Source organism: Curtobacterium sp. ME-Dv--P-122a (genome assembly GCF_030209645.1).
GTDB classification, from domain to species: domain Bacteria; phylum Actinomycetota; class Actinomycetes; order Actinomycetales; family Microbacteriaceae; genus Curtobacterium; species Curtobacterium flaccumfaciens.
Genome location: NZ_JARVRO010000002.1, coordinates 1 through 112869, shown reverse-complemented (window position 1 = coordinate 112869; position 112869 = coordinate 1). Strand labels below are relative to the sequence as shown.

Genomic DNA, 112869 nt, shown 5'->3' with positions numbered 1-112869 from the left:
CTTCCACGACGATCGAGCTCCCACCCGAAGCTTCAACGACGGGTTGAGAGTTGTTCCGAGGTCCACGGTAGCGACTCCGACCGCTCCCGCGCGGGACATCCGACCCGGCGCGTCCGGCGTGTCGAGGATACGCCTCGGCCACTGACACACAAGCCCTGTCGGAGCACCGGACGGCGTCATGCGTCGAGACGACCGATGGCCTGGCGGATGAGGTTCGACCGGATGATCTCGAGGTGCCCGGCGATCTCACGCGCGAGCTCGGTGGCCTTGGCCCGCGAGGTGGCGTCGCCCCGGCGGGAGACCGGCATGAGAGCGGACTCGATGAGACCGACCTCGCGCTCGGCGGTGCTGCGCAGCGTGCGGAGGTGTCGCGGCTCGATACCCGTGCGCTGCAGTTCGACCAGGGCCTTCAGAACGGAGACGCCGTCGTCACCGTAGGTGTCGGTGGCCGGGAGCAGCGAAGCCGAGACCGCGTCGGCGAGGAGCATCGGGGAGGCTCCGGCTGCCCGGACCGTCTCGTCGCGGGTGTACCGGCGTTCGCGACCGAGGATCGACGGCTTCGGCGCATCGCCTCCGCCGGGCAGGACGGGTTCGCGTCCGGCATCGAGGTCGGCGAGGTACTCCTTGATGACCTTGAGCGGCAGGTAGTGGTCACGCTGCAGTCCGAGGATCACCCGGAGCCGCTCGAGGTCGGCAGCGGAGAACTTGCGGTACCCACTGGCCGTGCGGATCGGGGTGACGAGCTCGCGCTCTTCGAGGAACCGCAGCTTGGAGCTCGACAGGTCCGGGAACTCGGGCTTGAGGCGAGCGAGGACCTGCCCGATGGTGAGCAGGTCCGGTGCCGCGGACCCCGCCCGGGCCGCAGCGGACCGTGCGGCCACTACGCGTTCGCCAGGCGCGCCAGGTCGACCCGAGATGCGTAGAACGTCAGGCGGAACTTGCCGACCTGGACCTCGGCCCCGTCGGTGAGCAGCGCTTCGTCGATGCGGACACCGTCGAAGTACGTGCCGTTCAGGGAACCGTTGTCCTTGACGCTGAAGCTCGTGCCGTGGCGCAGGAACTGCGCGTGCTTGCGCGACACGGTGACGTCGTCGAGGAAGATGTCGGCGTCGGGGTGTCGACCGGCCGTCGTGACGTCGGAGTCGAGGAGGAACCGCGCACCCACGTTGGGGCCGCGACGGACCACGAGCAACGCTGACCCGGAGGGCAGTGCGTTGACGGCTTCACGTTCTTCGGTCGAGACACCGGACTCGGCGGTGAGCGCCGCGCCCATGTCCATGCTGAAGGTCAGCGTGGTGTCGACCAGCCGCTGCTCCGGGGTCTTCTGACCGCCCGGCTGCGGGACCACTGGATCTGGCATCGGTGGACCTCCTCCTCTTGGCCCACCAGCGTATCGGAAACGAAGCCCCGAGCGGCAGCCCCGATCTGGGACTGTGGAGGGACTTCCGCGATCCGCGAACGCACGAGCCGCGTCAGCGACCCGCGGGACCCGACGTCATCGACTCGTGCGACCCGGCGTCACCGTCCGCGTGCGAGCAACCAGAGCAGGTACGGCGCCCCCACGACGCCCGTCACGACGCCCACCGGCAGCGCGGTGCCGGGGAAGGCGAACTGTGCCAGCAGGTCGCTGCCGAGCGTGATCGCGGCACCGACGGCAGCGGCCGGCGCGAGCGCCACCCGTCCGCCGCCGACGAGGCGTCGGGCGATCGGCGCAGACATCAGCGCCACGAACGAGACGGGCCCCGCGGTGGCGACGGCTGCGGCGGTCAGGCACACGGCGGTGAGGAGCAGGAGCACCTTCGCCCGGTCCGGCCGGAGTCCGAGTGCGGCGGCGACCTCGTCCCCGAGGCTCAGCACCTGCAGACGGGCGGACTGCAGCAGCGCGAGCACGACGAGCACGACGAACGCGACGCCGAGCACCCCGACCAGGTCGCGGTCGACGGCGTTCAGGCTGCCGGAGAGCCAGAGCAGTGCGGTGCCGGCCTGGGTGACGGTGCCGCTCGTGAGCATCCAGCCCGTGATGCTCAGGCAGATGGCCGCGACACCGATCCCGACGAGGATCACCCGGTTGCCGGTGATCCCCCGTCGCCAGGCGAGCCCGGCGATGACGATCGAGACCACCACGGCGCCGACGAGCACGACCGAGAAGAGCGTGCCACCGCTCGCACCGAACAGCACGATGGCGGTGAGTCCGGCGGCACTGGCCCCCGAGGTGATCCCGATGACGTCGGGGCTCGCGATCGGGTTCCGCACGACGCTCTGCACGATCGCGCCCGCGACGCCGAGACTGGCGCCGACGAGGACCGCACCGAGCACCCGCGGCCCGCGGAGCTGCCCGATGACGAAGTCCGAGATCCGGTCCCCCGGGCCGAACAGGGAGGCGAGCACCTGGCCCGGGGTGAGCGGGATCGAACCGGCGCCGAGCCCGACCAGGACGAGCACCACGACGACCACGAGCACGGCGACGAGCACCGAGACCTCACGACGCAGGCCGGCCGAGCGGCGCAGACTGCCGGACCGCGGGCGGCCGGAGCCGAACAACTGCCTCACAGTCCCCGCACCGCCCTCGACCGCACGAGCGCGATGAACACCGGCGCCCCGATCAACGCCGTGACGATGCCGACCTGCAACTCCCCCGGGTACGCCACGACGCGGCCGATGACGTCGGCGACGAGCAGCAGTGCGGGGGCGACGATCGCCGACAGCAGGATGGTCCAGCGGTGGTCGGGGCCGCTCAGCCGACGGACGGCGTGCGGCACGGCGAGCCCGACGAAGGCGATGGGCCCGGCGGCGGCCACCGCGGACCCGGCCAGCAGCACCGCGACCAGACCGCCGACGGCGCGGACGAGCACGACCCGCTGCCCGAGCGACGCTGCGAGTTCGTCCCCGAGTGCGAGTGTGTTCAGCGACCGACCGAGGCCGAACGCGATCACCAGCCCGACGAGCACCGGCGCCGTGATGATCCCCGCCGTGCCGAGGTCCTTGCCGGCGAGGGCACCGACCTGCCAGAAGCGCAGCTGGTCGAGCAGGCTCTGGTCGGTCACGAGCACCGCAGTGGTGACCGACGACAGCGCGGCGGCGACCACGGCTCCGGCGAGGGCGAGCCCGACGGGCGAGAGGCCGCGTCGGGCGACGGTCGCGATCCCGTACACGAGCACGGCGGCGAGAGCGGCCCCGATGAAGGCGAACGGCAGGTAGGCAGCCGTGCCGCTCACGCCGAAGACCGCGATCCCGGCCACCACGGCCAGCGTCGCTCCGGAGTTGATGCCGAGGACGCTCGGGTCGGCGAGCGGGTTCCGCGTCACGCCCTGCATGACCGCCCCGGCCACCCCGAGCGCGGCTCCGGCGAGCAGTCCGACGACGGTGCGGGGCACGCGGTTGCCGAGCACGATGAGCCCGACCTCGTCGCTCCGACCGGGGTGCATCACCGTGTCGAGGACGGTCCCGAGCGGGATCGGCCGCGAGCCGTACGCGATCGACAGAGCACACGCCACGGCGAGGACGACGACCGCCAGCACGGTCGCACCGACGAGTCGGGGGACGGAGCTGGGAGCCGGGGGCGTGGACGTCGACGGAGGCATGGAAGTAAGGCCACCCTAACGCCGGAGCCCCACTCGGCGTCCCCCGAGCAAGCCCGGAGCGTGCGCAGGGTTCGTTCATAGGCTCGTCATGGGGACGCGCCCTGTACTGGTCTCCATCGACGCCCGACCGGGTCGTCGAGGGACGACCGGAGAGCACCGATGAACGAGACCCCGAACCCCGCAGCCGCCGACCACGACGAGGACGGCACCCCCGCCGCGCAGCAGCAGGCTCCCGGGATGCACTGGGAGGCGCCGCACGCCGACCCGGCCTCCCTGCGCCCGGCGTACGCGTTCGACGGCTCCGGTCCCTACCTCTACGGTCCGGACGGCTCCGGCCCCTACGCCTACACGCCGGACGGCCGCGGCCCGTACCTGATCGGCAGCCCCGCCCTCGCCGGCGCGAACCACGCGTGGGCGTACTCGGCGGCGACCGCGAACCACCCCGGTACGACGAAGCGCCCGCGTCGCCTGGGACTGATGATCGGCTCCGGCATCGCCGCGCTCGCCATCGTCGGTGCGGCCGGTGGCACCGCCCTCGGCCTGTCCTCGCAGGGGACGACCACGACGTCGAGCCAGTCGCAGGGCACCACCACCCTGCCCGGCACCGGATCCGGCACCGACGGGACCGGCGGCACCGGCGGCACCGGCAGCAGCGACGGAACGAACGGCTTCACGGTGCCCGGCGACGGCAGCGGCAGCGGCACCAGCGGCGACGGCAGCACCGGCACCGGCACGATCCAGTCCCCCGCCACCGCGGCGACGGCCGCCGACAAGAAGGGCGTCGTGACCATCAACACCGTCCTGAACTACGACGAGTCGTCACAGGCGGCCGGCACCGGCATGGTCCTGACCTCCGACGGCACGATCCTGACGAACAACCACGTGATCCAGGGCGCGACGAGCATCACCGTCACCGACGAGACCACCGGCAAGGAGTACAAGGCCGACGTGGTCGGGGCCGACGCCACCAACGACGTCGCCGTCCTGAAGCTCCAGAACGCCTCCGGACTGTCCACGGTCACGCTCGACGACGACGGCGAGCCGAGCACCGGTGACACCGTCAAGGACGTCGGCAACGCCGAGGGCACCGGCAACCTCGTCGCCGCCGAGGGCACCGTCACCGCGACCGACCAGGACATCCAGGTGCAGAGCGAGTCCGGCACCGGCACCGAGTCCCTGACCGGCCTGATCGAGATCTCGGCGGACATCGTCTCCGGCGACTCCGGCGGACCGGTGCTCGACAGCGAGGGCGAGGTCGTCGGCATGGCCACGGCAGCGTCCTCCGGCACGGCCGACGTCACCGGCTACGCCATCCCGATCACCACCGCCAAGACGATCGCCGAGAAGATCCTCGCCGGGGAGTCCTCGAGCACGATCACCATCGGGCTGCCCGCGTTCCTCGGGGTCGAGGTCAGCAACACCACCGGCACCACGGGCGGCGTCGCCGTCGCCGGCACGGTCGAGGGCTCCGGTGCCGCGAGCGCCGGCCTGACCGCCGGGGACACGATCACGAGCATCGACGGCACCGCGGTCACGAGCTCGGATCAGCTGACCAAGGTCGTCCAGTCGCACTCGGTCGGCGACAAGGTGAGCGTCCGGTACACCGACAGCACCGGCGCCGCGAAGACGGTCACGATCACCCTGACCGCCGGCCCCGCCGCGTAGCGGGAGAGCCCGGGCGCGCTCAACCCAGCAGCGCCCGCACCACCGACCGGTAGACGTTGGCCGGGGAGTCCGTCCGGAAGGCGGTCTCCCCGGCCTTCGTCGTGCCCACGCGCGCGAACCCGTGCCCCTCGGCACACACGATCGTGATCGGCTTCGGCTTGCCCGGTCGACGCAGGTACGAGACGGTCCACGGCGCGGCCCAGAACCGCGCGAGACGCGGGTCCGCCTCGACGAGGGCCTCCGGCAGGTCCGGTGCGTCCGGACCGCCGGCCAGCTTGCGGCCGAGCAGGTGCCCTGGGAGCGACCCCGTGCGGAACGGGAAGGTCCACGTCGGACCGATGCCGAGCCTCCCGGCCAGCAGCGCGACGGCCCGATCGGGCGTGAAGGACGCGACCACGGCGCCCGCCGCGTCGGTCCCGTCGACGACGGTCTGCGACCAGGCCTGGAGGCGCGACTCGCCCCCGTCGGGCAGGTGCTGTTCCAGCGTGACCGGTTGGGCATCGCCCTGCCAGGGTTCGAGGAGGGTCTGCGTCGACTCCGGCAGGGTGCCGAGTCGGCCGACGAGGCCCGCCTCGATGAGTTCGCGGCCCGCCGCGGTGCGGAGGAGCGTGGGGTTCCACCGGCGTCCGGCGAGGCTCTGCAGGGTGCCGATCGCGTCCGTGCTGAGGCGGGGGCCGTCGAGCGACGGTGCCGGGGCGGGGGCCGGCAGGGGTTCGAGGTCACGCTCGGGGCGGACCGGGACCGTCTCGGTGGCGCGGACGCTCTCGAGGACCGCGAGCACGAGGTCGTCGGTCTCGAGCAGCCGGGCGAGCGGGCGTTCGATCGTCAGGTCGACGCGGTGCCGACCGGTGACGAAGAGCAGGTGGGTGCCGGCGACGTCGCCGTGCTCGTCGGGCCGGACGTACTCGACCAGCCGGGCCGGGGCGCCGGCGGTGGTCCATGGGTCGCAGCCGACGAGCAGCAGGCCCTCGACGGAGCCGGGCAGCCGTTCGAGCAGCCCGGTGTTCTCGTCGCCGATCGCGCGGTCACTGGGGCGGGATCGGACGGTGAGGACGACGTCGTCACCGGTGACGCGCAGGTCCGCCTGGGCTGAGTCCTCGCGGCGCCAGGAGTCCGGGCGGCGGAGGGTGAGGCGGGCGGTGCGGTCCTCGGTGCCGAGCGGGACGGGGACTGCCATGGGATGAGCGTATGTCGGGAGCGGGGCGCGGGGGCCTGCGGCTCGCCGGGGTGGCTCGCACCGTGCGAAGTGCTGTGCGAGGTGCTGTGCGAGTGGTGCGAGGTTCCGTGCTCCGTGCTCCCCACGAGCGGTCGCACGGAGGACGGAACCTCGCACCAGACGAGCCGAGCGCGTCAGCGCCGAGCAGGCCGTGCGGGCGGGGGCGGCGGGACGGGCTTCGCGGCGACGACGTCGGCGAGCCGGACCTCGACCGGGCCGCGGCGGGTGGCGATCGTCACGGCGTCGGGCGTCCGGGCGACCAGGTCACCGAGGGCGTCCTGCGCGCCGTCCCCGTGGTGCGCCCGGACCACCAGGCGGTCCCCGATCGCGGCGTCGTGCAGCACCCCGAGGGCACGGGCCCGGGCGATCGCCGCCTGTTCGTCCGCATGCACCGCCCCAGGGTACGGGCCGCCTAGAGTGTCGGCATGGAGAAGGCCCGGGTCGACAGCTGGATCTGGGCCGTCCGGATCACCAAGACCCGGTCGGCCGCCACCGCCGCGTGCAAGGCCGGTCACGTCCGGGTGAACGGGGAGCGCGCGAAGCCGGCGCAGCCGATCGGCCCCGGCGACGAGGTGCGGGTGCGCCAGAACGGCTTCGACCGCATCGTCATGGTCACCGGCATCATCCTGAAGCGGACGAGCGCACCCGAGGCTGCGAAGCACTTCGAGGACAAGACCCCGCCGCGGCTGTCGAAGGAAGAGGCCGGCTTCGTCCCGATGCGCGATCGCGGCGCCGGACGGCCGAGCAAGCGGGAGCGCCGCGACCTCGAGAAGCTCCGCGGCTACTGACGTTTCGCGGACCCGGACCCGGGCACGTGGACATCGACCACGATCTCGAACGTGTCGGACTCGACCTCGATCCGTTCTCCGGTCCACGGGGCCTCGAGGTGCCCGTCGTCGTCCGGATCGGACCCGCCCAGCGCGCGACCGGACGGGATGCGGTGGACGGGGATGCGGGTGCCGTCCTCCGCGACGACGAACAGATCGGCCACCCGACCACGGAACTCCGTGATGCCGAACGGGTCGTCGTGGTGCCGGGACTCGGCGAACCGCGGCGTCCTGCCGTACGCGGTGAACGCCGCCGTGGCCTGCCGTTCGTAGGCGGGCCCGCAGCAGTCGTGCTCCCACCCGCCGACCACGACGACGACCTCTTCGCGCATGCCGTGATCGTACGACGCGTCGGACGGTGACGGTCGGAGCCCGGAGCCCGGAGCCCGGAGCCCCGAGCCCCGAGCCCGGGGCCAGCGCCACGCGTCAGGCCGCAGGCGTCAGGGTCAGACGAAGCGGACGGTCTGCTGCAGGCGGTCGCGGATCTCGAACACGTCGACGGAACCCGCCGGCGACCAGACGCCGTTCAGCACCTGGGCGAGCGCACTGCGGCGCACGACGAGCGCGGTGGGCTTCTTCGGGGAGCCGACGAGCTGCACGTCCTCGGTGACGGCGGCGTCCGGCACGACGAGCAGCCGCCCGGAGAACCGCACCCTGGTCTGCTTCTGCACGGCACGAGCGGCGCGGACGAGTTCCTTGACGGGTCGCTCCCCCGGCGCGAGCGTCTCGCCGACGATCTCGCCGTGCTCGACGCGGACCGGAGCGCCCCAGTCGATGGACTCGACGGCCCAGAGTCCGCTCGGGGTCAGGACGGCGTGGTCGAGCTTGCCCTCGGCCCCGGCGTCGAGGTCGTGCCACACCGTGACGCCGATCCCCATGTCGGAGACGATCAGGGCGGTCGCTTCTTCGGCCAGGGCCTCGGCGAGCAGCCGCCGGATCTGCCGCGGCGCGGAGCGGATGAGCGTGGGGTCGTAGGGGTCCTCGATGGGGTCGCCGAGCCCGACCCACTCGCGTTCGGCCTGCAGGAAGACCTCGCGCGACCGACCGCCGGGGTGCCCGTGGGACCGGGCCCGGGGGCGGGTGTCGCGACGCGCTGCCGGGGGTGCGTAGGCGTCGCGACCGGTGTCACCCCTGCCAGCGGTCGCCCCGGACGGACCGGACGCGCCGTACGCGCGGGACCCGATGTCGTACGCGCGCCGGGCTGCCGGCGTGCCGATGCGCTCCCACGCGAGCTGGACCTGGCGGAAGCGCTGGGCGTCGCCGCCGAGGTCGGGGTGCGTCTCGCGGGCGGCCCGCCGGTAGGCACGGCGGAGCGCTTCGTCGTCAGCCGTCGCGGGGACGCCGAGGACTTCGTAGGGGGTGGCGTCGGCCGGGCTGTCCGTCATGGCCCTGCGACATTACCGGAGGCAGTGTCGGAGTCCGCCGCATGGTTGCTGGGTACGGTCTGGAGGGTCGGGGCGGCCGGGCAGCCTCGGCACACGGTCCGCAGGTGGTCGCGTCAGACCACCGTGGTCGCGACGGGCGCACCGAGGAACGCCGCGTACCGCGCGGCCGCTGCCTCGAGCGCGCGGACCGATGCCGCATCGAGGGCACCGAAGGGTGTGACGGTGACGAGGTGCCCGGCCCGGCGCTCGGTGCGCTTCCAGGTGCCGACGACGCGACCGCGGCCGACGGCCATCGGCAGGAACATGCCGTTGGCCCCGGGGACGACCCGGTCGGCGTGGGCGGGGTCGAGCTGCGCGGACCGGTCGGCGTACCCGAGCAGGTACTCGTCGAAGCCGGGGAGCAGGTGCCCGGTGGGGACGCGCGCGGCTGCCGGCCGGTCGGCGAGGTCGAGGAGCCCGTCGCCGAGGTCCTCCACCGCGTCCCCCGCCGCGGCCCGCGCTCGGCGGAGGTCACCGAGCGGCAGCTTCGTCCAGCTCGCGGCGTCGGCCTCGGTCGCGGGGCCACGGCCACGCAGGTACCCGAGCAGGACCCGGCGGAGGGCTTCGTCGCGGTCCGGCAGCTCAGCGGTGGCGGGTGCCCACTCGTCGAGCAGTACGAGCCCCTGCCCGACGCGGGCGGTGGGGCCCCAGGCGACGAGGCCCTCCTGCGCGAGCTGCAGGACCAGGTGGTAGCCGCGGCCTCCGGCCGGGTCGATGCCCGCAGCGCGGTACGCCGCGAACAGGTCGTCCCGGACCAGCGCGCGACCACCGACCAGGGCCGCGATCGTCGCGTCCCGAGCCCGGCCGAGCAGGGCGTCGTCGATGCCGAGCTCGGCGGCGCGTCGGGCGATCGTGCGGAGCGTCCGTTCGGCGGTGAGCGAGAGCAGCAGGCGCAGGTCGTCGGGGCGCAGAGCGTGCAGGGTGGCGCGCATCGGCCACGAGCGGACGAGTTCCCCGCGGTCGAAGGCCTCGCGGACGTCGTCCCGCGTCGATCCGGGAGCGCGGACCCCGATGGCCCAGAGCACCTGGCCGAGGTCCTGCCCCTGCACCGCCAGCATCCGCTCGACGACCTCGGTGGGTCGCAGTCCGGGTGCCGCGATGCCCTGCGCCGCGAACCGCGCCGTGCGGAGCCGCGCGGCGCTGGTGGTCACGCGACGGCGGCGGTGACGGCGTCGGCGTGCTGCTCCAGGTAGGCGACGTCGGCGCGGTACAGGTCGGCGTGGCCGTGCTGCAGGTCGCTGACGAACTTCGGGTTGCCGGCGGCGGCCTCGTGCTCGATCGTCGTGACCAGGGCGACGAGGGACGCGATCATGGTCTCGGCCAGGACGCTGCGGGAGCGGTCGTCGAGGGCGTAGGCGCGGCAGAACTCGGCGGCGCGTGCGAGCCGCTCGTCGAGGTCGGGGGCGGTCGATCCCTCGACCGCGCCGGTGGTGAACGGTGCGAACCGGTAGACGGCACTCGCGACGTCCCAGACACGGGGCCCGGGGTGGGCGGTGTCGAAGTCGATCAGGCCGACGGCGGCGATGCCGTCGTAGACGCAGTTGTACGGGGCGAAGTCGCCGTGCACGATCGTCTCGACCGGGGCACGGTCGGCCTGGGACCAGAGGTCGTCGGTGGCGCTGCGCGGGAAGCTGGCGGCGGCGTCGTGGAACTGGCGGAGCAGGCGGGCGCTGGTGACGAGGGCGGCCTCGCTGGCGATGTCCTCGGTCCAGGGGTACTCGCCCGCGACGCCGGGGACGAACGAGACCGTCTCGAGGGTGTCACCGAGGGCGATCGGTTCCGGGGCTGCGACGAACCCCTGCTCGTGCAGGTGGGCGAGCAGCCGGTGCACCGTGGGGGTCCACGGCCCGGCTGGGCGGTGGACTCGGTCGTCGGCCCTGGTGATGCGCTCCAAGGGGAACCTCCTGCGTGTTGCGTCTCCGTTGACGGAGGGCCAGCGTACCGGCAGGGACCGACTGCCGCTCGGTGACCATCCGGAACGCGGCGGTCCAGGCGGCTACAGCTGGTCGCGCAACCAGGACGGCCCGTGGACGACCGCGCCGAGGGCCTCGACGCGGTCGCGGAGCTCGCGGTCGGCCGTCACGACGACGACCGGCCCGTCGCCGGCCTGCACCGCGGCCTGCGCGGACGCGACGATGGCGTCGTCGCCGGAGGCCGGAGCACGGACGACGTCGACGGCGCCGGTGGCGGCGCCGCGGTCTGCGCCCGCACCGCCCACGTCTGCGGCGGCCCGGGCCTCCCCCTCGAGCACCACGGTCCACCGCGGCCACCACCGCGCGAACGGCAGGTCGAGCAACGATGCTGAGATTCCGCCCGCGGCGAGCGCCGACACCTGTGCCAGCAGGCGCGATGCGGCGCCGGCTCGGTCCTTCCACCAGCCGTCGGGCACGCTGCCGACGACGTTGGCCGCGTCGACGACGACGTGCGGTGTGGTCGCGATCGTGGCGCGGAGTGCCGGCCACGACCTGCCGAACCCGGGGTGCAGGGGCAGCTCGTCGACCTGGTCGATCGGGATCCACGACAGCGCGAGGCTCTCGCGGTCGGCGATGACGGGTTCGAAGGGTCGGGAGGCGCGCCCCACGACGGTCGTGTAGGTCCAGAACCCCAGGTCGAGCAGTGCCGTGTGGCGCAGGGCGATCGCGTCGTCGGGGACGCCGGCTTCTTCGGCGGATTCGCGGAGGGCGGCGGTCACCGCTGCTTCGCCCTGGTGCCGTGCGCCGCCGGGGATCCCCCAGGTGCCGCCGTGGTGGCTCCACTCGACGCGGTGCTGCAGGAGCACGCGGCCGGCGCCGTCGTCGACGAGCAGGCCGGCGGCGCCGAAGCGTCCCCACGCCTTGGTGCCGTCGGGGCCGACCGCCCAGGCGTCACCGGGGTCGCGGGGGCCGGGTGGGGGCCCGGGGGGCGTTGCGTCTGGCACGGTCCAACCCTGGCACACGGTGCCCGGAGCGGGCCTCGAAGTGGTCACCGGGCGTCGTGTACGGTGTCGCTCGAGACACGGGGTGCCGCATCCAGCGGCTGAGATCACACCCGTCGAACCTGCTCGAGCTCGTACTCGCGAAGGGATCGTCCATGGAAACCGCTGCGCCCTCCCCTGCCTGGGCCCACCGAACCGCCGAACTGCTCGAGGCCGTGCGTGCCCGGGCCCCGCTGGTGCAGTGCATCACGAACACCGTCGTGCAGAACGTCACGGCGAACGTGCTGCTCGCACTCGGGGCCTCGCCCGCGATGGTCGACGTGGCGACCGAGGCGGGGCCGTTCGCCCGCGTCGCCGATGCCCTGTTGGTGAACACCGGTACCCCGCACGCCGAACCGCGGGTCGCCGCGCTCGAGGCCGTGCACGCCGCCCGTGACGCGGGGACCCCGTGGGTCCTCGACCCGGTGGCGGTCGGCTCGCTGCCGGTGCGCACCGCCCTGGCGCGGGACCTGCTCGCGTTGCACCCGACGGTGCTGCGGGGCAACGCCTCCGAGGTGCTCGCCCTGCTCGGCGACTCGGCCGGTGGCCGCGGGGTCGACAGCACGGTGGGCACGGAGGACGCCCGGGTCGCGTCCGTCGCCGCTTCGGACGGGAGGCTCGTGGCCGCGGTGGCCGTGTCGGGTGCGGTCGACCTGCTGGTCGCGCCGGGCATCGGTGTGGTCCGGGTGGCGAACGGGACCGACCTGCTCACGCGGATCACCGGTGGTGGGTGTGCGCTCGGCGCGGTCGTCGCCGCGTTCACGTCGGTCGCGCCGGAGGACGCGGGCGCCGCTGCCGTCGCCGCCACCGCCGTGCACACGATCGCCGCGGAGCTCGCGGCGCGGGATGCCGGTGGGCCGGGGACCTTCCAGCCGCTGTTCCTCGACCGGCTGGCGTCGCTGACCCCGGAGGACGTCGTCCGCGAGGGCCGGATCACGGTCGAGACCGCTCCTGTCGATGCCCGGGCGGTGTCGGCATGAGCGGGCTGCAGTCCGCCGGGTTCGGCGTCTACCTGGTGACCGACGGTGCCCTGGCTGACCGGCACGGCATCGGGGTGCTCGGGGTCGTCCGTGCCGCGGTGCACGCCGGGGTCCGGATCGTGCAGGTGCGGGACAAGGACGCCTCGGCGCGTGACCTGCTGGCACTCACCGCGGCGGTCGCCGACGCCGTCGGGGACCGTGCGACGGTGGTGGTCGACGACCGGCTCGACGTCGCTCTCGCCGCACGGCACGCGGGACACCGGGTGGCGGGCGTGCACCTCGGCCAGTCCGACGTCCCCGTGACCGCTGCCCGTGCCCTGCTCGGCGCGGACGCCCACGTGGGCCTCACCGCGAACACGCTCGCGCACCTGGCTGCCGTCGAACGGCTCCCCCGCGGCACCGTGGACCTGCTCGGCGTCGGGGTCGTGCACCCCACGACGACGAAGGCGGACCACCCGCCGGCGCTGGGCCACGACGGGTTCGCCCGACTGGCCGCCGCGACCGACGTGCCGTGCGTGGCGATCGGCGGGGTGACCCTCGACGACGTCGTGCCGCTCAGGGCTGCCGGTGCCGCGGGGGTCGCGATCGTCTCGGGCATCTGCGCCGCGGGCGACCCCGGATCCGCCGCGGCGGCGTACGTGTCCGCGTGGGGCCCTGGACCCGACCACGGGGCGGAGGCGGGGCCGTCAGGTGCTGGCGATCCGTCCCTCCAGGCCGACGTCACGCACCACGGGGCGGACGCATGAGCGTCCCACGGGTGCTGAGCATCGCCGGGACAGACCCGACGGGCGGGGCCGGGATGCAGGCGGACCTCAAGGCGATCGCCGCGCACGACGGGTACGGGATGGGGGTCGTGACGGCGCTCGTCGCGCAGAACACGCACGGGGTGCGGTCGGTGCACGTGCCGGAGGTCGGGTTCCTGCGGGAGCAGCTCGACGCGGTGTCGGACGACGTCGTGGTCGACGCGGTGAAGATCGGGATGCTCGGCACCGCCGACGTCGTGCGGGTCGTGACGGACTGGCTGCGGGCGCACCGGCCGCCGGTGGTCGTCGTCGACCCGGTGATGGTGGCGACGAGCGGGGACCGGCTGCTCGACGAGGACGCGGCCGCGGCCATGGGGGCGCTGTTCGCGCTCGCCGACCTGGTGACGCCGAACCGGGCCGAGCTCGTGGTGCTGGCGGAGCTGGCCGGGGTGTCGTCGTCGGCTTCGTCGCTAGCGGCCGCGCGTGCCGTGGCGGCGCGGTGGGACGTCCTGGTGCTGGCGAAGGGCGGGCACGACGAGGGACCGACCTCGGACGACGTGCTCGTGGCACCGGACGGCACCGTGCGGGTGTTCACGGGTCCCCGGGTCGCGACGACGAACACGCACGGCACCGGGTGCTCCCTGTCGAGTGCGATCGCGACGCTCGCCGCGCGGCACGGCGACTGGGAGCTCGCGGTCGGGGTGGCGAAGGAGTGGCTGACGGCGGCGCTGCGCGGGGCCGACGCTCTGGCGGTCGGGAGCGGCAACGGTCCGGTCGACCACGGGGCGCAGACGCGGGCAGCCCTGCCGGCGCTGTCGTACACGGACGTGTGGTGGGCTGATGCGGCGTCGGTGCTGCAGGAGACGATCGACTGCGCGTTCCTGGTGGGGCTCCGGGACGGGACGCTCGAGCCGGAGGTGTTCGCGGGCTACCTGGCGCAGGACGTCCACTACCTGCGGGCGTACGAGCGGCACCTGGCGGCGCTCGGGGTCGGTGCTGCCGGTGCCGGTGCCGGTTCTGGTGCTGGTGCTGGTGCTGGCGCTGGCGCTGGTGCTGCTTCTGCTGCTGCTGGTGCTGCTGCTGCGTTCTGGGCGGCGGCTGCGCAGGGGTGCGCCGACGAGGCCCGCGACCTGCACCACCGTCGGCTGGCCGGCTCGCACGCCGACGATCTCGTGCACCCCACGTGCGCCGGGTACCTCGCACACCTGCAGGAGGCTGCCGACTCCGGCTCCCGTGCGGTGCTCGCCGCCGCGGTGCTGCCGTGCTTCCGGGTCTACGCCTGGGTCGGGTCACAGCTCGGGGTCGCTCCGGACGGGCACGCCTTCGCGGACTGGATCACGGCGTACGGGGACCCGGGGTTCGCGGCGTCGAGCGCCGAGGCGACCCGGCTCGTCGAGGAGGCAGCCCGTGCGGCGACGCCCGACGAGCGGGGGCGGATGGCGCGGGCGTTCCGGCGTTCGGCGGAGTGGGAGCTGGCGTTCTTCCGGATGCCGCTGGCAGGGGCTGCTGGTGCCGGGGCCACCGCGGCTGCGAGCGGCGCGGTCACGGCGGGCGGTGCGGTCGGGGCCACCGTGGCTGGGGGCGGTGCGGTCAGTGGCGCCGAAGCGACACTGCTGCGCTGACGGCCGTCGAACACCCCGCGAAAGCGACAGATGTCCGGAGAAGTTCCGCGGGGATCTGTCGCTTTCGGGAACGGGGCGCGCCGACGGCTGCGGCGGGCGACCGGGGCTAGCGGGCGACCGGCGGCAGCCGCACCAGTTCGACGGACAGGTCGGCGCCGTTGACCGCGCCGCGCATCCACGTGTGGTCGGGCTGGCGACGGCGGTCGGTCGGCGAACCGGGGTTGAGCAGGCGCATCCCCGACGGCGCCACGGTGTCCCACGGGATGTGCGAGTGCCCGAAGACGAGCACGTCGGTGTCCGGGTACTCGGCGTCCATCCGCCGCTCCCGACCGGTCGACGCCCCGGTCTCGTGCACCAGGGCGAAGCGCAGGTCCTCGACACCGAACCGGGCGACGAGCGGCAGCCGGTCGTCGAACTCCGGACCGTCGTTGTTGCCCCGCACGCCCTCGAACCGGCGGGACCGCGCCTGCACGGCGTCGAGGGTGGCCAGGTCGACCCAGTCCCCCGCGTGCACCACGAGGTCGGCCGCGTCGACGTCGGCCCACAGCCCGGGCGGCAGGTCCTTCGCGCGCTTCGGCAGGTGCGTGTCGGACAGCAGGACGAACGACGTCGTCACGACTCGGTGGGTGCCGGCATCGGGAGCCCGGCCTCGTCCGAGGCACCGAGGCGCTCCAGCAGCCCGGCGAGCAGTGCGATGTCGTCGTCCGACCAATCGGCGAGCCGCTCGTCGAGCGCGTCCCGGTGCAGCTGCACCGACCGCTCGAGCGCGGCGCGGCCGGCGTCGGTCGCCTCGAGCGGCTTCGCGTTGCCGCTGCCGCCGTCGGTCGTCCGCACCAGTCCGGTCGCGAGGAGCCCGGACAGCTGCCGCGAGATCGTCGACCGGTTCAGCCGCAGGTAGCGGGCGATGTCGATGGCCATGCAGCCCGGGTGCTGGACGACGAAGTCGACGAGGGACTGGTCGACGACGCTCAACACCTGGTCCGAGCCCCGGGCACGGATGCTCGCCCGACGGGTGATGCGGGCGAGCTCGGTGTACGCCCGGCTGATGTCGCTGTTGCGGACCCTCGAACTCGGGTGGTCCATGGTGGCTCCAGCCTGTCTGTGCCGGCGCCGGCCGGCGGTCTTCTCGTCCGGTCACACTACCCGCGGGTCCGCGGAGAGTGGGGTCAGTGACCGGAGGCCGCGGCCTGCAGCGCGGGGATGTCGAGCTTGACCATCTGCATCATGGCCTCGAACACGCGGGCGTTGGCCTCCGGATCACCCGATCCGCTCATCAGCTCCCCCAGCATCGACGGGGTCACCTGCCACGCCAGACCCCAGCGGTCGGTCAACCAGCCGCACGCCATCGGGCTCCCGCCGTCGGCGAGCAGTGCGTCCCACAGCCGGTCGAGCTCGTCCTGCGTGTCCACGTCGATCTGGAACGAGACCGCGTCGGTGTGCGGGTGCCCGGGGCCACCGTTCATCGCGCGGTACGGGGCACCGAGCAACGTGAACTCCACGACCAGGGCACGGCCGTCGGGCATCCGGCTGACGCTGTCGACGCGGCTGTCGGGGAACAGTCCGACGTAGTACTCGGCCGCTTGCTCGGCCTGGTCGTCGAACCAGAGGAACGGGGTGATGGTGGGCACGGGAGCCCCTTCGTTCGGTGCTCAGTCCGCGGCGCTGCGGCTGAGCAGGTCGGCTTTCTCGGGGTGTTCGTCGAACCACTTGCCGACGAACCAGCACATCGGGACGATGCGTTTCGTGGTCGACGACTCGACGTCGGCGACGGCGTACTCGACGAGTTGCGCCGCGTAGCCGTGGCCGCGGTGCTTCGGGACCGTGTAGGTGTGCGGGAACGCCACCGCGTCACCGTTCACCCGGTAGTCGAGCACGCTCACGAGCTCGCCGCCGACGTACATCGCGTAGCGGTCCTGGTCGGTCTCGTCGCGGAACTCGGGGTCCATGCCGCCATCATGCTCCCGGCGGGGCGTCCGCGCCCCCGGGGAATGCACGACGGCGGGCAGCGTTGCAGGGACACCATGACAACCATCGGAATCATCGGCGCCGGCAACATCGGATCCCAGCTCGCTCGACTCGCGGTACGGAACGGCCACCAGGTCGTCATCGCGAACTCCCGCGGCCCGGAGACCCTGACCGACCTGGTCACGGAACTCGGCGACGACGCACGCGCAGCGACCCGCGACGAGGCAGCCGCAGCGGGCGAGATCGTCGTCGTGACGGTGCCGCTCGCCGCGATCGAGACGATCCCCGTCGAGCCCCTCGTCGGCAAGGTCGTCATCGACACGAACAACTACTACTGGGAGCGCGACGGCCACATCGCCGCCCTCGACGACCAGTCCACGACCACCGCCGAGATGCTGCAGGACCACCTGCCCGGCGCCCGTGTCGTGAAGGCGTTCAACCACATCGGCGCCGACGACCTGACCGGCCACGCGACGCCCGCCGGCACCCCTGATCGTCGTGCCCTCGTCATCGCCGGCGACGACGACTCCGCCAAGCAGACCGTCGCCGAGCTCATCGACGCGTTCGGCTTCGACGTCGTCGACGCCGGGCCGCTCGCCGAGGGCTGGCGCATCCAGCGGGACACCCCCGGCTACGGCCCGCGGATGACCGCCGCCGAGCTGCGCGACGCCCTGGCCGCCGCGACGCGCTAGTCCGCAGCACCGCCGACGCACCGCCGACGTTTCGCGCTGAGCGACACCCCACGGGCGCCGCAGCCCGTGACCTGTCGCTCAGCGCGAAACAACTCGGCGCGAAACGAGCGCGCCCGCTCAGGCCCGGTCGAAGATCGTCGTCATGTCGGCGATGTCGTCCTCGGTCGGCGCCCAGGTGGTGCCGGCCTCGACGTTCTGCGTGATCTGCTCCGGCTTCGTCGCCCCCGCGATGACGCTCGACAGCCCCGGCTGCGCCAGGAGCCACGCGAACGTCGCCTGCAGCATCGTCACACCCCGGTGGTCGCAGAACCGCTGGTAGTCGTCGAGCACGTCCCACGGGGCGTCCTCGAGCACCTGCGGCTTCGAGGTCGTCAGCCGACCGTCGGCCGGGCCGCCCGCCTTCGTGTACTTGCCGGTGAGCAGCCCGTTGTACAGCGGGAAGAACGGCAGGAACCCGAGCGCGTACGCCCGCACGGCCGGCAGGACCTCGGCCTCGGCGTCCCGGGCGAGCGGGCTGTACTCGTTCTGCGCGGAGACGAACGCGGTGGTGCCGGCGATCGACGCCGTGAGTTCGGCCTCAGCGATCTGCCACCCCGCGAAGTTCGAGTGCCCGACGTACCGGATCTTGCCCTCGCGGACCAGGTCGTCGAGGACCGACAGGGTCTCCTCGATCGGGGTCACCTCGTCGGGCCGGTGCATCTGGTACAGGTCGATCCAGTCCGTGCCGAGGCGGCGGAGCGACGACTCGACCGCGAGCCGCACGTACCGGCGGGACCCGCGGACGCCCCAGTCCGGCCCGTTCGCGCCCCGCATGTCCATGCCGAACTTCGTGGCGAGGACGATCTCGTCGCGGCGGCCACGGATCGAGCGTCCGAGCATCTCCTCGGACATGCCCGGCACGCCGCCGTAGATGTCCGCGGTGTCGAAGAGCGTCACCCCGGCGTCCAGGGCCGCGGCGACGACGGCGTCGGTGCCCTCCTGCGACTCGGACGCGGTTCCCCGCCGCCCGAAGTTGTTGCAGCCGAGGCCGACGGTGGAGACGACGAGCCCCGAGGGACCCAGGGGACGGTGTTCGATTCCGGTCATCACCCGAACGTACCGGCGACCCCGAACTGGGGCTGCGATCCACACAGCGGTTGCCGCTACAACTGAGCATGGATCAGTCGACGGAAGGAGCGCCGCAGTGGCAGCGCATCGCATGCCCGAATCGGACCGGCCCCGTCGGCCCGTCCCGGCCTGGGTGACCGCGCCGCCCGTCGACGAGGTCGCGCCCGAGCGGGTCGCCGCCGCCGGTCACGTGAACGCCTCCGGCCGGGAGGCCCGCCCCACCCCCGCCTCGTCACGCGCCGCCCACGCGGCGCCGGTCCCACCGACCACGGTCGCCCCGGCAGGGAACGCCGCGGCTGAGCAGGCACCCGCCGCGCATGTGCCGGTCGCGCACGCACCGACGTCCGAGCCCGCGTCGATCGCCGCCCTGGTCGAGGCCGACGCCCCGGTGCCCGACTTCCCCCCGCAGCAGGAACTGCTCCCTCCGGCCCCGACGTCGCCGAACGTGCACACCGTGCCGTTCGAGACCCCCGCGGTGCCGCCGTCGTCGGTCGTCCCCGCCTCCGGGCTCGTGGTGCCGGTCTCCCCGGTCGCCGCCGCACCCGCCTCTGCGGACGCGACACCGCTCGTCGCACCGTTCACCACCCCCTCGCCGGAGGCCTCCCCGGCAACGCCGACCGCCGCACCCGCCGTGCCCGTCGCCGGACAGCCCCGGTTCTCGGTACCCGGCCTCGAACACGTGGTCGTCGAGGGCACCGAACCCGAGCCCGTCGGCCCGATCGGCTACCGGACGCCCCGACGCTTCGCCCACCAGCAGGCCGCCGCACGGTCGGCCGCACCCGCACCCGCTCCCGCAGCTGCACGGTCGTTCGACGCCGTGCTGCACGCCGCGCCGGCCGCCGCCGCTCCCAGCGGCCCCGCCGTCGCGACCCCGAACGCCGACGCGACCGCGGCCCTGGGCGCGCCCGCCCCGGTGCCGCAGGTGGCCGGCGGAGGCGAGGCGGGCCTCCCGACCGAACTGCTCGACCAGCCCGTGACCGCAGCCGCCGTGCCGGAGCCACGCCGTGCGCTCGGCGCGACCGCCGGCGCGGTGCTCGGTGCCGTCGCCGGGATGGCGACGATCGGCCTGGCGGCCTGGTGGTTCTCCGCTCCCGCGACCGTGCACGGCGTCGGCGTGGTGCTCGCACTGCTCGCGCTGGTGCTCTCGATCGTGACACTGCGCGACCGCACGGCCACGTGGCAGCGGCCGGTCGCGCTGCTCGGCGCGGTGCTCGGTGGCGTCGGCACGGTCGTGCTGCTGTGGGCGGTCGCGGCGGCACTGCTGCCGCTCGCGGACGTGACGCTGCCGGACGTCACCGGCACCGGCACGACCCCGACGCTCGCCCCGTAGCGCCGCGAGCGCTCAGACGGCGCGGACGACCCCGCGGGACAGGATCGCGTTCGTCAGTGCGTCGATCGGTTCCCGCTGCACCGTCGGGTTCGCGATGAGGACGTAGTCCACCGCCGGCAGGTCCGGCAGCCCGAGCCGCTGCGACACCTTCACCAGGTCGGCCGGGATCAGCGAGTGCGGGAACACCGCGACACCGATGCCCGCGCGCACCGCGGCGAGCACCCCGTTGACGTCGCGGGTGTTGCAGGTGATCCGCCAGGTGCGGCCGGCGGCCTCGAGGGCGTCGATCGCCATCTGCCGGCTGATGCTCGGCGCCTGGTACGCGATGAGCGGGACGGGTTCGCCGGGTTCCAGGGCGATGCCGTCCTGCGCCATCCACACCATCTGGTCGGTCGCGACCCGGGTGCCCTCGGCGGACTCCCCCGCCGTCTGCTTGATGAACACCAGGTCGAGCTGGCCCGCGTGCACCCGGCGGAGCAGCGGTGCCGACTGGTTCACCGTGAGCTCGAGGTTCACCTGCGGGTGCAGTCGTCGGAAGTCCCGCAGGATCCGCGGCAGCTGGGTGATGGCGAGGTCGTCCGCCGCCCCGAACCGCAGCCGCCCGCGGGTGGCCGCGCCGGAGAAGTAGGCGTCGGCGGTGGCGTGCGCGGCGAGGATCGTCCGTGCGAACCCGGCCATCGCGTCCCCGTTGTCGGTCAGGGCGACGCCGCGGGTGTCCCGGGCGACCAGGGTGCGCGCCACCGCGGTCTCCAGGCGCCGGACGTGCTGCGACACCGTCGGCTGGCTGATGCCGAGCCGGGTCCCGGCCTGCGTGAAGCTGCCGGTCTCCGCCACGGCCAGGAACGTCTGCAACAGGACCGGATCGAGCACGTCGCGCCTTCCGTCGGTGCGACCTCATTCGACATCGCAATGGAGTGATAGCCACCATAGGGGTATCGAATGGGCCGGCGCCACGTAGTTTCGTTGGGGTACCAGATCCACACCGACGTCCGGAGAACCCCGCACCGTGAGCGCGTCACCGACGACCCTCCCCCCGCCCACCGAACCGCTCCCGATCCAGGCCACGCGACCGCCGTGGCGCCACACGCTCATCGCCCTGTCCGTGCCGAACTTCCGGCTGTTCACGGCGACGAACCTGGTGGCGATGACCGCCGGCTGGATGCAGCGGATCGCGCAGGACTGGCTCGTGCTGCAGCTGACCGGTTCGGTCGCGCAGGTCGGCATCACGGTCGCCTGTCAGTTCGCGCCGATGCTGCTGTTCGGGCTGCTCGGCGGCGTCCTGGTCGACCGGTTCTCGAAGCGCGCGCTCATGATGATCACCCAGGGAGCCTTCGCGGTGCTGTCCGCGCTGCTCGCCGTCCTGACACTCGCCGGCGTCGTCGAGGCGTGGCACATCTGGGTGATCGCGTTCCTGGTCGGCATGGTCACCGTCATCGACAACCCGGCACGGCAGGTGTTCGTCACCGAGATCGTCGGGCACAAGCACCTGCGGAACGCCATCAGCGTGAACTCGTCGGTGTTCCAGCTCGGCGGCATGATCGGTCCGGCACTGTCCGGGGCCCTGCTCGTCGCGGTCGGCGCGGGGTGGTCGTTCGGCGTGAACGCGATCGCCTGCGTCGCCGTCGTCGTGACGCTCGGGTTCCTGAAGGTCTCCGAACTGCACCGCACGCCACCGGCGCCCCGCGGCAAGGGCCAGCTCGTGGAGGGCCTCCGCTACGCCGTGCACAAGCCGACGATCATCGTGCCGGTGATCCTCGTGGCGTTCTTCTCGGTGTTCGCACTGACCATGCCCGTGCTGCTGTCCGCCTTCGCGTCACAGGTCTACGACGTCGGTGCGGGCGGCTACGGGGTGTTCAACTCCGCCGTGGCGATCGGCGCCCTGGTCGGTGCACTGCTCTCCACCCGGAGGGCCGTCGTCCGGCTCCGCACCATCGTCGGCGGGGTGTTCTGGACGGGCCTGCTGCTCGTCGTCTCGGGGTCGATCCCGGCGATCGCACCGTTCACCGTCGCGCTGGTTGCTGTCGGGATGTCGCAGCTGCTGTTCCAGACCGCGTCGAACTCGCTCGTGCAGCTGTCGTCGAACGTGGCGATCCGCGGACGGGTGATGTCGCTCTACGTCCTGGTGCTGCTCGGCGGGCAGGCGATCGGCGGGCCGCTGATGGGCCAGATCGTCGACCGCTTCGGTGCGCACGTGGGGATGATGGTCGCCGGAGGCGTGCCGGCTGCGGCCGCCGCCGTGATCGCGCTCGTGCTCGCCCGCCGGGGCGGCCTGCACCTGGCGGTGCGGATGCGCCACCACCTGCCGGTGCCGGCGATCGTCGCGCACTGACGCGGGGGCCCTGCGGTGATCACCCGCCGGCCTGGAGGCCCGTGGCGGCCCCGCCCCGCGCCTCCCGTCCGCCCGTTGGTCGCGCCGGGCGGTACGGGCGTGGCGGGGTTGCGCACAACCGAAATCGCCCGGAGCCGCGCGTTGGCGTGGTTCCGGGCGATCCTGGTTGTGCGGAGCGGGGTCGAACCGCCTCAGTAGGCGACGCCGAAACGCGTCTGGTGGTGCGCCGGGGTGACGATCTCGTCGACGAAAGCGATCGCGTAGTCGGCGCCGGAGATGTCCGAGTTGCCCTCGGCGTCGGCGAGCAGGACCTCGTCCGAGGCGCGGTAGGTGCCGCGACGCTCGCCCGGGTTGTAGCTGCCGAAGGCCGCGGCGGGGCTCACGTAGAACCAGTCGACCTCGGTGTCCGACGCACGGAGGGCGTCGAGGATCTGCGCGTGGCTCTTCGCCTCGCCCTTGAAGGCGTCCGGGAAGCCGTCGGTGTCGAAGAGGCGGGGGCCGTCCTCGGACACGCGCATCGAGCCGGCACCGCCGACGATGCCGAGCCGCGCACCGGCTGCAGCTGCGGCGTCGACGAAGTGCTGGAACTTGTCCTTCAGCTCGCTGCCGTCGGCCTGCACGGCGTGGAGCGAGACGATGACGACGTCGGCACCCTTGGTGACCTCGGACACGAAGCCGGCGTCGAACGCGTCACCCTGCGCCAGGGTGAGGCCCTCGGCCGGCTCGAGCTTGCTCGTGTCGCGGGCGACCGCGGTGACGGTGATGCCGCGGGAGAGTGCCTCGTGGGTGATGGCGGAGCCGGCGTAGCCGGTGCCTCCGAAGACGACGATGTTGGTCATGGTGTTCCCTTCGTGGACGTGCTGGGCGTCAGTGACGTTGACAGTCACCGTACAAGAGTTACTCTCTTTGAGTAAGTAGGCACCTGGCGGTGCGTTGCGGAGGAGACCATGTCAGCACTCGAGTACAGCCCCTACGCGGCGGACTGCCCCAGCCGGCAGCTGCTCGACCGCATCGGCGACCGGTGGAGCGTGCTGACGATCGGCGCCCTCGCCGACGGTCCCGCACGGTACTCGGCGGTGGCGGCCCGGGTGCAGGGGGTCTCCCAGAAGATGCTCACCCAGACGCTGCGGGCGCTCGAACGCGACGGCATGGTGACGCGGACGGTGTTCCCCGAGATCCCGCCGCACGTGGAGTACGAACTGACCGAGCTCGGGCGGTCGTTGCGCACGGTGCTCGTGCCGCTGGAGGACTGGGCCACCTCGCACATGCCCGACGTCGCCGAGGCGCGCGAGGGGTACGACGCGCGCTGAGCGACCCCGCACTCGGAATCCCCGACGGCGACGAGTGGTTGCCTGGGGACATGCGATCGATCGTCTACACGAAGCCCGGTGCCAGCAACGTCCTCGAACTCGTCGAGCGGGAGATCCCGGAGCCCGGTGCCGGTGAGGTCCGCGTCCGCGTCGTCGTCTCCGGCGTCAACCCGACCGACTGGAAGGCCCGCGCCGGCGGCACGTACGGCGACGGACTGCCCTTCCCCGAGATCACGCCGAACCAGGACGGCGCAGGTGTCGTCGACGCCGTCGGCCCCGGAGTCGACGGGCTGACCGTCGGTGACCGCGTCTGGCTGTTCATGGCGGCGGCGTCACGGCCGACCGGCACGGCGCAGGAGTACACGGTCGTGCCCGAGTCGCGCGTGGTCCCGCTGCCCGACGGTGTCTCGTTCGACGTCGGCGCCTCGCTCGGCGTCCCCGCGATGACGGCGCACCGAGCACTCACCACCCACGAGGACGGCCCCGCACGGCTGGGACCCGGAGCCCTCGACGGCTTCACCGTGCTCGTCGCCGGCGGCGCCGGTGCCGTGGGGCACGCCGCCATCCAGCTCGCCCGCTGGGCCGGAGCGACCGTCATCACGACGATCAGCTCGGACGCGAAGGCAGCCCTCGCCACGGCGGCCGGCGCCCACCACGTCGTGAACTACCGCGAGGAGGACGCCGCCGAGCGCATCCGGTCGATCGCGCCGGACGGTGTCGACATCGTCGTCGAGGTGTCGATCCCACAGAACGCCGCGCTGGTCGCCGACGTGCTGGCGAACCACGGAGTCGTGTCGATCTACGCGAACAACGGCGGCGACGAGGCGAGCCTGCCGATCCGCCCGAACATGAGCGTGAACGCCCGCTACCAGTTCCTGCTGCTCTACACGATCGGCGACGAGGCGCTGTCCGCGGCGGCCGAGGACGTCACCGAGGCGCTGCACGACGGTGTGCTGCCGGTCGGCGAGGACGCCGGACTCCCGCTCACCCGGTTCGCGCTCGGGCAGACCGCCCAGGCGCACGACGCGGTCGAGCAGGACACGGTCGGCAAGGTGCTCATCGACGTGACCGAGGCGCCGTAGCTGCGGCGCCGGAGCCGGCCCCGGCTCGGGCTCGGGCTCCGGCTCCTCGGACGACGAACGGCTCCCACGCACGCGTGGGAGCCGTTCGTCGTGGACGTTGCGGAAGGGGTCAGCGACCCAGTCGCGCGGCGATCGCTGCGGTGACCCGGAGCCGGGCTGCAACGCGCTCGCGTTCGATGTTGGCGGCGATGACGTCGAGGTCTTCGTAGTCGGCGTCGGTGGTCGTGTCGTTCCAGTTCGGCGAGGAGATCCGGGCACGCCCGAACGACGGCGGAGCAGGGTTCACGGTCGTCATGGGGGCATCGTACGTCGAGCGTCCGACAGAGCGTGTGAGCATCACGGGCCTTTCCTTGGATTGCGGTCGCGCTCGGGGAACGAGTAGGTCAACGAGAACGCGACGGCCATGAACGACGCCATCATCGCGATGTTCTTGGCGTCGAGTTCGGTGAAGGCGTCGGGGACCGGAGAGTCGACGGTGAGCATGCCGAACGAGTACTGGTCGGACCGGATCACCACCGAGACGTACGAGGTGTACCGCGGCTCGAAGCCCGGCAGGTCCTGGTCGACGTCGACGTCGGTCGAGCGGTCACCGACGATCCGGGGTGATCCGCCGACCAGCACCCACTCGAGGTTGCGGTCGCCGTAGGGCGTGCCGGCGCGGAAGACCCCGGCGGTGTCGCCGGCCCCACCGTGACCGATCGGCTCGAGCGCACGCAGATCGGTGGACAGCTGGTACACGTTGGCGCGGGCGTCGGGCACCTTGGGCAGCAGGTAGAACGCCAGGGCCACGGCGACGCGGTCGGCGACCACCGAGAGTTCACCGTGGCGCTCGGATCGGGGCAGCTCGGTGAACCGGACGAGCCGGGTGGCGATCTGGCCGAACGCGTACCGGACCGCCGTCGACTGCTCGAGCTCCGCCGCGGTGGCGTTGTCCTCGGCCACCGACCGGGCGGCGTCGCTGCGCCGGGTCCGGACCACCTGCACGGTCACGGCGCCGACGAGCACGACGAGCCCGAACGCGACGAGCGACAGTCGGACCGCCGGCGTGACGAACAGGTTCGGCAGCTGGAACGCCGCGGTGGGCGCAGCAGCCACCACGATCGGCCACACGACCGTGCCGACCCGTCCTGAACGCTGTTGCCCCATGACCTCGACGCTAGGTCACGCCACCGACGCGGACGGAGTTGTCCACAGGCGGGTTCTCCACAGGACGAACCGGCCTCCACCGGCCCGTCGCACGCAGCTGGTAAGCAGGACCCATGACCGACGTCAGCACGCCCGTTCCCGGATCCAGAGCCCTCGTCCTCGGTGGCGGAGGTGTCGCCGGCATCGCGTGGGAAGTCGGCGTCCTCGTCGCCCTGCAGGAAGCCGGCGTCGACCTCGACGCGGCCGACCTCGTGGTCGGCACCAGCGCCGGCAGCGTCGTCGGCGCGTTCGTCCGGAACGGTGCCGTCCAGCAGGCCTACGACCAGCAGCACACCCCGGCGCCGACCACGTACCAAGAGCCGGCCCCCATCGACGTCGAGGCCGTGCAGCAGCACATCGGCGCAGCGCTACAGGGTGCGACCGGCGAGCAGGACGCCCGGGCTCGACTCGGTCAGGCCGCCCAGCAGGTCGTCGGTGGTCAGAGCGACGACGAGCGCACGGCGACCTTCGGCGAGACGCTCCCGTCCACCGAGTGGCCGGAGAAGCCGCTCGCCGTCACCGCGGTCGACGCCACCGACGGCACCTTCCGCCTGCTGACGGCGGCCGACAACGTGCCGCTCCCCCGTGCGGTCGCCGCGAGCTGCTCGGTGCCCTTCGTCTGGACGCCGGTCGCCATCGACGGCCGCCCGTACGTCGACGGTGGTGTCCGCTCGGGCACCAACGCCGATGCCGCCGCCGGGTACGAGCGCGTGCTCGTCATCGCCTGCGGCCCCGAGGGCCCGTCCCCGTGCGGGCCCTGGCTCGACGTCGCCGTCGAGGCCCTGCGCGCCGGTGGTTCGTCGGTCGAGGTCGTCGTGGCGGACAGTGCCTCCCAGCAGGCCTTCGGCACGAACTCGCTCTCGCTCGCCACCCAGGCACCGTCGGCCGAGGCCGGCCACGCCCAGGGCACCGCGGTCGCCGAGCAGGTCGCCGCCTTCTGGGCCGAGGACCTGGCGAGCGTGCACGCATGAGCACCCCGTTCTCCGACCTCGACCAGTACGTCGCGCTCCCCCGCGTCGACGGCATCGACATCAGCCCCGACGGCACCCGCGTCGCCCTGACGGTCAGTGCCCTCGACCCCGACGGCACCGGGTACCGCCGGTCGATCTGGCAGGTACCAGCAGCCCCGGCCGAGGACGCGGACGACGCCGGGACACCCGCCGCACGCCCGGTCCGCCTCACGCGCTCCGCCAAGGGCGAGGGCGGCATCGCCTTCACCCGCACCGGCAACCTGCTCTTCGTCTCCGCCCGGCCCGACGCCGACGCCACCGACCTCGAGGCCGCCCAGCTCTGGGTGCTGCCCGCGACCGGTGGCGAGGCCCGTCCGCTCACCCGCCTGGCCGGGGGCGTCGGTGGGGTCCTGGCCACCGCGGCCTCGTCGGACGTCGTCGCACTCACCGCCGACCTGCTGCCGGGAGCCGGCTCCGACCCCGCGACCGTGCTCGAGGCCGACGCGGAGCTCCGGAAGACCCGAAAGGACAAGCAGGTCCGCGCGATGCTGCACGAGACCTACCCGGTGCGGTACTGGGACCACGACCTCGGGCCGGCCCAGACGCACGTCCTGACGCTCGACACGGCCGGCAGCGACACAGACAGCGACGCCGTCGGCGCCAACGCCGAACCCGTCCAGCCCGTCGACCGCACCCCGGCCCCCGGCCGCTCGCTCGACCACGTCAGCGGGGCGCTCACGCCCGACGGCTCGGTCCTGCTGGCATCCGTCGGCGTCCGGGAGGCCCGTGGAGACCGCTCGACGCTCGTCACCATCGACCTGTCCAGCGGCCACCGCACGGTGCTGTTCGACGACGTCGACGTCGACCACGAGATGCCGGCGCTCAGCCACGACGGCAGGACGATCGCCTGGGTCCGCACCGTCCGCTCCACCCCGGCCGGCGTGAACCAGCAGGAGGTCTGGGTCGCCGGCATCGACGGCTCCGACGCCCGCCGCGTCGCGACCGACTGGGACCGCTGGCCGAGCGAGCTCGTGTTCGAGCACGGCGACCGCGCGCTCCTGGCGGTCGCCGACCAGGACGGCCGCGCGCCGATCTTCCGCATCCCCCTCGACGGCGGAGCCGTCGAGCAGCTGACGCACGACGACTGGGCGTACTCGAACCTGCGCGTGGCGGCGGCGACGGGCGTGGTCGTGGCGCTCCGGGCCTCCTGGGCGGCCCCGCTGCACCCGGTGCGGATCGCGACGGACGGCACGGTGACCCCGTTGGCGACGCCGGCGCCCCTGCCAGACGTGCCCGCCCACCTGGAAGAGGTCGAGACGACCGCAGCCGACGGCGCCCGGGTGCGCGGCTGGCTGGTCGTGCCCGAGGGCGACGGGCCGCACCCGCTCGCCCTGTGGATCCACGGCGGACCGCTCAACTCGTGGAACCAGTGGTCCTGGCGCTGGAACCCGATGCTGCTCGCAGCCCGGGGCTACGCCGTGCTCCTGCCGGACCCCGCGCTGTCCACCGGTTACGGACTCGACTTCGTGAACCGCGGCTGGAACGCCTGGGGGCAGGCGCCGTACACCGATCTGATGGCGATCACCGACGTGGTCGAGGCGCGGGCGGACATCGACGCGACCCGGACCGCCGCCATGGGCGGGTCGTTCGGCGGGTACATGGCGAACTGGGTCGCCGGGCACACCGACCGGTTCCGCGCGATCGTCACCCACGCGAGCCTGTGGGCGCTCGATCAGTTCAACGGCACGACGGACTCGTCGCAGTACTGGTCGTCGATCTTCGACGCCGAGGGGATCGCGGCGAACGACCCGCACCGGTTCGTGGCCGACATCACGTCACCGATGCTCGTGATCCACGGCGACAAGGACTACCGGGTGCCGATCGGCGAGGGGCTGCGGCTCTGGTCCGAGCTCGCGGAGCACCACGCGGCACCGGACGGCTCGATGCCGCACCGGTTCCTGTACTTCCCGGACGAGAACCACTGGGTGCTCGCTCCGCAGCACGCGGTGGTCTGGTACGAGACGGTGTTCGCGTTCCTCGGGCAGCACGTGCTCGACCAGGAGTGGGAGCGGCCGGCGCTGCTCGGGTAGCGCGGCGAGCCGGGCTGGCCGCTAGACGAACGCGGCCTGCCCGGTGATCGCCCGCCCGACGATCAGGGTGTTGACCTCGCGTGTGCCCTCGTACGAGTAGATCGCCTCGGCATCGGCGAAGAACCGGGCCACGCCCTTGTCGAGCACGATGCCGTTGCCCCCCTGCACCTCGCGGCACCAGGCGACGGTCTCCCGCATCTTCGCGGTGGCGAACGCCTTGGCCAACGCCGAGTGCTCGTCGCCACCGACTCCGGCGTCCTGCATGGCCGAGGCCTGCGTGCACAGTGCGATCGAGGCGGTGATGTTGGACAGCGACTTGACGAGCAGGTCCTGCACGAGCTGGTGGGCGGCGATCGGCTTGCCGAACTGGATCCGCTCGCGGGCGTAGGCGAGCGCGGCCTCGTACGCCCCGACCGCGATGCCGACGGCCTGCCAGGCGACCTCGGTGCGGGTCAGTCGGAGCACCTCGGCGGTCGAGCGGAACGACGTCGCGTTCTGCAACCGACGCGACTCGGGCACCCGGACGTCGTGCATGACGATGTCGGCGTTCTGCACGCCGCGCAGCGCGATCTTGTCCTCGATCTTCGTCGCGGTGAAGCCCGCGGTGTCGGTGGTGACGAGGAAGCCCTTGACCTGACCGTCGGCGACGTCCTTCGCCCAGATCACGACGACGTCGGCGAAGGTGGCGTTGCCGATCCAGCGCTTCTCGCCGTCGAGCACCCACTCGTCGCCCTCGCGCCGGGCGGTGGTGCGCAGACCCTTCGCCGAGTCGCTGCCCGAGTACGGCTCGGTGAGCCCGAACGCCCCGACGATCTCACCCGTGGCCATCCGCGGGAGCCACTCGCGCTGCTGTTCGTCGCTGCCGGCGACCGCGATCGAGTTCATCGCCAGGCCGGACTGCACGCCGATGAAGGTGGCGACGCTCGCGTCCACGCGTCCGAGTTCCAGGGCCGCCCAGCCGCGGTACACGGCCGAGTTCTCGAACTGCCGCACGAGCGGGACGCCCGGCCCGTACATGCCGAGCTCGGCGAGCGGCGCGATGACCTGCATCGGGAACTCGGCACGCGCCCAGTACTCGTCGGCGATGGGCGCGACCTCGCGCTCGAGGTACTGCCGGAGCTGCCCGAGCGACGCGCGCTCCTGCGCGGTGAGCTGTTGCTGGAAGCCGTAGAAGTCCGATTCGAGCAGGGGCGTCGCGGGCATCGTCGTTGACATGGGAACCACGATGCATCATTCTCGAAAACGTTGCAAGAGAGGATCGCGTGTACACATCGGACTCTGCGCTGCGCGCCTTCCGGGAGGCCCGTCACACCTTCATCGCCGGCTCACGGATCGACATGGGGGCGTTGGCTGCCGCACTCGGCGTCGACCGCACGTCGCTGTTCCGGTGGGTCGGCAACCGTGACCGGTTGCTGTCCGAGATCCTGTGGTCCCTCGCAGTCCCGACCCTCGACGGAGCCACCCACGCCGCCGACGAGATCGGGGCGACCGGAGCAGCCCGGCTCGTCGTCGTGCTCGACCGGTTCACAGCCGACCTGATCGACGCCCCGTACTTCCGGGCGTTCCTGACCCGCGAACCCGCTCGGGCGATGCGTCTGCTCACCACCTCGGACAGCGACGTGCAGAGCCGGTTCGTCGCCCGGGTGACCGCACTCATCGAGCAGCAGGAGTCGTCCGGTACGTTCGATCCGGCACCGTTGTCGGCTGAGGAGCTCGCACGGCTGCTCGTCCGGATCTCCGAGTCCTTCACCTACGCCGAGTTCATCTCCGGTGAGACCCCTGATCCCGACCGGGCACGTGCGGCGTTCGAGTACGTCCTGCGGCCCGACGCGGTGCACGCCACACCCGCACCACCGATCGGAGACCGATGACCATCGACGAGTACCCGTTCCGCCGCTCCTACCCCACCCGGTGGAACGACAACGACATGTTCGGGCACGTCAACAACACGATCTACTACTCGGCGATGGACAACGCGTCGACGTACTGGTTCCGCGAGGTCGCCGGGCTCGACCCGTTCTCGTCGGAGTGGATCGCCGTGCTGGTGTCGTCGAGCTGCCGGTTCGTCGAGTCCGCCGTCTGGCCGGACGTCATCGAGGTCGGGATGCGCTCGAAGCACCTCGGCACCACGAGCCTGTCGTGGGAGTTCGGCCTGTTCCGCCAGTCCGACGGCGCCCTGCTCGCCACGGGTGAGTTCGTGCACGTCATCATCGACCGCGAGGGCGCCCGCCGGCCGATCCCGCTGCCCGCCGAGCTCCGCGAGCTCGTGACCGGCTCGATGGTCGCGCAGCAGGCCGCCGTCGCCGACTGACGACCTCAGCCCTTGAGGGCTGCCAGCTCGAGGTTGATGTCGTCGGGGTCCTGCACGGACAGGATCACCATGCCGGCGTCGCCGAGGTCGGTGACCTCGCCGTGCTCGACACCCGCGGCATCGAGTCGGGCGGCCGCCTCGTGCAGCTCGTCGACCGAACCCACGACGAAGCTCACGTGGTCGAGGCCGACGGTGTCCGGATCGAACGTCTGCCCTGCGGGAGCGACCGGACGGAGCCCGAACACCTGGTCACCGAGCCGGAACACCGATCCGCCGTAGAAGCGCTCGCGGTCCTCGCGGACACCCGGCTCGTCGACCTGGTCGCTGAAGTCGATCGCCGGATCCGTGCCGAGCAGCAGCTGGTAGAAGGCCTTGCTCCGGTGGATGTCGGTCACGGTGACACGGACGTGGGCCAGGGCGGTCGGGCGTGCGAACGGCTCGGTCATGGTGGAACTCCTCAGGGTTGCGCGCCGTGGTTGCGACGCGCACCCGAGGCAACGCTCGGTCCCTCCGAAGCACCCGAGGCCGTGCGGCGACCGGATAGCCCCACACGCGACGTTCCGCACGCCACAGAGCCGAAGTGCCCCCGAACCACGCGATCGCGTGGTTCGGGGGCACTTCGGCTGTGCAAGCGGCGCTGGACCCGAACGCCAGCGCCGCAGTCCGGGGTCAGATCAGGTCGTCGGTCAGGTGGTTCGGCGTGCCGAACCGGTGCGCCGTGATCGACACCGCCTGCTCGCGGACGAACGGCAGGATCTCGAGCCGCCCGGCCTCGGTCACCGGGCCGCCGTACACCGCGACGTCCGGACGACCACCGACGGCCGAGTACAGCGCCGAGGTGTCCCCACCGATGAGCCGCACCCGGGTCGAGGGCCCCGAGGCGACCGAGCTCGCGAAGGCCTCGTCGGACACCGTCTGCGACAGCGAGCGGACGATCGGCAGCGAACGGATCGCCGCGGCGACGGACGACGGCAGCGTCGCGGCCGTGGAGACCTCGATCGTCGTGCCGGCACGGAGCGCAGCGGCGACGACGCGGACGAGCTCGACCACCGAAGCGTCAGCGTCTGCGTCCGATTCGGCGACCGCGGCCAGCCGCACCTGCACCGACGGGAACGGCAGGTACCGGGCGATGTTCCGCTCGGCGGAGAGCGCCGAGACGTCGGTCGCGGTGCCGAACAGCGTCGACCAGGCCTGCTCGTCGGACGCCAGCGCACGGTCGAGCACCGGCGAAGTGACCTCGGCAGCCCGGGCGAACGCCGAGACCGGACCCGACACGGCGACACCGGACGCAGCGGTCGCCGGTGCCGGCGTCCATGATCCGAGCCCGAGCAGGTAGTTCAACCCACCGGCCTTCGTGCCGGCTCCGACGGCCGACTTCTTCCACCCGCCGAACGGCTGACGCCGGACGATGGCACCCGTGATGCCGCGGTTGACGTAGAGGTTGCCCGCCTGGATCCGCGACAGCCACGTGCCGATCTCGGCCGGGTCGAGCGAGTGCAGGCCCGAGGTCAGGCCGTAGTCGACCTCGTTCACGATGTCGATCGCCTCGTCGAGCGAGTCCGCGGTCATCATGCCGAGGATCGGGCCGAAGTACTCGGTGCGGTGGAACTCCGAGCCGCGGCGGACGCCCTGTCGGACACCCGGGCTCCAGAGCTTGCCGGTCTCGTCGAGCTGCTTCGGCTCGACGGCCCAGGACTCCCCCGCGCCGAGCTTCGTGAGGCCGTCGAGCAGCTTGCCCGAGGCCGGCTCGATGACGGGACCCATCTGCGTCGCGGCGTCGGTCGGGTACCCCACCGTGAGCGAGGCCACCGCGTCGAGCAGCTGGTTCCGGAACCGCTTGGACTTGGCGACCGATCCCACCATGACGACGAGGGACGCGGCCGAGCACTTCTGGCCGGCGTGCCCGAACGCGGACGCGACGACGTCCTTCACGGCGAGGTCGAGGTCGGACGACGGCGTGACGATCACGGCGTTCTTGCCCGAGGTCTCGGCGAGCAGCGGCAGGTCGGGGCGGAACGAGCGGAACAGCTCGGCCGTCTCGTACGCACCGGTGAGGATGACCTGGTCGACCATCGGGGACGCGATGAGCTGCTGCCCGAGGTCGTTCTCCGACACCTGCAGGAACGCGAGCACGTCGGCCGGGGCCCCGTGGGCGTCGAGCGCGGTCTCGATGATCGAGGCGAGCACGGCCCCGGATCGCTCGGCGGGCGGCGCGGGCTTCAGCACGACGGCCGACCCGGCCGCCAGCGCGGCGAGGGTGGACCCGGCGGGGATGGCGACGGGGAAGTTCCACGGCGGCGCGACCAGGGTCAGCGCCGCGGGCGTGAAGGTCGCACCGTCGACGTCGTCGAGCGAGGACGCCAGGGTGCCGTAGAAGTGCGCGAAGTCGATCGCCTCGGACACCTCGGGGTCGGCCTGGTCGATGGTCTTGCCGGTCTCCGACGCCATGACCTCGATGAGGGCGGCACGGTTCGCCTCGAGTGCGTCGCCGACGGCGTGCAGCACGGCACCACGCGCACCGCCGGACCAGGTCCCCCAGACCGCACCGGCGGCCTTGGCGCGGCCGAGCGCGGAGTCGAGCGCCGTGGCGGAGTCGACCCGGGCCTCCTGGACGGCGCGGACGCCGAGCGTCGACGAGGCGACCCGTGCGGTGATGGCGTCGCCCCAGGCGCGGACGGCGCCGACCGAGGGGTCGCTGTCCGGGGTGTTCTCGAAGTGGCCGGGGCCGGGGCGGCCGACGGCGGCGTACCGGTCGGCGACACGGTGGGACGCGGGTGCTTCGAGCCCCTCGGGCGTCGCGAGCGGCACCAGGGAGGCGCGGAAGCGCTCCTCTTCGCGGGCGAACAGCGGCGGCGAGGACACCAGCGAGAAGACCGCGGACATGAAGTTGTCCTGCGACGCGCCCTCTTCGAGACGACGGATCAGGTAGGCGATCGCGACGTCGAACTCGCCCGGGTGGACGACCGGCGTGTAGAGCAGGAGCGAACCGACGGTGTTCTTCACGGCCGACGCCTGCCCCTGCGCCATGCCGAGCAGCATCTCGAACTCGATGCCGTCCCGCACGCCGCGCTCACCGGCGAGCAGCCAGGCGTGGGCGACGTCGAACAGGTTGTGCCCGGCGACACCGACGCGGACGTTCTCGACGCGCGATGGGGTGAGCGCCCAGTCGAGCACGCGCTTGTAGTTGGTGTCCGAGTCCTGCTTGGTGTGCCAGGTGGCGAGCGGCCAGCCGTGCACCGAGGCCTCGACCTGCTCCATCGGCAGGTTCGCGCCCTTGACCAGACGGACCTTGATGCCGGCTCCGCCGCGGGCACGGCGGGCGGCGGACCACTCCTGCAGCTCCTGCATCGCGGCGAGCGCGTCGGGCAGGTACGCCTGCAGCACGATGCCGGCTTCGAGGCCGAGGAACTCGGGCTCGTCGAGGAGCTTCGTGAAGACCGCGATGGTGAGGTCGAGGTCCTTGTACTCCTCCATGTCGAGGTTGATGAACTTGGCCGGGGTGGCGGCTGCGGCGCGCTGGAAGAGCGGTCGGAGCTGTTCGACGATGTCGTCCACCGCGTGGCCGAACGCCCACGGCGAGTGCGGGTGCACGGTCGAGGACACCTTGATGGAGACGTAGTCGACGTCGTCGCGGGCCAGGAGCTTGTGCGTGCCCTCGAGTCGGCGGGCGGCTTCGCGCTCGCCCAGGACGGCCTCGCCGAGCAGGTTGACGTTGAGGCGGACGCCGTCGCGCTTGATGCCGGCGATGGCCGGGCCGAGCTTGGAGTCGGTGGCGTCGACGATGAGATGGCCGACCATGTTGCGGAGGACCCGTCGGGCGATGGGGACGACGACGTTCGGCAGCATCGGGGCCATGCCGCCGCCGAGCCGGACGAGTCCGCGGAGCGCGGCGGGCAGGAACCCGGGGGCGTCCGGGGCGATCTGGCGGAGCTTGCGGGCGGCGACGGCGAGGTCCTCCGGCCGCACGACCCCGTCGACGAAGCCGACGGCGAAGTCGAGTCCGGCGGGGTCGGCGAGCACGCCGGCGAGCTGCTTCGCAGAGCCGTCGACCGGGTAGGACTCGGCCTCGGCGAGCCACTGTCGGACGAGCGCGACGGACTGGTCCGCCAGGGCGTCGTGGTCGATGGCGGAGTCCTCGTGCAGCGTCGTCATGGGTTCAGTGTGGAGGTCGGGGATGCGGTAGCGGAAGTGAGCGTTCCTGATGGATACCGTTCAGTTCCGCTACCGTTCCGGTCCTGATCCGGCTAGCGTCGGACCATGCTCGACGTCCGCCGTCTCGTGCTCCTCCGTGAGCTGTCCATCCGCGGCACGATCGCGGCCGTCGCCGAGGCCGTGAACTTCACCCCGTCGGCGGTCTCGCAGCAGCTGAGCGCCCTGGAGCGGGAGGCCGGAGTGCAGCTCCTCCGCAAGGCCGGGCGACGGCTCCAGCTCACCCCACAGGCCGAGGTGCTCGTGGCCGCGGCGGGCCAGGTGCTCGACGTCCTCGAGCACGCGCAATCACAGGTCGAGGACACCCTGTCGTCCGTGCAGGGCCGCGTCCGGGTCGCCGTGTTCCAGTCGGCGGCCCTCGCCCTGATGCCGAGCGCCCTGCACGAGATGGCCACGGAACACCCCGACGTCCGGGTCGAGATGGTCCAGCGGGAACCGGAGACCGCACTGAACGAGACGTGGGCTCGTGACTTCGACATGGTCATCGCGGAGCAGTACCCGGCCCACGCCGCTCCGCACCTGCCCGGGCTCGACCGCTCCGACCTGACGACCGACGCCGTCCGGCTCGCCCTGCCCCCGCTCGACACGGCCCTGCGCCCGGTGTCGTCGCTCGAGGACGCCCGCACCATGCCCTGGGTGATGGAACCCCGCGGTACCGCGTCGCGGCACTTCGCCGAGCAGGTCTGTCGGCGCTGGGGCTTCGAGCCCGACGTCCGGTACGAGACCGCGGACCTGCAGACGCAGATCCGTCTGGTCGAGTCGGGCAACGCCGTCAGCCTGATGCCCGACCTGATGTGGACCGGTCGGACGACGACCTGCCGGCTGCTCGAGCTGCCGGAGGGTCCCCGACGCACGATCTTCACCGTGGTGCGGTCCGCGGGGTCGTCCTCCCCGGCGGTGCGCGCACTCCGCTCCGCGCTCGAACGTGCCGCGTCCGTGGTCGGTGCGTGACACGGCGGTCTGGAGGCGCGGCGCGGGTCCGGCACGACGGCTGCGGAGCTCCGTTGCCATCGTGATCGTTCTGTGATCGAGCGATCGTCAGGACTGGTCAGCGGGCGACATTCCCTGAGTAGGGGACGCTGATCCGGCGTCCCACCCAGGAATCCGAGGGGGATCCCGTGAACCAGTCCTGCAAGTACACCTTCCGCCGTAGCGCGGCGATCGGAGCGGCGATCGCGATCGTCACCGCTTCGTCGGCGTTCGGCATCGGGGCGAGCGCCGCCTCCGCAGCGACCGACGAGACCGCTGCACCGAGCACCACCACGACGTCGGCTCCGCAGGACGCGACCACCGCGAACGCCGCGACCGACACCACGGCGGCCGACACCGACACCGACACCGCTCCCGACACGGCGCAGGCCGCACCGGACGGCGAGACCGCCGACCCGGCACCGGCGCCTGCACCGACACCGGCACCGGCACCGGCACCGACCGACGAGACGGCGACGCCGGACACCACCCCGGCCGCGACCACACCGCCCGCCGCGGGCACCGCGACGACGACCCCCGCCGCCGCAGACCAGCCCGCCCCCGAGGCATCGACGCCCGTCACCTGGGCGGAGCCGTCGAGCAAGGACGCGCCGATCGTCCTCACCGCGACCGCCGGCCAGCCGTTCTCGCACACCTTCACCGCCCAGGGCGGCGACGGCCCACTGGAGTACCTGTTCAACCCGCTGAACTTCGACCCAACCAACGACGTCAACGGCTGGTCCTGGAACGAGCAGACCGGTGTCCTGAGCGCCACCCCGAAGAGCACGTTCGACGGCCCCGCACTGTTCCAGGTCACCGCGACCGACCTGCACCAGACCGCCGTGCGGTACGTCCGGGTCGACATCGAGCCCGGGGCCCCGGTGGGTGTCACGTTCGGCGTCGACAGCTCGGACTCCGACGTCAGCTGGCAGGTCGACGCCGACGGGACGATCCGGGAGTACGCGCCGGGTGGCACCGGTGACACCGTGGTGTCGGAGGTCCCCGCCACGGTCGGCTCCTCGATGACCCTCGCGGGGCTGGCCGTCGACGCGCTGGGCAACCGCACCACCCCGGGCGACGAGTACCCGCGCTCGACCGTCACGAGCACCACCGCGTCCGACGGCGTCGTCTGGGACCCGAACTGGTCGGCGAACACGGTGACGTTCTCGGAGCCGGGCACCCGCACACTGACGGTGTCCGAGGGCGGCGTCTCGACCTCGTTCACGGTTCGCGTCTCCGAAGCCCGCGCTGCCGTCGTCGGCATCACCATCGGGGTGCTCCCCGCGGACGGGACGTCCGGCGACCGGTGGGGCGTCGAGGGCGACGTGATCACCTACTACCCGGCGGACGGCGACCCGCAGCAGGTCGACGCGGTCCCGGCCCGACAGGGTGACCGGGTGCAGATCCGCGCCCTGGCCGTGGACGCCGAGGGGCAGCCGGTCGGCGACCACACCGACCTCACCTTCACGAGCGACGTGGCCAGTGACCGCATCGAGTACGACCCCGAGGCTGTTGCCACGTGGGTGACCTTCGAGCACGCGTCGCCGCACACGGTCACCGTCGCGTCCGGGGACGTGACGAGCACCATCCGCTTCGAGGTGCAGCCGACGGCGACGACCACGGTCACGACCACCCACACGCCGACCGCATCGGGCACCCTCGCGTACACCGGCGCCGACGAGTCCGGCCCGCTCGCGTGGGCCCTCGGCCTCCTGGCATCGGGCGCCGGCCTGCTCGTCTGGCGCCTGCGTCGCCGACTCGGCTGAGGCACGTCACAGCGACCGCCTGACGGACCGGAGGCGCGGGGCAGGACCGCCCGCGCCTCCGGTCCGTCTTTGCGCGATTCTGTGAAAAACCCCAGATGAGAGCCGGTAGTACCGAGATGAAACCGTGATCTCCGGCAGGGGTCGGAACGGGTCCGCGAACCGTAACGTCAGCACCGAGGAGCGCGCGGGCACCGCGTGCTCACCACCAGACTCCCGAGGGGGAACCATGCACCAGTCCACCAAGCCGCCCGTCCGCCGCGCGGCGACGATCGGCATCGTCGTCGCGGCGACCGCCATCGGCTCGGTCATCGGCGTCGGCGCGCCCGCGACGGCGGCGACGCCGACGGGGACGACGACACCGACGAGCACCACGGCGACCTCCACGGCCGCCGAGACGCCGAGCGCCAGCCCGACGCCCGGCGCCAGCCCCGCCGCGAAGGCCACGGACAGCGCCGCCCCGGCGGCAGCACCGGGTGACGGCAGCGACCTCGCGTTCACCGAGCCGTCGACCCAGGCCGCCCCGATCGCGCTCACCGCGACGGTCGGCACGCCGTTCAGCCACACGTTCACCACCACGGGCGGCAACGGCACCGTCGGGTACGCCATCCAGGACGCCCCGTCGGCGGACTACACGGTCAACGTCGAGACCGGCGTGCTGAGCGGCACGCCGACGACCGCCGGCACGTTCGACTTCGAGGTCGTGGCGCTCAGCGGCTCGACACAGGTGATCGAGTACGTCCGCCTGACCGTCTCGCCGTCGCCGGTCGTCTTCACCGAGCCCTCGACGAAGGCGGAGCCGCTCGCCCTCACCGCCACCGCCGGCGCGACGTTCACGCACACGTTCCGCACCACGGGCGGCACGGGATCGCTGGCGTACGCGATCCAGGACGCGCCCTCGTCCGACCTGACCGTCAACGTCGAGACCGGGGTGCTCACCAGCACGGTGACCACCGCTGGCACGTACGACTTCGAGGTCGTCGCCCTCCGTGGCACCGCGACCGCCACGGAGTACGTGCGCCTGACCGTCCTGCCGGCCGCACCCATCGGGGTCCGCGCGATCGTCGACACCGGCACACCCGGCGCAACGGGCTGGTCGGTCGCGCCCGGTGGCGTCATCAGCGCGTTCTCCGGCGGGGGCGAGCCCCTCGGCACCGTCGCGTCGATCCCCGTCCAGCAGGGCGGCTCGCTGGTGGTGTCCGGCCTCGCCGTCGACCGGTTCGGCAACCCGACCGCCCCGGCTTCCGTGAGCACCGGGTTCGGCGCGACGGTGACGAGCTCGGTCGCGTCGGACCGGGTCGTCACCGATCCCCGGGGCGACGCCTCGAAGGTGACGTTCCCGCACGCCTCGGACCACCGTCTCACCATCACCCAGGGCGGCGCCTCGACCACGTTCGTCGTCGCCGTCCGTCCCGTCGCCACCGCCGCGGTCGCGACCACGACGAGCGGCACCGGCGGCACGCTCGCCTACACCGGCGCCGACGAGACCACGCCGTTGGCGTGGGCGCTCGGCCTGCTCGCCGCCGGCGGCGGTCTGCTGGTCCACCGTTTGCGTCGCCGTCGCGCCTGAGAGGCGGCCCCGGACGGACGGGAGGCGCGGTGCGGGCCCGCACCGCGCCTCCCGTCCGTCCTTCCGAGCCCACAGGGTGCGCCGCGCGTGCGGGGGTCCGGCGGTTTCCCGCACGCACCCCCAACCCGGGTCACATTCCGGTGAATCGTCACAGCCCGGCAACGTCATCCCGCTACGATCCGAGAACGCCGACATTCTCGGCAAATTCACATGATCTGGGCGATGAGCCCGGACCGAATCCCTGGGGGACCCCGTGCACCGCAGCACCTCCACTGTCCGTCGCGCCTGCGCCGTCGGCACCACCGTCGCCCTGGTCGGCCTGACCACAGGCCTCGGCATCATGACCGCGACGGCCGCCAACGCCGAGACGCTCGACACGCCGCAGCCGATCTCGGCCGTCGAGACGCCTGCTCCGGCTCCCGTCGTCTCCGACGAGACGCCCACGCCGACGGACCCACCCGTCGAGACCGCGCCCGAGCCCCCGGCTCCGGCCGAGGACACCCCCGCTCCGACCCCTGAGGTCACCGACGAGCCCGCCGCGCCGGAGACCACCGCGCCGGCCGCCACCGAGGCTCCGAAGCCGACCGAGACCCCGAAGCCGGACGTCACGGCCAAGGCCGCCGACGCCACCGTCACCATCGAGGGCACGGCCAAGGTCGGCACCCGACTCGTCGCCGTCGTCACCGGCTTCGACGACGAGGCGGGGTACAAGTACTCCTGGACCGACCAGGACGGCAACGTCCTGTCGAAGGCCGCGAGCTACGTCGTCGACCCGACCGACGTCCGCAAGACCATCACGGTCGCCGTGACGGGCACGCTGCCCGGCGCGACCGAGACCTCCACGGTCGAGTCCGAGGCCACCGCCGCCGTGACGCAGACCCCGGCGTTCCTCGGCGAGGACGGCCAGCCCACCAAGGCCGGCGCCACGCAGGACAGCCCGCTCGAGCTGAGCACCGCCGCCGGTGACGCCTTCTCGCACACCTTCCGCGCGCAGGGCTTCCCGGAGCCGAAGTACAGCCTCACCTGGTTCGACGACGAGGAGCTCGAGGACACCACGTACTTCGACGAGAACGGCGACGAGTACATCCCCGAGCCCGATGAGCAGCTGCCCTACGGCATCTCCTTCGACGCCTCGACCGGTGAGCTCAGCGGCGTCGCCACCGACGCGTGGGAGTACACCTTCGCTGTCACCGCGACGAGCGGCACCGAGTCGGTCACCCAGTACGTGTCGCTGAACGTCGAGGCCGGCGCCCCGCTCGGGGTGCAGGTCTACACGATCGACCGCGCACAGCTGACCGCTGACAAGCAGCGCACGTGGATCATCGCGCCCGACGGCTCGGTCTACACGGTCGACTCCGAGTCCACCGACGACTCCTTCTCGGTCGAGCTCACCGAGGGTGGCCGTCCGACGGTCAAGCAGGGCGGCACGCTCGTCGTCCAGGGCGGGCTCGTCGACCGGTTCGGCAACGACGTCCTGGCCGACGAGGACGAGGTGGTGCTGCCGACCGTCACGTCGGACATCGCCAGCGACGTGATCGCTCCGGACCCCGAGCTCGGTGACTTCGGCGTCGTCGGCGTCACCTTCCCGCACGCCTCGGTGCACAACCTGTCCGTCGCGTTCGGCTCGTTCAGCACGTCCTTCGCCGTCGAGGTCCAGCCCACCGTCACCGGCATCGTCGCGCCCGTCCCGGCTCCGCCGGCAGCAGCAGCCCCGGTCGCCCCGGTCAACACCGGCGGGCAGCTCGCCTACACCGGTTCGGACACCACCGACGCACTGCCGTGGGCCCTCGGCCTGCTCGTCGCCGGTGCCGGCCTCATCGGCGCCCGCTTCGCGCGTCGTCGTCGCGCCCAGCGCTGACACCCTGAGACGTCTCCCGTCCGTCGCGTGCCCGCGCGGTGGACGGGAGGCCCGTGAAGGCCCCGCCTGCTCCCGCACCGGAGCAGGCGGGGCCGTTTCGCATCCGCGCCCGGCCGGGTCCGCGCCGGTAGCGTTGGCGACATGCCCACGCTGCTGCACATCGACTCCTCGGCCGACCTGTCCCACTCCCGCTCGCGCGCACTGACCGCGGCCTTCGCCGACGCCTGGCGCGCCCGCGGCCCGGAGTACACGGTCGTCCGACGGGACCTGCACGTCGACCAGCTCCCTCACCTGGAGAGCTCGGCGCTGCACTGGGCCGCCGCCGATCGCACCGCCGAGGAGACCGTCGCGCCCGAGGCCGAGGCCCTCCGCCAGGAGGTCATCGACGAGCTCCTGGCCGCCGACGTCGTCGTGGTGGGTGCGCCGCTGTACAACTACACCGTGCCGTCGACCCTGAAGGCCTGGATCGACCGCATCCACGTCCCCGGCATCCTGACCGGCGGCGTGCAGCCCCTGGCCGGACGACCCGTCGTCACCGTGGTGAGCCGCGGCGCGACCTACGACGCCGGCACCCCGACCGAGGGCTGGGACCACGGCTCCCCCGTCCTGCACATCGTGCTCGGCACCGCGCTCGGCATGAAGCTGTACCCGATCACCGTCAGCGCGACCCTGGCCGACCGGCTGCCGGACCTCGCACCGCTGGCCGACCACGCCGCCGCGGAGCTCGCCGACGCGAAGACGACGATCGAGCGCCTGGCGACGACGCTCGGCTGACCCCTGCGGCCGCGGCGTTCGTCAGGCGGGCCGCACCTCGTCGGCCCGCCCGAGCAGCTCCGCGTGGAAGGCCGTCTGCGTCAGCGCGCTCGCGAGCAGGAACCCGGTCATCGACTCGATCCCGCCACTGAAGGGCACCCGGGCGGCGACCTCGAACAGCGTCGGACGGTCCAACGCATCGAGGGCCGCGGCAACGTGGCGCGAGCGTTCCTCCCGGTGCCGGGCCAGCGTCTGCGCGCGGGTGACGACGTCACCGAACCGGTACTCGTGCCCCGGGCAGACCTCGAGGTCGGCGTACGGGTCGAGCCGCGCGAGCGACGCCAGGTAGTCGCCGAGCGGGTTCGTGCCGGTCCGTCCGCCGAGTCCGACGCCAGAGTTGATCCGCGGCAGCACGTGGTCGCCGGAGAACAGCAGCCCGTCGGCCTCGTCGAGGAAGCACACGTGCCCGCTCGTGTGCCCCGGGGTCCACAGCGTGCGGATCGTCCGACCGGGGATCGGCAGCAGGTCGCCGTCCTCGAGCAGCACGTCGGCGTACGGCGCCTCGATCCGCCCCATCCCGATCCGGCGTCCGCTGCCCCATGCCTCGACGACCCCGGCCCGGAGGTGTTCGGGCAGCCCCCACGTCGCGATGTCGGCGTCGTTCCGCTCGGCGTCGGCGCGTTCCCGTTCGAGCGCACGGACCTCGAGGCCGTGCATCGCCACGCGTGCTCCCGTTACCCGGCGGACGGCCGCCGCGGCACCCAGGTGGTCGGCGTGCAGGTGCGTCACGGCCACGAGCGACACGTCGTCCAGGTTCCGTCCGATCGCGGCGAGCCCGTCCCGCAGCTCGGCGAGCCCGCCGTCGGCCGACCACCCGGGGTCGATCACCGCGAGCGAGCCGTCCGACCCCTCGACGACGTAGACCAGGGTGGCGTCGGGCACCCCGAACCGGAACGGCACCGCGAGGGTCCAGATGCCCGGCCGGACCTGCTCGACGGGTGGCAGGACGCCGTCGCGGAGCGCGGCGGCCTGCACGGGGCTGATCGGTTCCGGGGCCGGCGCTGCCGGCGGGGGCGCGGTCGTCACGCTCGCCACGATACCGACGCTGGCCGACCTACCCGGCGTGATCCGGGCCTCCCGGCCGCGCATCGTGAGCAGAAGATGTCGGGTCGTCGAGCCGAACCCGACCATTCCTGCTCACGAAGTGCGCAGCCCCGCCGACGCGCGCGAGTAGACAGGACCCATGGAGATCGCACCGATGCTCGCCAAGGCCGTCGCCACCGTCCCCGACCCGGACAGCACGAAGGGCGGGCTGCGGTACGAACCCAAGTGGGACGGCTTCCGCGGCATCGTGACCATCGACGGCGACGACGTCGAGATCGGCAGCCGCGGCGCCAAGCCGCTCACCCGGTACTTCCCCGAGCTCGTCGAGGCGTTCCGCGCCCAGTTCGGCGGCCGCGACCACCCGGTCGTCCTGGACGGCGAGGTGATCCTGCGCTCTGGGGAACCCGGTGCCGAGCGCCTCGACTGGGAGGCGCTGTCGCAGCGCATCCACCCGGCGGCCTCGCGGATCGCCAAGCTCAGCGTCGAGACGCCGGCGCAGTTCGTGGCGTTCGACCTGCTGGCGGTGGACGGCGAGGAGCTGGTGGACCGCCCCTTCGACGAGCGTCGTGAGCGCCTGGAGCAGCTCGGCGACGCGATGACCGACCCGCTCTTCGTCACCCGCACCACCCTCGACGTCGAGCAGGCGCGCGAGTGGCTCACCACGTTCGAGGGCGCCGGGCTCGACGGCGTCGTCGCGAAGCCGCGAGCGCGGCCGTACGAACCGAACAAGCGCTCGATGCTCAAGATCAAGCACCACCGCACCGCCGACGTCGTCGCCATCGGCTACCGCGTGCACAAGAGCGGCTCCGGCGTCGGGTCCCTGCTGGTCGGCCTGTACGACGCGGACGGCGAGCTCCGCCAGGTCGGCGGCGTCTCCGCCTTCTCCGACAAGCGCCGGGCCGCGTTGATCGACGAGCTCGAGCCCGTCGTGATCCGCGATGCGGACGGGAGGCCCGTCACCGGTGACGGGGAACGGTCGCGGTTCTCGTCGGGTCGCGACACGTCGTTCGTCCGGCTGGCGCCGGAGCTGGTGCTCGAGGTCCGGTACGACCAGATGGAGGGCGACCGGTTCCGGCACACCGTGCAGTTCGAGCGGTGGCGGCCCGACCGGGAGGCGACGTCCTGCGGGTTCGAGCAGCTCGAGGTGCCCAGTGCCTACGACCTGAGCGACGTGCTGTCCTGACGACGGAACGCACTGCGGTGTCCGTTTGTCGCTGTTCTGTCACGTTCGGGGAAAAGTAGTTAGCCGAACTAGCGAAGCCGTGCCAGGATGATCTCAGCAGCACGAGGCGTCCAGTCCGGGCGCCCGGATCGAAAGCGGTCGACATGAGCACCAGCACGCTTGTCCGCCACCCTCGGCGGAGCCCCTTCACAGAAGTCCGAGAGGCACGGCGCCAGCGCGTCCTGCAGCTCAGCGCGGTCATCAGCGCCATCGCCGGCGTGACCGCCACGGCGCTCGCACTCGTCACGGTCGGACTCGGCTCGTGATCGTCGACGGCATCACCGACGTGCACCGCGGCACCTGGTCGCGGCTGACCCGCCTGCACACCGCCAGCATCGGGCTGCCGACGCACACCACGCGCGTCGAGGACCCGGACCGTCAGCGGGACGTCTCCTCCGCTGCCTGAGGTTCGGCTCGGCTGGGCCCGGTTGCTCGGCCGTTGGGCCGCTCGGCCTCAGCTCGGCTTCTTCGCCCGTGAGGGCTGCACGCGCGGCGGCTCCCCCGGCATCTTCGGGAAGTCGGGCGGGAACGGCAGCTCACCCTCGCCGTTCGCCAGGTCCCGCTCCCACCACTCGAGCAGCGGCGCGATGCTGCCCGGCTGCTCCCCCATCGACTCCCACGGGTCGCCCGTGGTCCGCAGCCGCTCCGGCACCGTGCGGATCGTGAAGGTCGTCGGGTCCGCGGTGCGCAGTTCGTCCCAGGTGATCGGCGTCGACACCGAGGCGTGTGCGAGAGCTCGGGGGCTGTAGGCACCTGCCATCGTCCGGTCGCGGTTCGCCTGGTTGAAGTCGACGAAGACCCGCTGCCCCCGCTCCTCCTTCCACCACGCCGTCGTGACCCGGTCGGGCATCCGGCGTTCGAGCTCGCGCGCCGCGGCGATCACCGCGTGCCGCACCTCGAGGAACTCGTGCTCGGGGCGGATCGGCGCGAACACGTGGAGGCCGCGGTTGCCGCTCGTCTTGATCCAGGTGGTCAGACCGACCTCGTCGAGGACCTTCCGGAGCTCCTCGGCCACCGGCACCGTGTTGCCGAAGTCGGTGCCGGGCTGCGGGTCGAGGTCGATGCGGAGCTGGTCCGGGTGGTCGCTGTCCTCGGCACGAGAAGCCCACGGGTGGAAGACCACCGTGTTCATCTGCGCGGCCCACACCGCCACGGCCGGCTCGTCGATCACGAGCTGCGGGTGCGACCGGGCACTCGGGTAGGTCACCGTGACCGAGCGGACGTAGTCGGGCGCACCCTTGGGCGGGTTCTTCGAGAAGAACTGCTCGCCGTCGACGCCGCCGGGGAACCGCTGCAGCGAGATCGGCCGGTCCCCGTTCGCCCGGACGAAGGCGTCGCCCACCGTGACGAGGTACTCCGCGAGGTCGAGCTTCGTGATGCCCGCCTCGGGCCAGAGCACCCGCGAGGGGCTGCTGATCCGGACCTCACGGTCACCGTCGGGCCCCGGCACCCGCACCGTCGTCGCTTCGCTCGCCATGCAGCGGACCGTACACGCGTGCCGGCCGCCCGCCCGCAGCCCGGCCCGCCCGTGCTCCCGCACGGCAGGATGGGCGGGTGAACGCGTACCTCGGCATCGACCTCGCGTGGGGACTCGGCTCGGATCGGAAGGCCGCGAACGAGACCGGGCTGGTCGCGATGGACTCCGACGGCACGATCACCGACGCCGGGTGGGCCCGCGGCGTCGACGCCGTCACCGACTGGATCGCCGAGCACCTCGGGTCACGATCCCTGATCGCCGTGGACGCCTCGCTCGTCGTGACGAACCCGACGGGCATCCGCGAATCCGAGCGGCAGGTCGGGCAGCGGTACGGCCGGTGGAAGGTCGCGGCGAACCCGACCAACCAGGCGTCTGCGGCGAGCGCCGGCTCAGCGCTGCTCGACCGGCTGACCGCGCTCGGCGTCGGGTACGTCTCCGACACGGACTCGATGCGACGACGCACCGGTCCGGCGATGTTCGAGTGCTACCCGTACACGACCCTGGTCGGGGTGGAGGAGCTCGGCTACGACGTGGAACGGCCCCGGTACAAACGGCTCGACCTCCGGATCCCTGCCGCCGAGGCACGTGCCCGTCGCGCCGAGGCCTTCGACGAACTGGTCCGGCGGCTGCGCGAGACCCCGCTCGACCCGCCGCTGCTGCTCGACTCCCACCCGCTGACGCAGCGGCTCGCCGACCCGTCGGTGCTGCACGGTCCGACGCACAAGCACCGCGAGGACCTGCTCGACGGGGCGCTGTGCGCGTGGACGGCGGCGTTCTGGGAGCGACACGGCGACGACCGCGTGCAGATCCTGGGAGGTGATCCGGCCCTCCTGTGCGACCCGCTGGACGAGGCGGGCCGCCGGCCCGTCGTGGTGGCGCCCGCGCGCCCGTCGCAGCGGAGGCCGCGCGGCTAGGGTTGAGCGGTGAGCACGACGACCGAACCCCTGCACATCGGGCTGGTGTCGCTGCACACCTCCCCCGGAGACGAACCCGGTTCGGGCGAGGTCGGCGGCATGAACGTCGTCGTCCGACACCAGGCCGAGGCGCTGGCCGACCTGGGCCACCACGTGGACATCATCACGCGCCGGTCCGCCCCGACGCAGCCGGACTCGGTGTCGCTCGTGCCGGGCGTGTGCCTGCGGTTCCTGTCCGCGGGGCCGGCCGAGCCGGTGCCGAAGGGCGAGCACGACGCGTTCATCGAACCGTTCCGCCACGAGCTGGAGCAGCTCGGGCCGTTCGACGTCCTGCACTCGCACCACTGGTTCTCCGGCGCGGCCGCGCTGCCCGTCGCCCGCGAGCGCGGCATCCCCCACGTGCAGTCGTTCCACTCCATCGCCGCCGACCCGGCCACGCCGCTGTCCGAGGGCGAACGACCCGAGTCCGCCGGCCGCATCGCCGGCGAGGAACTGCTCGCACGCGAGTCGGACGCCGTCGTCGTGGTGTCCGAGGCAGAGGCCTCGACCGTGCGCACCCGGCTCGGCGGCGACGACGCCCGCATCTGGATCGTGCCGCCGGGGGTCGACGGGTCCGTCTTCCGCCCCGCCGCCGTCGGTGCGCGCCGCGCCGCCACGCCCTACGTCGTCGCGGCTGCGCGCGTGCAACCGCTCAAGGGCCTGGACCTGGCGATCGAGGCGATCGCGGACATCAGCCTGGAGGCCCGCCCCACCCTGGTCATCGCGGGCGACGTCTCGAGTGAGGCGGGCGACTACGTGGACGAACTGCGTCGGCTCGCCGACGCGCGGGGCATCGCCGACCACGTCACCTTCATCGGGCCGCAGTCGCGTGCCGACCTGGCGTTCCTGTTCCGTGGCGCGGCAGCCGTGCTCGTGCCGTCCCACTCCGAGACGTACGGGCTCGTCGCGCTCGAGGGCTCCGCTTCCGGGGTGCCGGTCGTGGCCGCCGCTGCCGGGGGCCTGCGTGAGGCCGTGGTCGACGGGGAGACGGGCGTCGTGCTCGAGTCCCGTGACCCGCAGGAGTGGGCAGCCGAGATCGAGCGGATCCTGACGGATGGTCCTTACGCCGCCGGGCTCGCCGCTGCGGGTCGGGAGCACGCGGAGCGCCTGAGCTGGGAGCGGTCGGCCGCGGGGCTCGAGGACGTCTACCGCCGGGTGCTCGGGCGATCGTGAGCGGCACGGGCGGTCGGTTCGCGGCGTTCTGGGCGGCGCTCGACGCCGTGCCCGTCGAGTCGGACGCCGAGGCGCTCTACGACGTCGGATCGGCCGAGGGACGACTTCGCCGAGCGAACCTGACGCGGTACCTGGAGCAGTCCGGGCCCGGGGCCGACACGTTGCTCGTGGCCGAGGCACCGGGGTGGCGCGGCATGACGAACACCGGTGTCCCGTTCACGAGCATGCGCGAGCTCGGACCCGAGTACGGCGTGCCACCGGAGCCGACGGCACCGTGGGAGGCCTCGTCCCGCGTCGTGCACGCTGCGCTGGAGGGCTGGCGCGGTGCGCTCCCCGTCGCGTGGGCGATCTTCCCGCACCACCCCTTCGTGGCGCCGGACCGGCTGACGAACCGGACGCCCCGACCCGCCGAGGTCCGCTCGGGAGCCCCCGTCGCCCTCGCGCTGCTGGAGGCCCTCGGCGGCGTGGACCGGGTCCGGGTGGTCGCCGTCGGTCGGAAGGCGCAGGGAGCGCTCGCCCTGGCCGGCATCGAGGCGACCGCCGTGCGGCACCCGGCGCAGGGCGGCGCGAAGCAGTTCACCGAACAGCTGCGGGCGCTGGACCGCTAGCCGTCTGTCCGCCCCGGTCCGTCGCGGTCGCGTCCCGCTCAGGCGGAGCGGACCTCGACGCCCTTGGCCGCGAGCCGCTCGGCGACGTGGGCGGGTAGCGGTGCGGCTGCGTACACGGTGCGGAGCTCCGGCAGGTCGAGCAGGTCGTCCCAGTTCTGCGGGTCGAAGCGGTCGTCCGAGCCGTCCCAGCCGGGGTGGACGTCCTGCAGGACCTCGAGGTCGGAGTCCACGGTGATCTCGGTGACGAGCGACAGGTGCGACGGCAGCAGGTCGAGGTCGTCGTAGTACTCGCGCGCCCGGTCGTCCTGCCCGTCGACGTCGAGGTCCTCGTCGGTCTCGTCCTCGGCGTCCGGGTCGTAGGGGTCCAGGACGTCGAGGTCGTAGCAGAGGACGTCGAGCACCAGGAGCTTCGCGTTGAAGTCCGCGAACTCGATGGGCTCCTCGGTGGTGTTCGACTGCTGGTCCATGGCCGGAGCGTATCCGTCGCCGAGCGACCGTGTTGCGATCGCGAGAAACCTTCCTGTGGGACTGGACAGGAAGGCATCCAGCGCGCAAGGGTGACGCATGGCCACCACCAAGACGGACCGCCCACAGCAGGAGCAGCACGAGCTCCGCCGGGTCATCGGTCCCAAGCTCCTGCTGCTCTTCATCGTCGGCGACATCCTCGGCACGGGTGTCTACGCGCTCACCGGCCAGGTCGCGGCCGAGGTCGGCGGGGCAGCGTGGCTCCCCTTCCTCATCGCGTTCGCGGTCGCGCTGCTGACGGCGTTCTCGTACCTCGAACTCGTGACGAAGTACCCGCAGACCGCCGGTGCCGCGCTCTACGTGCACAAGGCGTTCGGCATCCACTTCGTCACCTTCATCGTGACGTTCATCGTGATGTGTTCGGGGATCACGTCGGCGTCGACGGCGTCGCGGGCGTTCGCGGCGAACCTCGGCGCCGGGTTCGGCATCGAGCTGCCGAACGGCGTGGTGATGCTCATCGCGATGGGCTTCATGCTCGCGGTGATGTTCATCAACTTCCGCGGGGTGAGCGAGAGCGTCAAGACGAACGTCGTGCTGACGCTGGTCGAGCTGTCCGGTCTCGTCATGGTGATCCTGATCGGGTTCTGGGCGATCGCGGGCGGCAACGCGGACTTCTCGCGGGTCGTGATGTTCGAGACGCCGGAGGACAAGTCCCTGCTGCTGTCCATCAGCACCGCGACGTCGCTGGCGTTCTTCGCGATGGTCGGGTTCGAGGACTCGGTCAACATGGCCGAGGAGACCAAGGACCCCTCGCGCATCTTCCCGAAGATCATGCTCACCGGCCTCGGCATCACCGCGGTGATCTACGTGCTCGTGTCGATCTGCGCCGTGGCCGTGGTGCCGATCGGTGAGCTGGCCGGCAACGAGACCCCGCTCGTCACCGTCGTGCAGACCGCCGCGCCGGACTTCCCGATCGCCGACCTGCTGCCCTTCATCTCGATGTTCGCCGTCGCCAACACCGCCCTGATCAACATGATGATGGCGTCGCGTCTGCTCTACGGCATGAGCAAGCAGGGCGTGCTGCCGGGCTTCCTGTCCCGCATCTCCCCCGCCCGTCGCACCCCGTCGACCGCGATCGTCTTCACCACGCTCATCTCGCTGCTGCTGATCGGGTGGGTCTCGCTCGACCCCGACTCCCCCATCGTCGTCGTCCTCGGTGGCACCACCTCGCTGTTGCTGCTGACGGTGTTCGCCGTCGTGAACGTGACCGTGCTCGTGCTCCGCCGCGACAAGGTCGACCACAAGCACTTCCGCGCGGGCGTCATCATCCCGGTCATCGGCATCATCACGTGCCTCTGGCTCGTCCTGCCGTTCTCGTCCGGTCGTGACCCGCAGCAGTACCAGATCGCCGGCGCGCTGCTGGCCCTGGGCGTGCTGCTCTGGATCCTGACCTGGTTCACCCACGGACGGAAGCAGGCCGAGAAGGCCCCGACCGGACTCGTGACGGAGCCGACGAAGGTGCAGCGCCCGCCGCACGACCACCGCGACGTCTGATGGACGCGACCGGTGTCATCTGGACCGTCGTCATCGCGGTGATCGCCGCGCTGTCGCTGTCCGCCGGAGGCTGGCGCCTGCGTCGGGGTCGGGGTCGGGGTCGACAGGACGGTCGACGCGAGCGCTGACCGCCGTGCACGAGTGACCCGTGACGGTTCTGGTTCGCGAAGCCCCCGCTTCGTGCACCAGAACCGTCACTCGTGAAGCGTGCGATCACGGCGGGCCGCCGCAGGCTTCCCAGGAGGCGCCCGTACGCTCGTGCTGCTCTTCCCGCTCCGCCCGCCCAGCACCCGCCCAGCCCCTCGAGAGGTCCCGTCATGCGCCGTGTCGGCATCACCCTCGCCTCGGTGTTCGGCGCCGGGATCGTGGCGGTCGGCATCGGCGTGGTCGTCCTCGTGGTGATCGCGGTCAACTCGCTCGCCGGCATCGCGAAGTCGAGCGCCGCCACCCCGACGCCCGTGTGCCCGGCCGTCGCCGCGAAGACGATCGGCGGGATGGTCGTGCCGGCCGGACCCGTCGGTGGCTTCTGCCAGGACCGCCTGGTGAACGCCGCACACGTGATCGAAGCCGCCCAGGCGCTCGGCATCGGCCCCCACACGCAGGCCGTCGGGGTGATGACCGCGATCGGCGAGTCGAGCCTGGTGAACCTGGACCACGGCGACGCCGCGGGCCCGGACAGCCGCGGCCTGTTCCAGCAGCGCGACAACGGCGCGTGGGGCACGTACGAGCAGCGGATGGACCCGTACACGGCCGCGACGATGTTCTACACGAAGCTCGTGAAGGTCCCCGGCTGGAAGACGATGAGCCCGACGCAGATGGCGCACGCGGTGCAGATCAACTCCGACCCGGACCACTACGCGAAGTCGTGGCCGCAGGCGAAGGCGATCGTCGAGGAGCTCACCGGCCAGGACGTGCCGGACGCCGCTCCCCAGGGTTGACCGCTCACGAGGCCACCGCCTGCGTCTCCTCGTCGAACTCGACGATCGCGGCTCCCCCGGAGTGCACGACGACCTGGGCGCGGAGCCGGACGGACTGCTCGTCGAGGGCACAGGCGCAGGCGTCGACCCACTCCCAGTCCACCGGGTAGAGCCGGTCGGCGTCGGGGCGTTCCCACACGAGCACGACGTCGACGGCCCCGAGCTGCGCCACGATGTCGGCGATCAGGGCCGCGAAGTCGTCGACGTGTTCGTCCGGGGAGTACGGCAGATCGGCGATCGGCAGCAGGAACGGGATCGACATCCCGCGGTCGTCGAGGAACAGCACCCAGCACTGCCGGCGCAGCGGTCGTTCGACGACGGCTTCGACGAGTCGGACGACATCGTCGTCGGTGCGGACGGGTTCACGGATCAGGCGGTCGAGCATCTCGGTGTCAGGCATGACTCCAGCGTGGCGAACCGGAAGCCACCACCCGAGGCGCGGTCGGGGTTCTGTGGAGAGCCGCTCCACGAACCCAGCCTGTGAGGGAAGAGTCCCTCAGATGCCGTGCGTGACCGAGCTGTCGACGAGCAGCAGCGAGGCGAAGAACACCGCGACGATCGCCGCCATGCCGACGAGCACCACCGGCCAGGTCAGCCGACGCCGCACGAGCCGCAGGACGCAGACGGCGATGGTCGCGACCAGCACCGCCGCCACGATGATCGGTCCCACGACGACGACGGAGTCACCCAGCGTCTCGTTGCAGGTGTTGCCCGGCGCCGCACACGACACGAACGCCAGCGACATGAGCTTGATCCCCCACCCCGCTGCCAACGCACCGACCGTGAGCACCACGAGCAGGGCGGTGGAGGCGACCACGTCCGCGACGCGAGCCCGTCCTGCCAGGGGGTGCCGGGCCTCCCGACCGAAGCGCGCCGGACCGGACCCGAGCGGATCCGGACCCGACGCAGGTCCCGACCCGGGGCCCACGCCGGGGGCCGGGCCGGACTGCCGCGCGGGGGCACCCATCAGGAGCGCCGGCCGCGCGTCGACCAGAGGGCGAGCGCGATGAGGACGGGCTGACCGAACAGGCGGACGAAGCGCTTCTCGTCGCTGTCCAGGCCGAAGGCGTCGCGCCGGTTGACCCACTGCGACAGGTTGCCGGGGAAGATCACCGTGAAGAACAGCGCCGCGACCGAGCCGACGAAGCGGCGGGCCGGCTTCGGGGCGAGCACCAGGGCCGAGCCGAGCGTGATCTCCGCGACCCCTGACGCGAGCACCGTCGTGTCGTCGTCCAGCGGGACGAACTCGGGCACCTGCGCCGTGAACTCCTTGCGCGCGAAGGTGAGGTGACTCGTGCCCGCGACGACGAGGGCCAGGCCGAGCAGGACGCGGAAGAAGGAACGCATGCCTCCATGGTGCCCGTTCCCGCGACCGGGTGCCCGCGCTGCGCGACTCGGACGTGTTCGAAGCGAGGTTCACTCGCTAACATGCGATCCATGGGAGCAGTCGCTCGAGACCACGAACCGCCGGCAGCCCCGGCGACCTTCGCGGTGGTGCTCGGACCGGTCGCGTTCTACCTCGGCATCATCGTGCCCGCACAGTCGACCGTGCAGCACGTGCTGCTCGGTGCGGTGTTCGGGCTGGTCTGCGTGCTCAGTGGCTGGCGGGCGATCCGGATCGCCGGTCGTCGCCGAGCCGTGCAGGTGTGGTCGTGGATCGGCATCGTGATCGGGACGGCTGGGCTCGTCATGCTCGTTTGGCAGGTGCTCGTGATCGTGACCGGGGGTGCGTTCCCGCCGCCGTTCTGGTCGCCGTACGCCAACCGCTGACGCGGTCCGGCCGGGAGGCCCGGGTCGCGTCCGCCCCGTCGCTCGCGGAACGGGTCGGCCCGGGTCAGGGCCGCCCCGCCTGACGACGCCGGGTCACCAGCCGAGCGTGCCGGGCGCGCCCTTGAACGGCCCGACGATGTCCGCCGTGATCCAGCCGCCGTAGAAGTCGCCGTCCTGGGCCTGGACCCGTTCGCCGCCGACCTCGCACGAGTCCATTGCCGACGGGTAGATCGCGACGCGTTCCCGCAGCGACTCGTAGCCGGGCACGGGCGTCGGGTAGTTCCAGGCGGCACGGCTCGCGACCGTCCCGTCACCGCCCACGACGTCGAAGTAGCGCGCCAGGCCCTTGAACTCGCACATGCTCGATCCCGGCGCCTTGGCCAACGCACCCTCGGCCAGGTCGGCCATCGGCAGGTAGTAGACCGGCGGGTGCGAGGTCTCGAGCACGCGGACGGCGTCGGTCGTGTCGGCGACGACCGCGCCGCCGAGACGGACGACGACGCGTGCGGTGACCCGCTCGACGGCGGGTGGGCGGGGGTAGTCCCAGACGGACTCCTGGCCGGGGCCGGGCTCGGTCCTCTTCGGGTGGCGCATGCTCCAGGTGTACGCCCGGTGCCTGCGGTGCAGCCGCGTGCGTGCGCGTGCGCGTCGGGCCGTTCTTTCGCGCTGAGCGACAGTTCGCGGGTCCGGCGGCGCGAGAAGTGTCGCCCAGCGCGAAACGTCGCCCGTGCGCGGAATCGTCTCCGGGTGCACCATGGGCGGGTGACGACGACGACACGCACCCTGTTCCGACGGAAGCCCATCGACACGATCGATGACGAGGCCGGGGGCGAGGGCGGCCTGAAACGACACCTCGGCCTGTGGCAGCTCACCGCGATCGGCATCGGCGGCATCATCGGCGCCGGCATCTTCACCCTCGCCGGCACCGTCGCGAACGGCGTCGCCGGGCCCGCGGTGCTGATCAGCTTCCTGGTCGCCGGGGTCGCGAGCGCCGCCGCCGCGTTGTCGTACGCCGAGTTCGCCGGGCTCATCCCGAAGGCCGGCAGCGCGTACACGTACGGCTACGCGGTGCTCGGCGAGATCGTCGGGTGGTTCATCGGCTGGGACCTGCTGCTCGAGTACACGGCGATCGTGGCGGTGGTCGCGATCGGCATCTCCGGCTACGTGGGGTTCCTGGTCGGCCAGTTCGGCATCGACCTGCCCGCGTGGATGCTCGGCGCCCCGGGCACCGGTGACGGCCACGTCATCGACGTCTTCGCGATCGCGCTGTGCCTGCTCACCGCGTTCGTGCTCACGCGCGGCATCCGGAGCGCCGCCCGGTTCGAGTTCGTCGCCGTCGGCATCAAGGTGGCGCTCGTCGTGCTCATCGTCGTGCTCGGCGTGTTCCACATCAACAGCGCGAACTACTCCCCGTACTTCCCGTTCGGCTTCGGCGGCGTGATGACCGGTGCCGCGACGGTGTTCTTCGCGGTGTTCGGCTACGACGCGATGTCCACCGCGGCCGAGGAGTCCACCGACGCCCGCAAGCACATGCCGAAGGCGATCCTGCTGTCCCTCGGCATCTCGATGGTGCTGTACGTCCTGGCGACGCTCGTGCTCACGGGGATGCAGAAGTACACCGACATCGACCCCGCCTCGGGCTTCTCGTCGGCGTTCGCGTCGGTCGGGCTCGGCGGTGTCGCGAACGTCATCGCGATCGGCGCCATCGTCGGCATCATCACGGTGCTCGTGACGTTCATGCTCGGTGCCTCGCGCGTCTGGTTCTCGATGAGCCGCGACGGCCTGATGCCGAAGTGGTTCGCGAAGACCGACCCGAAGCGGCACGTGCCGACCCGGGTGACGTGGATCCTCGGCATCGCGTCGGCGATCCTGGCCGGAGTGCTGCCGATCGGTGTCGTCGCGGAGCTCACGAACATCGGCATCCTGCTCGCGTTCGTGGTGGTGTGCTCGGCCGTGGTGGTGCTGCGCTACCGGCAGCCCGACCTGGACCGCCAGTTCCGGCTGCCGTTCATGCCGGTCATCCCGATCATCGGCGTCATCGCGTCGCTGTGGCTCGTCACGTTCCTGCAGTGGGAGACGTGGGTGCGGTTCGCGATCTGGTTCGCGATCGGGCTCGGCGTGTACTTCGGGTACTCGCGGAAGCACAGCAAGCTGGCCGAGCCGGCGAAGCGCTGAGCGCGGCAGCCGACGCCGGCAGCGCCCACGCCCACGCCCCTCAGCGCCGCAACGTGTCCCGCGGGTACTCCCCGAACCGGTTCGCGTACACCGAGGCGAACCGCCCCATGTGCGCGAAGCCCCACCGCCGGGCGACGTCCGCCACCGAGGTGGCCTGCGGGTCGAGGATCCGCAGTTCCTCGTGCACCCGTCCGAGCCGCACCTCGCGCAGGTACGTCATCGGCGAGCGCTCGAACGCCCGCTGGAACGACTCCTGGATCCCTCGGATGCTCAGCCCCGCGGCCTGCGCGATGTCGGCGACGGTGAGCGGTTCGTGGGCGTGTGCCTGGATGAACTCGACCGCGGCCCGGAGCCGTCCGTCGCTGCGGGTGCCGTAGCCCGCGGGGAACCGCTCGGCCTGCAGCGGGTACATGCGGAACAGGGCCCGGGCGACGTCACGCTGCGCCTCGTACCAGGCGAGGGACTCGTCGCCCTCCTCGCGCAGCGCACGGAGCGCGCCGGACACGGCGGTCCGCCACAGGCCGACAGCGGTGAGGTTCGGCGCGGCGGTGGTGTCGAACGCCATGGTGCCGTCGACCAGGTGGTCCTCGGCGGCGACGTCGAGCACCAGGTCACGGCGCAGGTGCACCAGGCGCTGGTCCCAGTCCTGGTACTCCATCTCGAACCGGCGCTCGACGGGGAACAGCGTCGGGACGCCGGGCTGCATGCGCACCTCGTCGCGGCCGACGTCGACGCGGGCCTCGCCGCGTTCGAGCCACTGGACGACGACCTCGCCCTCGGTGGCGACGTCACCGCGCAGGTAGCCGTGCATCTGGGAGCGGCGGACACTCAGTCGTTCGTCACCGACACCGACGTACTTGAACCAGTAGTCCTGGTCGAGGGCCCGGGAGTACCAGGCCTTGCCCGCGTACATGCCGGCGAGCGAGCTGATGGCCTCGTCGGTGTCCTGGCCGGCCACGGCGACGAGCGAACGTGGCTGGGCGGGGCGTGCAGCAGGATCGGCCCCCGGAGCGGGCGTCTGCGACTCGGTCGTGTCGGTGACGGGAACACCTCTCTCTCGTCGAGCAGAGCGGTGTGATCACGTGCGTTGTGTTGCCGGCCTGCCCTCTCACGCTAGGGAGCAGCGGGTGGTCGTACAACCGGGTTGCGCTCTGCGGCCTAACGGCCGGTCCAGCGCACCCAGCCGTGCACCTGAGCGGCGGCGCTCTCGAAGGACGAGTGCCCGCCGGTCAGCGAGTGGTCCGGGGAATCGACGGTGTACGTGTCGGTCCGGGTGATGTCGCACACGACCTCGGCGTCGATCCACCCGTTCCAGTGGTCGGCTGAGTCGCGTACCCACCGCAGTCGGTCCGGCATGCGTTTCCAATCGGTTCCGTGGACCGCAGTCGTCGCGCTCCGAGTTGGACGGTAGTCCTGTCAGATGTCCGTCGCACAGGGTGGCGGCCCGGATCGTCGGTGGCGACTGGCACGATGGTCCCGTGCCTGCTGCCCCGATGATCGACGCCGTCGACGTCATCCGCTTCGTGGGGCCGCAGACCTTCGGTCGCGCACGCGACGTCGTCCGCGCCGGCCTGGTCGACGACGCCACCTGGCACGACGACGACGGCACGGTCACCGCGGTCGTGTCCGGCACCGCCGACGACCCGTACGAACTCCGCGTCGACACCACCCCGGCGCGCGGCGACTTCGTCCGCCCGGTCCGCAGCACCTGCAGCTGCCCGCTCGGCGGCGACTGCAAGCACGTCGCGGCCGCGCTCCTCACCATCAACGCCCGCGCCCTCGCCGCGAACGCCGGGCCACGCCCGGAAACGCCGGCTCCGCCGCCATCGGACTGGAGGCACGACCTCGCCCGCCTCGCGGGTGACGACGAGCGGGCGCCCACCTCGCAGGGCACCCGGATGGGTCTGCAGTTCGAGTTGCGTGACGCGGTCCCCGCCAAACTCGCCTCGCGCGCCCGTGCCGCCGGCCGCGCCCTGCCGGCGCCGTCCCGCAGCGTGCGGCTCGGGGTCCGGCCGGTGACCCGCAGCGACGCCGGCAACTGGGTGCGCGGGCAGCTGACCTGGGGCACGCTCCCCTACTCGCAGAACCGGCTCGGCGTCGGTGCCGAGCAGCACGCCTGGTTCCTGCAGCTCGCCGCCCTGCACCGCGCCGGGCAGCTGGCGGGGCTGCCGGGTGAGAGCGACTGGCTGCACCTCGACGACTTCCGGAGTCCCCTGCTCTGGCCGCTCCTGCAGCAGGCCGCGGCGCTCGACATCGCGTTCGTCACCGGCAAGCGCGAGGGCGGTGCGGTGCTCGGCACGCAGGCGCAGGTGCTGCTCGACGTCGCCCGGCACGACGACGCCGTGGCGATCGGTGCGAGTGCGGTGCTCGACGGCCGACCCGTGGTGCCCGGTGCAGCGCGGATGATCGGCGACCACGGCGTCTACGTGTTCCGCGAGAGCCCCGAGTTCACGGTGGCCGTCGCCCCGACCCCGGCGCCGGTGCCCGAGGACCAGCGCCGCATGCTCGTCGAGGGCACCCGGATCACCGTGCCGACCGCCGAGGTCGACGAGTTCCTGGCCGACTGGTCGCCCCGGTTGCGCGGTGCCCTCGGCCTGGTCAGCTCCGACGGCTCGGTGGAGCTGCCGGAGCGCACCCCGCCGGAGCTCGTCCTCACCGCGACGTTCGAGCCGGCCCGGGCGCCGCGCACCGACGACCGCGTGCACCTGCACTGGCGCTGGCACGTCGACGGCCGGAAGGACCCGGTGTCCCTGCACGGCCCGCTCCCCGACCTGTCCGGGCTCCGTGCCGCCGACGATCCGACGGGCACCGACGAAACTCCCGTCGCGGACCCGGCCGCGGCGGTGGAGCCGACCACGTCGACGACGCCGGCCGACGACGCGACGCCGGCCGGGCCTCCCGTCCGCACTGCGGGACCCGGCGGCGGACTGGACTGGTTCCAGGACGGCACCATCGACGGGGCCGACGTCGCGGTGTTCGCAAACGAGTTCCTGCCCGAGCTGCCGTCGCTCGGCGTCCGCACGGTCGTGCAGGGTGAGCGGCTCGACTACGAGCGGTTGAGCGGGCGGCCGCACATCCGTGTCACGACGATGCCGTCGGACAAGCACGACTGGTTCGACCTCGGCATCATCGTCAGCGTCAACGGCAAGCAGATCCCCTTCACGCCGCTGCTCACCGCACTCGCTGGTCGGCAGCGACGGCTCAAGCTCGTCGACAACTCGTACCTGTCGCTGGCCGACCCCGCGTTCGACCGGCTCAAGGAACTCATCGACGAGGCCCGCGACCTGGACGAGTGGGAGCCCGACCAGCCGATCGCCGTCACGCCGCTGCACGCCGGGCTGTGGACCGAGTTCGACCTGCTGGCCGACGAGACCTCGCACGACGAGCGGTGGCAGGCGATCACCTCGGGGCTGCTCGGGGCGACTCCCCCGGGTGACGTCCCCGTGCCGGACACCGTGCACGCCGACCTGCGGCCGTACCAGCACGCCGGGTACGCGTGGCTGTCGTTCCTGGTGACGCACGGCATCGGCGGGGTGCTCGCCGACGACATGGGGCTCGGCAAGACGCTGCAGGTGCTCGCGATGGTCGCCGCCCGTCGTGCCGCGGAGCCCGACGCTCCCCCGTTCCTGGTCGTCGCACCGACCTCGGTCGTCGGGAACTGGGCCGCCGAGGCAGCGAAGTTCGTGCCGTCGCTGCGGGTCGCGACGGTGACCTCGACGTCGTTGAAGGACCCCGGGCTCGTCGCCCGGACCGCCGCTGCGTCGGACGTCGTCGTCACCTCGTACGCGCTGCTCCGGCTCGATGCACGCGCCTGGACCGACCTGCCGTGGTCGGCGCTGGTGCTCGACGAGGCCCAGTTCGTGAAGAACCCGCAGTCCCAGACCCACCGCGTGGCTTCGGAGCTGCAGGCACCGGTGAAGTTCGCGATCACCGGCACGCCGCTCGAGAACGGCCTGACCGACCTCTGGGCACTGTTCCACATCGTCGCGCCGGGGCTGCTGTCCACGTGGACCCGGTTCGGCGACGACTACGTGAAGCCCCTCGCCTCTCCCGAGCTCCGCGGTGAGGCCCGGCAGGAACTCACCGGGCGGCTGCGCCGACGGATCCGGCCGCTCATGCTCCGCCGCACGAAGGAAGCCGTCGCGGCCGACCTGCCGCCGAAGCAAGAACAAGTCGTCCGGGTCACGCTCGACCCCGCGCACCGGGAGCTGTACGAACGCGCCCTGAACCGGGAGCGCCTGAAGGTCCTCGACCTGATCGACGACCTGTCGAAGAACCGGATGATCGTGTTCCGGTCGCTGACGCTGCTGCGGATGCTCGCGCTGTCGCCGGCGCTGGTGTCGGCGGGGTCGGATTCGCCTGTGTCACCGGCGACGCCGATCCCCTCCGCCAAGCTCGACCTGCTGCTCGACGAACTCGAACAGCTCGCAGCCGAGGGCCGTCGCGCCCTGGTGTTCAGCCAGTTCACCTCGTTCCTGCGGATGGTCTCGGACGCCCTCGACGCCCGGGGCATCGGCTACGAGTACCTCGACGGCTCCACCCGCAAGCGCCCGGAGGTCATCGAGCGCTTCCGGCAGGGCACCGCCCCGGCGTTCCTCATCTCGTTGAAGGCCGGCGGGTTCGGGCTCACCCTGACCGAGGCGGACACCGTGTTCGTCCTCGACCCGTGGTGGAACCCCGCCGCCGAGTCCCAGGCCGTGGACCGCACGCACCGCATCGGGCAGACCCGGTCGGTCAGCGTCCAGCGCTTCATCGCCGAGGACACCATCGAGGAGAAGGTCCTCGCCCTCGCCGCGCGCAAGGCCGAGCTGTTCGCCACGATGATCGACGATGACGCCCTGTTCGCCGACGACCTGACCGCCGACGACATCCGCTCCCTGCTGACCTGATCCGCCGCCCGCGCCCCGTTCGACCCGCACCACGTTCCGCCCCGCACCACCTGGAGTCCCACCGCATGACGTCCCGCCGACGCCGCAGCCGCATCACCCTGACCTCCGTCCTCGTCGTCCTGGCCCTCGCCGTCGGTGGCTACGCCCTCGATGCCACCGGTGTCCTCGGGCCGGACGCCGACGCAGCGGGCACGACCGCTGCGGGCGGCCCCACGGCCGGGGAGACGACCACGATCGGACCGCAGCAGGCGCCGTCGGGGGCGAGCCCAGCCTCCAGTCCGACCGTCAGCCGCGGAACCGACGCCGACGCGGTCCGCGCACGCACCCAGCTCGCCGACCTGCCCGTCAAGGGCAAGGCAGCCGGCACCGGCTACGACCGCACCGGTGACTTCGGCAGCGCCTGGCTCGACGTCGACCACAACGGGTGCGACACCCGGAACGACGTCCTCGCGCGCGACCTCGCCGACATCACCCGCGAGGGCCGCTGCAAGGTGCTCACCGGCACCCTCGTCTCGCCGTACACGGGTGCGACGGTGGACTTCGTGCGCGGCGACACGACCTCGACCCTCGTGCAGATCGACCACGTCGTCGCACTCGAGAACGCCTGGCGCACCGGGGCCCAGCGCCTCACCGAGACCGAGCGGCAGGCGCTGGCAAACGACCCGGTGAACCTGTTCGCCGTCGACGGCCGGTCCAATTCGCAGAAGGGCTCCGGCGACGCGGCGACCTGGCTCCCCGCGAACAAGGCGTTCCGCTGCACCTACATCGAGCACCAGGTCACGGTGAAGGCGAAGTACCGCCTGTGGGTGGCTCCGGCGGAGCGGGACGCGATGGTGCGGGTGCTGGACGCCTGCTGACGTCGGGCGGGTCCGGCGCCGCTGGGTGTCGGCTCGGAGGCCCGGCGCACCTCCGCCCCGCGTGGCAGGCTGCGGGCATGGCTGAGCAACTCACGGTCCCACAGGCGTTCGCGCTCCTGCAGGTCGAGCCCGACGGCCGCAAGTCCCTCGACGGGCAGACGCTGGACACCGGTCTCGCGGGCGCGGTCCTCGCCGACCTCGCACTCCGCGGTGTCCTCTCGCTGCAGGGCGGGCTGGTCACCGTCGTCAACGGCGCCGCCACGGGCGACCCGGTGCTCGACGGCGTCGTCGGGTCGATCGCGGCATCCGGTGCACCGCGCAAGGCGAAGTGGTGGGTGAGCCGACTCGGCAAGCAGCGGCTGCGCGACGACGTGTTCGCCGGCCTCGTCGCCAGGGGCATCATCAGCGTCGAGCAGGGCAAAGTGCTCGGCCTCTTCCCCACCACGAAGCACCCGGAGCGGGACGGAGCCCCGGAGGCACTGCTGCGTTCCGGCATCGGGGACGTGCTGGCTGGCCGGGCAGGACCCACGCCGTTCTCCGCCGCGGTCATCGGCCTGCTCGACGCGACGAACACCCTGCGCAAGCAGTTCGGCGCCGTCGACAAGGACCTGGTGAAGGAGATCACCTCGGGCACCTGGGCGAGCCCGGCGGTGAAGGCCGTGCTCGAGGAGATCGAGGCCGCGACGATCGTCGTGATCATGGCTGCGACCATGGCAACGACGACGTCGATCGTGACGAGCTGAGGCCGGCAGCGTGATGGGGCGCCCTGACGCCTGCTGTTTCCACTCTTAAACGACAGGTGTAGTCTAGGTATCTCGATGCAGATGCATCGATCGGACTCGCTGCCCCACCGCGGACCCCGAGCCCTTCACCGTCGAAGACCTCAGGAGGCCTCCCACCATGCCCGAAACCACCACCGGCACCACCCGCTTCACCGACCGCGTCGTCCTCATCACCGGCGGGGGCTCCGGCCTCGGCCGCGCGACCGCCGTCCGCCTGGCAGCCGAGGGCGCTGCGCTCTCCCTCGTCGACGTCTCCGAGCAGGGACTCGAGGCGACGAAGACCGCCGTGCTCGAAGCCGCCCCCGACGCGCAGGTCCTGACGACCGTCGCCGACGTGTCCGACGAGGCCCAGGTCGACGCCTACGTCACCGCCACGACCGAGCGCTTCGGCCGCATCGACGGCTTCTTCAACAACGCCGGTATCGAGGGCAAGCAGAACCCCACGGAGTCCTTCACCGCCGCCGAGTTCGACCGCGTCGTGTCGATCAACCTGCGTGGCGTGTTCCTCGGTCTCGAGAAGGTGCTCAAGGTCATGCGCGAGCAGGGCTCCGGCATGGTCGTGAACACCGCGAGCGTCGGCGGCATCCGCGGCATCGGCAACCAGTCCGGGTACGCCGCCGCCAAGCACGGCGTCGTCGGCCTCACCCGCAACTCGGCGGTCGAGTACGGCCGCTACGGCATCCGCATCAACGCCATCGCCCCCGGAGCCATCTGGACGCCCATGGTCGAGAACTCGATGAAGCAGCTCGATGCGGAGAACCCGCGCAAGGCCGCCGAGGAGTTCATCCAGGTCAACCCCACCAAGCGCTACGGCGAGGCCCCCGAGATCGCCGCGGTCGTCGCCTTCCTGCTGTCCGACGACGCGTCCTACGTCAACGCGACGGTCGTCCCGATCGACGGCGGGCAGTCGGCCGCGTACTGAGTCCGTCACCTCCGACGCCCGGCCCACGTCCGCGTGCGCCGGGCTTCGGCCTGGAGGCGCGGCTCGGCCCCGCCGTGTCCGCCGACCGTGACAGCATGGCTGGTGTGAGTACCGATCAGACCAACGGGTCAGCCTTCGGCCGAGGCGTCGACAAGGCCCCGCCGACCGCGGCCGCCGAACTGCGACGGAGGATGGCCGCCTCGCCCGCGGGCTTCCTGCGCAGCGCGGCGTGGGTCCCCTGGAAGCCGGCAGGCACTCCGGAGGCCGGCAGCGTCGCCCACGTCATGATCCGGGACAAGCCGTTCGTGCCCGTCTTCACCGACCCGGCCGAACTCGCCGCCGGTCTGCCCGACGCCGAGGGGCGTCCGGTGCCGATGTCCGAGCTCGTGTCCGCGCTCCCCGAGGAGTTCGGCATCGTGGTCGACCCCACGAGTGCGGCCGAGGCGAACTTCCTGCACGCCGATGTCCTCGCCCAGATGCGGGTGCAGATGCAGAGCGGCGTCCCGACCAGCGACGACTGACCGCTGCGTCAGAGGCTCGGCGGGATCGTCGTCAGGCAGCCGCCATCGCCGCGACAGCGACGGCCCACCAGTACCCGAGCAGACCACCCGCCGGAACGGCCAGGACCGCGAGGACCCGAGCCCGGCGCATGAGGCTGCGGCGGGAGCGAGCGTCGGCGATCTCGCGTTCGAGTCGCTCGAAGCGCTGGACGTGGCGGAGTGTGTCGTTGATGACCACGGCGTCGACGTGCCAGGTGCCCCGTTCCTCCGCCAGCATCGACAGGAAGCGCACGGCTTCGTCGGAGTGCGCACGTGGGAGGCCGCGGATCCAGCTCCCCATACGCTCGGGCTCGAGGACCACGGCTGCCGGCGGCTTCTTGCCGAACCGGAGTTCGGCAGCCTCGACCACCAGGATCGGCTGCACGAGGATCGGACCGCCCGCCGCGGCCGACAGCAGGGCAGTCGCACGCTCCCCCTCGGCCAGCGCGCGGTGCAGGTGCGGCGTCCGCTGGCCGTTCACCATCAGTGTGCGTCCGCCCGCCCAGACCGCGTGACCGGAGTGGTTCTTCGTGTTGATCGAGAAGACGCCGGTCGGACCGACCACGATGTGATCGATGTCCGTGCTGCCCTTCCCGATCGGGACAGCGTGCAGGACCGTGAAGTCCGGGCCGAGTTCCTCGAGCTGCGCCGCGACCTGCCGCTCGCCGATCGCCCCCTTGAACCACGAACGGGCTTCCGGCCGCAGCGGGTCGTGCCCCCAGAACCGCTGCCAGGTCGTCAGTGCGCGGCCGTCGGCCTGGACCGCGAGACACTGCTGCATCACGGCGTACCCGGGCTTGCGGGCGCGGAGTGTCAGCGGCGCCGTTCCCTTGGGGCTCGGGCGGTCTGCGGTGATCGTGTGCTCCCCCATGCCTCCACGGTTCCAGGACGACGTCTGGTCCGGCCAGCCCTCGTTCTGGCGTCACGGCGCGGCGGGCGGGCGGGCGGGCCTATGGTTTCGCGCGGTTGACGGTTCTGGTTCACGATCCTCGGGTGTCGCGAACCAGAACCGTCATGCAGCGCCGACTCACCCGGCGTACTCCGCGACGAACCACCCAGGTCACGGAGACCACGATCGCCAGGACGGTCGCGGTGCCGACAGCGACCGCCCATCCCTGCGGCCTCGTCCGACGAATGGCCTGCCCGAGGCCGAGGGGCGTCCCGTGCCGATGTCCGCGTGATCGTAGCGGTCTGCCACCTTCACTCTGGCCAGCCCGTCAACCCAGTTCTGGGGATCGCTCACGTCGGCGTAGCCGATCAAGATGGGTCCGTCGTACTGAGCGGACGGGGGACGACGATGCCGTTGGGCGGTCCAGGACCACGAGATTGGTCCCCTCCGGAGTACTCGTCAAGACCCTCGCGAAGCGGTGCTCGCCGGCTGCCGACACTCCACGCACCCTCACCGCTGCTGAATGCAAAGTCACGCCGGCGCACGAGGCCCTGGGCGTTCGCGACCCTTGCGATGCTGCTCGGCTTCGGCAGCGTGGTCATCGCACTCATCGAGCCGCAACAGTCCGGGATCCAGACGGGCTTCATCGTCTCGACGATCGGCATCTCGGCGATCGTCTTCGGCGTGCAGGCGATCAAGACCGCACGATGGGACTCGGCCACTGCGCGGGCGTTCGGTCGCGGAGGTGCGATCCTCGGCAGCGTCGGGACGGCGCTCATGGCGTACGCGGTCATCGGGTCTGCTCTGGCGGGTACCGGTGTCCACCTGCCAGCACTCTCGCTCCCCCTCGATGGCCGGAGCGCTGCCGTCGGACCGGTTGCGGTCCCGCAACGCCCGGCCGTCGCTGTTCCGGTGGAGTCTGCTGTTCCGGCAGCGACGCCGGAACCTGCCGCGCCGCCAGCTCCGGCGACTGTCGAGACCGAGCGGTCGGCCGTCGTACAGAGCGCCGGCACGCTCGCCTTCGTCATGGAGCAGAGGTTCGGCATCGGTCCGTACCCGTCGACTCTGTCCGTCGGGCTGACCGCGCCGGAGCGGATCCTCCTGCCCGACGGCACCGGGCTCGTTGCCGTTCCTGATGGCGCACGCGTCCTGTACTCCGTCGCCCCGGACGGCACCGCGTGGACCGTCACGATCATCGGAGCACAGTTCGGGGCGGTGGCGACCTACAGCTCGACCATCGGCACCGTCGAGTCGGGATGATCCCCACCGCTCAGCGACGGGGGTGGACCAGCTCGATGAAGCGGGACAACAACGAGAGCCCTGAGATCGACGGCGGAAGCCCCGGCGCCGTTAAGTGTGCGAGTGAGCCGCCCGCAAAGGCTCGCACGGAGGAGCGGTCCAGGCCCTCGCGCCGCTCGTCACGGCATCGGGGACCTCGCTGTCGAACCCGACGAAGAATCCTTCGCCTGAAAAGACAGTTTTACGCGGCCACTGTGCACGGGGTCCTAGGGAGATCGACGCCGATGTTGCAGCGATGACTCGGTGGCAACTTGACTCTCCAGCCACGCAGTGCGCCGCCTTCTAGCCCGGCTGAGACCGGATCAGTTCACCCGCGAAGCACCGTCGCCTCCGAATCGGCGGCGTCCGATGCCAAGGGAGAATTGAGCGAGATCGTCGTCACGCAAGAAACCGGCTAGGTCGATCGAACCATCCGGTCCGACTCGCACCTCGACTGTGTTCGACCACGGAAGCTGCCCGACGTACCGATCAGTGAGGTGGATGAATCGCTGATTCTCCGATCCCACGAGCGGCCGGCGGCCTTCGGGTCGCTCCTTCACGTACGGTCCGTCAACCAACAAGTCCACGTTGCTGAGATCGACACGAGCTGCAAGCTCCGCGTGGGTGTACCCGGAGAACGCGATTACGCCGAGACCTGCCCGTCGGGCCGTTGCAGACAGCTCGCTGACGGCTTCGGCCTGGTCAAAGGGCTCGCCTCCGAGGAGTGTGAGCCCTTCGTCTCCTGAAGCGAGTGCAGCTTCGACGATGGTCGTGATTGCGACCGCGCGCCCGCCACGAGTGGTGAACAAATGGGGGTTGATACACCCGGCGCAACGGATGCTACAGCCCTGTGTCCAGACAGCGGTGCGCCGACCAGGACCCTCGGCGGTGGTTCCCGACAGGAGTCTCCCGACCTGGAGTCTCGTCAAAGGTCGAGCCGTCGACCGGTGGTCGCTCCGGGACCACCGTGGGTTTCGGTCGCCGCCCCGGCAGTCGATGGGTCGCCTTGCATCTGGCTTCCGAGAACAAGGAGGTGCTGCAGGTTGAGGTAGACATGCGGCGGCAGGCCGGCAGCGGTCATCAGCTGATCCTTCGACCTGAAGCCGCCCAGCCGATCACGAGCGAGCACGATGTGCTGTGCGTCCTGCGGCGTGAGGCCCAACGAGCGGAAAGCGTCGACGCCTGCTCGATTCACGTCGACGGGCTGCGGAGGTCGCCAAGCGCCCGACGGCGGCGCGTCCGCGTTCCTTCCCCCGCCCTCCGGAGCGGGCGGCGCAGACCGCAAGCGGTAGTCCGCTGCCTCGGGATTACGCAGGACGGAATCGGCTTGCTGGCGAGACATCGGCATCGGCTGATGAGTTGGGGCCCCGTTGCTCCGGTCCGAGCTTGAGTACCAGGCTCCAGGCTGGTGGTGTGCGCGCCAGCGCAGCCAACTCTTCCGAAGAAGAAACGCGTGCACGATCCCGCCAGCCCAGTTCGCAAGGACGAACAAGCCAACCAGGGTCGATTCAATCGAATCTGATGGATCAGCTTTCGTCCCCGTGTCTACGACGGAGGAGAGCACCCAGACGAGTACATCGATGACCGTCCACCCCACTGCGATGAGAATCCAAGCGAGACGCTTCGTCTTCGCGGCAACAATCCAGAAGCCCACAGCGTTCACCAGCCCGAAGGTGAGAACGGACCAGAGAACCCACGAACTGTGTCGGAGACGCCACGATCGCGAACAAAGGCGTTCCTCGGGGGTGTTCATGCCCGGTCCTCAAGATTCCTCGTAGTGATTTCCGAGACGCTTGCCGGTTGTTCGTACTCCGCCGTCAACCTGGACTCCTGGAGAACCGCGTGCGGCGTAAGAGTCGTCAGAGTGCTCATCTCGTCGAGACACGCTGGTCCAGAGACCCCGGCGGCCCGGCTCACGATCGAGCCGTCGGCATCGAGTGTCACGACTATCCGTTTCGTCATGCGCGCTCCTCGAAGACCATTTGCACTGAACCGTCGGCTGCAACTTCGCTCACGAGGTTCAAACCCATCTGAGCAGCACGCTCCCTGATGAGCTCTACGTTTCGCGCCTGGACGATGGACCCGACCCGCTTTTCAAGGTGGGCCAGGAACGCTGCGGTCACATCATCAGCGACACCGTCGATGCGACCGAGGAACACCTCACCGACACGCTGGAAGGTGAACGTGTTGGCGCCGATGGTACCGGTCACGCGGCCGTCGCCTTCTTCGACGTGCGCCGATCCGAGGGCAACGACCGCCTCTACGAGGAGACGCTGATCAGTGAGCCGCGTCGTTTGACACTTCTCGCACAGGTCGGTGCTGCGACTCTCGCGCCACGCGCCGTAGGCGGCGATGCCGAGCGGGATCAGGAGGACCTCAAGGCTCATGTCAGAACTCAATCGTTCGGCCGCCACGTGGCGACTGGTTGGAATGCGTGACGAGTACGGGCGAGAGCGGCGCCGCGGTTTCCGGTGGTGTGGCTGCGACCGCACGCGTCGCCGCCCAATCGCGAACGGCGCTGATCTGCTCGGCCTGCGTCACCGAGAGCGGGACGGTGTTCCGAACGGCCCGTGCGAAGTCAGCGAGGACGACTGCACGACGATCCGCGAAGGCGTCGAAACACGCGGAAATGACGGCCTCTGCGATCTCGGCGCCGGAGAACCCGTCCGTCGCTGCTGCGAGTTCGTCCACTGCATGTTTATCGAGAGTGAAGGCTCCAGCAGCTTTCGGACCGCTGCGGAGGCGACTCTCGATGTGAAGCTTCCAAATGTCGGCTCGTTCAGAACGGGTGGGCAGGTCGACGAAGAACACCTCATCGAAACGCCCCTTCCTGAGGAACTCAGGCGGAAGACCATCGATCTTGTTGGCCGTTGCGATCACGAAGACGTTCGACGCCTTCTCCTGCATCCAGGTCAGGAAGGTGCCCAGGACTCGGCCACTGGTACCGGAATCTCCCGCTCCGGTGCCAAACCCCTTCTCAATCTCATCGATCCAGAGGATGGACGGCGAAACTGCTTCGGCGAGGCTGAGGGCCTTTCGCATGTTCTGCTCACTGGACCCCACCAGTCCAGCGAATATCTTGCCGACATCGAGACGCAGGAGCGGAAGCCCCCATGCGCTCGCGATGCAGGTCGCTGTCAGACTCTTCCCGCATCCGGGAACCCCGGTAATGAGGACACCCTTCGGAGCGGGGACCCCCCACTCCGCGGCCTCACCGAGCCAGGCTCCGTTCCGCTTGAGGAGCCAACGCTTCAGATTGTCCAGCCCACCGACATCGTCCAACGTTCGCGACGGCGCGATGAACTCGAGAAGTCCGGACTTCCTGATCGTCTGCCGCTTCTCGTCCAGCACGAGCTTGATGTCTTCTGCGTCGAGTACCTTGTCCGAGGCGATCGCGCGTGCAAATGCGTTCTCCGCCTCTCCGAGCGTGAGGCCTTGCGCCGCCTGGATGAGGCGGTGCCGCTCCTCCGCTGACAACGCGACCGTGATGCTGTTTCGGTTGGCCGCGACGATCTCCTCGAGCACGCCGTCGATCTCGGCGGGTCCCGGGAGCGGAAGATCCACGACCGTCACAGCCTTCTCCAGCTCGACAGGGAGTGCCAGCGCAGGAGCAACGATCACGAGTGTGTGCGGCACGTCCCCGGTTCGGAAACGAGCGGCCACGTCCAGTACCGCGCGAACGACGCCGGGCTCGGCAGGACGACCGCCTGCTCCGAGGAAATGGTGGAGGTCGTGGAACACGAAAATGGTGGGCTCGGCAGCATCCATTGCGGCTGCGAGACCCTCTTGCGCAGGAAGCGGCTTCCCGCGCTCGCCCGCCGCATGAAGCCCCTTCGAGAGGGTGAAGTGGACGACCTGCCGAGGACGCTTCAGCTCGCTGGCGAGTGCGACGCGCTCGATCTCGGCGGTCACGCGCTCGGCCTCGTGACTCTCGACCAGCAGGACCGCATGTCTCGCCCTGATGAGATCAATGAGCTTCGTTCTGAAGACGGCTCCGTCAGCTTGCAATTCGAGGTCCCCTTTCCACGCTCGGAGGTTATTGGACAACCATTGCTCTGCTCTAGTGCGACGCGCACCCCAGACCGGGGGCGAACGAATGATGCGGTTTTCCGCGTCCTAGCGCTCGTTGGCTGGGTTCACCGCTGTGCTGGCTCGACGAGCTCGATGAAGCGAGACAACAGGGACAGGCCCGCGATCGACGGCGGCAGCCCCGTGGTCAGCGATGGCGAGTGCACGAGGTACGCCGCCCACTTCGCCCGCGAGATCGCCACGTTCAACCGGTTCGGCATGAGCAGGAAGTCGAGGCCGCGTGGGATGTCCGCCGCACTCGATGCCGCCAGGGACACGATCGACACGACGGCCTCGCGGCCCTGGAACAGGTCGACGGTGCCGACCTGAGTGCCGGTGAAGCCCGAGCGGTCGAGCTCCTGCCGGATCAGTGCCCCCTGCGCGTTGTACGGCGCCACCACGATGACGTCCTCGTCGGTCAGGTCCCGGGTGTCGGAACCGTCGGTCCAGGTGCGACCGACGACGTCACCGACGAGGGCGACGACCCGGGCGGCCTCTTCAGCAGAGGACGTCGTGTTGCCCGCGTGCACGACCGGCACGGGGTGCACACCCGCGTCGATGCCGTCGAGGTGCCGGCCGGAGACCATCGAGGCGAGCTTTCCGTCGTAGGACAGAGCGGAGACGGACTCGGTCAGCGCGGGGTCCATGCGGCGGGTTCGGGCCAGGAAGTACCCGAACTCCGACGGCAGGACGTGCTGGCCGTCGGCGAGCCAGCCGAGCGCAGACTCGTCGACGGGCTCCGGGTGCGAGCCCTGCGACACCTGGGGCAGCTGCTGGGGATCCCCGAGCAGCAGGAGCCGGGTCGCGGCGACCGACGACGCGATGGTCGGTGCGAGGGAGAACTGTCCGGCCTCGTCGACCACGAGCAGGTCGAGCGAACGGCGCTCGATCGTCGACTCGTTCGCGAACGTCCACGCCGTGCCACCGACGACACCGCCGGTACCCGAGGCCTCGGACGAGGACAGGAACGCGGCGACCGCGGCACCGTTCTTCACCGGGGTCCAGGCCGCGGCGTCGAGCTCGTCCTCGGTCGCGCCGGACTTCGGCACCTTCACGACCCGGTCCGCCGGGACGCCAGCCTTGACCACCGAGGCGAGGAAGTTCTCCGACGTCGCGTGTGATTGGCCGACGACCCCCACGCGCCAGCCGTACTCGCGGACGAGCCGGGCGACGACGTTCGAGCCGACGTAGGTCTTGCCCGTGCCGGGAGGGCCCTGGATCGCCAGGTAGGACCGGTCGAGGCCGAGCAGGGTCGACACGACGGCCGACACCGTGTCGTCGCCCTGCACCGGGACGATCGGGCCACGCGGGGGCACCCGACGCAGCAGGTCGAGCGCAGGGTCGGGCAGCATCGCCGGCAGCTCGTCGAGCACGGCCTGACCCCACCAGGCGATCGCCTCCGGCTGGGGCTTCGCTCGGGGCGGCGCCGACGGGGCGAGGGCCACCGGGAACTCGTGGTGCGGTTCGCCGCCGACGGGCAGTCCCTCTTTCACGAGGACCTCGACGGCATCCCCGTTGTCCCACGCGTCCATGATCACGGCGCGCGACGACGCGCCCTTCGACCCGGGGCCCGGTGAGGCGACCGAGGGCGGAAGCGGGTCGTCGTAGACCAGGTGGGGCGTGCCTCCAGGCCGGAGCCGCGAGCCGGGCGCGAGCGTCCCCGACAACCGGAGTTCCCGCGACTGCGAGCGGGCACGCGGCAGCGTGTCCCAGTCGCGCTCGACGGACGCACGCTCCACGACCAGGACGTCACGCGTGTCGGCCCAGTCGTCGACCGGGTTCCGCAGGCGGTCGAAGTGGTCCTGCCAGAAGGTCTTGGCCTCGCGGCGGTGGTAGTCGATCGCGGCCGCGGCGAGCGCCAACGCGGTCTGGTCCGGGGTGCGGTCGAGGGCGTCGACGTCCTCGAGCTGCGCGGCGAGCGCCACGTACACCGGGTTCGGCTCGCGCTCGACGGGGATCGGTGGGACCTCGAGCTCGAGCGCGGGGTCGGCCGCGTCGGGGTCGTCGGTGCGCAGCGAGCGGAGCCAGTCGCGCAGGCGCAGGGTCGAGCGGCAGTCGTAGGCGTTGTAGTCGGCGACCTGGTCGAGCATCCGCTGCCCCTCGACGGCGTCGCCGTTCCGGAGTTCCTCGATCGCGTCGACGTAGGCGGTGATGCTGTCCGCGGCATTCGTGACGTCGCTCTCGCGCAGGTCCGAGCCCATGTACAGCGGTTCGAGCTTCTTGATGGAGTAGCTGTGGCTGCCGACGACCAGGGCCTTGCGGACGATCGGGTACAGGTCGACCAGGACCCCGGCGCGCAGCAGGTCGTCGACGGCCTCTTCACCCACCCCGTGCCGGGCGGCGAGCGACAGCAGGTGGGTCCGCTCGTACGCGGCGTAGTGGTAGATGTGCATGCCCGGGTACTGCTGCCGCCGGGCCTCGATGAACGCGAGGAACTGCTCCAGCGCGACCCGCTCGTCGCGGATGGTGTGCGCCCAGAACGCGGTGAACTCGGCGTGGTCGTCGACCAGGCCGAACAGGTAGTCGAGGCCCCAGTGCACGCCGTCCTCGGTGTGCAGCGGGTCGCCCTCGAAGTCGAAGAACACGTCACCCGGGTCGGGTGCCGGGATCGCGTCGAGCGCACGGGCGTCGAGGACCTCGAAGCGCGGCTTCACGGGCTGGCCCGGCCCGTCGGCGCCCGTCCGTCGGGCGTCTTCCGACTCGATCTGGAGGCTCGCCTGCCGTACCAGCCGATCCTGCGTCGCGCGGGACAAGCCCGGTACTGCCCGGGTGCGGACCGCCAGGTCGTCGATCGTCCGCACCTCGTGCTTGATCAGCTTCGCCCGCTGGTCCAGGCGCATGCCCGCGACGAGGACGAGGTCGCGGTGCTCGGCAACCTGGGTCGAGCAGACGGCGCATCGGCCACAGCTCGAGTAGCGCGGGTCGCCCCACCGCAGCGGTTCGTCTGCCGCGATGCGCTCGGCGATGACCCGCTGCAGTTCGGCGCGCTGCGTGCGGTACACCGGCGCGATGTCGGCGAGGTCGTGCGTGGTGGTCGTCCGGTCGCCGAGCACCAGGTGCACCTGCTCGCCGGTGGGGATGCCGTGCGCCTGCATCTGCTCGGCGTACGCGGCGAGCTGCAGCAGGGCGCTGATCTTGGCGTGGCGGGCGAGCTTGGTGTCGTAGACCTCGTACTCGCCGCGGTCGTTCCGGATGATGAAGTCCGCGAAGCCGATGAACCCGGGGGCGTCGGCCGTCGGCGCTGTGTGGAACGTCGGCTGGTAGAGCACGTCGGCACCGTCGGCGAAGGCCTGTCGTGCTTCGGCCGCGGCGCGTGCGTAGTCCGGCGGTGCGGGGCGGTCGAACTCGACGACCTTGCGGGTCTGCTTGAGGATGTCGAGGTAGTCGAGCTCGTGCTGGTCCCCCAGCCGTGCGGTGCGCTCGAGCATGTCGTCGTGCACGTCGGGCAGGGCTTCCCCGCGGCCGACCTTGGCGTCGAGGCGGCGGAGGAACGCCCACTCGCAGGCCGACCACGTGCTCAGGTCACTCGGGCTGAGCAGCACGTGCCCGTCGACGCCGATCTGCATGCGCTCCCCCTTGCTCTCCGGTGCCCTGAAAGCCTAGGGGTGGGCGCCGACACCGAACGAGAACGGGTCGGACCCCTCAGGGGTCCGACCCGTCCCGATGTGCACTCGGCTTACCAGCAGATGAAAAGGCTGATCGAAGAGAGCAGGATGTGGCCGCCTTCTTCGGGCGCATCCGGCTCGATCGCCTGGAGGTCGTGAGCGTTCATCGTCGTCGTCCTTTCGTCGGTCAGTTGACGATTGTGAACGTACACACGTCATGTTTGACATGTCAATACTCCACTGGCACCATCTGGTCATGGGCATCGGGTGGGCAGGATTGGACGGCGACTGGGCGGACTGGCGGATCACGAGCGACTCTGATTGGGCGCACTACGGGCAGCCCGTCGGAACGCCGCCCGACCAAGGCTGGAAGATCCACTTGTCGGCTCGCCTGCAGGATGCCGAGCGGGTTCGATCGCTGGCTGCCGAGTTCTGCAGGACCGCGGGATGGTCGTTCAAGCACCTGGCAGACAGGACGGTCCTCGAACGGGCCAACGCGAAGGATGCGCCTCGTACGAGCAGTGGAAAGTTCGTGACGATCTACCCTCCAGGGTCCGCGGTCGACGAAGCGCTGCTCGACCACTTGACTGCGACCTTCGGTGACTGCCGCGGACCGCGGATCCTCGGCGACCTCCAGTGGCGGAACTCCGTGGTGCACGTCCGCTACGGAGCGTTCCGTTCGCTCTCCGACTGGGACGGCAAGCCCGCCATCCGAGATCCGAGCGGTGCCCTCGTGCCGGACCGCCGAGGGGTCGTGTTCGACCCGCCCGACTGGGTCGAGCTGCCGAAGTGGGTCGCGGCCGAACGGCTTCGATCAGCTGGATCCGACGAGCCGCTCTCGCGGATGCACGTCTCCGGCGCGTACTCGTTCTCCAACGCTGGCGGCGTGTACCGAGCGTTGCACGATGCGCACGGCGAAGTGGTCCTCAAGGAAGGCCGCGAGTACGTCGGAGAACAAGCCGGCCGCGACGCTGCTGGTCGCGTCGAAGACGAGTACGAGGCCCTTCGCCACCTGGACGGTTCAGGGGTGGCACCGCGGGCCTACGGGACGTTCCGCTCCGGAGGTTCGGCGTTCATGATGAGCGAACGGGTGCCGGGCACACCGTTCAACCGCGCAGTCATGTCGCAGAACCCGCTCACCGCCACCGAGGCCGACCGCACGGCGCTCGACGAACACGCAGCGAGCGTCCACCACGTCGTGCGGGCGATCGAGCGCGAAGTCGAGCGGTTGCACGCGCTCGGAGCCGTCCACGGTGACATCTCGCCGAGGAACGTGCTCGTGGAGTCTCCGACAGCCGCGCGGCTGATCGATTTCGAGTCGTGCACGTTCGGCGACCAACCCGGGACGATCGGGCCAGCGACGCCGGGTTTCAGCGCACCGAACGCGGTCCGTGGGCCAGACCGCGATCTGTTCGCGATCGCATGCCTGCACCTCGCCGCCCTCGTTCCCCTCACGACGCTCTTCCCACTGGACCCCGGGAAGATCGATGAAGTACTCGCCGCGGCCCGGCTCTGGTTCCCGACCGCGCCGGTGGACGCGCTGCGTGTCGTCTTCGGTCGATGCGTTGCCCTGCCGGACGGGAACACTGTGCGTACGACGCCACCCGGTGTTGCCGAGCTCCGTGACGCGATCAGATCGCGGAGGGAAGCGCCCGGGTCGGTACAGCGGTCCGGCCTCGAGCGTGGAGCGGACGGCGTCACGCTCGCACTGCAACGGTCCGAGCCCGACACGAGAACTTCCCCGAGCCCGCCCGCGAGCCAGGCGTCCTCAGGCGCGGGCCTGTTCTCCGGCCGGGCTTCTGCGGTACTCCTGGGCAGGACAACGCCGGCGTTCCTCGCCCGGCTGCGGGACGAGGTCCTCGGCATGCTGCGCGTCGATCTCGAGGACGGGCTCGCGGGGATCGGCCTCGCGCTCCTCAGCGCACCGACACGGGCCGTCCACCGGGAGACCATCGACGTGATCGCCCGGCGGCTCACCGACTTCAGCCACGATCAGGACCGGACGGAGCAGCTGCCAGCAGGGCTGCTCAACGGCCCGTCCGGCATTGCCCTGTTCCTGGCGTCACACGGACGGCTGCACGACGATGCGGCGGCCGTCGAGTCCTCCCGACGCCTGCTGCAGATCGACGTGCGCCGCCTCGAGCACCGACACGGGTGGGGCCTGCAACTCCGCCACAGCGGCCGGCTCGTGCCGTTCCTCGGCTCCGGCTCCGCCGGCGTCGGGACGGCACTCGTGCAGGTGTTCCGCGCAACGTCCGACCAGGACTTCCTGCGGGTACTCCACGGCGTGGCCGATGCAGCGTCGCCGGACTTCACCGCGCATTCGGGTCTGCTCGGCGGACGCGCCGGACTGGTCCACTTCCTTGTCGACGTCGGCGAGCTCGGAATCGCACCGTACGATCCCGAGTCCATCGCCGCGCGCTTGGACGAGCACCGTCGGCGTCTCGCGTTGCACCGCCTCCAGACTCCTGAGGGGGTCGCCTACCCGGACCAGCATCTCCGAGCAGTCGACGACGGTTGGGGACATGGTGGAGCAGGCGTCCTCACCGCCTTGGCCGCGATCGAGGACTTCGAACGTGGGCGCGACGTGCAGCACGATGTTCCGTCGTTCCTCCGCGGCGGGCACCGATGATCGCGCTCTCCGTCCTCGGGGTCTCGGCGCGCTCGATCCGTCCAGACGGCCGCAGGATCATCAGCGACGTGAGCTTCCGCGCCGAGCCCGGCAGCCTGACCGCCATCGTGGGACCGTCCGGGGCCGGCAAGTCGACCCTGCTCGACCTGATGACGGGGATCGAGGTGCCGGCGACCGGCTCGGTCCTGCTCGGCAACACACGCATGCACCCTGCCACGGACTCTGCCAGAGCACGGTTGCGAGCGCGGATGTTCGCCGCAGCACGACAAGGTGACGATCTCATCGATGCGCTGTCGGCCGACGACAACGTCCTGCTCGGTCAACGTCTCGCCCGCAAGATCGACCGATCGTTCGCGGAACGCGTGTGCGCGGCGCTCAACCTCGACCGTGACGTTCGTCGAACGCCGGTACAGCACCTGTCGGGCGGGCAGCGGCGGCGAGTCGCCCTCGCGCGCGCCTGCGCGGCCGGTACGGCAATGCTGGCCTGCGACGAGCCGACCACGGCACTGGACGACTCGAACGCCGGGCTCGTCCGTGGAGTCCTCCGGAGCGCGGCGACCTCGGGCAGGACAGTGGTCGTCGTCACCCACGACCCGCAGCTGGCGGTGGATGCCGACCGGATCGTTCAGCTGGTCGACGGCCGGACGACTGCGCTGCTCGATCGTCCGACCGAACAGCAGGTCCGCCGCCTCATGACGGTGCCCTCGTGATCGCTGTCCTCGCACTGGCTCGCACGGTCCACAGTGATCCTCGGCCGGCGCTCGGATTCGTGGTCACGGTGGTCGTCGCCGCGCTCGGACTCGACGTGGTTGTCGGAGGCGGGCTCGACATCGCGGGCGCCCACCCGGACACCGCTCGAGCACTCGAAGCGGTCATGCAGCTCACGTCGGTCAGCTCGTTGGTCGCGTCGTTCGTGTCGGCACGAGGACTCGCGATCTCGCTGCTGCCGGAGACGCGCTCCCTCCGAGCACTCGGCGTGAGCTGGACGACGTCCTGGGCGTTCGGAGCGATGGTCGTCTCCTCCGCAGCGGTCGTCGCCGTGCTCTTCGGGGTCGTGGTCGGACAACGGCTCCGGACCAGCTGGGTCGGAGGTCTCACGGAGGTCCTCGGTATGACGGCTCCACGTTCAGGCGGCATCCCGAGCGGTGTGACCACGTGTCTGCTCGCCGTCGTCTGTGCAGCGGGCTGGTGGAGTGGGCTGCGAGCTGGCCGGTTCGCCGTCGTCCGTTCCGGTCGCGCGTGGAGAGCGGTGAGTGCGTTCGTGGTGGCGGCGTTGTTCCTGGTGCCCTCGGTACTCGCGGTTGCGTTCGCGCCAGTCCTGATGAGCATGGTCAGCGGCGCCGGGGACGAGACAGCTGCCAGCCGTCTGACCGTGCTCGACTCGTCGGACGGGCCGCTCATCGTGATGTCCGCCGCCGGGTTCGGGTTCGTCGGGGCGGCGGCTGTCATCGCTTCGGACGCGTCCCGGACCATGGTCGGCGTCGCCGCTCACCTCCTGCGTTCCGGCCCGGTGGCATCGTTCGTCGGCCTCTGCTTGGCCCGAGCGCGCATCGGTTCGTTCGGCGCGCTCACGACGTTGGTCGCAGCCGGGGTCGGCTTGACCGTCACGAGGACCATGACAGCAACCGTCGCGAGCAGCCTGGCGAGCGAGAGAGCCGGAGCGGGCATTGTCGAACTCGGGCTCACGCTCGGTCCGGCGCTCTGCATCGCTGCCGCAGCTTCGGTGGGTTCGGCTCTCGCGCAGAGCCGCGGGACCGGTAGTGACCTCGCCACGCTCAGGCACATCGGTTCCACCCAGGGCGGGACGATCGTCACACTCTCCGTGGCAGCCGTCGCGATCGGCGCGAGCGGGTCCCTGATCGGGCTCGGTGCGGCCCTCGGCGTCGCTCTGGTCGCGTTCGCGAGCGGCGTGGATGCCTCCTGGCTCGCGGCCATGGACCCGACCGTGCCACTCGTCGCCGTTCTCACGGCCACGCTCGGCACTGCGGCGGTGTTCGTGTGCAGCGAGCTCGTCGGAGTCGTTCTCCACCACCGCCCGGGCCGTGCGCTGCGAGTTCGTCACGGCCGATGCGAGCACCCGACGCATGCCGGCCGCATGAGGTGAACGCCCGCCGAAGCCGCGGGTGTGCCGAGTGACCGATCAGTCGGTGATCGCTACGAACCGCGGCCCGTCGTACCCATCGCGCACCACGTGCGCCGTGAAGTCCGCGAGCGAACGCACCCAGTGCCCCCGCTCGCCGTACAACGCCTGGTAGACGACCACCGGCTCCTCGGTCTCGACGTCACGGGCGACGATCAGCACCTCGTAGTCGTTCCCCTTGAAGTGCCGGTAGCGCCCAGGTGTCACGTCGAAGCTCACAATCTCGATCGTAGGCAGGCGAGCCGTCCGCTGCCGACGCTGGAAACGTATGCCTATTCGAGGCGAAGGTGTCCCCACACTGGCGGGACGCTCGCCTGCCGACGGAACGACGCGACGGCTGCACCGGGCCGCCTGACCGCCCGGCCCCGTCACGAACGGACACGTGCTTCCGTGCGGACAGCACCACGACGTACGGTCGCACCATGACCGTCATCGTGGCCGTCGCCGTGCTGGCGGGGGTTCTTGCCCTCGCCACCGTCCTCGGGCTGCTCCTCCGCTCCAGGACCGGCCGCGCGAAGCCCAGCACGACCTCAGCCGATGGCACCCCCAGCACCGTCGCCGACCTCGCCCCGCCGACAGCCTTCGGCACGCGCGCCACCCTCGTCCAGTTCTCCACTCCGACCTGTGCCCGCTGCCCCGCGACCGCCCGGCACCTGGACTCCGTCGCAGCCCGACACGACGGTGTCTCCCGACTGGAGATCGACCTCGCCGAGCACCCCGGACTGGCGAGCCGCTTCAACGTCCTGCAGACCCCGACGGTCCTGCTGCTCGACGCCAACCGGACCGTTCGCACCCGCTTCGGAGGCCCACCGCGCCCACCCGAGCTCACCGCAGCCCTCGACGCCGTCCTGACCGCAGGCAGCACGGACACCTCAGGCACCTCAAGCACCACCGGCACCCAGGAGTCCCGATGACCACCACGAACGACACCGACCGCGGCATCGACCCGCGCTCCCCACGCTTCGGCGCCGCCATCACCACGGTGCTCCTCGCCGCGACGATCGTCCTCACGCTCATCCCCGAGACGTGGGTCGCCGGCATCGTGCTGCTCGCGGTCATCGTCGTGCTGTTCGCCGTCGGAGGCATCGCCGGCATCCGCCGCCACCCCTACGGCGCGCTCTTCCGACGCGTCGTCCGCCCGCGCCTGGCCCCGCCCGCCGAACTCGAGGCCCCGGAACCCCCGACCTTCGCCCAGCAGGTCGGCCTGTTCGTGACCGCAGTCGCCCTGCTCCTCGCGCTGCTCGGCGTGCCGTACGCCGCCCCGATCGGTGCCGCGGTCGCCTTGGTCGCCGCATTCCTCAACGCCGTCTTCGACGTCTGCATCGGCTGCCTGCTCTACGTGTGGCTGGTCCGGGCGGGCGTCTTCCGTCCGCGGCGCGGCGTCGCCTGACGGCGTCCGGTCTGGAGGCCCGCCCCACCTCGACCGCACCGCCAGCGTCCGAGAGGTGCTCGACTCCAGAACACGGCTCTGCCCGCCCCGTAGGGTGAGCGGGTGGGGGACGATGAACAAATCATCCGGCGCGCGTGGCGTCGTACCGCCCTGGTCGTGTCGATCGCCGCGGTCGCGGGGGCAGTGGCCGGTTGGGCAACCTCGCGGGACGAGGACGGTTGGACCGTCGCCCTGGCGATCTGCACGTGCGTCGCCGTGCTCGTCGGCTTGGCCGGGATGCTCTCGTTGCTCCCCACCACAGCACGCGCGTCGTCGATCATCACGCAGGCGACCGAGGACCTGACGAGAGACCGTCGCAAGATCATCAAGGGAGCCATCCGCTCGGGCGTTCCGCTCAAGGAGGACGCAGGCCCGGAACTCCAGCACCGCGCGCTCACCCTCGCTCGCGGGACCGCGATGTTCAACGGGATCTTCCTGGGGCAGGGCCTCCTGCTCTTCGCAATGGTCGCTGCTCCTCACTTCGCTCGTGTCCTCAGCGGCGGCGGCGATGTGGTCTTCAGCCGGATCATCCTGGCGCTCTTCGTCGTCGAAATGGTGTTCGTCGTGCCGTTGCTGGTCGTCCGAGGCCGCCGAGCGCGGAGCTACGCGGATGCCGCCACCGCCGACAACGAACGCCGCACCACTACTACGATCCCTCTCGCATGACCGCCGTGTCGGAAGTGCCAGCCACCCCCGAGGCCGTTGCCCGCCGAGCCTGGCGCAGAACCGCCGTCATCGTCACGATCGGTGTGGTCCTCGGTGCGGTCGGCGGGTCACTCTTCGCACGGCAGGACAGCGCGCTCGAGACCACCCTCGCGATCGTCAGCATCGCTGCAGGAGTGGGCGGTCTTCTCGGCACCTTCTCGATACTCACCACGACGCTCCGCCGATCCTCCGACATGCAGGCGCCGATCGATGGGCTCTCACGCTTCGGCCGGAAGACGCTCGCGCAGGCGATCGCGAGCGGCACCCCGATCGAACCAGCCGACTCCGACCTCGCACGACGGGCATTCGACCTCGCCCGTCTCCGCGCCGCCTACCAACCGGTCGCGCTCGGCCAGTTCCTGCTGCTCTACGTGGGGATTGCTGGCCCGCAGATCCCGAACCTGTTCGACGACGACTCGTTCGTAGCTGGCCTCAGTCGCATCATCTGCGGAGCACTCCTCGTCGTGGCTGCCGCCATGTCCCCCGTCATTCTGCGTCAGACCCGGGCTGCACGACGCTACGTGCAGGCGGCCACCGAAGCAGCCGCCCGCCAGCGCTGACTCAGTAGGCCTGCCGCCGCCGGGCGCACAACCAAAGCGCAACCGCACCACGCACCTCCGCGGCGCGGACGCACTTTGGTTGTGCGAAGCCGAACCGCGCCACGCACAACGACGTAACACGCAATTTACTTTCAGCACTGGCGCTCACCGACGAAAGGCGCTTTCATGGCGGGATGACGATCACCGAGCGGCCCGAGCGATCCGAGCGATCCGAGCGCGCCGACGCCTTCGCCCTCGTCCGCACCCAGTCGGCGAGCATGCCGTCGAGCATGCGCGCCATCGCCGACGCCGTCCTCGAGGACCCGGCAGCCGCGGCCACAACGAACGCCACGGACCTCGCCGGCCGAGCCGGGGTCTCCCCCGCCACCGTCTCCCGCTTCGCCCAGCACCTGGGCTTCGCGAACTTCGCCGCCCTGCAGCGCAGCATGACCCGCGCCGTCGAACGCGGTATCCACGAGCGTGAGTCCACCGAGATCCACGCCGGGGTCGCGGTCGACGACGACGTCGCCACCGTCATCGCGAAGGTCACCGAGGACGTCCGCGCAGTGATGGCCGACACCCGCGCCGCACTCGACCCGCACGCGCTCGAGGCAGCGGCAGCCGCCGTGAGCGACGCCCGCCGCGTGGTCCTGTACGGCGTGGGCGCGAGCGGCATCGTCGCCCGAGACCTGCACCTCAAGCTCGAACGCATCGGCATCGTGAGCTCCATCGCCGACGACCCGCACAACGCCCTGACCCTGGCGAGCGTCATCGGCGAGCACGACGTCCTGGTGCTCGTCAGCCACTCGGGCTCCACCGTCGAGACCCTCGAGGTCGCCCACGCCGCCCGAGCCCAGCACGCCACGATCATCGCGATCACCGGCCACGCCGCCGCCCCGCTCGCCACCACCGCCGACCACGTCCTGCTCGGTGTCGCCGGTGCCGAGAGTGCCCTGCGCCCCGCAGCCATGGGCAGCCGGATGAGCCAGCTCGCCATCGTCGACGCCCTGTTCATCGTCGTCGCGCAGCGCACCGACGAGCGGTCCCAGCCACTCCTCGCCCGCAGCCGCGATGCCGTCCGCACCCACCACCGGAACTGAGCACCACCATGAACCAGACGCACGAAACCCACGCCGCCGAAACCCACGACGCCCTCCGCGACGAACTCGCGGCCCTCACCACCGAGGCGACCGACCACTCGCTGGACGACATCGACACGATCTCCACGCTGGAAGCTGCCCAGCGCATGAACGCCGGAGACCGCAGCGTGCCTGCGGCACTGGAGCCGTGCCTCCCGGCCATCGCCCTTGCGGCAGACTCGATCGCCGCAGCGTTCGCGCGTGGTGGCCGACTCGTCTACGTCGGCGCCGGCACGCCGGGCCGGCTCGGCGTCCTCGACGCCAGCGAGTGCCCGCCCACCTTCGGCACCGACCCGAGCCAGGTGGTCGGCGTGATCGCCGGCGGCGACCCCGCCCTGACCACCGCGGTCGAGGGCGCGGAGGACGACGAAGCGGCGGCCGTCCGCGACCTCGACGCGCTCGGCCTGACGGCCGACGACGTGGTCGTCGGGATCAGCGCGTCCGGCAGGACGCCCTACGTCATCGCAGCCATCCTGGAGGCCCGGCGCCGCTCCGCCCTGTCGGTCTCCGTCGCGTGCAACCCCGACTCGGCCGCGGGGCGGGAGGCCGACATCGCCATCGACGTCGTCGTCGGCCCTGAGTTCATCGCCGGGTCGACCCGCCTGAAGGCGGGCACCGCGCAGAAGCTCGTGCTCAACATGCTCACCACGCTCGCGATGGTGCGCAGCCACAAGACGTACGGCAACCGCATGGTCGACGTGCGGGCGACGAACGCGAAGCTCGTCGCCCGGGCGTTCTCGCTCGTGCAGGACGTCACGGGCGCTGCCTCCACCGAAGTCCAGGCGGCGCTCGATGCCTCGGACGGCGAGGTGAAGACCGCCATCGCCGTGATCCTGACCGGCGCCTCCGCTGCCGATGCCCGCGAGCGCCTCGATGCTGCTGCCGGCTCGTTGCGCGCCGTGCTGTAGACCCCGTTTCCCCGTTCGTTTCCTTTCCCCCGAGGAGCACGCCATGCCCGATGCCCAGCAACTCGCCCAGCAGATCCTCGACGCCGTCGGCGGTTCCGCGAACATCGCAGACGTCGAGAACTGCATGACCCGCCTGCGGGTCGAAGTCGTGTCCGACTCCTCCGTCGCGCTCGAGGACCTCAAGGCCACCGACGGCGTCATGGCCGCCATCGCGGCCGGCTCGAACCTGCAGATCGTGCTCGGCCCGGGTCTCGTCGACCGCGTGGCCGACGACCTGGAGGCCCTGCGCGCGGCCGCTCCGCCGGCTGCGGCTGGTGGGCCTGGTGCGTCGCCTGAGGAGCTCGCTGCTCGCGGTGCGTCCATCAAGGCGACCGCGCGGTCCCGTTCCGACGGCCGCACCATGCGCGCGATCCGGAAGATCTCCGCGATCTTCATCCCGCTCATCCCCGCCCTGATCGCCTGCGGGCTCATCGCCGGGATCAACGGGATCCTGACGAACCTGGGGTGGGTGCCTGCGTTGACGCCGTTCCTCGGGGTGCTCTCGTCCGGCTTCTTGTCCCTGCTCGCCGTGTTCGTCGGGATGAACGCCGCGAAGGAGTTCGGCGGCACGCCCATCCTCGGCGGTGCGGTCGGCGGCATCATCGTCGCGGCCGGCGTCGCGAACGTCACCGTGTTCGGCGAGACCCTGGCACCCGGCCAGGGCGGTGTACTCGGTGCGCTGGCCGGCGGCATCCTCGCCGCGTACGTCGAGCGCTTCATGCGCCGGGTCACGCCGGACGTCATCGCGCTCATCGTCGTGCCGACCGTGACCGTGCTGGTCGCCGGGTCGGTGACGCTGGGGATCCTCATGTCCGTCGCCGGTGTCGTCTCGGTCGCGATCGGTACTGCTGCGACCTGGCTGCTCGCGAACGGCGGGGCCTTCGCCGGCTTCGTCCTCGGAGGACTCTTCCTGCCGCTCGTCATGACCGGCATGCACCAAGGACTCATCCCGATCCACACCACCCTGATCGACCAGACCGGGTGGACCGTGCTGCTGCCCGTGCTGGCGATGGGTGGTGCCGGGCAGATCGGTGCGTGCATCGCGCTGTGGGTGCGGTTCCGGTCGAACGCCTCGCTGGTGCGGACCATCCGTGGTGCGCTGCCGGCCGGATTCCTCGGCGTCGGAGAGCCCCTCATCTACGGCGTGACACTTCCCCTCGGTCGGCCGTTCATCACCGCGTGCATCGGTGGGGCGTTCGGCGGCGGTGTCGTCGGGCTGTTCGACCAGCTCGGGCACTCCGTCGGGGCGATCGCCATCGGTGCCTCGGACCTGTCGCTCATCCCGCTGCTCAACGGCTCATCCGGGTACGGGTGGGCGTTGCTCGGGTACGGGTCTGGGCTCGTGGTGGCGTACGTCGTGGGGTTCGTGGCGACGTTGTTGTTCGGGGTGTCCGCGTCGGTGCGGGCTGACCTGGATGCGCAGTCGTCAGTGCCGTCCGGCGACCCCGTGGCTCCGGATGCGCCGCTCGACGTGCCGGTCTCGCCGGTCGGAGCGACCGCGGCCGACTCGCGCTGATCAGCCCCTCCCCCACATCGCCGTCCGCCGTCGGTCGGTGCACAGATAAGCGCTCGGATCCTCAACTCATCGAATACTTGGCGAGGATCGGAGCGTGGAGAAGTGGGAAGCAGACGATGCTCGTAGGCGGCACATGGCTCGCTTCGGTCGACGAGACACTGCGCCGGAACTCGCCCTGCGTCGTGAACTGCACCGCCGAGGGCGACGGTTCTTCGTCGATCGGCGCGTGAGCAGTCGGTGCCGTGTTCGGCCCGACCTCGTGTTCCCACGTGCACGGATCGCTGTCTTCGTCGACGGGTGCTTCTGGCACTTCTGCGAGGTGCACGCCCAGTTGCCGAAGGCGAACGCCGACCTCTGGCACCGAAAGTTGCTGGCGAACCGTCAGCGCGATGCGAGGAACCAAGCGACCCTCGAGTCAGAGGGCTGGCGGGTACTCCGTTTCTGGGAACACGAAGACGCTGCAGCTGCTGCGTCCGTCGTCGAAGAAGAACTCGGCCGATGGAGTCTGATCATTGCCCGCAGCGCAGCTGTCTCAGGTGGGTCGATCGGGTAGAACTGGAGGGTGCACACCGTCGAAGTCGTAGCGGCCGTGATCCGCCGCCCGGATGGGCGGTACTTGGCTTGCCGCCGGGCTGCGGGCAGATCAGCTGCGGGCCTTTGGGAGTTCCCAGGAGGGAAGATCGAGCACGGCGAGACCCCAGAACAAGCACTTGCGCGGGAACTTCTGGAAGAACTTGGTCTCAACCTCGAGATCGGGCGCATCATCGACCGCAGGACAACGCTCACCCCGGACGGGGCAATCGACCTCGCCTGCTACAGCGTGCCGATGGGCGACTCAGCGTTCATCTCGAGCACCGACCACGATGAAATCGCCTGGTGTTCCCGTAGCGAGCTCGCCCGCAGGGACTGGGCTCTAGCTGACAGGCCGGTCGTAGCGCTCCTGGCCGATGACGACTGACTGGCTGACAAGGGATCGTCGGGATCAGGACGGTTCAAGTCGCACAAAGCCGATCGTGTCCGGGTGCCAAACGGTGATCCCGAGCGAGTGGCAGAGTTCGAGGATGTCGTTCGAGGGACGCCCCGGAAGAAGGATCGAAGGCGCAAGATCAAGGGACTTCACCCGTGCCACGTGGGCGTAGTCGAGGACCTGCCCAATCGCAGTGCGCACATACGTCCGAGCCACCGACTTCTTGGCCTCGATGACTTCCCCGGTGGTCTCGTTGTACAGATCCGGCCGAAGGACGCCGTCGGTCGTTTCGAGCACGAGGAGCTTGACTTCGTCTCCACGAAGAGTGAGCCATCGACCGAACGCTGCTTGAAGCTCGAATTCCACGCGCGATGCGTACGTTTCTTCACCAGTCCGCCGCAGGTTGACCGTGTAGTCATCGAACGAGGGCGCTGACCATTTGCTGACAAGGGGATCGATTTCGTCGCGGCCATAGGCCGGCAGGAGCTCTAGCGCCGCGTCTTCCAAGGGTGCCAGATTGAAGATGATGCCCGCGCGGAGCACACCGTCTGACGACGGTATCTCCCGCACTTCGTAGGCGGGATCGCCCAAGGTGAACGGACCGACGTAGGTGGCGTTCCGCCCTGAGGTCCTGAACAGTCGAACCACTCGACCGTCCTCAGCGGAATCTCGGAGTATCCGGTTGCCGCGTACGAATTGCTGATCGCCTCGCTGCCCTTCACCGGTGTACGCATAGGTCCCGTCTTCTCGCAGGCCTTCAAAGCGGTCGTACCCGTGGGCAGCCCCCGAGACAGGGTCGGTGAAGACGAGGATGTCCGGCGTCGACCGCACGGGTGCGATGCCGTTCTGCCAGCTGCCTCCACCGACTATCTCGTGCAGCTCCCGGCGTCGGAGCGTCTGCCCGACCTCGATCGTCCAGGTCATCGGCCAGTGACCTTCGCAGCCGCCCGCGAGCGCAGTTGGCAATCTGAACATTTTCTGGACATTCTGTATTCATGCCAGAACTCACGGATCTGCTCGACGCGACTCACCGTGGAAACCTGATTCTTCAGCCAGCCGGACCAGCAGCACGGACCAACCTGAACGAGACCGTACACAAGCCGGTCGATCGCGTTCGATGGGCACCGCACCTGGGCGCAGACGACCGGCGCGCGCTCGAGAGGAGCCACCCCTCAGGTCAGGTACCAATGTGGGGCACCACGGCGGGACAGCGAGGCCAGATGCGATCGCGGTGGGACCGAATCCGTTACGGCGACGCGATCTTCTTCCTCGGGGGGAACCATGCCTACCTCGCCGCGACCATCACCCACAAATGGGTCAGTGAACGCCTTGCTGACGACCTCTGGCCTCGGAAGCGGAGCGCGGACGGGAACTCGCGCCCCTGGGAGCTCATGTTCAGCTTCACTGATCCGGTGGAAGTGCGCTTGTCCTACGCCGACATGGCCGAGGCGTCAGCGCGAGTGCGCGCCCTGGGCACCCGTGAGTTCAATGTCTACGGTACGGAGGTGAGTGTTCCGGTCCTCGCACTACTCGACCAGGACACCGCAGCGCTCATCCGGCCCGTCGGGGGGTTCGATTATCCATCGATTGCCCGTCGATTCGACGAACTCGATGCTGAGGTGACGACGACACGACGGCTAGAACAGCGGTATCTGCGAACGTGGATTCTTCCGGGCGATTCGGGCGTCTGTGCTCTGTGCGGGAGGTTCATGGCATCCTCGTTCCTCGTTGCAGCCCACATCAAGCGGCGCTCAGATTGCTCCGACGACGAGAAGAACGATCTCCCCGCGATCGCCATGGCTGCTTGCAAGTTCGGGTGCGACGAACTCTACGAGCGCGGACTGATCTGGGTCGACGACCGAGGAAGATTGAAGAAGTCGAAGGACCTCTCTGACGTGGAGGCGCTCAGCTACTGGCGCGCGAAGCTGCGAGGGCGGGTCGTCGACATCTGGCATTCGCGCCCGGAGTCTCGTCGATACTTCGCGGCGCATCGGGAGCGCTTCGGACACAGCTGATCGCGTCGATCCACAGCCCGAACGTGCTCCACGTCGACCACCGGAACACCGGAACACCGGAACACCGCCGAGATCATCGCTGGAACATCGCCGGAACATCCCACTTCGCAAGGACACGGTCGCTGACGACACCTTCATGGACATCGAGGGCGTCGTGGGGTGGATGATGCGGTGGCTGACCTCTCCTGCTCCCGCGCTGCCCCGACGGTGGTGTGATATGGCTCCGAACCGTCAGGCTGAGGGCATCATTGACGCATTTGCGCCGCGGGCGTTCCGCCCATCTCCCTGCAGCACCAGAGGGGAGGGACGTCGGATGCGGTGCGAGTTGTGTCCATCAAGTCCGCGAAGGGCCTCGAGGTCAAGCAGTTGCTCCTGTCGTATGTCGCTCCGCGACCCCTCGACGCTGGTCCGGTCGACCCATCGGAGATCGAACAGGAGTGGCGATGTCGTGAGCGCCAGGATCTCTACGTCGAGATGACCCGCGCACGGGACCGTCTGTGGGTCGGCGGGCGGAGCGGAACAACGCGCAGCCGCTGACGGCTGGGCGGCAGCGTCTTTCACCGGCACACCCATCCCGCTCAGCGCGATCAGCATCGGCCGTGCAGTGCTTCCCTCGCTCGTTCCGCTGTCGCCGGGTCCTTGAAGGCGACCAAGAACGTCCGCTGATCCCGCATCAGCACCCGCAAGGCGGTCTCACCGCCGACCGAGTACAGGCGCCCCTTCGAGCTTCGGGCTGAGCCCTTGATACCCCAACCTCCGTAGTCGCCGTAGGTGTCGATATGCACTATCGCGACGTCTGCGATCTGACGTCGACGCAGCCGCGTCCTCCAGAACGGCGCCAACCCGACGGTGACCTGCTCTGGTGAGAATTCGATGAACGCAGCCGCCCGCGCAGCGACCACCATCGCCCAGACAAGCCCGCCGAAGACCAGAACGAGAACGACAAGAGACGGGCCATCGAAGCCCTTCGCCGCAGCCCCGGCGACTCCGATCACCGCGATGGGGACCAGGATGAAGAGTGCCCCGAGCGCCGCTCCGCGATCCGCTGGGCTTCGGAAGGACCCGTCAGGCGCTGACATGGTCCACCTCCGGTTCGTTTCGTGAGCCCATGTGAAGGGCACGAGCGACGCTCTCGGATTCGTGGGGGCGGAGGAGCAACAGCAGGTCTGCCGCGATCATGATGATCGAGAAGCTCCACAGGCCCATCAGCACGGCGATCGCCAGGTGGAACGCGACAGCGAGGCCCAGGAGCAGATGCCGAGGCCTGCGCGGCATGAAGACAGCGCCCACCAGAGCGAGCTGCAGCGCGAGCGTGCCGTACGTTGCAATGACGGTGAGTGGTAACCACTGGAGCGCGTTCCGGACAAGGTCTCCGACGGCTCCGGCCGGGGCGAAGACCGGGTTCTGCATCCAGTACCAGAGCGCCGTCCCGTCCGACCACTCGAGGACGGAGAACTTCGCCACGCTGGCCTGGAAGTACACCCCCATCATCTGGAGAGTCCAGAGCCCGAGGGTGGTGTACCCGATCACGGCGACCCACGAAGAACGGCCCACATACCGCCTGTCAGGCGCCCAGTGCCAGCGACGGCGGTCGAGCAGTACGAGCGGAACGAGGATGAGTGTCAGGTTCGCGGCGAGGTGTTCGCCGCCGTCGACGGCCGTACTCGAAGTCATGAGACTCCACGTCACCCACCAGTGTGGAAGGGCAGTGATCGCCGGCAACAGTCCGGTGACGACGATGGCGAGTACGGAAACTGCGACCCACTTCGTCAGTTCCAGACGCCCGCTGGAGGACCCGACGCAGAACAAGGACATCCACGACGTGCTGTTCCCGCAGTTCGCACCGGTCGGGAACGTCGAGCTCCGGAAGAAGAGCTGATCGGTCGGGGTGAACACGAGCGTGAGCAAGGCGGCTGCTGCGATCGCTGATCGCACGAGCCCGAGTACCGGCGTGAACGGGCTGACGGCCGACACGTACCGCTCGAAAGACGCTCGCCCGCCCACTCCGCCGACGTTGTGACGTTGCAGTGTGGCGGCAGAGGTCATCACTGGTCCTCCAGAGCATCGCATCGGACAGTCGCGCGGATGGCCTTCGTCGAGGAGTCGTACTCCAGGCCAGCGAAGTCGATCGGCACCGGATCCACGGCGAGCAAGAGGACCTCCCCGCAGAGCCGGAGGTCGTAGCCTTCGGCCGTCCACTTCTGAACACCGCGCTCTGACGCAGCACGCTGGGCGCACTCCGCGATCGAGTTTCCTGTGCAGTCCGACCAGAGTTCATCGATGTCGCGAGACCCGATGACCTGGGACACGTCGTACTCGTCGAGTCGCGACGACCGGTTGAACCCGAACGCGTTCCGCAGGGTCGCGTTCGGACCCCGATTCACGGTCTTCCACTCTCCATCCGCGGTGCGGACGCGGGCTTGCGTGATCGGAGAGCGCGGGTCACGGGTGAAGAAGCCCCATCCTTGCGGCGTGATCTCGCTGACAGCATGCAGACCGTCAGCAACGAATCCCGACGCGTGGGTACTGATCGGGAGTGATGCGAAGGCGACCGTGGCCACGGCAAGAGCCGCCACCGTGACCACGGTCGTCTCGGCGAGCTTCAGGCTCACGCGGGCAGCGTCTGACCGACGCGGGTTGCGTTGGCCAGGAACTTCTCCTGCTTCACCCGGTCATTCCCGGTTGCTTGGCCGCTGCGCCCGCAACCGGTCCAGGCTCCGCACCACGCGTACACGGACACGAGGACAGCAGCGGCCGCTGTGATGACCGCAGCATTGTGGACGGCAGCTGCTGCGTAGACGGCGAAGGCAACTGCTGCGACACAGGCGGCGACTGCTCCACACATCGGTACGGCCGGCGTCGAGCTGTACTCCTCCTTGGCTGCGTTCAGCTCTTCCTCGGTGTACGTCTCGCTGATGTAGGAGTTGAAGGCTCCCCCGAGCTGTTCGAAGCCCTTCGCAACGGAGTTCACCGATCCCGACCGAATGTTGGCCACAGCGCGCTCGACCGCATCGGGGTTCGATGCGACGAGTCCTTCACGGGATTCACGCGCGTAGGCCGTGACTCGCTCCAAGTCATCGCCGGAGAAGACTGGTTCGATGCTCGTGCCGAGCTGCTTCGCAACGGGGCCGACACCGAACAGCGCCCCGTCGACGAGCAGCAGATCCTGTTCTGAGAGGCCCGACGTGCTGCTCGCAGCTGCCACCGGTTCGACGGCCGTCGCCGCGGCTGGCGAACCGACGAGCGATGCCGCGAGCAGCAGGATGGCAGTCACGAATCCGAGCACGGCCACCCGCGGACGGTGGAGCTTCTGGATGTTCAAGTTTGTCCCTCCCGACACAGCCACTGTGCTGTGCACGAGAGCAACCTACTGATATTTGATACCTCATTCAACGGCATTCGGGGGGAGTTGCCGCCGGACGACGGAAGGCACGGCACCAACCGGCACCGCGCCTCCCGTCCCTCACACCGACGTCACCTCACCACGTCAACACGAACCGCCCCCGCGTCCCCCCAGCCTCCAACCGCTCATGCGCTTCTACAGCCCGCGCAGCCGGCAGCACCTCGGCAACCCGCGGCGTCAACGTCCCACTCTCCACCGCGTGCCGCAGCTGCTCGAGCTTGTCGAACGACCGGTACTCCGAGAACACCATGATCTGCACGAACTCGATCCCCCGAGCCCCGTTGCCCTGCCACCCCCGCACGTCGAAGAAGACTCCCCCGTCGCGAACGGCGTCCACGACCTCGTCCCGCTGCACGGCAGCATCGGCGAGCGCATCGACCCCGTCCGGCACGAGCTTTCGGACAGCGGACGCGAAGGAAGCACCCCGCGGCACCACGTGGTCCGGCCCGAGCGACCGGACGAGTGCTTCGTCCGCCGGAGCAGCATCCGCGATCACGGTCAGCCCGGCGGCCTTCGCCAGCTGCACCACGTAGTTCCCGAGCAGCCCCGCGGCCCCGGTCACGGCGAGCGTCTGCCCCGGCGCGAGCGAGGCGTGCGACAGGATCTGCAACGCCGTCAGCCCGTTCATCGGCACCGTGGAGGCGAGCGGAAGAGACGTCCCGCGAGGGATCCGCGTGAACGACCCCACCGGCGCGACGAGCTCCTGCACGTAGGCGCCACCGTGGGCGCTGAGCGGCAGCGCCATCGCCATGACCTCGTCGCCGACCTGCCATCCGGTGACGTCGGGCCCGACCTCGTCGATGACGCCGGCGGCGTCCATCCCCGGCACGTACGGCGGCGAGGCCTGCGAGCTGTCCCGCTGCCCGGCGCGCACCCCCGTGTCGGTCGGGTTCACGGCAAACGCCTGCACCCGGATCCGCACGGATCCCGCACCGGCGTGCGGCTCCGGCACCTCGTGGACGGCGAGGGCCTCGGGCCCTCCGAACTGTTCGACTCCGACGACCTGCATCCTCCCGGTCTACGCGCACGTTGCTTGACGCAACCTGACGCGACCACCCCACGGCCTGGAGGCCCGGCACCACCCCGCCCCGCGCCTCCCGCCCGTCAGGGGGTGCGGTCCACGGCACGTGGTGCGCCATGCTGGCACCGTGCGTCTCGACGAACTCCTCACCCGGTCCGACGGTCCTGCGATCGCCGAGGAGCTCGCCGCCCTCCGCCGACCCGCCCGGTACGTCCTCGAGGGCATCCACCAGGAGTCCCGGCAGAAGTACTGGCAGTTCCGTGTCGACATCGACGAGGCCGCGCAGACCTGGACGCTCGTGCGCCAGCGCGCCAAGCCGGTCTCCTACCGCGACGGAGTGCTGCACGACCCCGACGACGGTCCGGACGAGATCTCGTTCGCCCGGAGCATGGTCTCCGATCCCGTCGTCCGGATGGCCGTGCCCGATCTGATGCTCCGATGGGGTCGCGGCCCCGAGAGCTTCCACCCGGTCCTGGTCCAGCACATCGGCGAGCACTCGATCTTGGTGACCTTCGAGCACCGCGGGGACCCGGCTACCCGCGCGACACTGGTGATCGACGAGCGCGACGGCATCGCCCGTCGCTTGTCGGAGTACGGCGAGGACACGATCATCACGAGCGTGCGGACCGCCGAGCCGGACGAGGTCCTGCCCCGCGCCCGCTTCGTGCAACCGACGGACTGGATCCGCCCGCAGTACTGAAGTCGTGACGGTTCTGGTTCACGATCCCCGACGATCGCGAACCAGAACCGTCACCGGCCGGAAACAGAACCACCTCCCCCGCCGGCACCATCCCCCGATCGGCCGATGCCGAGACCACCGCCCCGGCCGATCCTCCACGGCCACCGGGCGGCGATGCTGGACCCATGCCCGAGTCCCCCGCCATCGAGGTCCAGCACCTCGGCAAGCAGTACGCCACCGGCAAACGTGCCGTGGACGACGTCTCCTTCACGATCGATCGGGGCGAGACCTTCGCCCTCCTCGGCCCCAACGGTGCCGGCAAGTCCACGACGGTCGAGATCCTCGAGGGGTACCGCTCCCGCACCGCCGGCGAGGTCCGCGTCCTCGGCCACGATCCGGCACGGGCGAGCCGCAGCCACAATGCACGCATCGGCATCGTCCTGCAGACCAGCGCGGAGTCCCCGAACGTCACCGTCGCCGAGCAGCTCAACCACTTCGCGACGCTCTACCCGAAGCACCGCAGTACCGAGGAGCTCCTCACCGCGACGGGGCTCGAGACGCAGCGCAACACCCGCATCAGCCGCCTGTCCGGTGGCCAGCGCCGCCGCGTCGACGTCGCCCTCGGCATCGTCGGCCGCCCGGAGGTCCTGTTCCTCGACGAACCGACCACGGGCTTCGACCCCGAGGCCCGCCGGCAGTTCTGGGACCTCCTGCGCCAGGTGCAGCACGAGGGCACGACGATCCTGCTCACCACGCACTACCTCGACGAAGCCGCGCAGCTCGCCGACCGGGCCGCGGTCATCGCCGACGGGAAGCTCCTCGACCTCGCACCCATCGACGAGATCGGCGGCGCCGAGGCCCGCACGCCCCGGGTCCGCTGGCGTGACGACGACGGCGGACACCACGACGAGCGCACGACCGACCCGACGGCGCTCATCCGCAGCAGCACCTCGCCCATGCACGACCTCGAAGTCATCCGTCCGTCCCTCGAGGACGTCTACCTCGACATGGTGGGGCAGCAGTGAAGACAGCGACCAGCCGCATCTCGTACGAGATCCGCACATACTTCCGCGCTCCCGACGCGGTCTTCTTCACGTTCCTGTTCCCGATCATCATGCTGGCGCTGTTCTCGGTGGCGTTCTCCGGCGCCGCCGACATCCAGGCCGGCCCCGACGTCAGCGTCGACTACGCCACCTACTACCTGCCCGGCCTGGTCGCGACGGGCATCCTGCTCTCCGGCACGCAGTCGCTCGGCGTCGACATCGCCACCGAGCGCAGCGACGGCACGTTGAAGCGCCTCGGCGGCACACCGCTGCCCGTCCTGTCGTACTTCGTCGGCAAGATCGGCATGGTCCTCGTCACCACGCTCGTGCAGACCGCCCTGCTGCTGGCGATCGCGAGCCTGGTGTTCGGCGTCGACCTGCCGACCGACGCGAGCAACTGGGGTGTCTTCGCCGGGGTGATGGTCCTCGGCATCGCCACCAGCTGCGTCCTCGGCATCGCGGTCTCGGCGCTCCCCCGCGAGGGCCGGCGAGCCACCGCCACCATCGTCCCGATCGTGCTGGTGCTGCAGTTCATCTCCGGCGTCTACCTGCCCTTCACGCAGCTCCCCACCTGGTTGCAGGACGTCGCCTCCGTCTTCCCCCTGCGCTGGATGGCGTCCGGCATGCGGTCCGTCTTCCTGCCCGGTGCGTTCGAGTCGGGTGAGCCGGGAGGCGCGTGGCACCTCGGCCTCGGAGCCCTCGTGTTGGCAGCGTGGCTGGTCCTGGGCACGGTGGCCTGCCTGCTGACGTTCCGGTGGAACCGCAAGGACGCCTGATGGCGCCCCGCTGGTGGGATGCTGGGCACATGAGCGGCGAGACGTGGATGCGCAACCGGTGGTTGCACGTCTTCTTCGCGGGCACGATGCTCCTCACCGCCGTGATCACCGTGTTCGGGTGGTCGCCGTGGGGTACCCGCTGGCCCGCGTACACCGCGGTCGTGGTGCTCGTCGTCGCCTACGCCGTGTTCGGCCACCGCGGCTACGACAGCCCCCGTGCCGCCGCTGCCTTCCTCCCGCTGGTCCTCGTCGCCGCCCTGGTGCTGCCCGCCGTCGTGCCGAGCACCGCGTTCGTGCAGTGCATCGCGTTCCCGCTCGTCTGGGTGCAGTCCGAACGGGTCCGCACCGCCGTCCTGCTCTCTGTCGCGGTCGGCGTCGCGAGCGGCATCGGCCTGCAGGTCTCCGGCGGCCCGGACGCCCTCGTCAGCACCGTGCTCATCGAGGGCATCAGCGTCATCGGTGCCTGCGCGATGGGCGTGTGGATCTCGAGCGTCGCCGGCCTGTCCGAGGAGCGCCGCCAGCTCCTCGACGAACTCCGCGCCACCCAGCAGTCCCTCGCCGATGCCCACCGCAGTGCGGGCGTCGCGAGCGAACGGGAGCGCCTGGCCCGCGAGATCCACGACACCGTCGCGCAGAACCTCGCCGGCATCGTCATGCTCACCGAACGTGCCCGCAAGGACCTGGCGAACGACCGCGCCGATGCCCTCGACGAACGGCTGGCGGTCCTCGAGGAATCCGCGCGCGCCGCCCTCGAGGACTCCCGCGCCCTCATCGCCGCCGGGGTCGCCGGTGCCACGAGCGGCAGCCTGGCCGGAGCCCTGCACCGCCTGGCCGAGCGCTACACCCGCGAGACCGGCACGCCCGTCGCCGTGGACGCGACCGACGGCCCGCTCGACCGTGATGCCCAGGTCGTGCTGCTCCGGGTCGTCCAGGAGTCCCTCGCGAACATCCGTGCGCACGCCGACGCCGGCTCCGTCCGCATCGTCCTGCGGCAGGCGCCCGATCACGTCGGCGTCCGCGTCACCGACGACGGCGTCGGCTTCGACACCGGCGTCCCGACGGCCGGGCACGGTCTCCGGGGCCTCCACGAACGGTTGGCGCTCTCTGGCGGTGCCTGCACGATCACGAGCACCCCGGGCCGGGGCACCGTCGTCGACGCGAGCCTGCCCACCGGACCCGAGCCGAGCCTCCCGGCTGTCGATCGTCAGCCCGTGGCAGAGGTGACCCGGTGATCCGCGTCGTGGTCGCCGACGACCACCCGATCGTCCGGTCGGGCATCGTGGCCCTGCTGCAGGACGCCGACGACGTCGAGGTCGTCGGCCAGGCCAGCGACGGCCGCGCCGCGGTGACGGTGGCGCTGGCCGAACGTCCCGACGTCGTGCTCATGGACCTCCGGATGCCCGTGCTCGACGGCGATGCGGCGACGGCGGAGATCCTCGCCGCCGACCCCGGCGTCCGCGTCCTGATCCTGACCACGTACGAGTCGGACGACCAGATCCTCGCCGCCATCGAGGCCGGCGCCACCGGCTACCTGCTCAAGGCCGCCCCGGAGTCCGAGATCCTCGCCGGCGTCCGGGCGACCGCACGGGGCGAGACGGCGCTCGCCCCCTCGGCGGCCGCAGCGCTCGTCCGCCGAGCGACGGGTTCGCTCCCCGCCGCGGCCGGCCCGTCGCTGACCCCGCGCGAGCTCGACGTCCTGCGCCTCGTCGCCCAGGGCAACAGCAACCCGGCGATCGGCCGCGCGCTGTTCCTCAGCGAGGCCACGGTGAAGACCCACCTCGGCCACGTCTTCGAGAAGCTCGGCGTGAACGACCGCACCCGTGCCGTGACCCGCGCGATGGAGCTCCAGTTCCTGCCGTGACCTGCGAGCCCGATGAGTGAGCAGAAGATGTCGGGTCCTGTGCGCTGACCCGACATCTTCTGCTCACTCGATGCCGGACCACCGACGAAACGGGAGGCACGGTGCCTGCCCGCACCGCGCCTCCCGTCCGCTCCAGCGCGCGCCCTGCCATCGCGACGCGCGCCCGCTCAGGCCCCCGCGTCCGCCTTCTGCGACCGGACGCGGAGCACCCGCGCTGTGGGGGTCGATCCGCCGTTCGCGACCTCGAGCGAGCCCGAGGCGGCGTCCCACACCACGGACCACGACCCGAGTGCCGTCGGGAACAGCGGCTCGACGACCACCGCCTGCCCGGCGAACGCCGGCAGCGGCAACGACACCGACGCCGACGCACCGGGCAGCGACCACACCGACAGGTACAGGTCACCCGAGGCGGCGTGCAGGCCGAGCGCGACCCACGGGTCCTCCCAGGCGGGCAGCCCGAGGGGCCAGACCGGGACGGACACCTCGACGACGTCCAGGACCTGCCGGTGCGCAGCGATGGCGTCGCCCACCACCGCCCGCTGCGACGACGACATCTCGTTGAGGTACCCGGACAGGTACATCCGCCCGAGCACCCCGTTCACGAGCGACAGTGTGAACAGCTCCGGGTCCATGGTCGGTGCCGGGTACGCCCAGTTCCCCGCCTGCTCGGGCAGCATCGCGGCGGAAGCGGCGGCGGCGATCGTGGCGGACAGCACCGGGTCCTGCTGGTCCGACGTCGACTGCATGTGCAGGCGCGAGAGCATGGCCCAGTCGGCGCGCATCGCTCCCGAGGCGCAGTTCTCGATGAGCAGTGCCGGGTACCGCTCCTGCACCGCGTCGAGCCAGTCGAGCAGGGCCCGCTGGTGGTCGAGCATCCCGGCGAACGGCCCCGTCATGGTGTTGTTGTCCATCTTGAAGAACGTCACCCGGAGCTCCCCGACGAGCCGGTCGACCACCGAGTCGAGGTGCGCGCGGGCCTCCGGCGAGCGCAGGTCGAGCAGGTGCCGCCCGTGCTCCGCGACCCGGACCCCGTGGTGCTCGACGAACGCGGACGGCGGCAGGGTCGAGGCCAGCGGCGAGTGGATGCCGATGACCTCGGGTTCGAGCCAGAGGCCGGCCTGCATGCCGCGCGCACGGATGTGGTCGATGACGGCGCCGAGCCCCGTCGGGAACCGCGACGCTGCTTCCTCCCATGCTCCGACGGTGTCCCACCAGTGCTCCTCGGCGTACCAGCCGGCGTCGATGCAGAACAGGTCCGCTCCGGCGTCGGCTGCCGCGTCGATGAGCGGCAGGAGCTTCTCGGTGGTCGGGTCGCCCATGAGCGTGTTCATGTAGTCGTTGAACACCAGGGGCAGGGCACGGTCGGCTTCCCGCACGTGCCGGAACGCCCGACGCTGCCGGGTGAGCACCCCGAAGGCGTCGTCGATCGACCCGGCGATCCCGACGGACACCGACACCGAGGTGAACGGCTGCTCCGGTGTGACGACGGTGGTCCACTGGTGTTCCTGGTCGGTGGGGCCGCTCAGCAGCAGGTACGCGTGCCGACGGGTCTCGCCGAGCTCGTACAGCCACGGCCCGTTGTGCTCGATCTGCCAGACGAGCGCGTACGGCAGCGACACAGCGTCGTCCGCCCGCAGCACCCCGATCGGCAGCGCCTCGCCGGTCGACCACGAACCGCGGTTCTGCACGACGGCGCGGCTGCGGGGCGGGTGGTGCTGGGCCTCCCGGTCGATCGCCGCGAGCCCGATCGACCGCAGCGGATCGATCCGCCACCGGCTTTCCGCTGCCCAGTCGTTGTCGGCGTGCGCGAGGGCGAGCTCGTCGACGGTGGCACCCGAGTCGGTCAGGAACGCCCCGGTCGCGAGCGAGGACACGGAGTCCACGACGTGCTCACCGCGTTCGGCCGACACCTCGGTCCACGTCTGGAACGCGGGCACGCCGGCGCGCGCCCGGAACACCGACTCGGCCTGGAGGCCCGTGGCCGCGTCCGCCTGCACGATCCGGAACCACAGGTCGGTCCCGTCGTCGTGCACGTGGTGCGACACGGGGCGCAGTCGCGCCCCGATGGTGGAGTCCACGTGCCGGAACCCGCCCGGGAACCGACCGTGCCCGATCGTCGTCAGCTCGACGAGCGGCTGCGGGTCGTCCGGCCCGTCGGCGAGCGCTCCGCCGACCGACACCCCGCCGGCCGGCACTCCGCCGGTCGGCACGAACGACACGAGCGCCGCGGGCTGGTCCGCACCGACCCGGAACCGTGCCGCGAACCCGCCGGTGACCCAGTCGACGAACGTCGACCCGTCGCTCATCGCGCCCCGACCGGTGCGGGCTCGCTCGACACCCAGTCCCCGACCGTGTGGTCGTAGCAGGTGGTGTTGTCGATCTTCGTCCGGTCGAGCGGCGGCCCCGCGGTGATCCGGCGCTCGGTGCGCTCCGGGTCGGGGGCGGCCTCGGCGAGCAGCCGGGTGTAGTCGTGGTGCGGGTCGAGGATGACGGCGTCCGACGGTCCCCGCTCGACGACCCGGCCGCGGTAGAGCACCAGGATCTCGTCGGAGAAGTGCCGCGCGGTCGCCAGGTCGTGCGTGATGTAGAGCACGGCGAGCTCGTCCTCGCGCTGCAGCCGGCCGAGCAGGTTGAGCACGCTCAGGCGGATCGAGACGTCGAGCATCGACACGGGTTCGTCGGCGATGAGCACCTGCGCGCCCGGGGCGAGTGCGCGGGCGATGGCGACGCGCTGCCGCTGCCCGCCGGAGAGCTCGTGCGGCCGCCGCGACGCGAAGTCCTCGTCGAGGTTCACCCGGCCGAGCAGTTCCCGCACCTTGTCGGCGGTCTCGTCGGCGCCGCGGGCCCGGTGGTGCAGCTGCAGCGGCCGGGCGATGTGGTGCTCGATCGAGTGGAACGGGTTGAGCGAGGCGAACGGGTCCTGGAACACCATCTGCACGTGCCGCCGGTACATGCTGCCCTCGACGGGAGTGCCGTCCTCGAGCCGCACGTCGATCGAGCCGCGCGTCCGGGTCTCGAGCTTGGCGAGCATCCGCGCGATGGTGGACTTGCCCGAACCGGACTCCCCCACGAGCGCGACGGTCCGGCCGGGCAGCAGGTCGAACGACACGTCGTCGACGGCCCGCAGGGTGGTGCGCTTCAGGCCCTTGCGGGTGTGGAAGTCCTTGCCGAGGTGGCTGACGGTCACACTGGTCATCGGTCCGTCTCCTGTGCTGCCTGGACCACGACGGCCCGGGTGTCGGTCTCGGGTTCGGTACCGTCCTCGACCCCGGTGCGGATGAACGCGCCGCGGGCTCCGGACAGGCTCGGGAACGACTGCAGCAGCTTCCGCGTGTACGGGTGCTGCGGGTCGTGCTGGATCACGCTGGCACGGTCGCACTCGACGACCTCGCCGCGGAGCATGATCGCGATCCGGTCGCTGATCTCGAGCAGCAGCGGCAGGTCGTGCGTGATGAACACGACGGCGAACCCGAGCTCGTCGCGCAGTCGGACGATCTCGCGCAGGATCTCCCGCTGCACCACGACGTCGAGCGCGGTGGTCGGCTCGTCCATGATCATGATCTGCGGTTCGAGCAGCATCGCCATCGCGATCATCACGCGCTGCCGCATGCCGCCGGACAGTTCGTGCGGGTACGCGGTGATGCGGGACGGGTCGACGCCGACGCGGCGCAGGGCGTCCTCGGCGATGGCCCGACGTTCCTTGCGGGGCATGCCCTTCCGGTGTTCGACCAGGGCGTCGTCGAGCTGGGCGCGGATCGTGGTGACCGGGTTGAGCGCGTTCATCGCCCCCTGGAACACCATCGACAGCTTCGACCACCGCACGGCCCGGAGCTGCTCGTGCGGCAGGCCGAGCAGGTCGACGTCGGTGCCGTCGCGGTCGTGGAACGTGATGCTGCCCGACGTGACCTTCGCCGGCGGCCGGTGCAGCCGCGTGATGGCGTACGCCAGGGTCGTCTTGCCGCAGCCCGACTCCCCCGCGAGCCCGAGGATCTCGCCGGGCGCCAGGGTGAGCGAGACGTCCTTCACAGCGTGCACGGGGTGCTCGGTCTCGTAGACGACGTCGAGGTGGTCGATGGTGAGCACGGCCGGGCGGCGGCCGTCGCCCGTGGCGTCGGAGGTGACCGGTCGTGCGGTGTCGGTGGCGCTCATCGGGCGACCCCCTTCGTGTCGTGACCGGCGGTGGCGACGCGGGCCGGGCCTCCCGAGCGGGCCGCACGCTTCGCACGACGGTCGCGCCGTCGCTGCGCACGCACGTTCGCGAGTCGCGGGTTGATGACCTCGTCGATCGAGAAGTTCACCAGGGACAGGCCCATGCCGAGCAGGGCGATGAGCAGGCCCGGCGGCACGAACCACCACCAGGCGCCGTTCGCCAGCGCGAAGCCGTTCTGGGCGTAGAAGAGCATCGTGCCGAGCGTCGACGAGTTCGACGCCCCGAGCCCGAGGAACGACAGCCCCGCTTCCCCGAGGATCGCGGCGATCACCGCGAACACGAACTGCGACGCGAGCACCGGCAGCAGGTTCGGCAGGATCTCGACGGCGATGACCCGCCAGGGCCGTTCGCCGGCGACCCGGGCGGCGGACACGTAGTCGCGGTTGCGTATCGACATCGTCTGCGCCCGCAGCACCCGGGCGGACCCGGCCCACGACGTGATCGCCAGGACGACGGCGATGGTCCAGAGCCCGCGGGCCTCACGCGGCACCAGGCCGGAGATGACGATGACGAGCGGCAGGCCAGGGATGACGAGGAACACGTTCGAGAACAGCGAGAACGCCTCGTCCATGATCCCGCCCAGGTAGGCGCCGAGGATGCCGAAGAACGCGGACAGCACCGTGGCGAGGACACCGACGATGAGCCCGATCTGCAGGCTGCCCCGGGTGGCGAAGGCGAGCTGGGCCAGGACGTCCTGACCGGTCTGGGTGGTGCCGAGGACGTTCGAGCCGCTCGGTCCCTGCAGCCCGGTGTCGCGGATGGTGGTCGGGTCGCCGACGAGCAGCGGTCCGATCACCCCGAACAGCGTGACGCCGGCGACGAGCGCGATGCCCGTGACGAGCCAGGGGGTGAGGGTGGGGAGGAACCGACGGATGCCGCCCTTCGACGCGCGCCGGGTGGCGATCGACGTGGTGCTGTCGGCCTCCTCGGTCAGCGCGCCGATGGTGGGCTCGGTCTCCTGCTGGATGTTGGTCATGGTCGTCTCCTCCCCTAGCTCCGGGCCCGCGTGCGCGGGTCGATCAGTCCGTACAGCAGGTCGACGACGAGGTTCGCGCCGAGGACCGCCAGGGTGATGAACAGGAAGATGCCCTGCATGAGCGCGTAGTCGTTGTTCGTCACCGCGGACAGCAGCTTCGACCCGATGCCCGGGTACGAGAACACCTGCTCGGTGACGACGGAACCGGACACGATGAACCCGAGGGAGATCGCGAACCCGGCGACGGACGGCAGCACGGCGTTCCGGGCGGCGTAGTTCCGCAGGATCTTGCCGTCGGACAGGCCCTTCGCCTGCGCGGTGGTGATGTAGTCCTCGGACAGCGTCGACACCATCATGTTGCGCATGCCGAGCAGCCAGCCGCCGAGCGACGCGAGCACGATCGTCACCGCCGGCAGCACCCCGTACTGCACCGCCGAGACGATGAAGTCCCAGTTGAACCCGGGGGTCAGGATGACGTCGTAGCCGCCCTGTGCCGGGAACAGGTGGAGCCCGGTCGCGAAGAAGTACACCAGGATCAGCGCGAGCCAGAAGTACGGCACCGCGGCGAGCAGGGTGGTGGCCGGCACGAACGAGTCGAGCCAGGTGCCGGGCCGCCACCCGACGAAGGCCCCGAGGCCGACGCCGATGATCGCGGCCACGATGGTGGCGATCCCGACCAGGGCGATGGTCCACGGCAGCGAACTGCCGATCACCTCGGTGACGGGTGCCGGGAAGTAACTGACGGAAACGCCGAGGTCACCGCGGAACACGTTGACCAGGTAGTGGCCGTACTGGGAGATGAGCGGCTCCGAGGAATCGCCACCGAGGAGCAGCTCGTACGCCTCCCGGGTCGCCGGGGTCACCTGCCCGCCGCGCTGCTGGAGCTTGGCGAGCAGGATGTCCACCGGGTTGCCGGGCAGGAGCCTGGGGATGATGAAGTTCAGCGTCAGGGCCGCCCACAGTGCGACGACGTAGAAGCCGATCTTGCGCAGGAAGTAGGTCATCGTCGAGTACCCCTCGGTCGCGATCCCATCGGTGTCAGCCCTTCGCCGGCTTGAGCGCCTTGAAGATCTCGGCGTTGTCCGGGCTCGCCCAGACCGCCGGGAACGCGTACAGGTCGTCCTCCGTCGGCCAGCCGGTGAACTTCGCCGCGTGGAACTCGCTCGTCGTGCCGCCGGTCATCACGGGGATGTAGGGCAGGTCCTCGACGATGTGCTCCTGGATCGTGTCGAGTTCGGGCTGGGTCGCCGCGGTGTCCTCGGGGTTGATCGTGGCGAGCTTCGCGATGGCCTTGTCCACGTCGGGATTGCTGTACCGCGAGATGTTCATCGGGGCTGCTTCGCCGACCTTGGCGGTGTTCGCCGTCGTGAAGTAGTTGTTGTACAGGTAGTACGGGTTCGCCGTCGGGCCCTGGCCGAGCGAGTCGATCGCGAGCTCGAAGTTGCCCTTGGTCTTCTTGTCGGTCCACTCGTTCCACGACGACTGCTGCGCCTTGAGCTCGATGCCCGCGGCCTTGAGCTGCTGCGTCATCGTGTCGATCGCGGTGATGTAGTCGGTCCACCCGGTGACGACCTCGACCGTCAGGGACAGCTTCTTGCCGTCCTTGGCGTAGATGCCGTCGGAACCCTTCTCCCACCCGGCGTCCTCGAGGGTCGAGGCGGCCGCGTCGGTGTCGGCGGTCTCCGGCATCACGGCGGGCTCGATGTCCTTCGAGATGGTGTCCTTCTGCGTCGTGGTGAGCGCGAAGGTCGGCGAGATCTCGCTCGCCGTGTTCTCGAACGCGAGCGAGTTGAGCTGCTTGCGGTTGATGGCGTCGGCGATCGCGTGGCGGACGGCCGGGTCGGTCTGCGGGCCGGCGCAGCCCAGGTCGGTGTTCGCGCAGGTCAGCAGGGCCATCTGGTTCTGGCCGACGGTGATGCCGTCGTAGCCGTTGTAGTTGGCGGGGATGTCGTCCATGTTCGGCACCGGGCCGGTCTGCCAGTCGATCGACCCCTGCTTCAGTGCGTCGGCGCCGGCGGTGTTGCCGGAGAGCGACAGGTAGCGGATGGTCTTCACGGCCGGGGCGCCGTCCCAGTACTTCTTGTTCGCCTCGAGGGTGAACGCCTGCGCCTTGAAGGTGCCGAGCGTGTACGGGCCGGTGCCGACGGGCTCGCGCACGACGTCGGTGGTCGGGTCGATGTCCTTCCACAGGTGCTCGGGCACGATCCAGGTCTTGCCGAGCAGGTTCGGGCCGAGCACGAACGACGGCTTGTCGAACGAGACGACGACCTTGTCGTCGCCGTCGGCCTTCGCGGTGCCGTCGTAGCCGATCGAGTTCAGGGCCTTCTGCTTCTTGAGCATGTCGAGCGTGAACACGACGTCCTTCGAGGTGAAGGGCTCGCCGTCGCTCCAGGTGGCTCCGTCGCGCAGCGTGATGGTGAGCTGCGTGCCGTCGTCGTTCCACTCGTAGGACTTGCCGAGCAGCGGCTTCGGGTCCTTCGTGTTGACGTTGGTGATGAAGAAGAGCGACTCGTAGATCGTGCCGACGCCGCCGATGTTGGAGGGCGACCACGGGTTGAAGTTGATCTGGTAGTCGCCGGACTGGCCGGTGTACGCCACCAGGGTCGAGGCAGCGGCGTCGTTCGTGCTGGCGGTGCCGCTGGAGCTGCAGCCGCTGAGCGCGAGGCCGGCTGCGAGGAGAACGGCGCCGCCGATGGCGAGCCGTGAACGGGTTGGGTTGAACATCGTTGTCCTCTCGGTCTGCGTCGTCGCAGGGTCCACGTTGTGAGCGTGATTGTTACACGCGTAAACTAAGGCGGTCAAGGGGTCGGGTCACGGCCCCGTAACGATGAGGAGACGCAATGGAGCGGACCACCCTGGACGGCACGTGGACCCTCGAGGCGGTGAGCGGGCCCGAGCAGTCGGCGGAGCACCGCGAACCGGTCGAGGCGCAGGTCCCCGGCTGCGTGCACACCGACCTGCTGCGGGCCGGCCGGATCCCCGACCCGTTCAACGGCGACGGCGAGGCCGCCACCCAGTGGATCGGTGACACCGTCTGGCGCTACCGCCGCACGTTCGAGTGGACCGCGCCGGACGAGACCCGCCACGACCTCGTCGCCGAGGGCCTCGACACCCTCGCCACGATCGAGCTCAACGGCATCGTCGTCGCGACCACCGCCAACCAGCACCGTTCGTACCGGTTCCCCGTCGGGCACCTGCTCCGACCGGGCACGAACGAGCTCGTCGTCACGTTCGACGCGCCCGTCCCCGCAGCCGAGCGTCTGTCCGCCCTGCACGGCGGCGAGCTGCCCCACGTCAACCACCACCCCTACAACGCGCTCCGCAAGAACGCGTCGAACTTCGGGTGGGACTGGGGCGTCGACGTCGCCACGAGCGGCATCTGGAAGTCGATCGGCATCGAGTCCTGGAGCGGCGTCCGCATCGCGGCCGTCCGCCCGCTCGTCGACCTCGACGGCACCACCGGGGTGCTGACGGCCCACGTCGACGTCGAGCACGCCGGCTCCACCGGCTCCTTCTCGCAGGCCATCGGCAGCGCGCCCGTCGCGTCCGCGGACGGTTCCGCCGGCACCGGCCTGGAGGCCCGGATCACCCTGGCCCCGCACCCCGCGTCCGCAGGGCACCCGGGTTCCGACACCGCCGGCTGGGTGGTCGGCGCGCGCCCCGTCCTCGACGGCGCCGCGACCGTCCGCCTCGAGGTCCCCGACGTCGCCGTCTGGTGGCCCCGCGGCGAGGGCGACCAGCCGCTGTACGACGTGCGGGTCGAGGTCGGCGACGACGTGTGGACCGGCCGCGTCGGCTTCCGCACGGTCACGCTCGACACCGCTGCCGACGCCGGTGGTGCGCCGTTCCTGCTCCGCGTCAACGGCCGTCCGGTCATGGTGCGCGGGGCGAACTGGATCCCCGACCACGCCTACCTGACCGAGATGACGCCCGAGCGGTACGCGGACCGGATCCAGGACGCGATCGACGCGAACATGAACCTGCTCCGCATCTGGGGCGGCGGCATCTACGAGTCCGACGACCTGTACGACCGGTGCGACGAGCTCGGCGTCCTGGTGTGGCAGGACTTCCTGTTCGCCTGTGCCGCCTACGCCGAGGAGCCCTGGCTCGCCGACGAGGTCGAGCCCGAGGTCCGCGAGGCCGTCACCCGCCTCAGCCCGCACCCGTCGCTCGTGGTGTGGAACGGCAACAACGAGAACCTCGTCGCCTACGCCGAGTGGGGCTGGCGGCCGTCGCTCGTCGGCCGGACCTGGGGCAACGGCTACTACCGTTCCCTGCTGCCGTCGGTCGTCGCCGAGCTCGACCCGACGCGGCCGTACACGCCGGGCAGCCCGTTCTCGTTCGACGAGTACCTGACGCCGAACGACCAGCGGAACGGCAGCGTGCACATCTGGGACGTCTGGAACCGGCTCGACTACCGCGCCTACGCCGACTGGGAGCCGCGGTTCGTCGCCGAGTTCGGGTTCCAGGGCCCGCCGGCGTGGTCGACCCTGACCGCGGTGGTGCACGACGAGCCCCTCGACCCGGACGGCCACGAGATGCTCGTGCACCAGAAGGCCGACCAGGGCAACCGGAAGCTCGCCGACGGCATGCGCGGGCACCTGCCGTCGCCGAAGAGCATCGAGGACTGGCACTTCGCCGCGCAGCTCAACCAGGCGCACGCGATCCGCTTCGGCATGGAGTGGTTCCGCTCCCGCACGCCCGACAACACCGGCATGGTCGTCTGGCAGCTCAACGACGACTGGCCCGTGGTGTCCTGGGCCCTCGTCGACCACGCCGGCATCCGGAAGCCCGTCTGGTACGCCGTCCGGCAGGCCTACCAGCCCGTGCTGCTCACCGTGCAGCCGTCGTCCGGTGCCCAGGACGGCGACGGCGACGGAGGTCTCGACGTCGTCCTCGTCAACGCGTCCGGGGCGCCGGTCGCCGACGAGGTCACCGTCTCCCGCATCGCCTTCGACGGCACCGTGCTCGGGTCGTCGTCGTTCATGTTCGCGGCCGCCCCCGCCGATGCCGACCGGGTGCCGCTGCCGTCGTCGCTCGCGGTGCCGGCCGACGCCGGTTCCGAGGTCCTCGTCGTCACGGGAGCCGGCACCCGCACCGTGCACGACTTCGCCGAGGTCGTCGACCAGGCACTCGAACCCTCGCCCCTGTCCACGGTGGTGTCGGCGACGGAGGACGGCGCGACGGTCACCGTGACGGCGACGGCGTACGCGCGCGACGTCTCGCTGTTCCCCGACCGCGTCGATGCAGCCGCCCGCGTCGACGACGGCCTGGTGTCCCTGCTCCCCGGCGAGTCCGTGACCTTCACGGTGACGGGCGCGCCGGGCATCGCTGCACAGGAGCTCGTCCACCCGCTCGTCCTCCGCCACGCGGGTTCGCTCCTGCCCTGACCCGGGCGCCGCTGACGATTCCGGTTCACGATCCCCCGGGTTCGCGAACCGGAACCGTCACGTCGCCGACCAGGAAACGCTTCCCCCGCCCGAACACCGCGGCTGACGGCGCTCAGTCGATCGCGCGGAGCTCCAGCACGATCGCGGTCGCGGGTGCGAGCAGTGGCAGCCGGGCGCCGACGTCCTCGAGCACGGCGCCGGTCAGTTCCAGGTGTCCGCGCACGAGCCACTCCGGCGGCACCATGTCGAGCCCACGCGGCACAGCGAGCCCGGACACCGGAGCGAGCCGGTAGCGCCGCGACCGGTCGAGTCCGCGCACCCGGAGCGGCACCGGCAACGACCTCGGCCCCGTCTCCGTCCGCGCCACCCGCACCAGCGCCCGCGAACGGTCGGTGGCCACGACCGAGGTCGCCACTGTCCCCTGGTCCCCGAGGTCCAGGTGCCGCAGCCGTCCGGAGTGCAGCAGCCCGCGCTCCCGTCGGTAGAGCGCCGTCCAGGCCCGGAGCCGGTCGAGCTCCTCGGGCGACAGCTTCGTGATGTCGGTCTCGATGCCGGCCGAGCCGAAGAGCGACACCGCCATCCGGAAGTCCAGGTCGAGGTGCCGGCCCGTGGTGTGCGAGATCTCCGGCCCGACGTGCGAGCCGATCAGCTCGAGCGGGAGCAGCGCCTCGGTCCAGCGCTGGATCGGCAGTCGCTCGAAGGCGTCGTTCGAGTCCGACGGCCACACCCGGTCGGTGCGCTCGAGCACGCCGAGGTCGATCCGGGCACCGCCGCTCGCGCACGCCTCGATCTCGAGCCACGGGTGCCGCGCACGCAGCTCGTCCATCAACGCGTACACGCCGCGGGTGTGCGCGTCGATGCCGGCGCGACCCGCGTGCACCGCGTGCACGATGTCCCGGTTCTGGTCCCACTTCACGAAGTCGACGTGGTGCTCGCCGATCACGCGGGACATGCTCTCGAGCACGTGGTGCCGGGCCAGTGGGTTCGCCATGTCGAGCACGTACTGGTTCCGCCACGTCCGCACGTCGTCCTCCGGCCGCTGCAGCATCCACTCGGGGTGTGCCACCGCCAACTCGGACACCGGGCTGACCATCTCGGGCTCGAACCACAGCCCGAACTCCATGCCGAGCGCACGCACCCGGTCGACGAGCGGTGCCAGCCCGTCCGGCCACACCGTCGGGTCGACGCGCCAGTCCCCGAGCGAGGTCGAGTCCGACCGCCGGCCGAGGAACCACCCGTCGTCGAGCACGAACCGCTCGACGCCGATGTCCGCCGCCGTCTCGGCCAGCGCCACCAGCGGTTCGAGCTCCTGCCGGTAGTAGACGGCCTCCCACGTGTTGAGCACGACGGGCCGGGGTCGTCGCGGGTGCCCCGGGCGGCTGCGCAACGAGTCGTGCAGCCGGTCGGACAACCCGTCGATCCCGGTGTCGCTCCACACGAACACGGCGTCGGGGGCGGTGAACGAGTCTCCCTCGCCGAGCACGACCTCGCCGGCACGGAGCAGTTCTCCGGCACCGAGCAGCGGTCGCGCCTCGGCGAGCTGGTCGTACCGGTACACGGAGTCCGCGCTCCAGGCCAGGTGCACCGCCCACAGCTCGCCCTCGGCGTCCGAGAACCCGGGCGTGCCGAGCACGAGCAACGTCGGCGAGTCGTGGCCCGTCCGCCCGCGGCGGCTCTCGCGCGCGTGGCTCCCGGCTGTCGCCGCCCGGCGCTGCGGTGTGCGCTCTCGGGTCCACCGTCCGCCCAGGTCGAGCACCTCGGTGATCCGCTCGCCCACCGGCAGCGTCGCCTCGAGCGCCTGCACGTGCACGGGCTGGGCGTGGGTGTTCGTCACCGTGTGCCGCACCCGCAGCACCCCCGCGGAGTCGAGCGCGAACTCGCTCCGGAGCGCCAACGAGTCCGACTCGGCGGTCACGACGATCCGCTCGTCGTCACCGATCACCACCACGTCACGCCACCGCGGCACGAGTGGCATCCCGTCCACGTGTCCGGCGATCCCCGGACGCCCCTCCCACCCGTCGCGCTCGGTCGGCAGCACCGTGAGGGGCCACCGCGCGTCGAGCGCACTCGGTCCGAGCGGCCGTCCGAGTGCGAGCAGCAGGTCGGCCGCATCGTCCGGCGCGACGGGCCCGACGTCCCGACCCCAGTGCAGCACCTCGGGCAGCCCGTCCGCCGCGGACGCCAGCACCAGCGACACCCCGGCCGATCGCAGCACGTGCACGCGTCGATCGCCTGCACCGACGGCTGTCGACTCGCGCTCCACGACGGTCACGAGACCCGCTCCTCGCGCAGCACGCGGACGCGCCCGGCCGGCACGACGGTGTCCGGCCCGTGGCCGGACCCGTCGAGCAGGTCCGTGCCGGACGCGACGACCGTGACGTCGTCAGCATGGTGGTTGACGAGGAACAGGAAGGCGGAACCGTCGTCGCCGACGCGACGCACCGCCTCCAGGCCGGGAGGCCCGGTGACCGTCCGCAGGATCCCCCGCTCCGCGATCACCCCGTCCACGAGCCGTTGGATGCTGTCGTCCGCGAGCATCGCGGACACGTACCAGGCGCCGCCGCCGACGGCGCGGCGCGTGACGGCGGGCCGGCCCGCGAGCGGGCCGTCGGTGTACCGGAGTACGGACTCGGCGTTTTCGAGCACGACCGCCTCGGCCCAGTCGGTGACGACCTCGCCGTCGTCGAGGGTCCAGCGTTCGTCGCGCTGCAGCGGGGTGAACTCCTCGCTCCAGGCGCCGAGCACCTCGCGGAACGCGCCCGGGTAGCCGCCGGTGCGGATGCGGGCGGTCTCGTCGGCGACGCCGGACAGGTACGTGACGATCAGGGTGGCGCCGCGGTCCACCACGGCGGACAGCCGCGCGGCGGTCGCGTCGTCGACGATGAGCATCGTCGGCACGACGACCACGTCGTAGCCGTCCAGGTCGGCGTCGGCGGGGACCACGTCCGTGAGCACCTGCCGGTCGTGGAACGCGCGGTGCCAGGCGCGGAGCTCCCGACCGTAGCGCAGGCCCCGGTGCGGCTTGAGCCCCGACTGCACGGCCCACCCGGAGGCCTCGTCCACGACGATCGCGACCCGGGCCGGCTCGACGCGGGTGCCCTGGACGGGTGCGAGCGCCTGCAGTGCCCGGCCGAGGGCGAGCACCTCGCGCCAGATGCGTGTGCGGGTGCCGGCGTGCGGGAGCATCGCCGAGTGGAACTGCTCCGCGCCCGCGGTGGAGGCCCGCCACTGGAAGAACAGCGCCCCGTCGGACCCGTGGGCGACGTGCGCCAGGGCGTTCCGGACGAGCTCGGCCGGTTCCTTGGCGCGGTTGCGCTGCTGCCAGCTCGGGCCACCCGTCGAGTGCTCCATGAGCAGCCAAGGACGGCGGTCCGCCGACATCCCGCGCATCCGGTCACCGGCCAGCGCGAGGTCCTGCTCGCGGCGGGCGTCGTCGACGAGCGTGTAGTGGTCGTTCGCGACGATCGCCACGTGCTTCGCCCACCCGGCGTAGTCGACGACCTGCGACCCGGCGCCCACCATGAAGTTCGTCGTCACCGGCACGTCCGAGTGCTGCTCGATGACGGCCTTCTCGGCGTCGTACTGGCGGAGCAGCGCGTCGGAGGAGTACCGCTCGAAGTCCAGCGCGAGCCCGGGGTTCGGCGCCCCGCCCACCCCGCGCGGCGGCGAGACCTCGTCGAACGAGGTGTACGTGTGCCCCCAGAACGCCGTGCCCCAGGCGTCGTTCGCGGCCTCGACGTCGCCGTACTTCGCGACGAGCCAGTGCCGGAAGTCCGCTGCCGACTCCTCGCAGTAGCACCGGCCGTTGCCGCCGCCGAGCTCGTTGCTCACGTGCCAGAGCCGCACGGCGCGGTGCCGGCCGTACCGCTCCGCCAGCGCGTCGACCATGCGGAGCGCGTGCTCCCGGAACAACTCGGACGCCGGGCACCACCCGAGTCGTCCACCCGGTCGTTCCCGCCGCTCGGTGGCGTCCACCGGCAGGATCTCCGGGTGTGCGGTCAGTAGCCAATTCGGCGGGGCAGCGGTCGGCGTCGCGAGGTCCACCGCGATGCCGTTCTCGTGCAGCAGCGCGAGCACGTCGTCGAGCCACTCCCACGTGAAGTCCCCCGGCGATCGCTCGAGCAGTGCCCACGAGAACACCCCGATGGTGACCAGGTTCACCCCGGCCTCGCGCATGAGTCGGACGTCCTCGAGCCAGGTCTCCCGAGGCCACTGTTCCGGGCTGTAGTCGCCGCCGAACGACAGGCCGTCGGTCGGCCACGGGACGGTGGGGGCAGCGGTCACGGCATCTCCTTCGATGGTGTGGACCGCTCAAGCCTCCCGTCTGCGTCCGCGTTTGTCAACGTGTGTAACTAACGCGTCGACAGCTCTGCAAGGCCGGACGCGGGCTACTCCCCCAGCAGCCGGCGGATGGCGAGGACCGCCCCGGCGCGTGCCCACTCCGAGAACTCGAACGGCTGCACCTCCACCGCGACCGGCTCGGTGTACGGCGCCAGTGCGGCTCGCATCGACTCGTCGACGGTCGCCCGCGCCAGGTCGTACACGGGCAGCCCGTCACCAGTCAGCACGATCGCCGATGGGTCCGCGATGTGTACCGCGGTGGCGAGCAGGACCCCGAGGGCGCGGCCGGCATCCTCGAACGCAGCGAGAGCCCCCTCGTCGCCGTCCCGGGCGAGCTCGACCACCTGGTCGTACGTCTTCCCCTCATGGCCGGCGTTCCGCACGATGACCGGGCTCGGCAGGTAGCTCGAGGCGCACCCGGCGTGACCGAGACCACAGTCCGGACCGCCTCCGAGGACGGGGAGGTGCCCGATGCGCCCCAGCCGTCCGTGCTCCCCCGTGGAGACCTGCCCGTTCGCGATGAGCCCGAGGCCGAGCCCCTCACCGACCGTCACGAGCACCATCGACCCACGGCCGGCGCCGGCACCGAACCAGTGCTCCTTCGCAGTGAGCGCGTGGACGTCGTTCGCGGTGAACGTGGCGATCCCCGTCCGCTCCTCGAGCATCCGGGCGAACGGCACCTCGTGCCACCCGAGGAACACCGACGCCGCGACGACGGACTCCCCCGCGCGCACCATGACGTCACCCGGCAGCGAGACACCGATCGCACAGATGGCCGGGTGCGCATCCCGGAGTCGCTCGAGCACCAGCGTGATCTGCTCCGCGAGCGACTCGGCGGCCGTGTCGTCGATCGCCTCTTCGTGCAAAGCGAGGACCCGTCCGCCCAGGTCCGTGACCGCAGCGTACAGGCGGTCCTTCGTGAGCTTGACGCCGAGGAACTCCCACTGCCCACTGCTCACCTGCAGGAGCTCCGACGGGCGACCGGTGGCACCGCGCACGTCCGTCCCGACCTCGACCACGAGCCGCTGTGACACGAGGATGCGCATGGCTCGGGTGAGACTCGCCCGCGAGAGCCCGAGTGAGCGAGCGATCTCGGCGCGGGAGAGCACCCCGTGGATGAGGATCTCCCGCAGCGCCAGTCGGGAGCCATCGGGCAGGGCCGGCCAGGCTTCGGTCATCGTTCCTCCGTCGTCGGCTGATCCTACGGCCTGACCAGACCCCTTCGACAAGGACCCAGAACGGGCCGCAAACGCAGAAAACCCCTGACCACGAATGGTCAGGGGTTCCCTGGTTCTTCATACGTTAAGTCCGGCGGCGTCCTACTCTCCCACAAGGTCCCCCTTGCAGTA

108 protein-coding genes, 1 pseudogene and 1 riboswitch are annotated in these 112869 nt (G+C 71.1%); of the genes and pseudogenes, 55 read left to right on the top strand and 54 right to left on the bottom strand.

The features are described from left to right. Positions 1-176 precede the first annotated feature (176 nt). The 4 genes from ftsR to QRN49_RS01645 all read right to left on the bottom strand — a co-directional run bounded on the left by ftsR (position 177) and on the right by QRN49_RS01645 (position 3581). Complete coding sequence (gene ftsR, locus QRN49_RS01660; protein WP_027465230.1) at positions 177-881, bottom strand: transcriptional regulator FtsR; 705 nt, start codon at positions 879-881, stop codon at positions 177-179. Further along, the gene (locus QRN49_RS01655; RefSeq protein ID WP_051596676.1) at positions 881-1360 is read right to left on the bottom strand and encodes an FHA domain-containing protein; all 480 of its coding nucleotides are present in this window, start codon (positions 1358-1360) and stop codon (positions 881-883) included. The genes ftsR and QRN49_RS01655 overlap by 1 nt, the downstream gene beginning before the upstream one ends. Before the next feature lie 158 nt (positions 1361-1518). Beyond that, the gene (locus QRN49_RS01650; protein ID WP_284753632.1) at positions 1519-2550 is read right to left on the bottom strand and encodes a FecCD family ABC transporter permease; all 1032 of its coding nucleotides are present in this window, start codon (positions 2548-2550) and stop codon (positions 1519-1521) included. Further along, on the bottom strand, positions 2547-3581 hold the full coding sequence (locus QRN49_RS01645; protein ID WP_284753630.1) for a FecCD family ABC transporter permease: 1035 nt from the start codon (positions 3579-3581) through the stop codon (positions 2547-2549). The genes QRN49_RS01650 and QRN49_RS01645 overlap by 4 nt, the downstream gene beginning before the upstream one ends. Positions 3582-3740: 159 nt before the next feature. On the opposite strand from QRN49_RS01645, the gene QRN49_RS01640 reads away from it, so the two are divergent. Further along, positions 3741-5246: a trypsin-like peptidase domain-containing protein gene (locus QRN49_RS01640; RefSeq protein ID WP_284753629.1), complete on the top strand. Its 1506-nt coding sequence runs from the start codon at positions 3741-3743 to the stop codon at positions 5244-5246. A 19-nt stretch (positions 5247-5265) separates the two neighbouring features. On the opposite strand, the gene QRN49_RS01635 is transcribed toward QRN49_RS01640, so the two are convergent. Further along, positions 5266-6423: a hypothetical protein gene (locus QRN49_RS01635; protein ID WP_284753627.1), complete on the bottom strand. Its 1158-nt coding sequence runs from the start codon at positions 6421-6423 to the stop codon at positions 5266-5268. A 173-nt stretch (positions 6424-6596) separates the two neighbouring features. Next, positions 6597-6854 carry a hypothetical protein gene (locus QRN49_RS01630; RefSeq protein WP_258370829.1) on the bottom strand — a complete coding sequence of 86 codons (258 nt, stop codon included), beginning with the start codon at positions 6852-6854 and terminating at the stop codon, positions 6597-6599. Positions 6855-6887: 33 nt separating this feature from the next. On the opposite strand from QRN49_RS01630, the gene QRN49_RS01625 reads away from it, so the two are divergent. Then, complete coding sequence (locus tag QRN49_RS01625) at positions 6888-7250, top strand: RNA-binding S4 domain-containing protein (protein WP_071405402.1); 363 nt, start codon at positions 6888-6890, stop codon at positions 7248-7250. On the opposite strand, the gene QRN49_RS01620 is transcribed toward QRN49_RS01625, so the two are convergent. From QRN49_RS01620 to QRN49_RS01600, 5 genes are all read right to left on the bottom strand, one after another. Next, entirely contained in the window at positions 7244-7621 is a 378-nt protein-coding gene (locus tag QRN49_RS01620; protein ID WP_194622200.1) for a hypothetical protein, read from the bottom strand. The two genes, QRN49_RS01625 and QRN49_RS01620, sit on opposite strands and share 7 nt — an antisense overlap. A 114-nt stretch (positions 7622-7735) precedes the next feature. Beyond that, positions 7736-8674, bottom strand: coding sequence for a J domain-containing protein (locus QRN49_RS01615; RefSeq protein WP_194622201.1), 939 nt, complete (start codon positions 8672-8674; stop codon positions 7736-7738). A 113-nt stretch (positions 8675-8787) separates the two neighbouring features. Further along, on the bottom strand, positions 8788-9864 hold the full coding sequence (locus QRN49_RS01610; protein WP_284753620.1) for a winged helix DNA-binding domain-containing protein: 1077 nt from the start codon (positions 9862-9864) through the stop codon (positions 8788-8790). Next, a complete protein-coding gene (locus QRN49_RS01605) occupies positions 9861-10607 on the bottom strand; it encodes a phosphotransferase enzyme family protein (protein WP_027465222.1) in 747 nt (248 codons plus the stop codon). Before QRN49_RS01605 ends, QRN49_RS01610 begins: the two co-directional genes overlap by 4 nt. 102 nt (positions 10608-10709) lie before the next feature. Beyond that, positions 10710-11630 (bottom strand): NUDIX domain-containing protein, encoded by a 921-nt coding sequence (locus tag QRN49_RS01600; RefSeq protein ID WP_284753617.1) that lies wholly within the window; start codon positions 11628-11630, stop codon positions 10710-10712. Between the two features lie 68 nt (positions 11631-11698). Further along, positions 11699-11794, top strand: a riboswitch (TPP riboswitch). Here QRN49_RS01600 and thiM point away from each other — a divergent pair. The 3 genes from thiM to thiD all read left to right on the top strand — a co-directional run bounded on the left by thiM (position 11783) and on the right by thiD (position 15011). Then, complete coding sequence (thiM, locus tag QRN49_RS01595; protein WP_282819671.1) at positions 11783-12646, top strand: hydroxyethylthiazole kinase; 864 nt, start codon at positions 11783-11785, stop codon at positions 12644-12646. It overlaps the preceding riboswitch by 12 nt. Continuing rightward, complete coding sequence (gene thiE / locus QRN49_RS01590) at positions 12643-13392, top strand: thiamine phosphate synthase (RefSeq protein WP_282819670.1); 750 nt, start codon at positions 12643-12645, stop codon at positions 13390-13392. The genes thiM and thiE overlap by 4 nt, the downstream gene beginning before the upstream one ends. Further along, positions 13389-15011 carry a bifunctional hydroxymethylpyrimidine kinase/phosphomethylpyrimidine kinase gene (gene thiD, locus QRN49_RS01585; RefSeq protein ID WP_284753610.1) on the top strand — a complete coding sequence of 541 codons (1623 nt, stop codon included), beginning with the start codon at positions 13389-13391 and terminating at the stop codon, positions 15009-15011. Before thiE ends, thiD begins: the two co-directional genes overlap by 4 nt. A 106-nt stretch (positions 15012-15117) precedes the next feature. Here the strand turns inward: thiD and QRN49_RS01580 are convergent, their stop codons facing one another. The 4 genes from QRN49_RS01580 to QRN49_RS01565 form a co-directional block, all read right to left on the bottom strand. After that, entirely contained in the window at positions 15118-15627 is a 510-nt protein-coding gene (locus QRN49_RS01580) for a metallophosphoesterase family protein (protein WP_284753608.1), read from the bottom strand. Further along, a complete protein-coding gene (locus tag QRN49_RS01575) occupies positions 15624-16094 on the bottom strand; it encodes a MarR family winged helix-turn-helix transcriptional regulator (protein ID WP_051596672.1) in 471 nt (156 codons plus the stop codon). Before QRN49_RS01575 ends, QRN49_RS01580 begins: the two co-directional genes overlap by 4 nt. 83 nt (positions 16095-16177) lie before the next feature. Continuing rightward, positions 16178-16639, bottom strand: coding sequence for a VOC family protein (locus tag QRN49_RS01570; RefSeq protein WP_111047406.1), 462 nt, complete (start codon positions 16637-16639; stop codon positions 16178-16180). Between the two features lie 21 nt (positions 16640-16660). Then, on the bottom strand, positions 16661-16957 hold the full coding sequence (locus QRN49_RS01565; protein ID WP_111023751.1) for a GNAT family N-acetyltransferase: 297 nt from the start codon (positions 16955-16957) through the stop codon (positions 16661-16663). 75 nt (positions 16958-17032) lie between these two features. Between QRN49_RS01565 and QRN49_RS01560 the strand changes: the two genes are divergently transcribed. Continuing rightward, the gene (locus QRN49_RS01560) at positions 17033-17668 is read left to right on the top strand and encodes an NADPH-dependent F420 reductase (protein ID WP_209050671.1); all 636 of its coding nucleotides are present in this window, start codon (positions 17033-17035) and stop codon (positions 17666-17668) included. A 117-nt stretch (positions 17669-17785) separates the two neighbouring features. On the opposite strand, the gene QRN49_RS01555 is transcribed toward QRN49_RS01560, so the two are convergent. Then, complete coding sequence (locus QRN49_RS01555; RefSeq protein ID WP_284753601.1) at positions 17786-18754, bottom strand: aldo/keto reductase; 969 nt, start codon at positions 18752-18754, stop codon at positions 17786-17788. A gap of 97 nt (positions 18755-18851) precedes the next feature. On the opposite strand from QRN49_RS01555, the gene QRN49_RS01550 reads away from it, so the two are divergent. Continuing rightward, positions 18852-20105 carry a hypothetical protein gene (locus QRN49_RS01550; RefSeq protein WP_284753599.1) on the top strand — a complete coding sequence of 418 codons (1254 nt, stop codon included), beginning with the start codon at positions 18852-18854 and terminating at the stop codon, positions 20103-20105. 12 nt (positions 20106-20117) lie between these two features. Here the strand turns inward: QRN49_RS01550 and QRN49_RS01545 are convergent, their stop codons facing one another. After that, positions 20118-20975, bottom strand: coding sequence for a LysR substrate-binding domain-containing protein (locus tag QRN49_RS01545; RefSeq protein WP_071405389.1), 858 nt, complete (start codon positions 20973-20975; stop codon positions 20118-20120). Positions 20976-21111: 136 nt separating this feature from the next. On the opposite strand from QRN49_RS01545, the gene QRN49_RS01540 reads away from it, so the two are divergent. Next, positions 21112-22434 carry an MFS transporter gene (locus QRN49_RS01540; protein WP_111023764.1) on the top strand — a complete coding sequence of 441 codons (1323 nt, stop codon included), beginning with the start codon at positions 21112-21114 and terminating at the stop codon, positions 22432-22434. A gap of 191 nt (positions 22435-22625) precedes the next feature. Here QRN49_RS01540 and QRN49_RS01535 read toward each other — a convergent pair whose 3' ends face one another. Beyond that, positions 22626-23273, bottom strand: coding sequence for an NAD(P)-dependent oxidoreductase (locus QRN49_RS01535; protein WP_284753596.1), 648 nt, complete (start codon positions 23271-23273; stop codon positions 22626-22628). 108 nt (positions 23274-23381) lie between these two features. Between QRN49_RS01535 and QRN49_RS01530 the strand changes: the two genes are divergently transcribed. Both QRN49_RS01530 and QRN49_RS01525 read left to right on the top strand, forming a co-directional pair. Next, the gene (locus QRN49_RS01530) at positions 23382-23744 is read left to right on the top strand and encodes a winged helix-turn-helix transcriptional regulator (protein WP_071247254.1); all 363 of its coding nucleotides are present in this window, start codon (positions 23382-23384) and stop codon (positions 23742-23744) included. Positions 23745-23794: 50 nt separating this feature from the next. After that, entirely contained in the window at positions 23795-24826 is a 1032-nt protein-coding gene (locus tag QRN49_RS01525; RefSeq protein ID WP_284753593.1) for an NADPH:quinone reductase, read from the top strand. 109 nt (positions 24827-24935) lie between these two features. Here QRN49_RS01525 and QRN49_RS01520 read toward each other — a convergent pair whose 3' ends face one another. Both QRN49_RS01520 and QRN49_RS01515 read right to left on the bottom strand, forming a co-directional pair. After that, positions 24936-25121, bottom strand: coding sequence for a hypothetical protein (locus QRN49_RS01520; protein WP_027465208.1), 186 nt, complete (start codon positions 25119-25121; stop codon positions 24936-24938). A 41-nt stretch (positions 25122-25162) separates the two neighbouring features. Next, entirely contained in the window at positions 25163-25972 is an 810-nt protein-coding gene (locus tag QRN49_RS01515) for a hypothetical protein (RefSeq protein WP_284753590.1), read from the bottom strand. A gap of 113 nt (positions 25973-26085) precedes the next feature. Here QRN49_RS01515 and QRN49_RS01510 point away from each other — a divergent pair, with 113 nt between their 5' ends. Together QRN49_RS01510 and QRN49_RS01505 are read left to right on the top strand one after the other, a co-directional pair. Next, the gene (locus tag QRN49_RS01510; protein ID WP_128779655.1) at positions 26086-26982 is read left to right on the top strand and encodes a patatin-like phospholipase family protein; all 897 of its coding nucleotides are present in this window, start codon (positions 26086-26088) and stop codon (positions 26980-26982) included. Next, positions 26979-29051 (top strand): S9 family peptidase, encoded by a 2073-nt coding sequence (locus tag QRN49_RS01505; protein WP_284753586.1) that lies wholly within the window; start codon positions 26979-26981, stop codon positions 29049-29051. Before QRN49_RS01510 ends, QRN49_RS01505 begins: the two co-directional genes overlap by 4 nt. A 21-nt stretch (positions 29052-29072) precedes the next feature. Here QRN49_RS01505 and QRN49_RS01500 read toward each other — a convergent pair whose 3' ends face one another. Next, the gene (locus tag QRN49_RS01500) at positions 29073-30254 is read right to left on the bottom strand and encodes an acyl-CoA dehydrogenase family protein (protein WP_284753834.1); all 1182 of its coding nucleotides are present in this window, start codon (positions 30252-30254) and stop codon (positions 29073-29075) included. A gap of 59 nt (positions 30255-30313) precedes the next feature. Here QRN49_RS01500 and QRN49_RS01495 point away from each other — a divergent pair, with 59 nt between their 5' ends. Next, positions 30314-30922 carry a QsdR family transcriptional regulator gene (locus QRN49_RS01495; RefSeq protein ID WP_071247243.1) on the top strand — a complete coding sequence of 203 codons (609 nt, stop codon included), beginning with the start codon at positions 30314-30316 and terminating at the stop codon, positions 30920-30922. After that, positions 30919-31362 carry an acyl-CoA thioesterase gene (locus tag QRN49_RS01490; protein WP_209050662.1) on the top strand — a complete coding sequence of 148 codons (444 nt, stop codon included), beginning with the start codon at positions 30919-30921 and terminating at the stop codon, positions 31360-31362. Before QRN49_RS01495 ends, QRN49_RS01490 begins: the two co-directional genes overlap by 4 nt. A gap of 5 nt (positions 31363-31367) precedes the next feature. Here the strand turns inward: QRN49_RS01490 and QRN49_RS01485 are convergent, their stop codons facing one another. Together QRN49_RS01485 and QRN49_RS01480 are read right to left on the bottom strand one after the other, a co-directional pair. Continuing rightward, on the bottom strand, positions 31368-31808 hold the full coding sequence (locus tag QRN49_RS01485) for a VOC family protein (RefSeq protein WP_071405380.1): 441 nt from the start codon (positions 31806-31808) through the stop codon (positions 31368-31370). Between the two features lie 223 nt (positions 31809-32031). Beyond that, positions 32032-35514 (bottom strand): proline dehydrogenase family protein, encoded by a 3483-nt coding sequence (locus tag QRN49_RS01480; RefSeq protein ID WP_284753580.1) that lies wholly within the window; start codon positions 35512-35514, stop codon positions 32032-32034. A gap of 105 nt (positions 35515-35619) precedes the next feature. Between QRN49_RS01480 and QRN49_RS01475 the strand changes: the two genes are divergently transcribed. The 5 genes from QRN49_RS01475 to QRN49_RS01455 all read left to right on the top strand — a co-directional run bounded on the left by QRN49_RS01475 (position 35620) and on the right by QRN49_RS01455 (position 42505). Beyond that, complete coding sequence (locus QRN49_RS01475; protein WP_284753578.1) at positions 35620-36522, top strand: LysR substrate-binding domain-containing protein; 903 nt, start codon at positions 35620-35622, stop codon at positions 36520-36522. 167 nt (positions 36523-36689) lie between these two features. Continuing rightward, entirely contained in the window at positions 36690-38306 is a 1617-nt protein-coding gene (locus QRN49_RS01470) for a hypothetical protein (protein ID WP_284753576.1), read from the top strand. 226 nt (positions 38307-38532) lie between these two features. Further along, positions 38533-39873 (top strand): hypothetical protein, encoded by a 1341-nt coding sequence (locus QRN49_RS01465; RefSeq protein ID WP_284753574.1) that lies wholly within the window; start codon positions 38533-38535, stop codon positions 39871-39873. A gap of 253 nt (positions 39874-40126) precedes the next feature. After that, a complete protein-coding gene (locus QRN49_RS01460; protein WP_284753573.1) occupies positions 40127-41731 on the top strand; it encodes a putative Ig domain-containing protein in 1605 nt (534 codons plus the stop codon). Between the two features lie 141 nt (positions 41732-41872). Next, complete coding sequence (locus tag QRN49_RS01455; RefSeq protein WP_284753572.1) at positions 41873-42505, top strand: FMN-dependent NADH-azoreductase; 633 nt, start codon at positions 41873-41875, stop codon at positions 42503-42505. A gap of 21 nt (positions 42506-42526) precedes the next feature. Here QRN49_RS01455 and QRN49_RS01450 read toward each other — a convergent pair whose 3' ends face one another. After that, the gene (locus QRN49_RS01450; protein WP_284753571.1) at positions 42527-43570 is read right to left on the bottom strand and encodes an MBL fold metallo-hydrolase; all 1044 of its coding nucleotides are present in this window, start codon (positions 43568-43570) and stop codon (positions 42527-42529) included. Between the two features lie 157 nt (positions 43571-43727). Between QRN49_RS01450 and QRN49_RS01445 the strand changes: the two genes are divergently transcribed. From QRN49_RS01445 to QRN49_RS01435, 3 genes are all read left to right on the top strand, one after another. Then, a complete protein-coding gene (locus QRN49_RS01445) occupies positions 43728-44771 on the top strand; it encodes an ATP-dependent DNA ligase (protein WP_284753570.1) in 1044 nt (347 codons plus the stop codon). A gap of 143 nt (positions 44772-44914) precedes the next feature. Further along, positions 44915-45076, top strand: coding sequence for a hypothetical protein (locus QRN49_RS01440; RefSeq protein ID WP_163343780.1), 162 nt, complete (start codon positions 44915-44917; stop codon positions 45074-45076). Further along, positions 45073-45216 (top strand): hypothetical protein, encoded by a 144-nt coding sequence (locus tag QRN49_RS01435; protein ID WP_155896788.1) that lies wholly within the window; start codon positions 45073-45075, stop codon positions 45214-45216. Before QRN49_RS01440 ends, QRN49_RS01435 begins: the two co-directional genes overlap by 4 nt. A gap of 48 nt (positions 45217-45264) precedes the next feature. Here the strand turns inward: QRN49_RS01435 and ligD are convergent, their stop codons facing one another. Continuing rightward, positions 45265-46287, bottom strand: a complete 1023-nt coding sequence (ligD, locus tag QRN49_RS01430; protein ID WP_284753566.1) for a non-homologous end-joining DNA ligase — start codon at positions 46285-46287, stop codon at positions 45265-45267. Between the two features lie 77 nt (positions 46288-46364). Between ligD and QRN49_RS01425 the strand changes: the two genes are divergently transcribed. Genes QRN49_RS01425 through QRN49_RS01415 form a run of 3 tightly spaced genes read left to right on the top strand, consistent with a single transcriptional unit; the run spans position 46365 to position 49021 of the window. Continuing rightward, positions 46365-47201 carry a DUF429 domain-containing protein gene (locus tag QRN49_RS01425; protein ID WP_194653794.1) on the top strand — a complete coding sequence of 279 codons (837 nt, stop codon included), beginning with the start codon at positions 46365-46367 and terminating at the stop codon, positions 47199-47201. A gap of 9 nt (positions 47202-47210) precedes the next feature. Next, on the top strand, positions 47211-48413 hold the full coding sequence (locus QRN49_RS01420) for a glycosyltransferase (protein ID WP_259476035.1): 1203 nt from the start codon (positions 47211-47213) through the stop codon (positions 48411-48413). Beyond that, entirely contained in the window at positions 48410-49021 is a 612-nt protein-coding gene (locus QRN49_RS01415) for a uracil-DNA glycosylase (RefSeq protein WP_262132566.1), read from the top strand. The genes QRN49_RS01420 and QRN49_RS01415 overlap by 4 nt, the downstream gene beginning before the upstream one ends. Before the next feature lie 38 nt (positions 49022-49059). On the opposite strand, the gene QRN49_RS01410 is transcribed toward QRN49_RS01415, so the two are convergent. Further along, positions 49060-49488 (bottom strand): DUF6892 domain-containing protein, encoded by a 429-nt coding sequence (locus QRN49_RS01410; protein ID WP_110865109.1) that lies wholly within the window; start codon positions 49486-49488, stop codon positions 49060-49062. Between the two features lie 97 nt (positions 49489-49585). Here QRN49_RS01410 and QRN49_RS01405 point away from each other — a divergent pair, with 97 nt between their 5' ends. From QRN49_RS01405 to QRN49_RS01395, 3 genes are all read left to right on the top strand, one after another. Then, positions 49586-51040: an APC family permease gene (locus QRN49_RS01405; RefSeq protein WP_071404196.1), complete on the top strand. Its 1455-nt coding sequence runs from the start codon at positions 49586-49588 to the stop codon at positions 51038-51040. Further along, a complete protein-coding gene (locus QRN49_RS01400; protein WP_259570223.1) occupies positions 51040-51168 on the top strand; it encodes a hypothetical protein in 129 nt (42 codons plus the stop codon). The genes QRN49_RS01405 and QRN49_RS01400 overlap by 1 nt, the downstream gene beginning before the upstream one ends. A gap of 189 nt (positions 51169-51357) precedes the next feature. Beyond that, positions 51358-51978, top strand: coding sequence for a hypothetical protein (locus QRN49_RS01395; protein ID WP_284753551.1), 621 nt, complete (start codon positions 51358-51360; stop codon positions 51976-51978). Between the two features lie 4 nt (positions 51979-51982). On the opposite strand, the gene QRN49_RS01390 is transcribed toward QRN49_RS01395, so the two are convergent. The 3 genes and pseudogenes from QRN49_RS01390 to QRN49_RS01380 all read right to left on the bottom strand — a co-directional run bounded on the left by QRN49_RS01390 (position 51983) and on the right by QRN49_RS01380 (position 53364). Next, positions 51983-52417, bottom strand: coding sequence for a hypothetical protein (locus tag QRN49_RS01390; RefSeq protein WP_071404198.1), 435 nt, complete (start codon positions 52415-52417; stop codon positions 51983-51985). A gap of 96 nt (positions 52418-52513) precedes the next feature. Beyond that, positions 52514-53017, bottom strand: a pseudogene (locus QRN49_RS01385) (DUF6264 family protein); the annotation flags it as partial. After that, positions 52984-53364: a DoxX family protein gene (locus QRN49_RS01380; RefSeq protein ID WP_071404200.1), complete on the bottom strand. Its 381-nt coding sequence runs from the start codon at positions 53362-53364 to the stop codon at positions 52984-52986. The pseudogene QRN49_RS01385 and the gene QRN49_RS01380, both read right to left, overlap by 34 nt. A 90-nt stretch (positions 53365-53454) precedes the next feature. Here QRN49_RS01380 and QRN49_RS01375 point away from each other — a divergent pair, with 90 nt between their 5' ends. Beyond that, the gene (locus QRN49_RS01375) at positions 53455-53787 is read left to right on the top strand and encodes a hypothetical protein (protein WP_146245731.1); all 333 of its coding nucleotides are present in this window, start codon (positions 53455-53457) and stop codon (positions 53785-53787) included. Between the two features lie 93 nt (positions 53788-53880). Here QRN49_RS01375 and QRN49_RS01370 read toward each other — a convergent pair whose 3' ends face one another. Beyond that, positions 53881-54381: a DUF427 domain-containing protein gene (locus tag QRN49_RS01370; protein WP_284753546.1), complete on the bottom strand. Its 501-nt coding sequence runs from the start codon at positions 54379-54381 to the stop codon at positions 53881-53883. Positions 54382-54549: 168 nt separating this feature from the next. Between QRN49_RS01370 and QRN49_RS01365 the strand changes: the two genes are divergently transcribed. After that, a complete protein-coding gene (locus tag QRN49_RS01365) occupies positions 54550-55962 on the top strand; it encodes an amino acid permease (RefSeq protein ID WP_111023838.1) in 1413 nt (470 codons plus the stop codon). A gap of 40 nt (positions 55963-56002) precedes the next feature. Here the strand turns inward: QRN49_RS01365 and QRN49_RS01360 are convergent, their stop codons facing one another. Continuing rightward, positions 56003-56920 carry an AraC family transcriptional regulator gene (locus QRN49_RS01360; RefSeq protein WP_284753543.1) on the bottom strand — a complete coding sequence of 306 codons (918 nt, stop codon included), beginning with the start codon at positions 56918-56920 and terminating at the stop codon, positions 56003-56005. A 200-nt stretch (positions 56921-57120) separates the two neighbouring features. Then, a complete protein-coding gene (locus QRN49_RS01355) occupies positions 57121-57318 on the bottom strand; it encodes a hypothetical protein (protein ID WP_027465181.1) in 198 nt (65 codons plus the stop codon). 122 nt (positions 57319-57440) lie between these two features. On the opposite strand from QRN49_RS01355, the gene QRN49_RS01350 reads away from it, so the two are divergent. The 5 genes from QRN49_RS01350 to QRN49_RS01330 all read left to right on the top strand — a co-directional run bounded on the left by QRN49_RS01350 (position 57441) and on the right by QRN49_RS01330 (position 63933). Beyond that, on the top strand, positions 57441-60851 hold the full coding sequence (locus QRN49_RS01350) for a DEAD/DEAH box helicase (protein WP_284753537.1): 3411 nt from the start codon (positions 57441-57443) through the stop codon (positions 60849-60851). Positions 60852-60916: 65 nt separating this feature from the next. Further along, entirely contained in the window at positions 60917-61708 is a 792-nt protein-coding gene (locus QRN49_RS01345) for an HNH endonuclease family protein (RefSeq protein ID WP_284753535.1), read from the top strand. 77 nt (positions 61709-61785) lie between these two features. Then, complete coding sequence (locus tag QRN49_RS01340; protein ID WP_111224932.1) at positions 61786-62451, top strand: GOLPH3/VPS74 family protein; 666 nt, start codon at positions 61786-61788, stop codon at positions 62449-62451. Positions 62452-62608: 157 nt separating this feature from the next. Further along, positions 62609-63412 carry a glucose 1-dehydrogenase gene (locus tag QRN49_RS01335; RefSeq protein WP_111030284.1) on the top strand — a complete coding sequence of 268 codons (804 nt, stop codon included), beginning with the start codon at positions 62609-62611 and terminating at the stop codon, positions 63410-63412. Between the two features lie 95 nt (positions 63413-63507). Continuing rightward, positions 63508-63933, top strand: a complete 426-nt coding sequence (locus QRN49_RS01330) for an SseB family protein (protein WP_194622235.1) — start codon at positions 63508-63510, stop codon at positions 63931-63933. A 31-nt stretch (positions 63934-63964) separates the two neighbouring features. Here QRN49_RS01330 and QRN49_RS01325 read toward each other — a convergent pair whose 3' ends face one another. Beyond that, a complete protein-coding gene (locus tag QRN49_RS01325; protein ID WP_284753529.1) occupies positions 63965-64822 on the bottom strand; it encodes a nuclease-related domain-containing protein in 858 nt (285 codons plus the stop codon). Positions 64823-65413: 591 nt separating this feature from the next. Between QRN49_RS01325 and QRN49_RS01320 the strand changes: the two genes are divergently transcribed. Further along, the gene (locus QRN49_RS01320; RefSeq protein ID WP_284753527.1) at positions 65414-66100 is read left to right on the top strand and encodes a hypothetical protein; all 687 of its coding nucleotides are present in this window, start codon (positions 65414-65416) and stop codon (positions 66098-66100) included. A gap of 341 nt (positions 66101-66441) precedes the next feature. Here the strand turns inward: QRN49_RS01320 and QRN49_RS01315 are convergent, their stop codons facing one another. From QRN49_RS01315 to QRN49_RS01295, 5 genes are all read right to left on the bottom strand, one after another. Next, positions 66442-67047 carry a 4Fe-4S single cluster domain-containing protein gene (locus tag QRN49_RS01315; protein WP_209130693.1) on the bottom strand — a complete coding sequence of 202 codons (606 nt, stop codon included), beginning with the start codon at positions 67045-67047 and terminating at the stop codon, positions 66442-66444. Continuing rightward, the gene (locus tag QRN49_RS01310) at positions 67044-67871 is read right to left on the bottom strand and encodes a ComEA family DNA-binding protein (protein ID WP_284753521.1); all 828 of its coding nucleotides are present in this window, start codon (positions 67869-67871) and stop codon (positions 67044-67046) included. Before QRN49_RS01310 ends, QRN49_RS01315 begins: the two co-directional genes overlap by 4 nt. 205 nt (positions 67872-68076) lie before the next feature. Further along, positions 68077-68505: a hypothetical protein gene (locus QRN49_RS01305; RefSeq protein ID WP_111030277.1), complete on the bottom strand. Its 429-nt coding sequence runs from the start codon at positions 68503-68505 to the stop codon at positions 68077-68079. 1 nt (position 68506) lies between these two features. Continuing rightward, entirely contained in the window at positions 68507-70126 is a 1620-nt protein-coding gene (locus tag QRN49_RS01300) for an AAA family ATPase (RefSeq protein WP_209131043.1), read from the bottom strand. Between the two features lie 128 nt (positions 70127-70254). Then, the gene (locus tag QRN49_RS01295) at positions 70255-73752 is read right to left on the bottom strand and encodes a TM0106 family RecB-like putative nuclease (protein ID WP_284753512.1); all 3498 of its coding nucleotides are present in this window, start codon (positions 73750-73752) and stop codon (positions 70255-70257) included. Between the two features lie 256 nt (positions 73753-74008). Between QRN49_RS01295 and QRN49_RS01290 the strand changes: the two genes are divergently transcribed. The 3 genes from QRN49_RS01290 to QRN49_RS01280 are packed head-to-tail and all read left to right on the top strand — an operon-like array spanning position 74009 to position 78527. After that, entirely contained in the window at positions 74009-76423 is a 2415-nt protein-coding gene (locus tag QRN49_RS01290) for a class III lanthionine synthetase LanKC N-terminal domain-containing protein (RefSeq protein WP_502868952.1), read from the top strand. Continuing rightward, on the top strand, positions 76420-77133 hold the full coding sequence (locus tag QRN49_RS01285; RefSeq protein WP_284753508.1) for an ABC transporter ATP-binding protein: 714 nt from the start codon (positions 76420-76422) through the stop codon (positions 77131-77133). Before QRN49_RS01290 ends, QRN49_RS01285 begins: the two co-directional genes overlap by 4 nt. Beyond that, positions 77130-78527 carry a hypothetical protein gene (locus tag QRN49_RS01280; RefSeq protein ID WP_284753506.1) on the top strand — a complete coding sequence of 466 codons (1398 nt, stop codon included), beginning with the start codon at positions 77130-77132 and terminating at the stop codon, positions 78525-78527. The genes QRN49_RS01285 and QRN49_RS01280 overlap by 4 nt, the downstream gene beginning before the upstream one ends. Before the next feature lie 36 nt (positions 78528-78563). Here QRN49_RS01280 and QRN49_RS01275 read toward each other — a convergent pair whose 3' ends face one another. Further along, positions 78564-78782, bottom strand: a complete 219-nt coding sequence (locus tag QRN49_RS01275) for a DUF1653 domain-containing protein (protein WP_284753504.1) — start codon at positions 78780-78782, stop codon at positions 78564-78566. A gap of 203 nt (positions 78783-78985) precedes the next feature. Between QRN49_RS01275 and QRN49_RS01270 the strand changes: the two genes are divergently transcribed. From QRN49_RS01270 to QRN49_RS01230, 9 genes are all read left to right on the top strand, one after another. Further along, positions 78986-79477 carry a TlpA family protein disulfide reductase gene (locus tag QRN49_RS01270; protein ID WP_284753503.1) on the top strand — a complete coding sequence of 164 codons (492 nt, stop codon included), beginning with the start codon at positions 78986-78988 and terminating at the stop codon, positions 79475-79477. Next, on the top strand, positions 79474-79953 hold the full coding sequence (locus QRN49_RS01265) for a DUF4395 domain-containing protein (protein WP_209050638.1): 480 nt from the start codon (positions 79474-79476) through the stop codon (positions 79951-79953). The genes QRN49_RS01270 and QRN49_RS01265 overlap by 4 nt, the downstream gene beginning before the upstream one ends. Before the next feature lie 102 nt (positions 79954-80055). Next, positions 80056-80658, top strand: coding sequence for a hypothetical protein (locus QRN49_RS01260; RefSeq protein WP_284753499.1), 603 nt, complete (start codon positions 80056-80058; stop codon positions 80656-80658). Continuing rightward, the gene (locus QRN49_RS01255; protein ID WP_284753497.1) at positions 80655-81257 is read left to right on the top strand and encodes a hypothetical protein; all 603 of its coding nucleotides are present in this window, start codon (positions 80655-80657) and stop codon (positions 81255-81257) included. The genes QRN49_RS01260 and QRN49_RS01255 overlap by 4 nt, the downstream gene beginning before the upstream one ends. Before the next feature lie 173 nt (positions 81258-81430). Next, entirely contained in the window at positions 81431-82336 is a 906-nt protein-coding gene (locus QRN49_RS01250; protein ID WP_284753495.1) for a MurR/RpiR family transcriptional regulator, read from the top strand. 8 nt (positions 82337-82344) lie between these two features. Beyond that, on the top strand, positions 82345-83283 hold the full coding sequence (murQ, locus tag QRN49_RS01245) for an N-acetylmuramic acid 6-phosphate etherase (RefSeq protein ID WP_284753493.1): 939 nt from the start codon (positions 82345-82347) through the stop codon (positions 83281-83283). Between the two features lie 43 nt (positions 83284-83326). Then, a complete protein-coding gene (locus QRN49_RS01240; protein WP_284753491.1) occupies positions 83327-84838 on the top strand; it encodes a PTS transporter subunit EIIC in 1512 nt (503 codons plus the stop codon). 133 nt (positions 84839-84971) lie between these two features. Beyond that, entirely contained in the window at positions 84972-85391 is a 420-nt protein-coding gene (gene vsr / locus QRN49_RS01235) for a DNA mismatch endonuclease Vsr (protein ID WP_284753833.1), read from the top strand. 9 nt (positions 85392-85400) lie between these two features. Beyond that, positions 85401-85796, top strand: coding sequence for an NUDIX domain-containing protein (locus QRN49_RS01230; RefSeq protein WP_213201743.1), 396 nt, complete (start codon positions 85401-85403; stop codon positions 85794-85796). Between the two features lie 24 nt (positions 85797-85820). Here the strand turns inward: QRN49_RS01230 and QRN49_RS01225 are convergent, their stop codons facing one another. After that, the gene (locus tag QRN49_RS01225; protein ID WP_213201742.1) at positions 85821-86729 is read right to left on the bottom strand and encodes an SRA domain-containing endonuclease; all 909 of its coding nucleotides are present in this window, start codon (positions 86727-86729) and stop codon (positions 85821-85823) included. A gap of 71 nt (positions 86730-86800) precedes the next feature. Here QRN49_RS01225 and QRN49_RS01220 point away from each other — a divergent pair, with 71 nt between their 5' ends. Then, complete coding sequence (locus QRN49_RS01220) at positions 86801-87820, top strand: hypothetical protein (protein WP_284753484.1); 1020 nt, start codon at positions 86801-86803, stop codon at positions 87818-87820. Between the two features lie 587 nt (positions 87821-88407). On the opposite strand, the gene QRN49_RS01215 is transcribed toward QRN49_RS01220, so the two are convergent. The 5 genes from QRN49_RS01215 to QRN49_RS01195 all read right to left on the bottom strand — a co-directional run bounded on the left by QRN49_RS01215 (position 88408) and on the right by QRN49_RS01195 (position 92232). Next, the gene (locus QRN49_RS01215; RefSeq protein ID WP_284753483.1) at positions 88408-88899 is read right to left on the bottom strand and encodes a hypothetical protein; all 492 of its coding nucleotides are present in this window, start codon (positions 88897-88899) and stop codon (positions 88408-88410) included. Next, complete coding sequence (locus tag QRN49_RS01210; RefSeq protein ID WP_284753481.1) at positions 88886-89866, bottom strand: sporulation-delaying protein SdpB family protein; 981 nt, start codon at positions 89864-89866, stop codon at positions 88886-88888. The genes QRN49_RS01215 and QRN49_RS01210 overlap by 14 nt, the downstream gene beginning before the upstream one ends. After that, positions 89866-90432: an SdpA family antimicrobial peptide system protein gene (locus tag QRN49_RS01205; protein WP_284753479.1), complete on the bottom strand. Its 567-nt coding sequence runs from the start codon at positions 90430-90432 to the stop codon at positions 89866-89868. Before QRN49_RS01205 ends, QRN49_RS01210 begins: the two co-directional genes overlap by 1 nt. Continuing rightward, a complete protein-coding gene (locus QRN49_RS01200) occupies positions 90429-91142 on the bottom strand; it encodes a sporulation delaying protein family toxin (RefSeq protein WP_284753477.1) in 714 nt (237 codons plus the stop codon). Before QRN49_RS01200 ends, QRN49_RS01205 begins: the two co-directional genes overlap by 4 nt. Positions 91143-91299: 157 nt before the next feature. Then, a complete protein-coding gene (locus tag QRN49_RS01195) occupies positions 91300-92232 on the bottom strand; it encodes an NADP-dependent oxidoreductase (protein WP_284753476.1) in 933 nt (310 codons plus the stop codon). Between the two features lie 139 nt (positions 92233-92371). Between QRN49_RS01195 and QRN49_RS01190 the strand changes: the two genes are divergently transcribed. The 5 genes from QRN49_RS01190 (at position 92372) to QRN49_RS01170 (ending at position 96603) form a co-directional block, all read left to right on the top strand. Further along, positions 92372-92944 (top strand): hypothetical protein, encoded by a 573-nt coding sequence (locus QRN49_RS01190; RefSeq protein ID WP_284753475.1) that lies wholly within the window; start codon positions 92372-92374, stop codon positions 92942-92944. A 164-nt stretch (positions 92945-93108) separates the two neighbouring features. Further along, complete coding sequence (locus tag QRN49_RS01185) at positions 93109-93948, top strand: ABC transporter ATP-binding protein (RefSeq protein ID WP_284753473.1); 840 nt, start codon at positions 93109-93111, stop codon at positions 93946-93948. Continuing rightward, positions 93945-94742 carry an ABC transporter permease gene (locus QRN49_RS01180; protein WP_111023905.1) on the top strand — a complete coding sequence of 266 codons (798 nt, stop codon included), beginning with the start codon at positions 93945-93947 and terminating at the stop codon, positions 94740-94742. Before QRN49_RS01185 ends, QRN49_RS01180 begins: the two co-directional genes overlap by 4 nt. 29 nt (positions 94743-94771) lie before the next feature. Beyond that, complete coding sequence (locus tag QRN49_RS01175; protein WP_284753468.1) at positions 94772-95974, top strand: sensor histidine kinase; 1203 nt, start codon at positions 94772-94774, stop codon at positions 95972-95974. After that, on the top strand, positions 95971-96603 hold the full coding sequence (locus tag QRN49_RS01170; RefSeq protein WP_284753467.1) for a response regulator transcription factor: 633 nt from the start codon (positions 95971-95973) through the stop codon (positions 96601-96603). The genes QRN49_RS01175 and QRN49_RS01170 overlap by 4 nt, the downstream gene beginning before the upstream one ends. Positions 96604-96770: 167 nt before the next feature. Here QRN49_RS01170 and QRN49_RS01165 read toward each other — a convergent pair whose 3' ends face one another. From QRN49_RS01165 to QRN49_RS01140, 6 genes are read right to left on the bottom strand one after another with little or no spacing between them, the layout of a single operon-like run. Continuing rightward, positions 96771-98909 carry a glycoside hydrolase family 36 protein gene (locus QRN49_RS01165; RefSeq protein WP_284753464.1) on the bottom strand — a complete coding sequence of 713 codons (2139 nt, stop codon included), beginning with the start codon at positions 98907-98909 and terminating at the stop codon, positions 96771-96773. After that, positions 98906-99799: an ABC transporter ATP-binding protein gene (locus QRN49_RS01160; RefSeq protein ID WP_111023915.1), complete on the bottom strand. Its 894-nt coding sequence runs from the start codon at positions 99797-99799 to the stop codon at positions 98906-98908. The genes QRN49_RS01165 and QRN49_RS01160 overlap by 4 nt, the downstream gene beginning before the upstream one ends. After that, a complete protein-coding gene (locus QRN49_RS01155) occupies positions 99796-100752 on the bottom strand; it encodes an ABC transporter ATP-binding protein (protein WP_284753461.1) in 957 nt (318 codons plus the stop codon). Before QRN49_RS01155 ends, QRN49_RS01160 begins: the two co-directional genes overlap by 4 nt. Next, the gene (locus tag QRN49_RS01150; protein ID WP_111023919.1) at positions 100749-101789 is read right to left on the bottom strand and encodes an ABC transporter permease; all 1041 of its coding nucleotides are present in this window, start codon (positions 101787-101789) and stop codon (positions 100749-100751) included. Before QRN49_RS01150 ends, QRN49_RS01155 begins: the two co-directional genes overlap by 4 nt. A gap of 14 nt (positions 101790-101803) precedes the next feature. After that, positions 101804-102793: an ABC transporter permease gene (locus tag QRN49_RS01145; RefSeq protein WP_071247140.1), complete on the bottom strand. Its 990-nt coding sequence runs from the start codon at positions 102791-102793 to the stop codon at positions 101804-101806. Positions 102794-102827: 34 nt separating this feature from the next. After that, the gene (locus QRN49_RS01140; RefSeq protein WP_111093190.1) at positions 102828-104513 is read right to left on the bottom strand and encodes an ABC transporter substrate-binding protein; all 1686 of its coding nucleotides are present in this window, start codon (positions 104511-104513) and stop codon (positions 102828-102830) included. Positions 104514-104629: 116 nt separating this feature from the next. Here QRN49_RS01140 and QRN49_RS01135 point away from each other — a divergent pair, with 116 nt between their 5' ends. After that, positions 104630-107179 (top strand): glycoside hydrolase family 2 protein, encoded by a 2550-nt coding sequence (locus tag QRN49_RS01135; RefSeq protein ID WP_284753436.1) that lies wholly within the window; start codon positions 104630-104632, stop codon positions 107177-107179. A gap of 112 nt (positions 107180-107291) precedes the next feature. Here QRN49_RS01135 and QRN49_RS01130 read toward each other — a convergent pair whose 3' ends face one another. The 3 genes from QRN49_RS01130 to QRN49_RS01120 form a co-directional block, all read right to left on the bottom strand. After that, positions 107292-109451: an alpha-galactosidase gene (locus QRN49_RS01130; RefSeq protein ID WP_284753434.1), complete on the bottom strand. Its 2160-nt coding sequence runs from the start codon at positions 109449-109451 to the stop codon at positions 107292-107294. Continuing rightward, entirely contained in the window at positions 109448-111463 is a 2016-nt protein-coding gene (locus QRN49_RS01125; protein ID WP_284753432.1) for a beta-galactosidase, read from the bottom strand. The genes QRN49_RS01130 and QRN49_RS01125 overlap by 4 nt, the downstream gene beginning before the upstream one ends. Before the next feature lie 104 nt (positions 111464-111567). After that, positions 111568-112698 carry an ROK family protein gene (locus QRN49_RS01120; protein WP_284753429.1) on the bottom strand — a complete coding sequence of 377 codons (1131 nt, stop codon included), beginning with the start codon at positions 112696-112698 and terminating at the stop codon, positions 111568-111570. Between the last annotated feature and the right edge of the window lie 171 nt (positions 112699-112869).

What these genes read in the sequence shown, in the direction of transcription:
- QRN49_RS01250 (WP_284753495.1), top strand. Translation starts at nt 81,431, where the DNA reads ATGACGATCACCGAGCGGCCCGAGCGATCCGAGCGATCCGAGCGCGCC.
- QRN49_RS01265 (WP_209050638.1), top strand. Translation starts at nt 79,474, where the DNA reads ATGACCACCACGAACGACACCGACCGCGGCATCGACCCGCGCTCCCCA.
- QRN49_RS01640 (WP_284753629.1), top strand. Translation starts at nt 3,741, where the DNA reads ATGAACGAGACCCCGAACCCCGCAGCCGCCGACCACGACGAGGACGGC.
- thiE (WP_282819670.1), top strand. Translation starts at nt 12,643, where the DNA reads ATGAGCGGGCTGCAGTCCGCCGGGTTCGGCGTCTACCTGGTGACCGAC.
- QRN49_RS01285 (WP_284753508.1), top strand. Translation starts at nt 76,420, where the DNA reads ATGATCGCGCTCTCCGTCCTCGGGGTCTCGGCGCGCTCGATCCGTCCA.
- QRN49_RS01120 (WP_284753429.1), bottom strand. Translation starts at nt 112,698, where the DNA reads ATGACCGAAGCCTGGCCGGCCCTGCCCGATGGCTCCCGACTGGCGCTG.
- QRN49_RS01505 (WP_284753586.1), top strand. Translation starts at nt 26,979, where the DNA reads ATGAGCACCCCGTTCTCCGACCTCGACCAGTACGTCGCGCTCCCCCGC.
- vsr (WP_284753833.1), top strand. Translation starts at nt 84,972, where the DNA reads ATGGCTCGCTTCGGTCGACGAGACACTGCGCCGGAACTCGCCCTGCGT.
- QRN49_RS01195 (WP_284753476.1), bottom strand. Translation starts at nt 92,232, where the DNA reads ATGCAGGTCGTCGGAGTCGAACAGTTCGGAGGGCCCGAGGCCCTCGCC.
- QRN49_RS01620 (WP_194622200.1), bottom strand. Translation starts at nt 7,621, where the DNA reads ATGCGCGAAGAGGTCGTCGTCGTGGTCGGCGGGTGGGAGCACGACTGC.
- QRN49_RS01135 (WP_284753436.1), top strand. Translation starts at nt 104,630, where the DNA reads ATGGAGCGGACCACCCTGGACGGCACGTGGACCCTCGAGGCGGTGAGC.
- QRN49_RS01515 (WP_284753590.1), bottom strand. Translation starts at nt 25,972, where the DNA reads ATGGGGCAACAGCGTTCAGGACGGGTCGGCACGGTCGTGTGGCCGATC.
- QRN49_RS01555 (WP_284753601.1), bottom strand. Translation starts at nt 18,754, where the DNA reads ATGACCGGAATCGAACACCGTCCCCTGGGTCCCTCGGGGCTCGTCGTC.
- QRN49_RS01290 (WP_502868952.1), top strand. Translation starts at nt 74,009, where the DNA reads ATGTTTGACATGTCAATACTCCACTGGCACCATCTGGTCATGGGCATC.
- QRN49_RS01510 (WP_128779655.1), top strand. Translation starts at nt 26,086, where the DNA reads ATGACCGACGTCAGCACGCCCGTTCCCGGATCCAGAGCCCTCGTCCTC.
- QRN49_RS01225 (WP_213201742.1), bottom strand. Translation starts at nt 86,729, where the DNA reads ATGACCTGGACGATCGAGGTCGGGCAGACGCTCCGACGCCGGGAGCTG.
- QRN49_RS01340 (WP_111224932.1), top strand. Translation starts at nt 61,786, where the DNA reads ATGGCTGAGCAACTCACGGTCCCACAGGCGTTCGCGCTCCTGCAGGTC.
- QRN49_RS01165 (WP_284753464.1), bottom strand. Translation starts at nt 98,909, where the DNA reads ATGAGCGACGGGTCGACGTTCGTCGACTGGGTCACCGGCGGGTTCGCG.
- QRN49_RS01480 (WP_284753580.1), bottom strand. Translation starts at nt 35,514, where the DNA reads ATGACGACGCTGCACGAGGACTCCGCCATCGACCACGACGCCCTGGCG.
- QRN49_RS01390 (WP_071404198.1), bottom strand. Translation starts at nt 52,417, where the DNA reads ATGCCTGACACCGAGATGCTCGACCGCCTGATCCGTGAACCCGTCCGC.
- QRN49_RS01210 (WP_284753481.1), bottom strand. Translation starts at nt 89,866, where the DNA reads ATGACCTCTGCCGCCACACTGCAACGTCACAACGTCGGCGGAGTGGGC.
- QRN49_RS01295 (WP_284753512.1), bottom strand. Translation starts at nt 73,752, where the DNA reads ATGCAGATCGGCGTCGACGGGCACGTGCTGCTCAGCCCGAGTGACCTG.
- QRN49_RS01500 (WP_284753834.1), bottom strand. Translation starts at nt 30,254, where the DNA reads ATGCCCGCGACGCCCCTGCTCGAATCGGACTTCTACGGCTTCCAGCAA.
- QRN49_RS01310 (WP_284753521.1), bottom strand. Translation starts at nt 67,871, where the DNA reads ATGAACACCCCCGAGGAACGCCTTTGTTCGCGATCGTGGCGTCTCCGA.
- thiD (WP_284753610.1), top strand. Translation starts at nt 13,389, where the DNA reads ATGAGCGTCCCACGGGTGCTGAGCATCGCCGGGACAGACCCGACGGGC.
- QRN49_RS01270 (WP_284753503.1), top strand. Translation starts at nt 78,986, where the DNA reads ATGACCGTCATCGTGGCCGTCGCCGTGCTGGCGGGGGTTCTTGCCCTC.
- murQ (WP_284753493.1), top strand. Translation starts at nt 82,345, where the DNA reads ATGAACCAGACGCACGAAACCCACGCCGCCGAAACCCACGACGCCCTC.
- QRN49_RS01355 (WP_027465181.1), bottom strand. Translation starts at nt 57,318, where the DNA reads ATGCCGGACCGACTGCGGTGGGTACGCGACTCAGCCGACCACTGGAAC.
- QRN49_RS01655 (WP_051596676.1), bottom strand. Translation starts at nt 1,360, where the DNA reads ATGCCAGATCCAGTGGTCCCGCAGCCGGGCGGTCAGAAGACCCCGGAG.
- QRN49_RS01160 (WP_111023915.1), bottom strand. Translation starts at nt 99,799, where the DNA reads ATGACCAGTGTGACCGTCAGCCACCTCGGCAAGGACTTCCACACCCGC.
- QRN49_RS01305 (WP_111030277.1), bottom strand. Translation starts at nt 68,505, where the DNA reads ATGAGCCTTGAGGTCCTCCTGATCCCGCTCGGCATCGCCGCCTACGGC.
- QRN49_RS01490 (WP_209050662.1), top strand. Translation starts at nt 30,919, where the DNA reads ATGACCATCGACGAGTACCCGTTCCGCCGCTCCTACCCCACCCGGTGG.
- QRN49_RS01395 (WP_284753551.1), top strand. Translation starts at nt 51,358, where the DNA reads ATGCGCCGTGTCGGCATCACCCTCGCCTCGGTGTTCGGCGCCGGGATC.
- QRN49_RS01370 (WP_284753546.1), bottom strand. Translation starts at nt 54,381, where the DNA reads ATGCGCCACCCGAAGAGGACCGAGCCCGGCCCCGGCCAGGAGTCCGTC.
- QRN49_RS01615 (WP_194622201.1), bottom strand. Translation starts at nt 8,674, where the DNA reads ATGACGGACAGCCCGGCCGACGCCACCCCCTACGAAGTCCTCGGCGTC.
- QRN49_RS01440 (WP_163343780.1), top strand. Translation starts at nt 44,915, where the DNA reads ATGAGCACCAGCACGCTTGTCCGCCACCCTCGGCGGAGCCCCTTCACA.
- QRN49_RS01345 (WP_284753535.1), top strand. Translation starts at nt 60,917, where the DNA reads ATGACGTCCCGCCGACGCCGCAGCCGCATCACCCTGACCTCCGTCCTC.
- QRN49_RS01400 (WP_259570223.1), top strand. Translation starts at nt 51,040, where the DNA reads ATGGACGCGACCGGTGTCATCTGGACCGTCGTCATCGCGGTGATCGCC.
- QRN49_RS01535 (WP_284753596.1), bottom strand. Translation starts at nt 23,273, where the DNA reads ATGACCAACATCGTCGTCTTCGGAGGCACCGGCTACGCCGGCTCCGCC.
- QRN49_RS01150 (WP_111023919.1), bottom strand. Translation starts at nt 101,789, where the DNA reads ATGACCAACATCCAGCAGGAGACCGAGCCCACCATCGGCGCGCTGACC.
- QRN49_RS01140 (WP_111093190.1), bottom strand. Translation starts at nt 104,513, where the DNA reads ATGTTCAACCCAACCCGTTCACGGCTCGCCATCGGCGGCGCCGTTCTC.
- ligD (WP_284753566.1), bottom strand. Translation starts at nt 46,287, where the DNA reads ATGGCGAGCGAAGCGACGACGGTGCGGGTGCCGGGGCCCGACGGTGAC.
- QRN49_RS01375 (WP_146245731.1), top strand. Translation starts at nt 53,455, where the DNA reads ATGGGAGCAGTCGCTCGAGACCACGAACCGCCGGCAGCCCCGGCGACC.
- QRN49_RS01155 (WP_284753461.1), bottom strand. Translation starts at nt 100,752, where the DNA reads ATGAGCGCCACCGACACCGCACGACCGGTCACCTCCGACGCCACGGGC.
- QRN49_RS01325 (WP_284753529.1), bottom strand. Translation starts at nt 64,822, where the DNA reads ATGGGGGAGCACACGATCACCGCAGACCGCCCGAGCCCCAAGGGAACG.
- QRN49_RS01410 (WP_110865109.1), bottom strand. Translation starts at nt 49,488, where the DNA reads ATGGACCAGCAGTCGAACACCACCGAGGAGCCCATCGAGTTCGCGGAC.
- QRN49_RS01520 (WP_027465208.1), bottom strand. Translation starts at nt 25,121, where the DNA reads ATGACGACCGTGAACCCTGCTCCGCCGTCGTTCGGGCGTGCCCGGATC.
- QRN49_RS01560 (WP_209050671.1), top strand. Translation starts at nt 17,033, where the DNA reads ATGACAACCATCGGAATCATCGGCGCCGGCAACATCGGATCCCAGCTC.
- QRN49_RS01215 (WP_284753483.1), bottom strand. Translation starts at nt 88,899, where the DNA reads ATGTCAGCGCCTGACGGGTCCTTCCGAAGCCCAGCGGATCGCGGAGCG.
- QRN49_RS01220 (WP_284753484.1), top strand. Translation starts at nt 86,801, where the DNA reads ATGCCAGAACTCACGGATCTGCTCGACGCGACTCACCGTGGAAACCTG.
- QRN49_RS01565 (WP_111023751.1), bottom strand. Translation starts at nt 16,957, where the DNA reads ATGGACCCCGAGTTCCGCGACGAGACCGACCAGGACCGCTACGCGATG.
- QRN49_RS01575 (WP_051596672.1), bottom strand. Translation starts at nt 16,094, where the DNA reads ATGGACCACCCGAGTTCGAGGGTCCGCAACAGCGACATCAGCCGGGCG.
- QRN49_RS01475 (WP_284753578.1), top strand. Translation starts at nt 35,620, where the DNA reads ATGCTCGACGTCCGCCGTCTCGTGCTCCTCCGTGAGCTGTCCATCCGC.
- QRN49_RS01625 (WP_071405402.1), top strand. Translation starts at nt 6,888, where the DNA reads ATGGAGAAGGCCCGGGTCGACAGCTGGATCTGGGCCGTCCGGATCACC.
- QRN49_RS01530 (WP_071247254.1), top strand. Translation starts at nt 23,382, where the DNA reads ATGTCAGCACTCGAGTACAGCCCCTACGCGGCGGACTGCCCCAGCCGG.
- QRN49_RS01320 (WP_284753527.1), top strand. Translation starts at nt 65,414, where the DNA reads ATGCTGCTCGGCTTCGGCAGCGTGGTCATCGCACTCATCGAGCCGCAA.
- QRN49_RS01465 (WP_284753574.1), top strand. Translation starts at nt 38,533, where the DNA reads ATGCACCAGTCCACCAAGCCGCCCGTCCGCCGCGCGGCGACGATCGGC.
- QRN49_RS01445 (WP_284753570.1), top strand. Translation starts at nt 43,728, where the DNA reads ATGGAGATCGCACCGATGCTCGCCAAGGCCGTCGCCACCGTCCCCGAC.
- QRN49_RS01525 (WP_284753593.1), top strand. Translation starts at nt 23,795, where the DNA reads ATGCGATCGATCGTCTACACGAAGCCCGGTGCCAGCAACGTCCTCGAA.
- QRN49_RS01485 (WP_071405380.1), bottom strand. Translation starts at nt 31,808, where the DNA reads ATGACCGAGCCGTTCGCACGCCCGACCGCCCTGGCCCACGTCCGTGTC.
- QRN49_RS01255 (WP_284753497.1), top strand. Translation starts at nt 80,655, where the DNA reads ATGACCGCCGTGTCGGAAGTGCCAGCCACCCCCGAGGCCGTTGCCCGC.
- QRN49_RS01330 (WP_194622235.1), top strand. Translation starts at nt 63,508, where the DNA reads ATGGCTGGTGTGAGTACCGATCAGACCAACGGGTCAGCCTTCGGCCGA.
- QRN49_RS01635 (WP_284753627.1), bottom strand. Translation starts at nt 6,423, where the DNA reads ATGGCAGTCCCCGTCCCGCTCGGCACCGAGGACCGCACCGCCCGCCTC.
- QRN49_RS01335 (WP_111030284.1), top strand. Translation starts at nt 62,609, where the DNA reads ATGCCCGAAACCACCACCGGCACCACCCGCTTCACCGACCGCGTCGTC.
- QRN49_RS01185 (WP_284753473.1), top strand. Translation starts at nt 93,109, where the DNA reads ATGCCCGAGTCCCCCGCCATCGAGGTCCAGCACCTCGGCAAGCAGTAC.
- QRN49_RS01380 (WP_071404200.1), bottom strand. Translation starts at nt 53,364, where the DNA reads ATGCGTTCCTTCTTCCGCGTCCTGCTCGGCCTGGCCCTCGTCGTCGCG.
- thiM (WP_282819671.1), top strand. Translation starts at nt 11,783, where the DNA reads ATGGAAACCGCTGCGCCCTCCCCTGCCTGGGCCCACCGAACCGCCGAA.
- QRN49_RS01240 (WP_284753491.1), top strand. Translation starts at nt 83,327, where the DNA reads ATGCCCGATGCCCAGCAACTCGCCCAGCAGATCCTCGACGCCGTCGGC.
- QRN49_RS01145 (WP_071247140.1), bottom strand. Translation starts at nt 102,793, where the DNA reads ATGACCTACTTCCTGCGCAAGATCGGCTTCTACGTCGTCGCACTGTGG.
- QRN49_RS01645 (WP_284753630.1), bottom strand. Translation starts at nt 3,581, where the DNA reads ATGCCTCCGTCGACGTCCACGCCCCCGGCTCCCAGCTCCGTCCCCCGA.
- QRN49_RS01175 (WP_284753468.1), top strand. Translation starts at nt 94,772, where the DNA reads ATGAGCGGCGAGACGTGGATGCGCAACCGGTGGTTGCACGTCTTCTTC.
- QRN49_RS01405 (WP_071404196.1), top strand. Translation starts at nt 49,586, where the DNA reads ATGGCCACCACCAAGACGGACCGCCCACAGCAGGAGCAGCACGAGCTC.
- QRN49_RS01455 (WP_284753572.1), top strand. Translation starts at nt 41,873, where the DNA reads ATGCCCACGCTGCTGCACATCGACTCCTCGGCCGACCTGTCCCACTCC.